116 protein-coding genes and 1 pseudogene (2 of these 117 cut by a window edge) are annotated in these 114572 nt (G+C 70.5%); 90 read left to right on the plus strand and 27 right to left on the minus strand.

The features are described from left to right. Together caldi_RS16135 and caldi_RS16140 are read left to right on the plus strand one after the other, a co-directional pair. Positions 1–1729, plus strand: the 3' portion of a protein-coding gene (locus caldi_RS16135) for an ATP-binding protein (RefSeq protein ID WP_264842765.1). It extends 44 nt beyond the left edge of the window; 1729 of the gene's 1773 nt are visible here — the last part of the coding sequence; its start codon lies beyond the left edge, outside the window; its stop codon occupies positions 1727–1729. 582 nt (positions 1730–2311) lie between these two features. Further along, on the plus strand, positions 2312–4228 hold the full coding sequence (locus tag caldi_RS16140) for a GGDEF domain-containing protein (protein ID WP_264842766.1): 1917 nt from the start codon (positions 2312–2314) through the stop codon (positions 4226–4228). 21 nt (positions 4229–4249) lie between these two features. Here caldi_RS16140 and caldi_RS16145 read toward each other — a convergent pair whose 3' ends face one another. Beyond that, positions 4250–5509 carry an MFS transporter gene (locus caldi_RS16145; RefSeq protein WP_264842767.1) on the minus strand — a complete coding sequence of 420 codons (1260 nt, stop codon included), beginning with the start codon at positions 5507–5509 and terminating at the stop codon, positions 4250–4252. Between the two features lie 352 nt (positions 5510–5861). Further along, complete coding sequence (locus caldi_RS16150; protein ID WP_264842768.1) at positions 5862–6512, minus strand: phosphatase PAP2 family protein; 651 nt, start codon at positions 6510–6512, stop codon at positions 5862–5864. A 609-nt stretch (positions 6513–7121) separates the two neighbouring features. On the opposite strand from caldi_RS16150, the gene caldi_RS16155 reads away from it, so the two are divergent. The 5 genes and pseudogenes from caldi_RS16155 to caldi_RS16170 all read left to right on the plus strand — a co-directional run bounded on the left by caldi_RS16155 (position 7122) and on the right by caldi_RS16170 (position 15819). Further along, positions 7122–10283, plus strand: a complete 3162-nt coding sequence (locus caldi_RS16155) for a S8 family serine peptidase (protein WP_406568094.1) — start codon at positions 7122–7124, stop codon at positions 10281–10283. Positions 10284–10448: 165 nt separating this feature from the next. Then, positions 10449–10532, plus strand: a pseudogene (locus caldi_RS17845) (zf-HC2 domain-containing protein); the annotation flags it as partial. Positions 10533–10712: 180 nt separating this feature from the next. Further along, a complete protein-coding gene (locus caldi_RS16160) occupies positions 10713–11597 on the plus strand; it encodes a DUF4349 domain-containing protein (protein WP_264842770.1) in 885 nt (294 codons plus the stop codon). 166 nt (positions 11598–11763) lie between these two features. Next, positions 11764–14427: an S-layer homology domain-containing protein gene (locus caldi_RS16165; RefSeq protein ID WP_264842771.1), complete on the plus strand. Its 2664-nt coding sequence runs from the start codon at positions 11764–11766 to the stop codon at positions 14425–14427. A gap of 789 nt (positions 14428–15216) precedes the next feature. Further along, positions 15217–15819, plus strand: coding sequence for a copper amine oxidase N-terminal domain-containing protein (locus caldi_RS16170; RefSeq protein WP_264842772.1), 603 nt, complete (start codon positions 15217–15219; stop codon positions 15817–15819). Positions 15820–15846: 27 nt separating this feature from the next. Here caldi_RS16170 and caldi_RS16175 read toward each other — a convergent pair whose 3' ends face one another. Further along, a complete protein-coding gene (locus tag caldi_RS16175) occupies positions 15847–16203 on the minus strand; it encodes a hypothetical protein (RefSeq protein WP_264842773.1) in 357 nt (118 codons plus the stop codon). Between the two features lie 743 nt (positions 16204–16946). Here caldi_RS16175 and caldi_RS16180 point away from each other — a divergent pair. Then, a complete protein-coding gene (locus tag caldi_RS16180; RefSeq protein ID WP_264842774.1) occupies positions 16947–18404 on the plus strand; it encodes a DHA2 family efflux MFS transporter permease subunit in 1458 nt (485 codons plus the stop codon). 116 nt (positions 18405–18520) lie between these two features. Here the strand turns inward: caldi_RS16180 and caldi_RS16185 are convergent, their stop codons facing one another. From caldi_RS16185 to caldi_RS16255, 15 genes are all read right to left on the minus strand, one after another. Beyond that, entirely contained in the window at positions 18521–18889 is a 369-nt protein-coding gene (locus caldi_RS16185; RefSeq protein ID WP_264842775.1) for a UPF0175 family protein, read from the minus strand. Then, complete coding sequence (locus tag caldi_RS16190; RefSeq protein WP_264842776.1) at positions 18886–19386, minus strand: hypothetical protein; 501 nt, start codon at positions 19384–19386, stop codon at positions 18886–18888. Before caldi_RS16190 ends, caldi_RS16185 begins: the two co-directional genes overlap by 4 nt. Positions 19387–19676: 290 nt before the next feature. Further along, complete coding sequence (locus caldi_RS16195; protein ID WP_264842777.1) at positions 19677–19964, minus strand: hypothetical protein; 288 nt, start codon at positions 19962–19964, stop codon at positions 19677–19679. Between the two features lie 141 nt (positions 19965–20105). Next, complete coding sequence (locus caldi_RS16200; RefSeq protein WP_264842778.1) at positions 20106–20600, minus strand: hypothetical protein; 495 nt, start codon at positions 20598–20600, stop codon at positions 20106–20108. Continuing rightward, complete coding sequence (locus caldi_RS16205) at positions 20590–21351, minus strand: ImmA/IrrE family metallo-endopeptidase (protein WP_264842779.1); 762 nt, start codon at positions 21349–21351, stop codon at positions 20590–20592. The genes caldi_RS16200 and caldi_RS16205 overlap by 11 nt, the downstream gene beginning before the upstream one ends. Then, the gene (locus caldi_RS16210) at positions 21348–21731 is read right to left on the minus strand and encodes a helix-turn-helix domain-containing protein (RefSeq protein WP_264844835.1); all 384 of its coding nucleotides are present in this window, start codon (positions 21729–21731) and stop codon (positions 21348–21350) included. Before caldi_RS16210 ends, caldi_RS16205 begins: the two co-directional genes overlap by 4 nt. A gap of 188 nt (positions 21732–21919) precedes the next feature. Further along, a complete protein-coding gene (locus caldi_RS16215; RefSeq protein WP_264842780.1) occupies positions 21920–23767 on the minus strand; it encodes a methyl-accepting chemotaxis protein in 1848 nt (615 codons plus the stop codon). A 277-nt stretch (positions 23768–24044) separates the two neighbouring features. Continuing rightward, complete coding sequence (locus tag caldi_RS16220) at positions 24045–24410, minus strand: hypothetical protein (protein ID WP_264842781.1); 366 nt, start codon at positions 24408–24410, stop codon at positions 24045–24047. A gap of 416 nt (positions 24411–24826) precedes the next feature. Further along, the gene (locus caldi_RS16225; protein ID WP_264842782.1) at positions 24827–25837 is read right to left on the minus strand and encodes a 2-hydroxyacid dehydrogenase; all 1011 of its coding nucleotides are present in this window, start codon (positions 25835–25837) and stop codon (positions 24827–24829) included. A 602-nt stretch (positions 25838–26439) separates the two neighbouring features. Beyond that, on the minus strand, positions 26440–28371 hold the full coding sequence (locus caldi_RS16230; RefSeq protein WP_264842783.1) for a heavy metal translocating P-type ATPase: 1932 nt from the start codon (positions 28369–28371) through the stop codon (positions 26440–26442). A gap of 82 nt (positions 28372–28453) precedes the next feature. After that, a complete protein-coding gene (locus caldi_RS16235) occupies positions 28454–28681 on the minus strand; it encodes a heavy-metal-associated domain-containing protein (protein WP_264842784.1) in 228 nt (75 codons plus the stop codon). A gap of 487 nt (positions 28682–29168) precedes the next feature. Then, positions 29169–29855 (minus strand): Crp/Fnr family transcriptional regulator, encoded by a 687-nt coding sequence (locus caldi_RS16240; RefSeq protein WP_264842785.1) that lies wholly within the window; start codon positions 29853–29855, stop codon positions 29169–29171. Between the two features lie 36 nt (positions 29856–29891). Continuing rightward, the gene (locus caldi_RS16245; protein WP_264842786.1) at positions 29892–30230 is read right to left on the minus strand and encodes a hypothetical protein; all 339 of its coding nucleotides are present in this window, start codon (positions 30228–30230) and stop codon (positions 29892–29894) included. Then, positions 30223–31140 (minus strand): 4Fe-4S binding protein, encoded by a 918-nt coding sequence (locus tag caldi_RS16250; protein WP_264842787.1) that lies wholly within the window; start codon positions 31138–31140, stop codon positions 30223–30225. Before caldi_RS16250 ends, caldi_RS16245 begins: the two co-directional genes overlap by 8 nt. Then, positions 31140–31715, minus strand: coding sequence for a hypothetical protein (locus caldi_RS16255; protein WP_264842788.1), 576 nt, complete (start codon positions 31713–31715; stop codon positions 31140–31142). The genes caldi_RS16250 and caldi_RS16255 overlap by 1 nt, the downstream gene beginning before the upstream one ends. A 249-nt stretch (positions 31716–31964) precedes the next feature. Here caldi_RS16255 and caldi_RS16260 point away from each other — a divergent pair, with 249 nt between their 5' ends. The 12 genes from caldi_RS16260 (at position 31965) to caldi_RS16315 (ending at position 43205) form a co-directional block, all read left to right on the plus strand. Further along, positions 31965–32438: a DUF2231 domain-containing protein gene (locus tag caldi_RS16260; RefSeq protein WP_264842789.1), complete on the plus strand. Its 474-nt coding sequence runs from the start codon at positions 31965–31967 to the stop codon at positions 32436–32438. 241 nt (positions 32439–32679) lie between these two features. Further along, a complete protein-coding gene (locus caldi_RS16265) occupies positions 32680–34413 on the plus strand; it encodes a PAS domain S-box protein (RefSeq protein WP_264842790.1) in 1734 nt (577 codons plus the stop codon). Next, positions 34406–35131 (plus strand): response regulator, encoded by a 726-nt coding sequence (locus caldi_RS16270; protein WP_264842791.1) that lies wholly within the window; start codon positions 34406–34408, stop codon positions 35129–35131. The genes caldi_RS16265 and caldi_RS16270 overlap by 8 nt, the downstream gene beginning before the upstream one ends. A 211-nt stretch (positions 35132–35342) precedes the next feature. Continuing rightward, the gene (locus caldi_RS16275; RefSeq protein ID WP_264842792.1) at positions 35343–35756 is read left to right on the plus strand and encodes a response regulator; all 414 of its coding nucleotides are present in this window, start codon (positions 35343–35345) and stop codon (positions 35754–35756) included. After that, complete coding sequence (gene nosZ / locus caldi_RS16280) at positions 35753–37750, plus strand: Sec-dependent nitrous-oxide reductase (RefSeq protein ID WP_264842793.1); 1998 nt, start codon at positions 35753–35755, stop codon at positions 37748–37750. Before caldi_RS16275 ends, nosZ begins: the two co-directional genes overlap by 4 nt. A 100-nt stretch (positions 37751–37850) precedes the next feature. Beyond that, positions 37851–38471: a hypothetical protein gene (locus tag caldi_RS16285; protein WP_264842794.1), complete on the plus strand. Its 621-nt coding sequence runs from the start codon at positions 37851–37853 to the stop codon at positions 38469–38471. Beyond that, a complete protein-coding gene (gene nosD / locus caldi_RS16290; RefSeq protein WP_264842795.1) occupies positions 38468–39895 on the plus strand; it encodes a nitrous oxide reductase family maturation protein NosD in 1428 nt (475 codons plus the stop codon). Before caldi_RS16285 ends, nosD begins: the two co-directional genes overlap by 4 nt. Next, a complete protein-coding gene (locus tag caldi_RS16295; protein WP_264842796.1) occupies positions 39874–40593 on the plus strand; it encodes an ABC transporter ATP-binding protein in 720 nt (239 codons plus the stop codon). Before nosD ends, caldi_RS16295 begins: the two co-directional genes overlap by 22 nt. Next, positions 40569–41399 carry an ABC transporter permease subunit gene (locus tag caldi_RS16300; RefSeq protein WP_264842797.1) on the plus strand — a complete coding sequence of 277 codons (831 nt, stop codon included), beginning with the start codon at positions 40569–40571 and terminating at the stop codon, positions 41397–41399. Before caldi_RS16295 ends, caldi_RS16300 begins: the two co-directional genes overlap by 25 nt. Continuing rightward, a complete protein-coding gene (locus caldi_RS16305; protein WP_264842798.1) occupies positions 41396–41860 on the plus strand; it encodes a nitrous oxide reductase accessory protein NosL in 465 nt (154 codons plus the stop codon). The genes caldi_RS16300 and caldi_RS16305 overlap by 4 nt, the downstream gene beginning before the upstream one ends. A 57-nt stretch (positions 41861–41917) precedes the next feature. Next, on the plus strand, positions 41918–42388 hold the full coding sequence (locus caldi_RS16310) for a c-type cytochrome (protein ID WP_264842799.1): 471 nt from the start codon (positions 41918–41920) through the stop codon (positions 42386–42388). Positions 42389–42446: 58 nt separating this feature from the next. Next, positions 42447–43205, plus strand: coding sequence for a hypothetical protein (locus caldi_RS16315; RefSeq protein ID WP_264842800.1), 759 nt, complete (start codon positions 42447–42449; stop codon positions 43203–43205). On the opposite strand, the gene caldi_RS16320 is transcribed toward caldi_RS16315, so the two are convergent. After that, on the minus strand, positions 43192–44373 hold the full coding sequence (locus caldi_RS16320) for a YgeY family selenium metabolism-linked hydrolase (RefSeq protein WP_264842801.1): 1182 nt from the start codon (positions 44371–44373) through the stop codon (positions 43192–43194). The two genes, caldi_RS16315 and caldi_RS16320, sit on opposite strands and share 14 nt — an antisense overlap. Positions 44374–44696: 323 nt before the next feature. On the opposite strand from caldi_RS16320, the gene rplJ reads away from it, so the two are divergent. From rplJ to caldi_RS16580, 52 genes are all read left to right on the plus strand, one after another. Further along, positions 44697–45233: a 50S ribosomal protein L10 gene (gene rplJ, locus caldi_RS16325; RefSeq protein ID WP_264842802.1), complete on the plus strand. Its 537-nt coding sequence runs from the start codon at positions 44697–44699 to the stop codon at positions 45231–45233. 87 nt (positions 45234–45320) lie between these two features. Further along, entirely contained in the window at positions 45321–45707 is a 387-nt protein-coding gene (gene rplL, locus caldi_RS16330) for a 50S ribosomal protein L7/L12 (RefSeq protein WP_264842803.1), read from the plus strand. 389 nt (positions 45708–46096) lie between these two features. Then, positions 46097–48490: an O-antigen ligase family protein gene (locus caldi_RS16335; protein WP_264842804.1), complete on the plus strand. Its 2394-nt coding sequence runs from the start codon at positions 46097–46099 to the stop codon at positions 48488–48490. 328 nt (positions 48491–48818) lie between these two features. After that, the gene (gene rpoB / locus caldi_RS16340; RefSeq protein ID WP_264842805.1) at positions 48819–52553 is read left to right on the plus strand and encodes a DNA-directed RNA polymerase subunit beta; all 3735 of its coding nucleotides are present in this window, start codon (positions 48819–48821) and stop codon (positions 52551–52553) included. A gap of 24 nt (positions 52554–52577) precedes the next feature. Further along, complete coding sequence (gene rpoC, locus caldi_RS16345) at positions 52578–56225, plus strand: DNA-directed RNA polymerase subunit beta' (protein ID WP_264842806.1); 3648 nt, start codon at positions 52578–52580, stop codon at positions 56223–56225. A 105-nt stretch (positions 56226–56330) separates the two neighbouring features. Continuing rightward, positions 56331–56978, plus strand: a complete 648-nt coding sequence (locus caldi_RS16350) for a class I SAM-dependent methyltransferase (RefSeq protein ID WP_264842807.1) — start codon at positions 56331–56333, stop codon at positions 56976–56978. Between the two features lie 38 nt (positions 56979–57016). Then, positions 57017–57268 carry a ribosomal L7Ae/L30e/S12e/Gadd45 family protein gene (locus caldi_RS16355; protein WP_264842808.1) on the plus strand — a complete coding sequence of 84 codons (252 nt, stop codon included), beginning with the start codon at positions 57017–57019 and terminating at the stop codon, positions 57266–57268. A gap of 31 nt (positions 57269–57299) precedes the next feature. Next, positions 57300–57689 (plus strand): 30S ribosomal protein S12, encoded by a 390-nt coding sequence (gene rpsL / locus caldi_RS16360; protein WP_264842809.1) that lies wholly within the window; start codon positions 57300–57302, stop codon positions 57687–57689. A gap of 215 nt (positions 57690–57904) precedes the next feature. Then, the gene (gene rpsG / locus caldi_RS16365) at positions 57905–58375 is read left to right on the plus strand and encodes a 30S ribosomal protein S7 (RefSeq protein ID WP_264842810.1); all 471 of its coding nucleotides are present in this window, start codon (positions 57905–57907) and stop codon (positions 58373–58375) included. Between the two features lie 54 nt (positions 58376–58429). Further along, the gene (fusA, locus tag caldi_RS16370) at positions 58430–60514 is read left to right on the plus strand and encodes an elongation factor G (protein WP_264842811.1); all 2085 of its coding nucleotides are present in this window, start codon (positions 58430–58432) and stop codon (positions 60512–60514) included. 54 nt (positions 60515–60568) lie between these two features. Further along, positions 60569–61756 carry an elongation factor Tu gene (tuf, locus tag caldi_RS16375; protein WP_264842812.1) on the plus strand — a complete coding sequence of 396 codons (1188 nt, stop codon included), beginning with the start codon at positions 60569–60571 and terminating at the stop codon, positions 61754–61756. A gap of 75 nt (positions 61757–61831) precedes the next feature. Further along, positions 61832–62152 (plus strand): 30S ribosomal protein S10, encoded by a 321-nt coding sequence (gene rpsJ / locus caldi_RS16380; RefSeq protein WP_264842813.1) that lies wholly within the window; start codon positions 61832–61834, stop codon positions 62150–62152. Positions 62153–62341: 189 nt separating this feature from the next. Further along, entirely contained in the window at positions 62342–62989 is a 648-nt protein-coding gene (gene rplC / locus caldi_RS16385) for a 50S ribosomal protein L3 (protein WP_264842814.1), read from the plus strand. Positions 62990–63007: 18 nt separating this feature from the next. Further along, entirely contained in the window at positions 63008–63628 is a 621-nt protein-coding gene (gene rplD, locus caldi_RS16390) for a 50S ribosomal protein L4 (protein WP_264842815.1), read from the plus strand. A 1-nt stretch (position 63629) separates the two neighbouring features. Continuing rightward, the gene (rplW, locus tag caldi_RS16395; RefSeq protein WP_264842816.1) at positions 63630–63914 is read left to right on the plus strand and encodes a 50S ribosomal protein L23; all 285 of its coding nucleotides are present in this window, start codon (positions 63630–63632) and stop codon (positions 63912–63914) included. Positions 63915–63933: 19 nt separating this feature from the next. Continuing rightward, the gene (gene rplB / locus caldi_RS16400; protein ID WP_264842817.1) at positions 63934–64764 is read left to right on the plus strand and encodes a 50S ribosomal protein L2; all 831 of its coding nucleotides are present in this window, start codon (positions 63934–63936) and stop codon (positions 64762–64764) included. Positions 64765–64776: 12 nt separating this feature from the next. Further along, complete coding sequence (gene rpsS / locus caldi_RS16405) at positions 64777–65061, plus strand: 30S ribosomal protein S19 (protein ID WP_264842818.1); 285 nt, start codon at positions 64777–64779, stop codon at positions 65059–65061. A 16-nt stretch (positions 65062–65077) separates the two neighbouring features. Further along, on the plus strand, positions 65078–65419 hold the full coding sequence (gene rplV / locus caldi_RS16410; RefSeq protein ID WP_264842819.1) for a 50S ribosomal protein L22: 342 nt from the start codon (positions 65078–65080) through the stop codon (positions 65417–65419). Positions 65420–65423: 4 nt separating this feature from the next. Continuing rightward, positions 65424–66197, plus strand: coding sequence for a 30S ribosomal protein S3 (gene rpsC / locus caldi_RS16415; RefSeq protein ID WP_264842820.1), 774 nt, complete (start codon positions 65424–65426; stop codon positions 66195–66197). Positions 66198–66200: 3 nt separating this feature from the next. Beyond that, the gene (gene rplP, locus caldi_RS16420) at positions 66201–66704 is read left to right on the plus strand and encodes a 50S ribosomal protein L16 (protein ID WP_264842821.1); all 504 of its coding nucleotides are present in this window, start codon (positions 66201–66203) and stop codon (positions 66702–66704) included. Further along, a complete protein-coding gene (gene rpmC / locus caldi_RS16425; protein WP_264842822.1) occupies positions 66701–66901 on the plus strand; it encodes a 50S ribosomal protein L29 in 201 nt (66 codons plus the stop codon). The genes rplP and rpmC overlap by 4 nt, the downstream gene beginning before the upstream one ends. Before the next feature lie 13 nt (positions 66902–66914). Continuing rightward, on the plus strand, positions 66915–67178 hold the full coding sequence (rpsQ, locus tag caldi_RS16430; protein WP_264842823.1) for a 30S ribosomal protein S17: 264 nt from the start codon (positions 66915–66917) through the stop codon (positions 67176–67178). A 36-nt stretch (positions 67179–67214) separates the two neighbouring features. Continuing rightward, a complete protein-coding gene (gene rplN, locus caldi_RS16435; RefSeq protein WP_264842824.1) occupies positions 67215–67583 on the plus strand; it encodes a 50S ribosomal protein L14 in 369 nt (122 codons plus the stop codon). Between the two features lie 5 nt (positions 67584–67588). Continuing rightward, positions 67589–67915 (plus strand): 50S ribosomal protein L24, encoded by a 327-nt coding sequence (gene rplX, locus caldi_RS16440; RefSeq protein ID WP_264842825.1) that lies wholly within the window; start codon positions 67589–67591, stop codon positions 67913–67915. Positions 67916–67940: 25 nt separating this feature from the next. Then, complete coding sequence (gene rplE, locus caldi_RS16445) at positions 67941–68480, plus strand: 50S ribosomal protein L5 (RefSeq protein ID WP_264842826.1); 540 nt, start codon at positions 67941–67943, stop codon at positions 68478–68480. A gap of 20 nt (positions 68481–68500) precedes the next feature. Then, a complete protein-coding gene (locus tag caldi_RS16450) occupies positions 68501–68686 on the plus strand; it encodes a type Z 30S ribosomal protein S14 (protein WP_264842827.1) in 186 nt (61 codons plus the stop codon). A gap of 90 nt (positions 68687–68776) precedes the next feature. Beyond that, positions 68777–69175, plus strand: a complete 399-nt coding sequence (gene rpsH, locus caldi_RS16455) for a 30S ribosomal protein S8 (protein WP_264842828.1) — start codon at positions 68777–68779, stop codon at positions 69173–69175. A 16-nt stretch (positions 69176–69191) separates the two neighbouring features. After that, entirely contained in the window at positions 69192–69731 is a 540-nt protein-coding gene (gene rplF / locus caldi_RS16460) for a 50S ribosomal protein L6 (protein ID WP_264842829.1), read from the plus strand. Positions 69732–69745: 14 nt separating this feature from the next. After that, entirely contained in the window at positions 69746–70114 is a 369-nt protein-coding gene (gene rplR, locus caldi_RS16465) for a 50S ribosomal protein L18 (protein WP_264842830.1), read from the plus strand. A gap of 19 nt (positions 70115–70133) precedes the next feature. Continuing rightward, entirely contained in the window at positions 70134–70634 is a 501-nt protein-coding gene (gene rpsE / locus caldi_RS16470; RefSeq protein ID WP_264842831.1) for a 30S ribosomal protein S5, read from the plus strand. A gap of 44 nt (positions 70635–70678) precedes the next feature. Continuing rightward, the gene (gene rpmD / locus caldi_RS16475) at positions 70679–70861 is read left to right on the plus strand and encodes a 50S ribosomal protein L30 (RefSeq protein WP_264842832.1); all 183 of its coding nucleotides are present in this window, start codon (positions 70679–70681) and stop codon (positions 70859–70861) included. Between the two features lie 5 nt (positions 70862–70866). Then, complete coding sequence (rplO, locus tag caldi_RS16480) at positions 70867–71346, plus strand: 50S ribosomal protein L15 (protein ID WP_264842833.1); 480 nt, start codon at positions 70867–70869, stop codon at positions 71344–71346. A gap of 1 nt (position 71347) precedes the next feature. Continuing rightward, on the plus strand, positions 71348–72625 hold the full coding sequence (secY, locus tag caldi_RS16485; RefSeq protein WP_264842834.1) for a preprotein translocase subunit SecY: 1278 nt from the start codon (positions 71348–71350) through the stop codon (positions 72623–72625). Positions 72626–72637: 12 nt separating this feature from the next. Then, positions 72638–73288, plus strand: coding sequence for an adenylate kinase (locus caldi_RS16490; protein WP_264842835.1), 651 nt, complete (start codon positions 72638–72640; stop codon positions 73286–73288). A 19-nt stretch (positions 73289–73307) separates the two neighbouring features. Then, positions 73308–74054 (plus strand): type I methionyl aminopeptidase, encoded by a 747-nt coding sequence (gene map / locus caldi_RS16495; RefSeq protein ID WP_264842836.1) that lies wholly within the window; start codon positions 73308–73310, stop codon positions 74052–74054. A 270-nt stretch (positions 74055–74324) separates the two neighbouring features. Then, a complete protein-coding gene (locus tag caldi_RS16500; protein ID WP_264842837.1) occupies positions 74325–74645 on the plus strand; it encodes a KOW domain-containing RNA-binding protein in 321 nt (106 codons plus the stop codon). Further along, the gene (gene infA, locus caldi_RS16505) at positions 74632–74850 is read left to right on the plus strand and encodes a translation initiation factor IF-1 (protein ID WP_264842838.1); all 219 of its coding nucleotides are present in this window, start codon (positions 74632–74634) and stop codon (positions 74848–74850) included. Before caldi_RS16500 ends, infA begins: the two co-directional genes overlap by 14 nt. 44 nt (positions 74851–74894) lie before the next feature. Next, the gene (gene rpmJ / locus caldi_RS16510) at positions 74895–75008 is read left to right on the plus strand and encodes a 50S ribosomal protein L36 (protein ID WP_264842839.1); all 114 of its coding nucleotides are present in this window, start codon (positions 74895–74897) and stop codon (positions 75006–75008) included. A gap of 195 nt (positions 75009–75203) precedes the next feature. Further along, on the plus strand, positions 75204–75575 hold the full coding sequence (rpsM, locus tag caldi_RS16515; protein WP_264842840.1) for a 30S ribosomal protein S13: 372 nt from the start codon (positions 75204–75206) through the stop codon (positions 75573–75575). Between the two features lie 30 nt (positions 75576–75605). Continuing rightward, on the plus strand, positions 75606–75995 hold the full coding sequence (gene rpsK, locus caldi_RS16520; protein ID WP_264842841.1) for a 30S ribosomal protein S11: 390 nt from the start codon (positions 75606–75608) through the stop codon (positions 75993–75995). Between the two features lie 35 nt (positions 75996–76030). Beyond that, complete coding sequence (gene rpsD / locus caldi_RS16525) at positions 76031–76657, plus strand: 30S ribosomal protein S4 (protein WP_264842842.1); 627 nt, start codon at positions 76031–76033, stop codon at positions 76655–76657. 70 nt (positions 76658–76727) lie between these two features. Then, positions 76728–77669 (plus strand): DNA-directed RNA polymerase subunit alpha, encoded by a 942-nt coding sequence (locus tag caldi_RS16530; protein WP_264844836.1) that lies wholly within the window; start codon positions 76728–76730, stop codon positions 77667–77669. A gap of 24 nt (positions 77670–77693) precedes the next feature. Further along, entirely contained in the window at positions 77694–78038 is a 345-nt protein-coding gene (gene rplQ, locus caldi_RS16535; protein ID WP_264842843.1) for a 50S ribosomal protein L17, read from the plus strand. 64 nt (positions 78039–78102) lie between these two features. Continuing rightward, a complete protein-coding gene (locus tag caldi_RS16540; RefSeq protein WP_264842844.1) occupies positions 78103–78954 on the plus strand; it encodes an energy-coupling factor transporter ATPase in 852 nt (283 codons plus the stop codon). Beyond that, on the plus strand, positions 78930–79808 hold the full coding sequence (locus caldi_RS16545; protein WP_264842845.1) for an energy-coupling factor transporter ATPase: 879 nt from the start codon (positions 78930–78932) through the stop codon (positions 79806–79808). Before caldi_RS16540 ends, caldi_RS16545 begins: the two co-directional genes overlap by 25 nt. A gap of 6 nt (positions 79809–79814) precedes the next feature. Continuing rightward, positions 79815–80618, plus strand: a complete 804-nt coding sequence (locus tag caldi_RS16550; RefSeq protein ID WP_264842846.1) for an energy-coupling factor transporter transmembrane component T family protein — start codon at positions 79815–79817, stop codon at positions 80616–80618. Beyond that, positions 80615–81376 carry a tRNA pseudouridine(38-40) synthase TruA gene (gene truA, locus caldi_RS16555; RefSeq protein WP_264842847.1) on the plus strand — a complete coding sequence of 254 codons (762 nt, stop codon included), beginning with the start codon at positions 80615–80617 and terminating at the stop codon, positions 81374–81376. The genes caldi_RS16550 and truA overlap by 4 nt, the downstream gene beginning before the upstream one ends. 322 nt (positions 81377–81698) lie before the next feature. After that, positions 81699–82130, plus strand: a complete 432-nt coding sequence (gene rplM, locus caldi_RS16560) for a 50S ribosomal protein L13 (RefSeq protein ID WP_264842848.1) — start codon at positions 81699–81701, stop codon at positions 82128–82130. 22 nt (positions 82131–82152) lie between these two features. Further along, a complete protein-coding gene (rpsI, locus tag caldi_RS16565) occupies positions 82153–82551 on the plus strand; it encodes a 30S ribosomal protein S9 (RefSeq protein WP_264842849.1) in 399 nt (132 codons plus the stop codon). Positions 82552–82706: 155 nt separating this feature from the next. Then, positions 82707–83678, plus strand: coding sequence for a branched-chain amino acid transaminase (locus caldi_RS16570; protein WP_264842850.1), 972 nt, complete (start codon positions 82707–82709; stop codon positions 83676–83678). 306 nt (positions 83679–83984) lie between these two features. Next, positions 83985–85238, plus strand: a complete 1254-nt coding sequence (locus caldi_RS16575; protein WP_264842851.1) for a glycosyltransferase family 4 protein — start codon at positions 83985–83987, stop codon at positions 85236–85238. A gap of 16 nt (positions 85239–85254) precedes the next feature. Continuing rightward, positions 85255–86934, plus strand: a complete 1680-nt coding sequence (locus caldi_RS16580; protein ID WP_264842852.1) for a sugar phosphate nucleotidyltransferase — start codon at positions 85255–85257, stop codon at positions 86932–86934. Between the two features lie 78 nt (positions 86935–87012). Here the strand turns inward: caldi_RS16580 and caldi_RS16585 are convergent, their stop codons facing one another. Both caldi_RS16585 and caldi_RS16590 read right to left on the minus strand, forming a co-directional pair. Continuing rightward, positions 87013–87135: a hypothetical protein gene (locus caldi_RS16585; protein ID WP_264842853.1), complete on the minus strand. Its 123-nt coding sequence runs from the start codon at positions 87133–87135 to the stop codon at positions 87013–87015. 138 nt (positions 87136–87273) lie between these two features. Continuing rightward, complete coding sequence (locus tag caldi_RS16590; RefSeq protein ID WP_264842854.1) at positions 87274–87864, minus strand: class I SAM-dependent methyltransferase; 591 nt, start codon at positions 87862–87864, stop codon at positions 87274–87276. 256 nt (positions 87865–88120) lie between these two features. Here caldi_RS16590 and caldi_RS16595 point away from each other — a divergent pair, with 256 nt between their 5' ends. Next, complete coding sequence (locus caldi_RS16595; RefSeq protein ID WP_264842855.1) at positions 88121–89320, plus strand: trypsin-like peptidase domain-containing protein; 1200 nt, start codon at positions 88121–88123, stop codon at positions 89318–89320. Positions 89321–89335: 15 nt separating this feature from the next. Here caldi_RS16595 and caldi_RS16600 read toward each other — a convergent pair whose 3' ends face one another. The 3 genes from caldi_RS16600 to caldi_RS16610 are packed head-to-tail and all read right to left on the minus strand — an operon-like array spanning position 89336 to position 93427. Beyond that, the gene (locus tag caldi_RS16600; RefSeq protein ID WP_264842856.1) at positions 89336–90646 is read right to left on the minus strand and encodes a (Fe-S)-binding protein; all 1311 of its coding nucleotides are present in this window, start codon (positions 90644–90646) and stop codon (positions 89336–89338) included. Beyond that, positions 90633–91949: an FAD-binding oxidoreductase gene (locus tag caldi_RS16605; RefSeq protein WP_264842857.1), complete on the minus strand. Its 1317-nt coding sequence runs from the start codon at positions 91947–91949 to the stop codon at positions 90633–90635. The genes caldi_RS16600 and caldi_RS16605 overlap by 14 nt, the downstream gene beginning before the upstream one ends. 20 nt (positions 91950–91969) lie before the next feature. After that, complete coding sequence (locus caldi_RS16610) at positions 91970–93427, minus strand: FAD-binding oxidoreductase (RefSeq protein WP_264842858.1); 1458 nt, start codon at positions 93425–93427, stop codon at positions 91970–91972. 426 nt (positions 93428–93853) lie between these two features. Between caldi_RS16610 and caldi_RS16615 the strand changes: the two genes are divergently transcribed. The 10 genes from caldi_RS16615 to caldi_RS16660 all read left to right on the plus strand — a co-directional run bounded on the left by caldi_RS16615 (position 93854) and on the right by caldi_RS16660 (position 103448). Then, the gene (locus caldi_RS16615) at positions 93854–95044 is read left to right on the plus strand and encodes a substrate-binding domain-containing protein (RefSeq protein ID WP_264842859.1); all 1191 of its coding nucleotides are present in this window, start codon (positions 93854–93856) and stop codon (positions 95042–95044) included. 105 nt (positions 95045–95149) lie between these two features. Beyond that, positions 95150–96076 carry a substrate-binding domain-containing protein gene (locus caldi_RS16620; RefSeq protein ID WP_264842860.1) on the plus strand — a complete coding sequence of 309 codons (927 nt, stop codon included), beginning with the start codon at positions 95150–95152 and terminating at the stop codon, positions 96074–96076. 6 nt (positions 96077–96082) lie between these two features. Beyond that, positions 96083–96781, plus strand: coding sequence for an ABC transporter permease (locus tag caldi_RS16625; protein WP_264842861.1), 699 nt, complete (start codon positions 96083–96085; stop codon positions 96779–96781). After that, a complete protein-coding gene (locus caldi_RS16630) occupies positions 96778–97563 on the plus strand; it encodes an ABC transporter ATP-binding protein (RefSeq protein ID WP_264842862.1) in 786 nt (261 codons plus the stop codon). Before caldi_RS16625 ends, caldi_RS16630 begins: the two co-directional genes overlap by 4 nt. 106 nt (positions 97564–97669) lie before the next feature. Continuing rightward, the gene (locus caldi_RS16635; protein WP_264842863.1) at positions 97670–98242 is read left to right on the plus strand and encodes an RNA polymerase sigma factor; all 573 of its coding nucleotides are present in this window, start codon (positions 97670–97672) and stop codon (positions 98240–98242) included. Further along, the gene (locus caldi_RS16640; protein WP_264842864.1) at positions 98218–99189 is read left to right on the plus strand and encodes a hypothetical protein; all 972 of its coding nucleotides are present in this window, start codon (positions 98218–98220) and stop codon (positions 99187–99189) included. The genes caldi_RS16635 and caldi_RS16640 overlap by 25 nt, the downstream gene beginning before the upstream one ends. A gap of 42 nt (positions 99190–99231) precedes the next feature. Beyond that, positions 99232–100416 carry a COG1470 family protein gene (locus tag caldi_RS16645; RefSeq protein ID WP_264842865.1) on the plus strand — a complete coding sequence of 395 codons (1185 nt, stop codon included), beginning with the start codon at positions 99232–99234 and terminating at the stop codon, positions 100414–100416. Positions 100417–100422: 6 nt separating this feature from the next. Continuing rightward, positions 100423–101412 carry an ABC transporter ATP-binding protein gene (locus caldi_RS16650; protein WP_264842866.1) on the plus strand — a complete coding sequence of 330 codons (990 nt, stop codon included), beginning with the start codon at positions 100423–100425 and terminating at the stop codon, positions 101410–101412. Next, the gene (locus caldi_RS16655; protein WP_264842867.1) at positions 101372–102451 is read left to right on the plus strand and encodes an ABC transporter permease; all 1080 of its coding nucleotides are present in this window, start codon (positions 101372–101374) and stop codon (positions 102449–102451) included. The genes caldi_RS16650 and caldi_RS16655 overlap by 41 nt, the downstream gene beginning before the upstream one ends. A 220-nt stretch (positions 102452–102671) precedes the next feature. Then, on the plus strand, positions 102672–103448 hold the full coding sequence (locus caldi_RS16660; protein WP_264842868.1) for an HpcH/HpaI aldolase family protein: 777 nt from the start codon (positions 102672–102674) through the stop codon (positions 103446–103448). Between the two features lie 19 nt (positions 103449–103467). Here the strand turns inward: caldi_RS16660 and caldi_RS16665 are convergent, their stop codons facing one another. Then, positions 103468–103692 (minus strand): cyclophilin-like family protein, encoded by a 225-nt coding sequence (locus caldi_RS16665; RefSeq protein WP_264842869.1) that lies wholly within the window; start codon positions 103690–103692, stop codon positions 103468–103470. A 101-nt stretch (positions 103693–103793) separates the two neighbouring features. On the opposite strand from caldi_RS16665, the gene corA reads away from it, so the two are divergent. Then, complete coding sequence (corA, locus tag caldi_RS16670) at positions 103794–104924, plus strand: magnesium/cobalt transporter CorA (protein ID WP_264842870.1); 1131 nt, start codon at positions 103794–103796, stop codon at positions 104922–104924. Here corA and caldi_RS16675 read toward each other — a convergent pair. Together caldi_RS16675 and caldi_RS16680 are read right to left on the minus strand one after the other, a co-directional pair. Further along, entirely contained in the window at positions 104809–106419 is a 1611-nt protein-coding gene (locus tag caldi_RS16675) for a glycoside hydrolase family 57 protein (RefSeq protein WP_264842871.1), read from the minus strand. The two genes, corA and caldi_RS16675, sit on opposite strands and share 116 nt — an antisense overlap. Then, positions 106416–107069: a DUF4912 domain-containing protein gene (locus tag caldi_RS16680; RefSeq protein WP_264842872.1), complete on the minus strand. Its 654-nt coding sequence runs from the start codon at positions 107067–107069 to the stop codon at positions 106416–106418. Before caldi_RS16680 ends, caldi_RS16675 begins: the two co-directional genes overlap by 4 nt. A gap of 229 nt (positions 107070–107298) precedes the next feature. Here caldi_RS16680 and caldi_RS16685 point away from each other — a divergent pair, with 229 nt between their 5' ends. The 6 genes from caldi_RS16685 to caldi_RS16710 form a co-directional block, all read left to right on the plus strand. Next, the gene (locus caldi_RS16685) at positions 107299–108867 is read left to right on the plus strand and encodes an NYN domain-containing protein (protein ID WP_264842873.1); all 1569 of its coding nucleotides are present in this window, start codon (positions 107299–107301) and stop codon (positions 108865–108867) included. 306 nt (positions 108868–109173) lie between these two features. After that, positions 109174–110277 carry a pyruvate dehydrogenase (acetyl-transferring) E1 component subunit alpha gene (pdhA, locus tag caldi_RS16690; protein WP_264842874.1) on the plus strand — a complete coding sequence of 368 codons (1104 nt, stop codon included), beginning with the start codon at positions 109174–109176 and terminating at the stop codon, positions 110275–110277. Beyond that, positions 110270–111247, plus strand: coding sequence for an alpha-ketoacid dehydrogenase subunit beta (locus caldi_RS16695; RefSeq protein ID WP_264842875.1), 978 nt, complete (start codon positions 110270–110272; stop codon positions 111245–111247). The genes pdhA and caldi_RS16695 overlap by 8 nt, the downstream gene beginning before the upstream one ends. Before the next feature lie 24 nt (positions 111248–111271). After that, entirely contained in the window at positions 111272–112615 is a 1344-nt protein-coding gene (locus caldi_RS16700) for a dihydrolipoamide acetyltransferase family protein (RefSeq protein WP_264842876.1), read from the plus strand. A 9-nt stretch (positions 112616–112624) separates the two neighbouring features. Next, a complete protein-coding gene (lpdA, locus tag caldi_RS16705) occupies positions 112625–114043 on the plus strand; it encodes a dihydrolipoyl dehydrogenase (protein ID WP_264844837.1) in 1419 nt (472 codons plus the stop codon). Positions 114044–114366: 323 nt separating this feature from the next. Further along, on the plus strand, positions 114367–114572 hold the start of the coding sequence (locus caldi_RS16710) for an NAD(P)/FAD-dependent oxidoreductase (RefSeq protein ID WP_264842877.1). It continues 934 nt past the right edge of the window; only the first 206 of its 1140 coding nucleotides appear in the window; it begins with the start codon at positions 114367–114369; its stop codon lies beyond the right edge, outside the window.

Genomic DNA, 114572 nt, shown 5'->3' on the forward strand with positions numbered 1-114572 from the left:
CTTTCGTGCCGACACGAGCCGGGTGGAGGCCAAGAAGGCGAGTCGCGTGCTCCCCCAACGGTTGTGGGAGACCCTCTCCGCGTTTGCCAATACCCCAGGCGGTGGCGTGATCATCCTCGGTCTCGACGAAGAAGCGGGGTTCGCGACGGTCGGCGTGGAAGACCCGGGAAAGATCCAGGCCGATGTCGCCTCCCTTTGCGACCAGATGGAGCCTCCACTGCGGCCACTCATCGAACTCCACCGGTTCGAGGGGAGAACGATCGTCACGGTGGAAGTGCCGGAGGTTCCCTTCAATCAGAAGCCCTGCTTTTACAAGGGCGCCGGTCTCATGGGGGGCGCGTTCATTCGTGTGGCAGATGGCGATCGAAGACTGACCCAGTACGAAGTCCAGTTGTTCCTGGACGCGAGAGGACAGCCAACGTACGATCTCGAGCCTGTTCCTGGTACTACGTTGAAGGACCTCGATGAGGACCTCCTCAAGCAGTTCTTGGGGAATCTTCGCAGGAAAACCGGAACCCCTTATCACGGGTGGGGGGACGACCGTCTCCTCCGGGTTTTCCGGGTAATCACGGAGCATGAAGGAGTCTTGACGCCGACCCTGGCCGGCTACCTAACGTTCGGTGTTTATCCACAGGAAGTATTTCCCGGCCTGCACTTGACGGTCGTTCGCTACCCCAGCGTTAGAGCCGGAGACACCGGCCCCCATGGCGAGCGTCTCGTCGATAACGTGAAAGTTGAAGGTAACATCATCACGATGCTCGAGGAAGGGCTTCGTGCGATCCGCAAGAACATCGCGACCCGCGCGGTGATCCGCGGGTTGTTCCGGGAGGACGTGCCCGAGTACCCATTCGAGTTTCTGCGTGAGGCACTCGTGAATGCCCTCGTCCACCGCGACTACTCCCCCCTTGCCCGGGGTAGCGCCGTGCAGGTGAGGATCTTCCCCGACCGCATCGAGATCGAGAACCCCGGCGGTCTCTTTGGACCTGTCACAGAGGAGCGTCTGGGGGAGCCAGGGCTCCAGTCCTCCCGCAACGCGTACCTGTTGAAGATTCTCGAAGACTTGCCCCAGCCCGGCACCGGGCGAGCCGTTTGCGAGAATCGGGGAACGGGAGTCGTAACGATGCTGGAAGCACTGCGCCGGGCAGGTATGGAACCCCCTGACTTTCACGATTCCCGAACCACGTTCCGCGTCGTCGTTTCCAACGGGAGCTTGCTCGACGAGGAAACCCTTGCGTGGCTAAACGGTTTGGCCGGCCTACCGCTACGCGACACGCAGCGGCTCGCCCTGGCCTACGTGCGCCGCCATGACAGGATTCGGCATGCCGAGTATCGGCGCCTCAATCCCCAGCTTGACTCGGGCGAGGTGAGCAAGGAACTGCGCGAACTCATTGCCTTGGGGCTCCTGGAGCCGCACGGAACCAGGCGCTGGACCTATTACACCCTGAAGGATTACACCCCGGAGGAGACCGGAGGGCGTCGCGGGAAGGTTGTGGTGTCTGATCCTCAGGCCCAGCAGGTCACCAGGCCCCGGCGCCCGGACAGGCGCGAAGAGATCGTACGAGTACTTCGCCAGCACGGCGCCCTCTCTGCAGCGGAGATCGCCGCCCAGCTCGGCTTGACGCGGCAGGCGGTGCTGAACTGGTTGAGCGTCTTGCGTGCGGAAGGTCGGGTGGAGACGACGACGCCCACCGTGCGAAGCCCACACGTCCGTTACCGGGTCAGAGACTAGACAGCACCGCTTACAAGCAACATCCCAACTCGCATGTTGCTTGCAAGCCGGCAGTGCGGGATGTTTGGAAGAGGACCTCGCCCAGCCGGGCGAGGTCGTTCGCCACCTACGTGCCGCCTACGGCGGGGTGGAGACCAGGGAGGCGGGCGCGTGCGTTTCTCCTGGTTCGTCTTGCGTGGGCAGGTCGGGGAGAGACCCGCACATCTGCCGCAGCAGAGCCCCCGCATCCGCTACCCGCTCCGGGATTGGGGAACAGCGGAGGGCACGCGGATTACGCTATTGACAGGTAAACTATCTGTATTGTTAATTCGTATTGAGCAGGCTCCATCTCCCTCGTGGTAGTGGCGCACAACGCCGCGAGCGAGGCGGCGCCCGCTGGCGGACACGGGAGAGGTTTCGCGTGCGGTCACCGGCGTATCGGCCGCCCGCCTTGTACCGGCCGGACAGGGCGCACCGCCGTCACCGCGCGCCTTCGACCAGGGGGCGTCTCAGGTGGGCGGCTGAGGAGACGGGAGACCTGCCGGCGCCACGCGTCCGGGTTCGCACTGCACTGCGAGACCACGGTTGACGGGAGTCGGTTGTGTGAACTCCACACGGCTGCTGATCGTGGCGGCGGCCATCGAGATGTTCCAGGGGCTCAGCATCTACGTCTTCCCCCGCGACTTCTGGGCCCCTGTGTATGAGCCTCTACGCCCCTTCTTCCCCCTGATCTCCGCCGCCCTCGTCGCCAGCGGGGTCTTGCTCCTGCTGCTGATGCGGTTTCCCCTGAGCGGCGCGGCCGCGCGGGGGCTCGCCGTGCTTCCTGCGGCGCCGCTGGCGCTTCAAGCCTGGTTCTTCGGGGATGCTGGCGTGTGGGAGGGCACCGTCTTCTACGGGCTCCTGGCGGCCGCGGTCGCCGCCTCGCCGTGGCTCCCGCCGCCGGCCGGGGAGCCCGCGGACGGCGCGTCCGACCCCGACTTGGCTGCCGCCACCTTCGGCCTGATTCAGGCCGTCACCGGGTTGCTCATGCTGGTCGCCCCGGGGGCTGTCGCCGACCCCGCCGTCGACCCGATCGGCTCGATGCGGCCCGTCACCGGGCTGCTCGGGCTCGTCGGGGGTGCGGCCCTGATCGTGCCGGAGCCCCGGCGGGGCTGGGCCCAGCCGCGCAGCCCATGGCGGCAGCTCGCCGGCTCCATCTTCCCGCTACTGGTCATCTACAGCTTCGCCCGGATGGGGATCTGGACGGGCGTGGTGGCCTGGGGCGCCTGGGTCCTCGGCCCTCTGACGGGGCTGATGGCCTGGAGCCCGGGCCCACTGGACGACGGGAGGCCGGCGGCGCAAACCGCCGCTTCCGACTCGCTCGCCTCCACCGAGCGACTGCTGGAGATGTGGACCTGGTTGCTCGCGCTCGTGGTCATCGTCCTCTCCGCCGTGAACCGGGGCGAGGCCATGATCCAGCCGCTCACCGCCCAGGCGTTCGTGGTCGGCGCGGCGCTCTTCAACTCGACGATGTACTGGGGCCCCGGGCGCCGTCTGGCCCCGGAGCGGCGCGTGTTCTGGCACCTGGCCTTCCTCACGGTCGCCCTCGGCCTGGGCCTGGCCGGCGCCCGCCGCGTCGACCCCGGCTTCCTGGCGCTCCTGACCGCCACACCGATTCTCGCCACCCGGGCGCTCGGGTCCGAAGTCGGCAGCCGCATCCTTGGGCTGGGCCTCACCACGGTCGTCGTCGGGCAGGTGCGCAACTGGGCGCTGAACGGGGCACCGCTGTTCGAGGCCCTCGGGGCCGGAGCAGTCCAGGGCCTGGTGCTGGCGGCGGCGGCTGCGGTGGGCATGCGCAGTGCGGCGGAACAGCGGCGCCTCATCCAGGACCTCACGCGGGCGCAGGCGGACCTGCAGAACGCGTATGAGGAGCTGATGGCCCAGCAGGCGGAGATCCAGGCGCAGCACGAGGAGCTCCAGCGCCGGGCCGAGGCGATGGAGGCCATGCAGGCCCGCATCCTGCACCTGGCCGACCACGACCCGCTCACCGATCTCTTGAACCGCCGGCGTTTCCGGGAGGAACTGGACCGGCACCTGGCCGAGGCCGGCCGCTACGGCGAAAACGGGGCACTGCTGTTCCTGGACCTCGATGGCTTCAAGCGCGTCAACGACACCCTGGGCCACCAGGCAGGCGACGCGCTCCTGGTGGAGGTCAGCCGCGTCCTGCGCGCCGTGCTGCGGGAGACCGACGTCGTGGCCCGTCTGGGCGGCGACGAGTTTGCCGCTCTCCTGCCCCGCGCGGGCGGCGAGCAGGCGCTGGCCGTGGCACGCCGCATCCTGGCGGCGCTGGCAGAGCACACCTCCGCCTACGCGGGCGTGCCCGGGGGGATCCGGCTGAGCATCGGCGTTGCGCTGTACCCGGAGCACGGCCTGTCGGCGGAGGAGCTCCTGACCCGGGCCGACGCCGCCATGTACCAGGCGAAGGCCGGGCGAGGCCACGCCGCGTGCCTCTACGGCACGGCCCCTGTCCCCCGCCGGTAGACCGGCGCAGGCCGCACCGGCTCAGGTGTGGGACGCCACCGCGCCGCGACCGGGTCGGGCCGGGCCGGGTGCGCCGGGCCTCGCCGTCGGCCCCGGGGAGCCGGCCTCGCCCGAGGGCCCCGCCCGCCCCGGCGCGGGCACGAGCAGGCTCAGCACCAGGCCCAGGGCGGGCAGGACGAGCAGGGCCTGGAGCGTGGCCTGGACCCCCCAGCGGTCGGCCAGGACGCCCAGGGCGGCGGCGCCCAGGCCGCCCATGCCGATCGAGAAGCCCGTGTTGAGCCCCGACGCCACCCCGACGTAGCGGGGCATGAACTCCTGGCTCATCACCAGGGTGATGGTGAAGGTCGACACCACGGCGAACCCGGTCGCCGCCAGGATCACGAGCATGAGCCAGCCCTGGGTGTGGAGGAGGAGCCACTCCAGGGGGAGGAGGGCCGCCATCGAGCCGAGGAGCACGGGACGGGTGCCGACGCGGTCCGCCAGCGGCCCGCCCACCAGCGTCCCGAGGGCGCCGCTCGCCAGGAAGATGAAGAGCAGCGTGCCGGTGCTGAAGCCGCGGCCGCCGGTTCGCTCGAGGTAGTAGAACGGCAGCAGGCTGATCACGCCGAACTGGATCCAGGACCGGATGCCCACGATGAGGACGAGGAGGGCCTCGGCGCGCCAGTTGGTCGCCGCCGGGGGGACCGCCGCGGCCGTACCGTTCCTCCGGTCCTCCATGGCCCTCTCGTGCCGCGCCAGTGCCGGCAGCGCGGCCAGGAGGCCCGCCGCCACCAGGAGGGTCGGCACCAGCACGCCCCGGAGCCCGCCGAGCCCGAACCACCCCACCAGCCCCAGGGCGACGACCGGGCCCAGGGAGTAGCCGATGTTGCCGCCCACGGAGAAGATCGCCATCCCGGTGGCCCGCCGGGACCCGGCGACGACCCGCGCCGCCCGGGCGCCCTCCGGGTGGAAGAGGGCCACGCCCAGGCCGCACACGGCGGTGGCTGCCAGCACCCCGCCGTACGTCGACGCCTGCCCCGCCAGCGCCAGCCCCACCGCCGCCAGCGCCGGCCCGAGCGGCAGGGGCCAGCGCTGGCGCGTCTTATCCGTCCAGTACCCGAAAAAAGGCTGGATCACGGAGGAGGTGAGGTTCAGGACCAGGAGGATCGTCCCGACCTGGCTGTAGGTGAGGTTGTAGGTCTGCTTCAGGACGGGGAGGAGGGAGGGCAGCCCACCCTGGTTCACGTCGGTGATGAGGTGACCGAGGCTGATCAGGAGGAGGCGCCAGAGCGAGAAGCCCAAAGACGGTCATCTCCTTCGGGGCGGCGGCCGGCTTGCCGGGAAGGTGCCGGCCACGCCCCGTGCGCAAGGACAGCGACTCCCGCTCGGCCGCGGGCGTCGCCACACGGGTCGCAAGAAGACGGGAGCGGCTGTCACGTGAGGAGATCTTACGACTATCGTAGGGCCGTTTCCTCCCGCCCGCGTCGGCTGAAGTATGGCTGCTCATGGGCACCGTGATCGGGGTGCTCTTGCTGCCTTACCTGCGAGCGTTGTTCCACGTTGCGGCGTGACGAGTCGTTACACACGTCGTGCACGCGGGTTCAGGCCCGGGCCAGGTGCCCGCGACCGGGGCCGGGTGCGTCGCGCCGTCTCCTCACGCCCGCGGCCGGCTCTCGCCGCCCGACCGCTTCCGGAGCCCGGGGTGGCCAATCAGCGTGCAGGTCGTGACCCAGGTGCCGCCGGCGGCGAAACCGGCCACCACGTCGGATGGGTAGTGGACGCCCAGGTAGATCCGGCTGACACCGATGAGGACCGCCACCGCCACGAGTGCCCCGGCAAGAGGCAGCCGCTGCCACGGTCGGTGGCGGCCGTGCCAGGTCAGGTACGCCAGGTAGCCGTACAGCGCGAAAGCCACCATCGAGTGGCCGCTGGGGAAGCTGAAACCGCCGGCGCGAACCAGCCAGGGCCCGGGGGGTCGGGCCCGCCCGAACGTCTCCTTCAGGACCGTGTCCAGCACCGCGGCGCCCGCCACGCTGGCAAGCAGGGTCAACGCCTCCCGCCCCCGCCCGTGCCGGTGCCAGAGCACCCAGGCCAGGATCGCCGTGAGAGCCGCGGTGGCGGGCACCGACCCCAACCAGGTGAGGAGCCGCATGAAGGAGGTCACGGCAGGGTGGGCGAGCTGCCCGACCCGCGCGGTGACCGCGCTGTCGAAACGGCCCAGGTCGTTTTCCAGCAACTCTTCTGCCAGCTTGACGAAGCCGGCGATGAAGACGCCGTTCAACACCAGCCCCATGCTGAGGCTCACGGTGTAGGGGGTCCGCGACGCGAGGCCTCCGTTCGATGGTCCCTGCCACCTGCCATGATCCTGTCCTGCCAAACGTTGTCGCTCCTTCGGACCCGGCGATCCGTGAGCCTTATGTGTTTACGGCCTTCGTTTCCCCGGAGAGCTGGCCCCCGGCCGCACAAGGTTTCTTGTCCATACAATAACGCCACCGCACTCCCGGATCAAAAGTTGATGAAGGCGTGCCGGTGCGGGCGGCTCGGGTAGGCGCGCGCCGCCGAGGTACGTCGCGTGTTGCTTTCGACGGAGGGCGCGGGCCCCCGGCGCCGCGCTCCACCCCACGGCGGGGATCGGCGCGCCCGTGACAGGAGGTGGGGAGTCGCGGCGGCCAGGAAGGATATCCCAGCCCCCACGACGAACACGTTGACGCGTATCGGCGGTAAACCGGTTCACACCGTCAGTGGCGCGGGGCAGCAGGGGGGCGGTACGTACGTGAATCCGCGTTTCACTGGCCACCACACGCTCTCACGTGGTTTGGCGGCAGGGCTGGTGGCGGTCGCTGCCGTCGCCTTCACGGCATCACCGGCCCTGGCGGGCAGCGGGACGAGCCCGGGTAGGCCGGCCAGACAAGTTGTGACGGCACAGGGCTTCAGGGGGGCGCCGTACCGGGACGGCGAGGTGATCGTCAAGTTCCGGCCCACGGCCCGGGCAGCCGATGTGGCCTCCGTCCGGGGGCACTTCGGCTTCCGCACGATCAAGCGAACCCCCCTGACCGGCGCTGAACTGGTAACGGTGAGCAAGGGGACGGTCGAACAGGTCGTCCAGCAACTGCGGCAGAGCGGCCTTGTGGAGTACGCGCAGCCCAACTTCATCTACTACCCACGCCTTATTCCCGATGATGCCCTCTTTGGCCAGTTGTGGGGCCTGCAACAGATCGCCGCGCCTGAGGCCTGGGACATCACGCAGGGCAAACCGGAAATCGTGGTCGCAGTGATTGACGACGGTGTCCAGATCGACCACCCTGACCTCAGTGGAAACATCTGGATTAACGTTGACGAGGTCCCAGGCAACAACGTCGACGATGACCACAACGGATACGTCGATGACGTGAATGGCTGGGACTTCTTGAACAACGATAACAGCGTGTTCCACCCCGGAGACTATCACGGGACCCACGTTGCGGGCACGATCGCGGCCGTGGCGAACTCGCTAGGCGTGGTCGGCGTGGCCCCGCGTGTCAAGATCATGCCCCTCAAGTTCATCGGACCGGATGGCGGAAACACGATGGACGCCATCCGTGCGATCGAGTACGCTGCTGCCAACGGCGCCCGTGTGATCAACGCCTCGTGGGGTCACGCCTGCACGGACTCCACCTGTCAAGAGGACTTCGCCCTGCGGGATGCCATCGACCGTGCCAACCTGGTCTTCGTGGCCGCCGCGGGCAACGAGAGCAAGAACAACGACCTGAACCCTGACTCGCCTTCCGGACTGCCGAGCAGCAAGATCATCTCCGTGGCAGCGGTGAACAGCCAGGGGAACCTCTCTTCGTTCTCCAATTACGGTGCCACGACAGTGGACGTCGCAGCACCCGGGGAGGACATCCTCAGCACGTACCCGACCACCCCGGACAGCGTTCCAGCGGCCGTCTACGTCACGGACGCGGTCTACGGGCCTCAGGCCTATTACTTTGCCTTCGCGCTCGAACGCGTGGGAGACGCCGCGACGCGCCAGCAGGTCATGAACGCTGCCCTGGCCGACCTGGGCCTCGGGCGGGGGAGCAGGGTGCTCCTCGTGGACGACGACAACAGTGAGTACGACGCCGGTTATCCAGACTATTGGTCCGAGTACCGGAACATGGTCTCGACGGTCACGGATGCGGTGTACCGGACGGTGGCAGGGGATGTGTACGACGGCCCCACGGCCGCCGAGATGCTGTCGTACGATGCCGTGGTCTGGTTCACCGGCGAGGCGTTCGGAACCCCGACAACGCCCACGCTGACGGTGAGGGACCTTGCCGAACTCAAGACCTACCTGGATGCGGGCGGAAAGCTGGTTCTCGCCGGAGAGGATCTGGCCCTCGGTACAGCGAGCGATACCCTGTTCACTACTGTCCTGGGTGTAACCGTCGACGAGGACGGCGCCCCGGAAGGATCGGCCACGGCTGTGGAAGGACCGACGGGTTCCCCGCTCGCAGGGATACGGCTGCCTGCCTCCCGGGGCGCCCTCTTGTTTTCGGACGGGCTGAATCCGACCGGCGCGGGCACCCGGACGGTCATGGTCTACCGGGCCGGCGGATACCAGCCTCTGAACGGCACCTCGATGGCTGCTCCGCACGTATCCGGTGTGGCGGCACTGATCCTGAGCCGCAACCCCAACCTGACCCCCGAGCAGGTCATCGACATCATCGAGCGTACCGTGGACCCCCGGCCGTCCCTGGCCGGAAGGACCGTGACCGGTGGGACGGTGAACGCTTACCAGGCACTCCTCGCCACCCCGGTGCCGCAGAGCGGCGGCATCGCTGGCGCTGGAGCCGCAGGTGGTGGGGGAGGAGGAGGGGCCGTCCTGGTGCCCCCGGCTGACGAAGAGGTGATCGAGGTCGGTCCGGACGCTAAGGCCGTCAGTGCCCTGGGCGGTGCCGTGGAATTGGAGATTCCCGCCGATACCTTCGCCCCTGGCACGAAGCTGACCGTCCGCAGAGTAGACGAGCCGGCGGAACCTGGGCTCGAGGGCCTGAAGCCCGTCAGCGAAGTCATCGAGTTCGACACGGATGGCGCGACGCCCAGCAAGCCGGTCACGGTCGGCGTCCGCTACAAGCCTTCGGAGCTCGCCGGCGTAGACCCGCGCAAGCTGGGGCTCTACCGGCAGAGCGAACAGAACCCCGACCAGTGGGACTACGTGGGCGGAGCCGTCGACACCGTATCGGGAACCGTCCGGGCCAAGCTGACGCGGTTCAGCCGTTATGCCGTCATGGCGTACGACCGCACGTTTGCGGACCTCCGGGGCCACTGGAGCCGCGGCGACGTCGAGGTGCTGGTGAGCCGGCATCTGGTTCAGGGCGTCAACGAGCACGAGTTCCAGCCGGACCGGCCGGTCACCCGTTCCGAGCTGGCCAGGCTCCTCGTCGAGGCGCTGGCACAGGACCCCGAGCGGGCCGTGACGCTCGAGCGTCCGGCGGCCCCCACCTTCACGGATGTGCCCGAGGACGCCTGGTACTTCCCCTATGTCGAGACGGCAGCCCGCCGCGGGATCATCAAGGGGTCGGACGGGCGTTTCCGGCCGGACGACCCGGTGACCCGTGAGGAGATGGCCGCGATGATCCTGCGGACCCTCGGCCAGGAGGCCGCCGCGCAGGCTGCTGCCAGTCGGATGCTCCCGTTCCGGGACGCCACCGAGGTTGCGGCCTGGGCAAGGGGTTACGTCGCCCTGGCGTTGGAGCGGGGCCTTCTCCAGGGTGTCGATGCCTCTTCCCTTGCGCCGAGGGAGCGCGCCACCCGGGCCCAGGCAGCCGCCGTGGTCCTGCGGGCCATGCAGCGCATGGGTCTGATCACGGCGCCGATCACGTTGACGGGTACCGTGACGGTCAGCGAGATCGAGGGACGGCACCTGGAGCTCGAAGTCACGGCCGGCGGGCAGGTCATCCGGTACGTCCTCATGCCCGATACCCGCGAGATCGCCCGGCTGCTCGAGGCGTCCATGGGCAAGACGGTCCAGGTGGTCGGCCTGGTCGAGGACCGGCCGAACATCTACATGCGCGGCGTGCTGCTGCGGGTGCTGGAGGTGAAGACCCGCAGCTGAAGCGCGCCCAACCCGTCGCGGTGTGAAAGTGGAGGGGGGAAGTTCGCGTCCGAAAGGCGCGGTGACGGGGAACAAAACCTGGTCCTGCTACGTCAATGATGCCGGTGACCCGGGACAGGGGTGAGCATCGCCGCAAAGGGGGGAGCTCCGTTGACGTGCCAGCACGTGCAGGAGCTCCTGGACTCGTACCTGGACGGCGGGCTCCCATCCCGGGAGGCCTCCCTGGTTTCCCAGCACCTATCGAGTTGCTCCACGTGCCGGGCGGATCTGGAGTTGTGGAGGGAAATCCGCGCTGCACTGAACCCCCTAGACGTAGAAGTACCGCCCACCTTCCATGCACAGCTCATGGCGCGAGTCCGAGCGCTGGAACCTGTCCCTGCCCGGCGGGCTCAAACCAGAGTACCGCTGCGTCTTGGGCTGGCAGCGGCGATGGCAGCGGCTGTAGCCGCACTTGTGATGATGGATGGACAGGCCCTCCGCCCGTGGGTATCCCGTCCGAATGCGAGGCAGTCGCTCGCCAGTGTTGCCCCGGCGATCAGCGATCAAACTGGATCGTTGACAGGAACGGTGGTCCCGCCGAACGAGGATACCCGGATTAAGGTACAGAAAAGGGAAGCTTCAAGCGACACTCCACCGGCCGGGCAAAGTCCCGAAGGAAACCCGACCGGCTTGATTGAGGATCTCGTGGGTGTGGCAGGTCAGCGCACTGGCAGCGAGGTTGCAACCGCTACTGGAAAACCAGCTGCCAACGACTCACCCGCGCCGGCACAGTTGCCTGGACAACAGGAGTCGAAGGCAGACGTCGGGTCGCGGCGCACCTTTGTGGCCCTGGGTGCTGGCATTCCTGCTCATCATTCGAACGCGGTGAAGTACTCGGTCAACGTGGTGGTACAGGTTGCGGACCCGGTAGCGGCAGTAACACAGCTTGAGCGTGTGATCTCGGAGCTGAATGGCGTGATCTCGTTGGGAGGCCAGCAACCGGGCGGGCAGTGGGAGTACGAGATCTGGGTGCCGGTCAGGTTGGCCAACGTGACCACCGCTGCCGTTTCGAGCCTCGGCGAACTCAAGAGCAGGCAGGTTTCGATGAAGGACTTCAGCGGCACGATCGCCGAGATCGATAAGCGGATTGCTTATCTGAACGGCCAGATTGGCTGGGTGCCGGAGGTGGCCAACGACGTCCAGGTCAGAGCAGCGATCGCCGCTTTACGCAAGCGCCGGCAGGAGATCCTGGACAGCACGTCGATGGCGGTGGTTCGGGTGTCGATGATTTCGGGACCGGTTCATCCGGTAACCGGAGAGGCGCAGGTGACCTAACGGCAGCGTGACCCCGCGAAAGGGGTGATGTCCGGCAGACCGTTCACGCGTTGAGGTGTTCCAACGTAGTCACCCGATGCGAAAGGGGTGATGCGCGCGGGAAGCTGTGGCTCCACAAGTGCGACTTGCTAGTAGCAGACCGAACGAGGGGGTAGTGAGTACAACGATGCGGCTCAAGAAACTGCTCGTGGCCCTGTCCACTGCGGCGTTGGTCCTCGGTACCGTGGCAACCGCCAGTGCCGCGACGTTCCCGGATGTGGGCGGGACCAAATACGCCGACGCATCTGCTCGGTTGGCCGCTCTCAACATTCTCGCGGGCTTCCCTGACGGGACTTTCCGCCCGAACGAGCCTGTCACACGGGCGCAGATGGCAGCGATCGCCGTACGCGCCCTGGGCCTTGAGAGCGCCTCGCAGTACGCCAAGATGGACACCAAGTTCAACGATGTGTCGGGCGCTCACTGGGCTGCCGGTTACATCAACGTGGCCGTCGATCAGGGTCTCCTGAAGGGTTACCCGGACGGCTCGTTCAAGCCCGAGAACCAGGTCACGTACGCTGAGGCGCTGGCAATCCTGGTGCGTGCGCTTGGTTACGAGCCCGCCGTGAAGGGCCTGTGGCCGACGAACTACATCGTCAAGGCCTCCGAACTGGGGCTCTCCAAGGGCGTGGTCGTCGCCGCCAACGCTCCGGCTACTCGCGGCGACATCGCGATCTTCACCGACAACGCACTGGACGTCGACCTCCTGCAGCAGGTGGCCTTCGGTGATAGCCCGAGGTGGGAGCCGCAGACGGGCAAGACCCTGCTGACGGAGAACCTCGGGCTGACGGTGAAGAAGTCCAGCAGCACCACGCCGTACATCGTGACCAGCGTGCCGAAGGTCAACCTCAGCGGCCTGTACCCGAACAAGATCACGATCAACGGTACTGAGACCCGGGCGCTGCTGGAGACGTACAACCCGGACGATCTGCTTGGCCGCGAGATCGACTACTACTACAACAGTGCGGGCGATATCATTGCTGTCAAGGTCAAGACGGACCCGGCGAACATCATCACGGACACGATTGACAGCACCAGCACCGATGGCTCGAATGCAGCCAACGATGCGGTGGTACTCTCGGGCAACACCAGCAAGACCTATAACGTGAGCGACGCCAACTTCAAGCTCTACTATAACGGGGTTGAAAAGACCAGCGCGCCGGACAAGAAGACTGCTCTCGATGACGCGGCGAGTGAGAATACGAAGGGTCCCGCGAAGGCGACCGTGATCCTCGATGGTAACGGAAAGATTCGGTCGATCGAGATCTGGCAGGGCGATAACTCCTGGATCGTGACCTCTGTTGACACAACCAACAAGAAGATCGAGTACCAGGATCGCAACGCAACCAAGGCCATCCAGAGCGTCAAGGACTGGAACATGCGGATCGTCCGAAACGGAAAGCCCGCCACGCTCGGCGACATCAAGCCTGGCGACGTACTTGAGGTCTATGGCAGCGGCAATTACCGTTATCTCGTGGCGACCGACAATAAGGTGACCGGTAGGGTGACCGCCATCACTGCTGCGACAGCTGGGATCTCGGACTACAAGCTCCGCGTCGACGGCAAGGACTATGAGCTGAGCACGAAGGCGTATTACAGCACGGATAACGGTTCCACCATCACACAACTCGACCCTAACAACGTGACGGACCTTCTGGACGTCGATGCGACGCTTTACCTCAACCAGTTCGGTCAGGTGCGTTACGTTGAGACCGGTGGGACCGCTGTGGGTACTACCACAGTCAAGGGCGTCGTGCTTGACCTCTTCTCGGCGACCACCGCTGACGGGACGACTTACTACGTGCGGATCCTCAAGACGGACGGGACGAAGGTGAGCTACGCGTTCAAGGATGTAGACGCGTACATCGACTTCGTGAACGGTCAGAACGACACTCCTACAACCCTCGCCTCGCTCGGCACGGACAGCGACGACATCAGCAAGGGCGATCTGGTACAGTTGAAGCTCGACAGCCAAGGCAAGGTCGCCGGGATCGACACCGATAGCAAGTTGCTGCGGGAGGCCGGTGACGGAACCACCGGATACACGGGCGGCACCGCCATCGACAGCAACGGGATCAATTCGGACAACAAGACAATCAAGGTCGGCGGCCAGACGTACTATGTCACGGACAGCACGGTGTTCATCCAGAACATCCGCAGCAACAAGTTCGATCCCGCGCTGACGACCTGGGAAGCTCTCAAGGGCGTAAGCGATCCGACCACGGTAAAGGTCGCCCTCAACGACTCGAACAGGGTGCTGAAGGTCGTCGTCATCACCAACGGTGTAACGCTGGCCACGAGCGCCAAGAGCGCCATGGTAGTTAGCCGTGGTCTTGATGCTGACGGGACCACGCTGACCCTCCTGATCGACGGAGCCACCACGACCTACAAGGTCGACAGCGCCGTCAGCGCTGCCGTGTACAGCGGACAGAATAGTGGCACCTCGTCGAACTCGGTCAGTGACGTGAATACCCGTGACTTCGTGCGTGTGTCGTTCGGCTCCACCGGGAAGATCACCAGCATCACGGAACCGACGGTTTCGAGCTCTGTCTACGTCAAGAGCATCGACACCGCGGGCGGGATCATCACGTTCAACAATCAGGCGGATCTGGCCGGTAACACCGACACGGCATATAGGTATGACGACAAGACCGTCTTCTTCGACGAGACCGGGAGCGCACCTGCAGCCATCACGATCGGCAACCTGGGCGCTGGTGACAAGGTCTGGGCGTTTGACCTGAACGGCGACGGTGTCCTCGAGGCTGTCGTGAAGCACGACAACAGCACGCCGTAACTTGCAGCGCCGGCTCCAGGCGGCAGGAAGGCACCCGCGAGGGTGCCTTCCTTGCTTCGTGCGCCCGGCGTGGGCGTTGGCTCGGTGCGGCCAAGGCAGCACAAGCCCACTGCCCAAGGCAACTGCGTTGCCCGTGAGGGAACGTGGGGAGGAAGCCGGCGGCCAACCCACCGCCCACGGACCACGAACCGGGGGCGAGGCTGTCCCACTCGGGTGAACTGGTCAAGGACAGCGAAAGCCTAAGGCTGCCAAGGGGTGGGCCAGTAGATACTGCGGGCGCGGGGAGAAGGTCGGCGCCCGTACCCTGGAGATCTGGCGGACATCACACGGGAACCAGATTGGAAACCGCACCTGGCAAGCAACCCGGATCGAGAGGTCCCGCTGAACCGCCAGAAGTTAGCAACAGCCACAGTACGCACGCCGGGGAGCCGACGGAAGAGGGGCCACGCGGCGGGTAGTGGCCGACATCGGCACGTCCTAAGTGCGCGATTGACAGCAGCCTTCCCCGAACGGGGACCCGCTTGCGGAAGAGACCGGTGAAGCCCGAGCGGTCCGCAAGATGGTCGAGCACCTCCGGCACGAGCGGACCTGGGAGCCTGTCGGGATGATGGTGGTCCACCACGGGCTAAGCTCAGCGAACCGCCCGGTGGGGACCCGCATCCCGGGTGGCGTGGGAGGGGAGGGCCGGAGACAGGTCCTCCTATCCCGATCTTCCTGCCGCAGGTAACAGTCGCATATTGGCCAGTCAGTCAGTGGAAGGGACTGATCTCAGCGGCGGCGAAGAGCCTGTTGATCGTAAGGAGGGAGATCATGCGAGCGAGGCTACGTGGAGTCCGCGCCCGCTGGCTGTTGTATGCGCTGGCAGTCACGGCTGCAGGATGGGGCGCCAGCGCGTGGGCTGGGACCCGCATCTCCATCGAAGTGAACGGTAAGCCGGTGGCGACCGACGTTGCTCCAATGAACGTGAACGGACGTGTACTTATTCCCATTCGCTTTGTTGCCGAGGCCCTCGGGGCGGACGTGACCTGGGACGGGGCCACGCAGACGGTTCGGATCCGGACTGCGGGCCGGGACATCCGGTCGGATGAGGGCAATCGGACGCCGGTGTATCAGCCGAGTTTCGCCTTCCGGAACGTGGCACTGAAAGAGGATGTGCAGGGCGACCTGCACATCACGGGCGAGGTGTTGAACCAATCCGGATCTACCCGCCGTTACGTAACCGTGCGGGCGAAGTTTTACGACGCTGAGGGCCACGTCAGCGGGGGCACGGACTACCGCCCCGTCCAGCCCGAGACGGTCGCAAATGGCGAGGCGGCTCACTTCGACCTCACGGTTCCGAGCTACCTGACGGATGCCGCACGGTTCGATCTCCTGGCGGCGTATCTGGACTGAGCCAGGACGGTATCCTTCCGGCCGTCGTTACCGGTGCTTTTTGTGGCGCGAGCCCTTGCCAACCAGTCGCCGGCGCCGGAGGTTCGCCCCTTTGATGGTCAGTACGATGCCGATAGTCAGCAGTCCGCCGTACGTCACCGGGGCAAGCGGTGAGGGCCGGTGGAAAGCACTGGCCAGCCACGCCCCGGCACCCGACGAGGCCAGTCCGGCGTGCAGGACCAGGGTGATGATCCACGATTCCGGCAGCATGAGGAGGATCGTGGTCGTCGTGAGGACGATGGCTCCTGCGAGCGTCTTTCGGTTTCGGTGAGCGACATATTCAAACCAGGCATAGAGCGACGCTACGATTCCGATGAGGACGTAGACTAGAAAGAGCATGGACACGGCGCACGCGCCTCCTGTCGCTGCCAATCTCCTGGGTGACCATATAGTGTTGGAAGCCCGTTTGGTCAAGGTTTCAGGCTTACGGTCCCCCGGCCGGGTCCGAGACGCCTCTGAGACTTCATGTAGACCGTATTGCTCCTGCGAGCACGTAGTGGAAGGCGTAGGAGCGCCTACCCGGGAGGGTAACTACAACGGCGGCCTCCCCCGCCTGATCGAGCCCGGATGAGTCAAACCGGAAGCTGAGCTGGCCGGTGGCACTGTCCCCCCTCGGACGACACGTCGTAGTTGCACGACATGCGCCCCTCCCGAGGCGTGTGGGCACCGGTTTAGCTTACTGCGCCGGCTCGGGAACTCCTCCCATGGGGGCCCCGGCACCGGCGAGCCCTTCCGTTTAGAACCGGCTCTGGATGAACCCGGCCAGACTCGCGCCGGCAGGGGACCGAAGAGACCGTCTCTGAGCGCTCCAAGATCGAGAATCGTCGGACCGGGTAGCTTCACCATGCGGTCCCCGGGCGAAGAACCGCCGGGGGTCGCTGTCTCATGTCCTGAGGGACATCCGGCTGGCATACTGGAAGTGCCGCATTCACTGGCGCAGGCGGCCCGGAATCCGCCGCGAGAGGGGGCCTGTCCACTCGAAACCTTCCTTGACCACCCCCGTGGGCGGTCGTACAATTTTGCCTGACTTTCCGACTCACGAAGAAACGGACACTCCGGGGCGCACGGCCCCGGCGAGGGGGGAGAGGATGGCGGAGCGGCGCGGCGGGGCGTGGGGGGTCGCCGTCCTGGCGGCGATGATCGGCGCCTTCATGGTGATCCTCGACAGCACGATCGTGAACGTGGCCCTGCCGACGATGATGCGCGAGTTAGGCGCCGCCACCGACGAGATCGAGTGGGTGCTGACGATCTACATGCTGGTGCTCGGCGTCGTCGTGCCGATGTCGGGCTGGCTGGGCGACTTTCTCGGGTACCGGCGCCTCTACGTGCTCTCACTGTTGGTGTTCGTGGCCGGGTCGGCGCTGTGCGGGCTGGCCTGGAGCACCGGCGCCATGGTGGCGTTCCGGGCGGTCCAGGCCGCCGGCGGCGGCATGATCATGCCGGTCACCATGGCGATGATCTACCGCCTCGTGCCGCGGGAGCGGATCGGCTCGGCGATGGGCACCTTCGGGCTGGCGATGCTGGTGGCGCCGGCAATCGGCCCGACGCTGGGCGGATACCTCGTCGAGTACGTGAGCTGGCGCTGGATCTTCACGATCAACGTCCCGGTGGGCATCGCAGGGGTGGCGCTCTCGCTCCTCTTCATCCCGGAGTTCGAACAGGTAGCCGCCGGGCGGTTCGACGGGTGGGGCGCCCTCACGGCGGGCGCGGGGCTGTTCTTCCTGCTCTACGCGCTGGCGGAGGGGCCGGCGGCGGGGTGGACGGCGGGGCCGATCCTGGCCATGCTCGCCCTCGCCTTCGTCTCCCTGGCGATCTTCGTGTGGCACGAGCTGCGCACGCCGGAGCCGCTCCTCGACCTGCGGCTCTTCACGTACCCGACCTTCACCCTCGGGAACCTTCACATCGCCCTGATCACCACGGGACTCTTTGCGGCCCTCTTCTACCTGCCGGTGTTCCTTCAGGACGTCCGGGGGATCGGCGCCCTCGACACCGGACTGCTGCTCCTGCCGCCTGCCGTCGCCTCGGCGGTGATGATGCCGGTGGCGGGGCGGCTCTACGACTGGGCCGGCCCCCGGGCGCTGGTGCCGGCCGGGACCCTCCTCCTGGCGGCGAGCACGTACCTCTTCCACCGGCTGGCGCTCGATACGCCGCTGGGGGCGATCGTGTGGTGGAGCGTGCTGCGGTCGGCCGGCATGGGCCTGACGATGATGCCGGCGCAGACCGCCGCGCTGTCGGTGGTGCCCACGGAGAAGATCGGCCGGGCCTCGGCCATCACGAACATCGTCAACCGGGTATCCGCCTCGTTCGGTATCGCGCTGCTGACGAACCTGCTGCAGGGGCGGGTCGCCGTGTGGCGGGGCCGGCTGGCGGCGAGCGGGGCGGGCGCGCCGGCCCCGGTCGCCCTGGGCCGGGAGGCGTTCACGCGGGCGCTCGACGACGTCTTCCTGGTCATGGCCCTCCTGATGCTCCTCGCCGTCATCCCGGCCGTGGGCTTGCGCAAGGGGGACGGCGGGCGCCGCGCCCCGGCCCACCTGGCGGCGGACTGAACGGCGGGACAGGGGCGGTCCTATTTCGCGTTGGACGCCGCCGGTTGACGGCGACGCCCACGGCGGGAAAACCTCGCCCGGCAAGCCCCCTGGCCCGGGCGGCGGTGTGGTTGCACTTAGCCGGAGACGGGTCGTGGAGTGCGGGGATCGGAGCGATGCAGCGCCGGCAGTTCGAACTCCTCCGCCAGCTTCTCGAAGCCTTCGAGGATTTCGGCCTCCGATCCGTCCATGAGCGCGATGCCGCGTCGCTCCAGTTCGGCCACCATGGCCATGTAAGGGATACCGGCAATTTGCGCGGCCTCGCCAAGACTCACTTGCCTCTTCGTATAGAGGAGAATCGCCCTGTCCAGAGCCTGCTCCTGCATGCCGGCCAGCACCCACTTTTTCAGTAAAGCTGCCTCGGGCACGGCCTCGAGCCGTGCGATCTGAGCGAGGCGCTGGGCCTCCGCTGACGACAGACGGATGCTTTTGGTCACGCTCTTCATGGGGCTCCCCCTCTGTCCATGTGGTCGAGCGCGGTCATGGCGAGTTGCCAGAGGGTCGGGCTCGTCACCTTGCGGATTCGCTGCAGGTACCCGCGGACGGCATCGGAGCTGAGGAGACCCGCTGCCCGGATCATCACGCAGAACTCGGGGACGCTGATACAGGTGACGCCGTTGCGCCGGCCAAACCAATATGGCTTGGCGTCGTTGATCAGACACACCCACCCACGCTCCCGGGCCAGCGCAAGAGCGTACCGTTCCCCGGTCTGATACATTCCGGGCCAAGGTTGGCCGGGCTCGGACAGCTCCATACGGTCGCGACAGAGACGGAAAGCCTGGGCCTGCGGGAAGACGTATCCCGAGGCTGGATTCGTATCGATTTCGGCCGCGACGGCTGCCGAGTAGTGGATGTCGAAGAAGTCGAAGAGGTAGGTGAAGACACCGGCCGTCACGGCGACGGCCCAGAAGCTGGAGTCAAGCGATGCGTCTCGCTTCTTCACGCGTGAATCCTGCCAAATTCGATTCGCCTGGATGCTACCATCATGATACCACGGCTCCGCTCGCACAGCACCATCGGGATGGTGGCCGCCGCGCCCGCCCTGCCCCCCGGGAACCCGCGACACGCGACTGAGGCCCCCCGGGGGGCCTCAGCGGCTGACTCGCTGCGGACCGCACGGGCTTCGCCGGCGAAGGCGGCTCGTGGGGACCACTCGGGCGGGCGGAGCGCTGCCGGCCTCCCGTGGCGGCGGCTTTTCCGGGCCCGGCGAGAGAGCCGGCGCCCGCCGCCGCCCTATGGGTCCGAGTGGTGGCCCCAGGACCCCAGCCGCGCCGCGGCCACGATCTCGTCACGCAGGATGGCCACGATGGTTCCCGCGGGGATCGGCCCGACCGGCCGGGTGAGCAGGAGAGAGATCGCGTTCTGCGCGACGGCCGTCAGGCGGCCGACGAAGACCCCGTTCACACCGTCGCCCCGGATGACGACGGCCACCGTCTCGCCGACGTCGGCGGTGATGCCGTCCAGGATCACAGTGCATGCTTGGGCGCCCTCGATGGGGGGAAGGGGCGGGATGCCGTGCATGGGGTCACCTCCGTCTTAGCCTATGTCCCGGGCCACGGGGTTGACATAAGCCGGATCCTGCCGGGGTTCCCGTGCCCGGCGTAGGGCACGCCATGGCCCCCACCCTGCGGAGCGGTGGGGGCCGAATGGGGGGGCACCAAGTCAGAGCCTGCGGAGCCAGACGGCTCGTTCAGGGGTGCTCTCGATGAGACGCCGGAACTCTTCGTAGGTGTAAGGTGGCAGGCGCTGACTGGCCTGGCGCATGCGATTCAGTGCTGTGTCGGCTTCGGCGGGTGAGAGGTGGCCGCTGCGCTGCGCCTCCGCCAGGCGTCGAGCCGCCCGCTCGTCGCAGGCGAGAATCCAGCGGCGCGTCTGAGCGACCGCGAGCGCTTCGCTCTCTCCCGGATCGAGGCCGGCAGCCAGGAACTGGGCGGCCAGGGCAAGCTCCGCTGGGGCAGGCTCACACACTTGGAGCCAGCCGTGTTCAACTGCACGTTTCACCTCATGGGCTAACGGCGGAAAGGACGCAACCTCCGTGTGCCCCGTGCGACTGATCATGAGGCGGCCGGCCAGCAGGGCCTGGAGAAGGGAGAAAAAGCCACCGTGGAGGAAGTACGAGAGCGGGGTCGTGTCGGCGATGACGATGTTAGATGACATCGTCGACCGCCACCGGGTGCCTCAACTGGAGCGACTCGGCCGAAACCTTCACCCGTTCCAGTGCCAGACGAAGACGCTTGAAGCTCACTTTACCGGCTTCGTAAGCGTCCACCCAGCGAGCAACATAATCGGGTGGGATATCGGTAGCGTAGTCCGGAACGTACAGACTACCCGGGAGTCCCCACCGCCTGGCCAGGGCGGATGGCGATTCTGCGAGCCATTCGTCCCGCTGCTCCCGGCGGATGATGCCGAGATTTGCCAGGCGGTACAGGGCAGCCGAGTAACTGAGGCAGTAGGTTTGTTGCAACCGCACGACCTCATGAAGCGAGGGGGCGCTGGGGTTGAGGGCGTTGCGCTCGAGCCATGCTTCGGCCGCCGTTCGTGGAAGCAGCAACTCGGCAGCAAATGCATTGGCAAACCATTCGAGTTCGTTGCTCTCCGGCGAGCCGGGTTCAACGGACCCGCAGGCGAAGTACAGGCGGTCCTGGTGGGCCAGGTAGTGGCCGAACTCGTGAGCGGCAGAGAAGTACTGATTTTCCAGGGCCTTGGCGGAGTCAATCGCCGCGAAGAATTCCTTCCCCTTGCGGCAGAGAACGGCGGCCGTGGACCCCTCGAACGAGAAGGGATACCGGATGACGTGCAACCCGTCCTGACGAAGGAGCGTAAAGAGGTTGCACAACGGCAGATCGGGCCCTACGCCCAACCGCTGCCTGGCCTTCCCCGCGAGGGTCTGGGGGTTGAGGCGTGTCATCCGCTCTCACCGCCCCAGAGCCTCCGGATGAACAAGTAATCCTCAAGAAACCCGTGAAGCCAGGCCAGCTTCTCCCGATCGGTGTCCGTAAGGTCTCTCGACCGGAACAACGCGACCACGCCGTCTTCTGCCGAACCGTCGTTCCCCAGAAAGTATTGCACCGGATACCCGTACAGCATGGCGAGCCTCATGAGCTCCGCCAGCGAGACCGGCCGCTTCCCGTTCTCCAGGTTGGAGACCACGGGCCTCGTGACACCCAGGTACTCCGCCACGGCGTCCTGAGTCTTGTTCAGTTGCTCACGCACGGCGCGTAGGCGCTGTCCGATCCTGCGCCAGGTGGTCTCTTCTTCGATGGAGGAGCCATGTGGACCGTCCTGCATCACCGCTTCCCTCCTCGGGTAATCCTGGCTTTCGATTCCTGGGGACATCATATCACAAATGTAACCGTCGGTTACGCAGGCTCCTGCCACGGACGGCGCGGTTCGCCCGCGACTGCGTGAAACGCCCGACGGCCCCCGTGGTGGGAGCCGTCGGGAGGCCTCGCGGGTCCCTGGATCGGCCCGCCCGCCTACACGGTGAACCGGGCAACCTCCTGCTGCAGCTCCCGGGCGATCTTCATGAGGCTCTGCGCGGAGGCGGCGACCTCCTCCGCCGACGCGCTGAGCTCCTCGACGGCGGCGGAGACCTCCTGGCTGGCGGCGGCGTTCTGCTCGGAGATGGAGCCCACGCGCTCCACCGACCGGGTCACCTGCGTGGCCCCGGCCGCCATCTCCTCCGTGGCGGCCGTGTTCTGCTCGGTGACGGCGGCGACGACCTCGAAGGCCTTCACGACCCCCTGGGCGTCCGCCTGGGTTCGCCCGACCTGCCGGGCGATCTCCTCGACGTTCTGGGTGATCCGGTCGACCGTGTCCAGGATCGACTGGAGCGCCTGGCCCGACTCGGCGGCCCGCCGGCCGCTGCCCTCGGCCTCGGACCGGGCGGCCTCCAGGGACCGGGCGACCTCGGCCGTGCTGGCCTGGATGTTCTGCACGAGCTGGGCGATCTCCCCGGCCGAGGCGGCCGACCGTTCGGCCAGCCGGCGGACCTCGTCGGCCACCACGGCGAAGCCGCGGCCCTGCTCGCCGGCCCGGGCCGCCTCGATCGCGGCGTTGAGGGCCAGGAGGTTGGTCTGCTCGGCGATCTCGGAGATGACCCGGGTGATCTCGCCCACCTGATTCGAGAGCTGCTCGAGGTGGCGCATCCGCTGGGCTGCCTCCCCCACGGCGAGGCGGACGCGCTCCATGCCGCCGACGGTCTCGCCCACGACCCGGGCGGCCTCCCGGGCGCCGTCCTTGGCGGAGGCGGCGCCCCGGGCCACGCGCTCCGCGTCGGCGGCCATGGCCTCCAGGGCACGGATGGCCTGCGCGAGGGTCTCGGCGGCCTTCTGCACCTCGCCGGCCGTCTGCTGCGCCCCCGCGGCGATCTGCTGGATCGTCTGCTGCAGCTGGCCGACCGTCTGCCCCACCTCGCCCAGGGTGCGCGCCTGCTCCTGGGTACCGGACGCCACCTGGCCGACCGCCTCGGCCGTCGACTGCGCGGAGCGGGCGGACTGGTCGGCGGCCGTCGACAGCTGCTCCGCGGCCGCCAGCACGGAGGTGGTGGCCGCGGTGATGCGGCCGATGAGGTTGCGCAGGTTGCCGACCATCTCGTTGAACGCCCGGGCCATCGCGCCGATCTCGTCGCGGGAGCGGACGTCGACATGGTCCGCCGTGAGGTCGCCCGCTGCCAGTCGTGCCGCCGCCTGCGCCACCGCCGTCACGGGGCGCGAGATGGCACCGGCCAGAACGGCGGCCAGGGCCACGCCGAGAACGGCGGCGATCACCGAGGCGCCGACCAGGGCCGCCCGGGCCCGGTCGGCCGTCTGCGTCGCCCGCTGCCGCTCCTCGGTCGCGATCGCCTGCTCGATCTCGATCAGCCGGGCGATCGCGCCGGTCAGGCGGACGCGGGGGCCCCGCAGGGTGGTGGTGACGAGCTCGACCTTCTCCGCCTCGCCGTAATCGCGTGCGAAGACCGACTGGGCCGCCTGCTGGTACTCGGCCCGGGCCGAGTCGATCTCATCCAGGATCTGCCTGGCCTCGGACGTCTTCACCACTTCGCGAAGGCGCGCGGCCGCCGCCCCCGCCGCCTGCGTGGCATCCTGGAACTCCCGGGCGAACCGGTTCTCGCCGGTCACGAGGTAGCTCATCACCGCGCGGATCTGGTCCAGCGTGGCCGATTCCAGCTGGCGGGCCTGGATGATCGCCTCGTCGACGTGGTCTGTCAGGTCGACCATGTCCGCCTCCACGGTGACCAGGCTCAGGTACCCGGTCACTGCCACCGCGACGAGGAGGACGACCAGGCCCAGGAAACCTGCCAGGATCTTCGTGCCGATCTTCACGGGGCGGGACCTCCTTTGCGTCCGGGTCCCCGGTCATGGGTCGCTGGTCATGGGTCCCCGGTCATCCGGACGAGGTTCGAAACGACGGGGCTGGAAGTTCTCGGAAGGCAAGAATACCCGAACTGGAGATCCCTGTCAACGGACCTGCCGGGGAGCGCCCGACGGGTGGTACGCCGGGCTTTCACCCGGCTTCGTGCGGGTCCGGGCCTGCCCGGCACGCGGGACGGCCCCCACGGGGTGGGGGCCGCCCGGGGTGGGGTCTGGGCAGGCGTGCGGACTAGCGGCTCCGCTCGAGGCGCGCGGCGGCCACGATCTCCTGGCGGCGGATCGCCACGAAGGCGCCGGCCGGGATGGGGCCGGTCGGTTCCGTCAAGGCGAGCACGATCACGTCGGCCGTGACGCCGGCGAGGCGGCCGACGAAGACGCCGCTCGGGCCGTCGCCGCGGATCACGGCCGCCACGACCTCGCCGATGTCGGCGGTGATGCCGTCCAGGATGACGTTGCTGACGACCTGACCGCCCTCGATCGGCGGGAGCGCCTCCTCCGGCTGCTCCTGCCGGCGGCGGGCGGGCCGCGGTCGAAACGTGACCGGCGGGGACAGTTCGGTCTGGACGGCGACCCCGTCCGCGAAGATGGTGGGCATCAAGTCAGCACCTCCACTGTGGGGTCCGACGGTGCGGGGGGTCCTGTACGGGATCTGCGGGCGTCAGAGGCCCGCTCCTGTACGGCCGGGCCGGCCGGGCGGCCCGCCGGGGTGCGCGGTTCGGCCGGGGCGGGGGAGTCCCACGGAAAGTATATGCGTGTGCATGGGGGGTTGACATAACGACTGGACCGGCGCGGAAACGCCGGCACCCCCGCCGGGCGGGACGGGGGGGAATGGCCAATATGAACGACAGCGACCCTCGCTGGTGCCGCGGAGTGAGCTGAGAGCTGAGGTGTCCCGGGTGGACGAGGCCAAGACCTACGTGGTGCAGATCGCTACGACAAAGGAGCGCCCGGGATAACCTGGCGCCCCTTCGCATGCGTTGGGGTATGCGCCACTTGGGTCTGCGGGACCTACTACTTGCCAGCCGGGTGCTCCGGCCGGTCGAGCCCCCACGCCTCCGGGTTCACGGGCGTCGGCGGCCGGCGGCCTGTGAGGGCGGCGACGAGGTTCTCCGCGGCCAGCGTCGCCATGCGGGTGCGGGTCGCGATGCTGGCGCTGCCGATGTGCGGCAGAGCCACGACGTTGTCAAGCGTCAGGAGCGGGTGGTCGAGTGGCACGGGCTCCTGCTCCCACACGTCCAGCCCTGCGGCCCAGATCCGGCGGTGCTTGAGGGCGTCGTAGAGGGCCGCCTCGTCGACGATTCCGCCCCGGGCGGCGTTCACCAGCACCGCGGTGGGCTTCATGAGGGCGAGCTCCCTGGCGCCGATCAGCCCCCGCGTCTCCGGCGACAGCGGCACGAGGACGACCACGAAGTCGGCCTCCCGCAGGAGGTCCGGCAGCGGCCGGTACTCGGCACCGAGTTCGGCCTCGGCCGCCGGGTCGCGGCGGCGGTTGTGGTAGAGGATGCGCATGGCGAACCCCCGGGCCCGCCGGGCCACGGCCTGCCCGATGCGCCCCAGGCCCACGATGCCGAGCGTCCGGCCGAACACGTCCTGGCCGGTGAGCATCATCGGCGACCAGGTCTTCCACTGCCCGGCGCGCAGCACGCGCTCGGCTTCCGGGATCCGGCGGGCGGTGGCCATGAGGAGCGCCCAGGTCAGGTCGGCGGTGGTCTCGGTCAGGACGCCGGGGGTGTTGGTCACGAGCACCCCCCGGGCGGTGCAGTCCGGGATCCGGATGTTGTCGTACCCCACCGCCATGTTGGCCAGGACCCGGAGCCGGGGCGCCCGGGCCAGCCGGGCCGCGTCCCACTTCTCGGTGAGCAGGGTGAGGACGCCGTCGACCCCGGCGATCTCGGCGTCGAGCACCTCCGCCGGTACGGCCTCGTCTTCCTTCTCCCACATCCGGTAGTCGCAGGCGGCGGCGATGATGTCGACGGCCTCCCGGGGGATCTTGCGGGTGATGTAGACCTGCGGTCGCGCCACGTTTGAACCTCCACGAGGCGGCCGGGGCGCGGACGCCGGTGAGGGCGCGAGCACGCCGGGCCGCCGGATGCCGTTGAGTTCAATGTACGAGTAGGCGGAGGGCTTTCCTGCAGGCTCCCCGGCAACCGGCGACAGGGCCGGTCACTAAGAATACCCCGGCGGCTTCATGCTGGGGGCGCCAGCAATTGAACGACCGAACTCCACAGTTATGGACTTTGTCCATATCCAGATCCTTACAAGTCCATAATTAGGGATGCCGATCCGTTGCGCTGAAGTCTACGGAGCATTTCCAAGCCCATTCTTGTTCCAGCGAGGACGTACGTAATAGCTTCCTCGACGGGTACCACGCAGTACCAACTCTCCGCGCTGATGCAGAAGAGCCTTTGCCTGGACAGACGAGAGCTGGCACAGCTCAGCAACCTCGCGGCGCGTGATTCGCCCGTGTGCCGCGCCATGTTGGAGCACCATCTGTTCTTGCTGTAGAGGCTCGAAGCCGCGAACCCGGACGTACGCCACGGCCGCGCCGCGCCCAGTGCGCTCGACCACCCCCGCGCGCTTGAAAAGGTACGAGGATGCCTCACCGGTCCCGACCGACGCCCTCCTCAACCCGAGTGTACCTGCAGGTCCGCCTGCACGTACCCGTCGCCCGCCCCCGGCGTCCGGAGGAGCCGCATGCCGTTCAAGATCACCAGGAGCACGCTCGCCTCGTGGATGAGCATCCCGCTGCCCAGGAAGACCACCCGGCCCAGGACGCCGGCCAGCAGCAGGACCACGACCGCCACGGCGAAGGCCACGTTCTGGCGGACCACGGCCAGGATCCGCCGGCTGAGCCCGATCGCGTACGGCACCATGTCCAGGCGGTCCGCCATGAGGGCGACGTCGGCGGCCTCCAATGCGGCCCGGGTCCCCGAGGCGCCCATGGCGATGCTCACGTCGGCGGTGGCGAGGGCCGGCGCGTCGTTGACCCCATCACCGACCATGGCCACCACGTGCCCCTGAGCCTGCAGGGACCGGATGGCGGCGACCTTCTCTTCCGGGAGGAGCCCTGCCCGGACCTCGTCGACCCCGAGCCGCCGGGCCACCCGCTCCGCCGCCGCGCGGTGGTCCCCGGTCAGCATCACGGTCCGCCGGACTCCGACCCGCCTGAGGGCCGCGACCAGGCCGGCGGCCTCAGGCCGGATCGGGTCGGTGATGCCGATGATCCCTACCGGCACGCCACCGGCCGCCACCAGGGCGACGGTCTCACCCTCGGCCTCCCGGGCGGCCACCAGGGCCTCCTGGCCGGCCGTGAGGGCGATCCCGCGGGCGGCGAGGAGACGGCGGTTGCCGACGAGGATCTCCCCGGCCTCCCCCCGGGCCACGGCGCCGAGCCCGGGCTCCAGGGTCCATTCCGACGCTGGCTCGGGCTCGATGCCCATCGCCTTCGCATGGGCGAGGATCGCCGCCGCCAGGTGGTGCTCCGAGCGCTGCTCGGCCACCGCCGCGAGGGCGAGGACGCGGGTGGCGTCGCCGTTCAGCGGCACCACGGCCGTCACGCGGGGCTGTCCCATCGTCAGGGTGCCGGTCTTGTCGAAGGCCACCACGTCCACCTTGCCGATCCGCTCGAGCCGCTCGCCGCCCTTGATCAGGATCCCCTGGCGCGCGGCGCTCCCCAGGCCGGCCACCACGGCCACCGGGGCGGCCACCACCAGCGCGCCCGGGCAGCCGATGACCAGGAAGGTGAGGGCCAGTTCCACGTCCCGGGTCAGCAGGTAGAGCACGCCCGCCGCGGCCAGCACGGCCGGGGTGTACCAGCGGGCGAAGCGGTCCAGGAAACGCTGGACCTTGGGCTTCTGCTCCTGGGCCTCGGCGACGAGGTAGACGAGCCGGCTGAACGTCGTGTCCGGCCCGACGCGCTCCGCCACGACCTCCAGGTAGCCGCCCCGGCTCACGCTACCGCCGAGCACCGGGTCGCCGGGGCCCACTTCCGCGGGCAGCGGCTCCCCGGTGAGGGCGGCGGTGTCGAGGGCGGCCCGGCCCGCCACGACGGTGCCGTCGACGGGGACCCGGTCGCCCGGCAGCACCACCACGGTGTCCCCGGGGCGGACGGCGGCGGCGTCGACGACCTCGAGCGCCTCGCCGCGCCTCACCCGGGCGGTGCGGGGGAGGAGGTCGACCAGGGTCCGCAGCGCGGCCCGCGTGCGGGCAAGGGTCAGGCTCTCGAGGTAGCCCCCGAAGACGTAAAGGAAGGTGACCGCCGCCGCCTCCCACGTCTCCCGGATCCACAGCGCCCCCAGGGCGGCGACGCTGACCAGCAGCGGGATGCTGAACTGCCCCGCCCGCAGCCGCCCCCACGCCTCGCGGGCGATGGGCGCGCCCGCGATCACGGCGGCGGCGGCCATGAGGCCGTCGTACAGGCCGGCTTGGGCGGCGGCGCCTGGGCTCACGAGCCGGACGGTCCAGGCGGCGGCGATGAGCGCCCCGGCAGCCAGCACGGTGAGCAGGTCGCCGTGGCGGGCCAGCCACCGGTGCAGCCTCTCGTGTCTGCAGGTCATCGTGCATGCCCTCCTTTCGCTCCCGGGCCGGCGCCGGGGGTGATCTCCGGCCCCGGCCCGGGAGGGCGGGAGACAGTACTCTCTAGCTGCTGGGGCCCGGCAGGATCGCGGCCACCTCGAGGCCGAACTGGCGGACGAGCTCCCGGATGGCCTGTTCGGACAGCCGCCCTTCGTCGTACTCGACGTTCAGGGCGCCGGCCCCGAAGGCGACCCGCGCCGTCCGCATGCCGGGCAGCTTCTGCGCGGCCCTCTCAAGCTTGGCGGCGCAGTTCGGGCAGTTGAGGTTCCGCAGCATGATCATCTGGCGCATGGGATCCCCTCCTTCCCCGGTCGGTACACCGGCCGTGCACCCTCATGATCGCCCGGGCAGGGGTGGCCGCGCCTTGACGCGCGTCAATGGCGCGCGAAGGGCCGTCCGCAGCGGTGCCGGCCGGCGGCGGGCGGCCCGGTGGCGTGGGCGAAAGTGCGCTTCTCTTGAGGTGTGTACCCGGAGACGACATCGCCGATCACAAGGTGTTGCCGGCGGTAGGGTGCACCGATTTTGTCCCGGCGGCACCGCGACAGGTGGCACAGGAATTGTCCCGGTGAGGCTGCCAGAGCGCTTTCAACCGTCCCGGCACCCCGTCAAGGGCCCCTTGAGTAGACGGAAGACGCCCCGATCAGGACATAACTACGGCCTTCTGTAAACCTTGGTGAGGCAAATGAGCTTGCCAGGATCGGTTTTGACCCAAGTACCCGCGGGGGTACATGGGTCAATACTTGTGCCGGCGGCTCCGGGGGCGGGAACCAAGACCGGGCTACCCCCCGGCGGCCCGGCGGAGCCCCTCCGGGTCGAGGACCACCACGGTGCGGGCGTCTGCCTGCCGGATCAGCCCTCGCTCGGCCAGAGCCTTCAGCCGCCGGCTCAGGCTCTCCGGCGTCGTGCCCAGGCGAACCGCGATCTCCGCCCACGGCACCGGCACCCGCAGCCGGATCCCGTCGGGAACCCGGGTGCCGCCGGCCGCCATCCGCAGCAGTTCGGCGGCCAGCCGCTGGCCCACGTCCCGCAGGCCGAGGTCGGCGATGGTCTGCTCGGCGGCAGCGAGCCGCTGGGCGAGCACCTCCACGAGCCGCACCGCCACGTCGGAGTGTCTGCGGAGGATCGACTGGACCGCCTGCCGCGGGACCAGGCAGACGTCGGTGTCCTCGGCCGCCACGAGGTCGCCCTCACACCGGACGGGCGTGAACAGGGCCATCTCCCCCAGGAATTCGCCGGGCCCGAGGGCGCGCACGACCTGCTCCCGGCCGCTGCTGGTGGTGTACAGGAAGTTCAACCGCCCCCGGGCGACCACGACCAGGTGCTCGATCGGGTCGCCGGCAGCCAGCACGAGCTCCCCCTTGGCGTACCGCCGGTGGCGCATGGCCTCCCCCAGCTCTGCCAGTCCCGCGGCGGGCAGGACGCGGAAGATCGGCACGCCGGCGGCGCAGGACGGGATCGTTTCCACAGCACCACCTCCCGATCCGGGTGATCCTCCCGCCTGTCAACGGGTTCGCTGCAGCAGGGTCCGGATCCCCCCGTGGGTCTTCAGCCACAGCGCCAAGCCGAGGAGCAGGAGGCCGGTGACCCCGAGCGCCACCAGCAGGCCACGGCGCCGGCCCGCGCCTGTCACCAGGGCGATCGCCCCGATCAGCGCCGCCCCGGCGCCGCACCGGCCGCAGGTCGCGCACGAGCCCGGACACGCCTGGGCGGCCTGCGCCTGCAGGCTCATGCCCGCCGACCCGGCCAGGGCGAGCACGGCGGCAACCAGGCCCTGGAGGGTGCCGGTGCCGACCCTCCTCCAGGCGGCCCGGAGCCGGGCGAGAAAGGCGGCCTCATGCATCGGCGGCAGCCGGCTCCAGGGCCGGCCGGTCAAGGACGGCGGGTTCGATGGCCGGCCCGCGGCCGTAGGCCAGCGCGTCATGCCGGCACACCTCGATGCAGTCCTTACACAGGATGCACTGATGCCGGTTGATCCTCACGCCGCCACGGTCGGGCACGGGCGAGATCGCCCGCATGGGGCAGGCCGCGACGCAGCGGTGGCAGCTCTTGCAGTTGCCGGGGAAGTACTTGAGCTTCCAGGTGAAGCCGAACCGTGCCCCGATCGAGTGGACAAGGCTTTGCAGGGCCCCGACGGGGCACGCGAAGTTGCACCAGCCCCGCCCGCCCTTCATGAACAGGCCGAACGCCACGAGCCACAGCAGGGTCACCAGGATGTAGGTGGAGCTGAGGGCCGTGAAGCTTCCGGTCACCCCGAGGACCATGAGCTCGAACGTCTTGTAGTTGCAGAAGGCGCACCCGATGCCGCCGGCCAGGAAGGGCGTGATCACGTATCCGGCCAGGAAGCCGTACCGGATGGCCGTGACGTTCACCTTGTCCAGAACGTCCATCTTGAACCGATCGGGCACGAGCCGGCTCAGGTACTCCGGGAGGGCGCCGGCGGCGCAGATCCAGCCGCAGAAGAGGGGGCCCATGAGCAGCGCGAGGCCCAGGATGACGAAGAAGCCGACTGTGCGCAGGCCGATCTCGCCGAACAGGTTCCCCCACTGGGCGGGGTTGGTCAGCCAGTTGATCTGCATGCGCAGGCAGAGGTCGCTGATGCTCCCCGCCGTCCGGGTCCCGGTGGCCCAGCCCCAGAGCCGCGTGAACAGGGCGAACGGGGCGTAGAACATCAGCAGGCCGGCGACGTAGCTCAGCAGCCGCCGGCCGTCGTGCCGGCGTGTGGTCGTGACGAAGGACGGTAGCCTGACCATCAGTGGTGGTGCCCCCCGTGTGCGCCCTGGCCGGCCCCTTCCATTTCGTGCGTTCCGGCGGGGGCGAAACTCGAGTTCACGATGCGAACGGGCACGAAGCCCAGCTCACGGCCGGTATCGGCGTCGTAGACCGCCAGGCGTCCGTCGCAGATCACGGGCTTGTCGCGCTCGGCGCGGGGCAGGGACACGAAGAGGTTCAGGCTGAACTTGAACCCGGGCGGGATCGGGTCGGCCACGGTCCGGGTGGCCTCCCTCCACCCGGTGTGGTTCACGCTCCAGGACTGGCGAAGCGGACAGCCCTCCAGCGCAAGGCGGATCCTGGGCGCCTCCTGGCCCTTGTTGACCACCGAGACCGCCATGCGGATGGAGCCCGGCTGCAGGATCCGCTTGAGGTAGCCTTGCTGCCGCAGGTCGACGGTGACGGGCTTCGGGTTCGCCGACGGGAAGCTGAGCGTGAAGTGCCGCTCCTCGAGAGCCCGGCTCACCTTCGCCCAGGACGCCACGGCGAAGGGAGCGGCAAAGGCGACGAGGGAGAAGACGGACGTGGCCACGAATCGGGCCATGGGTTTGCGCAAGCAGACACCCCTCCCGCTGTGTAAGGCGCCGCGCCGGCGTGCGGCGGAGGCCGCGGTGCTGGGCGCCATTGTACCGGGGGGTGTCCAGCGGAAGAAAGGATCCGGTCGAACGATTATATTTTCGTATCCGATAAGTTCGAGAATCGGAATTTCGGTGTAGGGCTTGGCCTCGCCTTCAGGTTGTCTTCAGCCGGGCGTGTCACTCTCGCTCCAGCGTGATGACAAAGCCGGTGAGAGGGGGCGCGGGATGTGGTCAAGTCCCACCTGATGTTGGTCCATTTCCCGATCGCGCTGTTGTTCGTTGCTGTGGTCTTCGAGGTCATCGGGCACCTGCGCGGTCGGGAGGACTTCCAGAAAGCCGGACTCTACACGCTTCTGGCCGGTTTCGCCGGAGCCGTGCTGGCTGCGTTCACCGGGAAGGTCGCGGAGGAGAGCCTGGAAAGGTTTCTGACCCGGCGACCGGGCGGTCCCGCCCTGCTCGAGGCGCACGAGATCGCGGCCTACGCGACGGTCGGGATCTTTGCCGCGATCCTTCTCTGGCGCACTCTCGGCCGTCGCACCCTGCGGGGGTCGGTGCTCGTCGCCTACCTCCTGCTGGCGGCCGTGGGACTCGGAAGCCTCGGCGTGACCGGCTTCCTGGGCGGCGAGATGGCCCACCCGCAGGGACGGGGCGCACAGGCGCAGGCCGCCGCTGCGATGGGTCGCGACGCGGACGGGGACTGAGAGCGCCTGGCCACCCTGGCGGTCCCGGAGGGGCACCCGCTCCGGCTGCGGTTCGCAGCCCGCACGGCCGGACCGTGTTGAGGCTTTTTTCCTTACAGGATGCCTCCCCGAAAGCGTTCGTCACGGTGATGCACATCACTACCTGCCAGGACGGGCCGGATGTACAATACTTTCGGGCTAGACCGGGTGCGCCGACCGGCTTGCCGGGACGGCGACGTAACCCCGGCCCCGGTGACCGCGGATGGATGTGTATCGCCGGCTCCGGACCCTGCGGTGGGTGGCCTTCGCCGTCCCGACCGCGGTGCTGGCGCTCGTCGTCTGCCTCTGGCGCAACCTCTTCCCCACCACGCCGTGGGCGGCGCTCGTGGCGGAAGTGGGGAGCATCGCCGCCGGATCGTACGTTTTCTCGATGTGGCTGTTCCGCTTGCTGAGAACCCTGCAGGCCGACATCCTCGACAAGAACTCGCAACTCGAGGCCCTCAACGAGGCAGCGATCAGCATCTCGTCGGAACTCTCGCTGGATGCCGTGTTGCAGCAGGTGGTCGAGCGCGCCCGCCGGGTTGCGCGGGCGCGCTTTGCCGCGCTCCGGGTCCTGCCCGTCGACGGGGAGCCCGCCCATTTCCTCTACGCCGGCATCACTCCGGAGGAGCGGGCCCGGATGGGCCCGGAGCCCTGCGGGCGCGGCGTCCTGGGTGTGATCCAGGAGACCGGACGGGCCCTGCGGCTGAAGGAGATCCGGAGCCACCCCGCCTCGGTGGGCTTCCCGCCGGGGCATCCGGACATGCACACGTTCCTCGGCGTCCCGATCCTGTCACGGCGGACGGTGCTCGGCGTCCTCTACCTCACGGAGAAGGAGGGGGCCCCCGAGTTCACGGCGGCGGACGAGGAGGCGGTCACCCTGCTCGCGAACCAGGCGGCGGTGGCCATCCAGAACGCCCGCCTGTTCGAGAAGGAGCGGCGCACGGCCCAGTACCTGAAGCGGCTCCTGCAGACCTCTCAAGACGCCATCGTCGTCCTCGCCTGTGACGGCACCGTCCGGTTCTGGAACCAGGGGGCGGAGTCGCTCTACGGTTACCCGGCCGCCGAAGCGATCGGAAGGGTGCTTCCGATGGTCCCGGTCCCGGACCGGCCCGCCGTCCTGGAGCGCCTCAGGGCCGTGACGCAGGGCGAGGCGGTTCCGAGCCAGGAGGCGTACCACCAGCGCAAGGACGGTTCGCTGGTGCCGGTCCTGGCTGCGCTTTCGCCGCTGCCGGCAGCTTGTGGGGACGAGGGCGGGGTCCTTCTCACCGTCAAGGATCTGACCGCTCAGAAGCGCCTCGAGGCGCAGCGCCGGCGCCTGGCCCTCCTGGAGGAACGGGAACGGATCGGCATGGACCTCCATGACGGCAGCATCCAGTCCCTGTACGCGGTCGGCCTCACGCTCGAGACCGCGCGCCGCCTGCTGCCGCAAGGGGCGGAGGAGGCGGCGGTCCGGCTCGCGCAGGCCATCGGACAGCTGAACGCCGTCATCCAGGACCTGCGCCGCTACATCCTGGGCCAGGGATCCCCCTGCGGGGCAGAGCGCCCCGTCGAGGAACTGCTGGTCTCGATGGCGCGACGGCTGGAGGAGCAGGACGCCCTGCACGTCACCGTCGACCTGCAGCCCGGGGTAAGCCACCTCCTGCCCCCCGACGTGTCCCCCCACGTGGCGCACATCCTCGGGGAGGCCGTCTCGAACGTGCTACGGCACAGCCAGGCCCGCCACGTGGCGTTCGGGCTGCGGCGGGAAGGGGAAGCCATCGTCCTCACCGTGCGGGACGACGGCCGTGGGTTCGACGTGGCGGCGGCGCAGGAAGACGGACATTTCGGTCTCCGGAACATGCAGGTGCGGGCGGCTCTCCTCGGGGGCGAGTGCCGGGTGCGTTCCGCGCCCGGCAGCGGCACGGTCGTCGAAGTCCGGGTGCCGGTGGAGGTGGAGGTGGTGGGCCGTGTCTGAGTCGGAAGGCGGCCGGGTTCGCGTGCTGATCGTGGACGACCACGCGGTGGTCCGCGCCGGGCTGCGGGCGCTGGTCGAGATGGAAGGGCGCTTTCAGGTGGTGGGCGAGGCCGGCACCGCCCAGGAGGCGGTCGAGCGGGCGCTGGCCGACCCGCCTGACGTGGTGCTGATGGACGTCCGCCTCCCCGGGGAGAGTGGCATCGAGGCGTGCCGGGAGATTCGCGCCCGCCTTCCCGGTACCCGGGTCGTGATGCTCACCTCGTACCCGGACGAACAGGCGGTCGTCGCCTCCGTGCTGGCGGGCGCTTCCGGCTACCTTCTCAAGGACATCGACCCGCGGGGCCTGCGGGACGCGCTCGAGATCGTGGCGCGGGGCGGGTCGCTCCTGAGCCCCGACCTGGTGACCCGGGTGCTGGCCGGAGTGCGCCGGCAGGCGGAGTCCGGGCCGGGCCCGGACGCCATCGAGCGGCTCACCGCCCAGGAGCGGCAGATCCTCACCCTGATCGCGGAGGGGAAGACCAACCGGGAGATCGGTGAGGTCCTCTACCTGAGCGAGCACACGGTCAAGAACTACATCAGCCGCCTGTTCGAGAAGCTCGGCCTCAGCCGGCGCTCCGAGGCGGCCGCCTATCTGGCGCGGTATGAACGCCGGGTCGGGCTCGGTCCGGCAGCCGGCGGGAGTACTGCGGGGGACGGGAACGGAGTCGGGGTGCGCTAGGCCTTCCGACGTACGAGCGCGTGTTCGCACCGGCCCGCATCGTAATCCCAAGGCATCAGGCGAATAGCACGGAGGGGCAGGGGTACCGGCCCCTCCTTCCTGTGTCAGTTTCACCGGTTCGGGCGGTGGGAAGTGAGCCCGAGCGGCCATCGTCCCAGGGCGATGGCTTCCGGTACGCTCAAGGTAGCCACGAAGCAAGGGGGCGGTGCAGGTGGCCTCCCCCTCGACCGGCATCCGGGTCCTGATCGTCGACCCCCACCCCGGCGTCCGGACGGCCCTCGCGCAGGCTCTGGGAACCGCGCCGGGCATCGGGGAGGTAAGGGCGGTCGGCGGCGCCGCCGAGGCGCTGGCCGCGGTCGGGACCTGGCGGCCCGACGTGGTGCTGCTCGAGACCAAGCGGCGGGGCGGGGACGGCCTGGACCTCCTGCGCCGCCTCGCGCGTGGGGGTGAGGGTCCGCCGGTTCTCGTGGTGACCTCCTATCCGGACGCACTCGAACGCCTGGAGGTGATGCTCGCGGGAGGCAGCGGGTACCTGCTCAAGGACGTGGCCACCGAAGTCCTCGTCGCGGCGGTGCTGGGCGCCCACCGCACGAGGGAGACGGAACAAGGGAGGGATGACCGGTGAGACAAGGGAGAAAGCGCCTGGCCGCCCTGGCGGCGAGCATGGCCGTCCTGCTCGTCCTGGCCGGATGTACGCCGGGCAAGGGCGGCGGCGCGGGCGGCGCCGGCCCGAGCGGTCTCGGCGAGTCGGCGGATCAGATCATCAAGGCGCGCGGTCTCACCCCGGACGACGTGACGGCCGCCCTCAAGACCTACGTGCCGTCGGGCAAGTACGACGAGTTCGTGATGTTCTCGTCGGGCGGCCACTCGGGCCAGGTTCTGGTCATCGGGGTGCCGTCCATGCGGATCCTGAAGATCATCGGGGTCTTCACGCCGGAGCCCTGGCAGGGGTGGGGGTACAGCGACGAGACCCGGGAGATCCTCAAGCAGGGGTCCATCGACGGCAAGGAGATCACCTGGGCCGACACGCATCACCCGGCGCTGAGTGAGACCAATGGAGAGTACGACGGCCAGTGGCTGTTCATCAACGACAAGTCGGGGGGCCGGGTGGCCGTCATTGACCTCCGGGACTTCGAGACCAAGCAGATCGTGAAGAACCCGCTCTTCATCAACGACCACGGTTCGACGTTCGTGACCCCCAACACGGAGTACGTGATCGAGGGTTCCCAGTACTCGGTGCCCCTCGGCTGGGAGTACGCACCACTGGAGCAGTACAAGGAGAAGTACCGTGGCCTCCTGACCCTTTACAAGTTCGATCGTGAGAAGGGCCGCATCGACCTGGAGAAGTCCTTCTCGATCGAACTGCCGCCGTACTGGCAGGACCTGGCCGACGCCGGCAAGGGCGAAAGCGAAGGCTGGCTGTTCCTGAACTCCCTGAACGCGGAGATGGCCACCGGCTCCGGCGTGCAGGGGCAGCCGTTCTTCGAGGCCGGCACCGCAGGTCGCGACATGGACTACCTCCACATCGTCAACTGGAAGAAGGCGGAAGAACTCGTCCGGGCGGGCAAGTTCGAGACGATCAAGGGGATGCGGGTCATCCGGCTGGACACGGCCGCCAAGGAGGGCGTGCTCTTCCTGGCCCCCGAGCCCAAGAGCCCGCACGGCGTCGACGTCGCCCCCCGCGGCGACTACATCGTGGTCTCCGGGAAGCTGGACCCGCACGTGACGATCTACAGCTTCAAAAAGATCCAGGAGAACATCGCCAAGGGCAACTTCGACCGGGACGAGTTCGGCGTGCCCGTGCTCAAGTTCCAGGACGTCATGGAGGCGCAGGTCGAACTCGGTCTCGGACCGCTCCACACCCAGTTCGACGACAAGGGCTACGCCTACACGAGCCTCTTCCTGGACAGCGCCGTGGCCCGCTGGACGCTGGGGCCGCCGTACAACAACGAGGGCGGCTGGAAGCTGGTCGGTAAGATCCCCGTCCACTACAACGTGGGCCACATCGCGATGCCGGAAGGCGACACGGCCAAGCCGGCTGGCAAGTACCTGGTCTCCCTCAACAAGTGGTCCATCGACCGCTTCCTGAACGTCGGTCCCCTGCTCCCGCAGAACTTCCAGCTGATCGACGTGAGCCAGCCCGGCGACAAGATGCAGCTCCTGTACGACATGCCCATCGGCATGGCGGAGCCCCACTACGCCCAGATCATCCGCGCCGACCGGCTGAAGGCCTGGGAGGTCTACCCGGAGGTCGGCTGGAACCCGGGCACGCAGTCCAAGGATCCCAACGCCGTGGAGCCCGGCAAGGAGCGGGTCGAGCGGCACGGGAACGAAGTGCACGTCTACATGACCGCGATCCGGAGCCACTACACGCCGGAGAAGGTCCAGGTCAAGAAGGGCGACAAGGTGATCTGGCACATCACCAACATCGAGCGGGCGCGCGACGCGACGCACGGCTTCGCCCTGCCGGGCTACAACATCCAGCTCAGCCTCGAGCCGGGGGAGACGCAGACGTTCTCGTTCGTCGCGGACCGTTCGGGCACGTTCACGTACTACTGCACGGAGTTCTGCTCGGCGCTGCACCTCGAGATGGCCGGATACTTCCTCGTGGAGCCCTAGGGACACGGGGCCTGAACGGCCGGCGGGGGCGCCGGCCCGCTGAGGGCCTGCGCCCCCCCACCCCGCGCACCGGACGTCCGGGGCCAAGGGAGGATCTGACGTGATCACCACGAACGCCGCGCGCGTCCAACGCACCGGCCTGAGCCCCCTCCTCCGCGGGCTGGGGCTGGCCCTGGCTGCAGGGCTGCTCCTCTACTCCATGACGCTGCCGTGGTGGAGGATCGTCCTCCACGCGCCCCAGTACCCGAAGGGGCTCCAGGCGGTCGCGTACCTCACACGGCTGGAGGGCGACGTCGCCGAGATCGACACACTCAACCACTACATCGGCATGATGCGCCTCGACGACGCCGCGCGGCTGGAGAAGAGCCTCGTCCCCTACGTGCTCCCCGCTTTCGCGGCGCTGGCGCTTCTGGCCATCTTCCTGCGAGGGTGGTGGCGCTGGCTCGCCGCCCTTCCCCTGATCCTGTTCCCCGCCGCATTCGCGGCGGACCTTCAGGCGTGGCTCTACATCGCCGGTCACACGCTGGACAAGCGCGCGCCCCTGAGCAGCAGCATCAAGCCGTTCACCCCGAAGCTCCTGGGAACGGGCAAGATCGCCCAGTTCGCGACCACCGCCTCCTTCGAGGCCGGCTTCTGGGTGGCCCTCGCTGCCGCGGTGCTGGCCGTGGTCGTGCTGCTCCAGCGTGAGCCGCGCGAGGGGAAAGGCAGGCGGAACGGATGACCCGGTCCCGGGGGCTCCTGGCGGCGTGCCTGTGCCTCGGCCTGGCGGTCGCCACGCCCGCGAGGGCCTCGGAGGGCCGCACCCTGACGGTCTCGGCCGCCGGACCCTACGGGACGCTGGCGGCGGCCCTGGCGGCTGCCCGGCCCGGCGACACGGTCGAGGTCCGCGGGGGGCACCATCCGGGGCCGGTGGTCGTCGACCGCTCCGTCCGTCTGGTCGGGGTCGGCAGCCCCGTCATCGACGGCGGGCGCGAGGGGACCGTGGTGCGCATCACCGCCCCGGGGGCCGCGCTGGTGGGCTTCGTGGTCACCGGGAGCGGCGACAGCTTCGACCGGGAGGACGCCGGGATCGCCGTGGAAGCCCCCGGGGTCGTCGTGGAAGGCAACACGGTGCGTGACTCGCTCTTCGGCATCTACCTGCGGCGGGCGCACGGCGCGGTGGTGGCCCGCAACCGGGTGGAAGGCCGGGAGGCCGTCCAGGCGGGCGAGCGCGGGGACGCGATCCGGGTCTGGTCTTCGGACCGTGTCGTGTTGCGGGAGAACCGGGTGCGGCACGGGCGGGACGTGATCCTCTGGTTCGTCCGGGATGGCGTCATGGAAGGCAACGAGGTCTCGGACAGCCGCTACGGAGTCCATCTGATGTACACGGCCGGCGTGCGGCTCGAGGGGAACTACCTCCACCACAACTCGGTCGGCGCGTACGCCATGTACTGCGAGGACACGATCATCCGGCGAAACCGGCTCGAAGACAACCGGGGGCCGAGCGGCTACGGGATCGGGCTCAAGGACGCCGACTCGCTCACGGTCGAGGAGAACTGGCTCGCCCGCAACCGCGTGGGGGTCTACTTCGACAACTCCCCCCGGTCCTTCACGACCCGGAACCGCTGGCACCGCAACGCCCTCGTGGGCAACGACATCGCCCTGGCCTTCCTCCCGTCGGTCCGGTACAACGTCTTCCGCGACAACAGCTTCATCGACAACCACGAGCAGGTGGCGATCCAGGGCGGCGGCCACTTCGCCGGCAACGAGTGGGCGGAGGGCGGCCGCGGCAACTACTGGAGCGACTACGGCGGCTACGACCGGGACGGGGACGGCGTGGGGGACCTACCCTACCGGCCCCAGAGCCTCTTCGAGAGCCTCATGGACCGCCGGCCGGAGCTGCGGTGGTTCCTGCATAGCCCGGCGGCCTTGGCCGTCGACATGGCGGCCCGGGCCTTACCGGCGGTGGCCCCCCGGCCCAAGCTGGAGGATACCCGACCGCTCCTGGCCCCCGTCCTGCCCGCCTGGTACCATCCGGGCGGGGGTGGTGCGGATCCCCGGCTCCTGACGGTGTCGGCCCTGCTCGTGCTGCTCGGCGTGGCGGGGCTGTGGTGCGGGCTCGGCGTGAAAGGGGGGACCCGACTGTGGTCGAGGTCGAGCACCTGACCAAGCGGTACGGCCGGTTCGTGGCGGTGTCCGACGTGTCCTTCCGCGTGCCCGCCGGGTCCGCGGTGGCGCTGTGGGGGCACAACGGGGCGGGCAAGACGACGACGCTCCGGTGCGTGCTCGGCCTCGCCTCGTTCGAGGGCCGGATCACCGTGGACGGCCTGGACGTGCGCCGGCAGGGGCGGGAGGTGCGGCGCCGCATCGGCTACGTGCCGCAGCACCTGGCGCTGTACGACATGACCGTGAGCCAGATCCTGTCATTCTTCTGCGGCCTGCGCAAGGTCCCGCCGGAGCGGGCTCACGAGCTCCTCGAGTGGGTCGGGCTCGGGGGCATCGGGTCGCGGCCCGCCGGCACGCTCTCCGGCGGAATGCGCCAGCGCCTCGCCGTCGCCCTGGCCCTGGTGGCCGACCCCCCCGTGCTGGTGCTCGACGAGCCCACGGCCAACCTGGACGCCCGGGCCCGGCAGGACCTCCTCGACCTCCTGGTGGCGCTGCGGCGAAAGGGGCACACGATCCTGTTCGCCTCTCACCGCCCGGGCGAGGTGCTCGACCTGGCCGACCAGGTGATCGTCATGGAGGACGGCAAGGTGAAGGCATCGGGACCGCCGCAGGCCCTGGCCCGCCTCGACCGGTCCGGGGTGGGCGTCGTGGACTTCGAGCCGGAGGGAATGCCATGGACCTCGCCGCGGTTGGCCTGATCGCGGGGCGGGAGCTGCGGGACTCCCTCCGTACCCGCTGGTTCGTGCTGTACACCGTCGCGTTCCTGGGGCTGGGGACGGGCCTCACCTACCTGGCCAGCTCACTGGGCGGATACAGCGGGCTCCAGGGTTTCGGGCGCACGGCGGCCGGGCTCGTGAACCTGGTGCTGCTGGTCGTCCCCCTGATGGGGCTCACGGCGGGGGCCCAGGCGGTGGCCGCCGAGCGCGAGCGCGGCACGCTCGCCTACCTCCTGGCCCACCCGGTGACCCGGGGGGAAGTCCTGACCGGGAAGTTCCTGGGGCTTGTGGCCGCGCTGGCCCTCTCTCTGGCGCTCAGCTTCGGAGCGCTGGGCCTCGCCCTGGGCGCGACGGGGACGGGGGTGGGCGCGCTGCCCTTCGCGGGCTTCGTGGGCCTGACCCTCCTCCTGGGGCTTGTTTCGCTCGCCCTGGGGTCCCTGATCTCGGTCCTGGCCGCGCGCACGGCCGTGGCCCTGGGCGGCGCGGTGTTCGTCTGGCTGGGTCTCGTGTTCGCCGGCGACCTGGGCCTCATGAGCTCGGCGGTCCTGTTCCGGCTGGGGATCCGGGCCCTCTTCCTGAGCGCTTTCCTGAACCCGCTGCAGACCTTCAAGGTGGCGGCGGTGGCGCTCCTCCACCCGAGCCTCGACGTTCTGGGCCCGGTGGGGCTGTACGCCGCCGACACCCTCGGGCCGAAACTCCTGCCCGTGCTGACCGGCGTGCTCGTGCTGTGGGCGGCCGTGCCGCTCGTCCTGGCCCTGGTCTCGTTCACGGGGAGGGATGCAGCGTGAGGTGGCGGCAGGGGGTCGCCGTGGCGGCGCTGGCGGCCTTGCTCTTGACCGGCTGCCGCGGCGGGCGGGATCCGCGCCCGCCGGCGATCCGGTACGACCGCGACGTGTGCGCGGAGTGCGGGATGATCATCAGCGACGAGCGCTTCGCCGCGGCGTACGTCACGAAGAGCGGCGAGGCACGGTTGTTCGACGACCTCGGAGACATGCTGGTGTACGAGAAAAAAGATGATCAGGAGCCCATCGCGTATTACGTGCACGACGTCCGCAGCCGCAAGTGGATTCCGGCAGAGGCGGCGTACTACGTGCGCGGGGAGTCCGTGAAGTCTCCGATGGGCTGGAACATCGCAGCCTTCGAGAACGAGGCCGAGGCGCGGGAGTTCGCCGAGAAGACCGGCTCTCGGCTCATGACCTGGCAGGAGTTACGCGCTGCGGATCTAACTATGCCTCATGCCCATAGGTAGATGGCAATAAACTAAACGAGTTTGACGAAAAAGGAACCGAGGAGGTCATGGTGAGGGATGAAAAACAAGGGGACGATCGTTCACGAGACGGCAGGCGCCCGGCGCCGCAAGATCGCGCCGGCCGCGCTCCTCCTGGTGCTCGCGCTGGTCGCGGCGGGCTGCGGCGGGGGTACCGCCAAGAAGGAAGGCGGCGCCGGCGGCGGTGGCGGCGGCCAGGCGGCGGCCCAGAGCCTCGGCGGCGACGTCGCCAAGGGGAAGCAGGTCTACATGAGCACCTGCGCCTCGTGCCACGGGCCGAACGCCGAGGGCATGCCCGGGCTCGGCAAGAACTGGGTGACCAGCGAGTTCATCGCCAGCCAGACCGACCAGCAGCTCCTCGAGTTCATCAAGAAGGGCCGCCCGGCCACCGACCCGGCCAACACCACGAAGGTCGACATGCCCCCCAAGGGCGGTAACCCGGCGCTCACCGACGAGGACCTGATCAACGTCATCGCCTTCATGCGCTCGATCAACAAGGTGAAGAAGTGAGGCAACAACCCAGGGACCCGCCCGGATGGGCGGGTCCCTGGCTGGAGGTGGACAGACCGTGACGCGTGCTCCCTTCCTGATCGGCCTGGGGCTGGCGGCGCTCACGGCCGCCTGCGCCCCCTCGGCCGCGCCACCCAAGGCGCCGGCCGCTGCGGCGGTTCCCGCCGCCCCGGACCAGGCGGGCGAGCCCCCACCGCGCCGGGCAGTCACCCATCCCGCCCCTCCGGCCGACTTCCTCAGCTGGGTGCGGGACCTGGACGCCCGGCAGGGCTGGCTCCTCGCCCATCGGGACGGGTTCTGGACTCCCGTGCTGGCCGGGAACGAGACGGTCGGCTGGAACGTCGCGCCGGGCGCCGGTGCCGTGGCCCTCCTGCTGGACGGCGACCCGCTTCACGCGGCCGGGCTCGACCACGACCGCCTGGATCCCGCGTCGTGGCAGCACCTCAGCCCGGGGGGCGAGCGGAAGGCCCATTCCCACCACGGGCCGGACGGGCACCGCCTGGTGCGCTTCGCCGCCGTCAACGTCCCGGCCGATCGCGTGGAGACCGAACCTGCACAGGCCATCGAGACGCTGCTCAAGGCCAGGCCCGAACTCCTGGGGGCGAGCCCCCTCACCGGCCGGCCTGCCCTGGTGCTGCCGGGCGGTGACGGGGTGGAGGTCGGCCCGGGGACGCTCACCTTCTTCCTGCGGCTGGAACCCCTTCAGAAGGCGGGGCTCGATCCCGACCGGTTGAAGGGCTGGGAGCGGGTCCCGGCCGCGGACGGACGTCCGGAGATGATCACCCGAACGGTCGCCATTCCGGCTAGAACCGGCTGAGCCGGGTCGCGAGGGCCGCGTACCCTTCGCAGGCCCGGTACAGTTCTTCCAGGTCGACGTACTCGTCCGCGGTGTGGGCGACTTCCTCCCGCCCGGGGCCATAGCCGATGGTCGGAATCCCCATGCGCCCCATGCTCCCGGAACCGTTGGTGCAGAAGCGGTACGTGACCAGGCGTGGCTCTTGACCGGCGTCCCGCAGCGCCGCCCGGGCCCGGGTGACGAGCGGGTGTTCCGAGTCGATCCGCCAGGCGGGGGCGAAGTTGGGGGCGACGATCTCCCGGCCGGTGAAGGTGGTGAGACGGTCTTCGGCGATGGCGACGCGGGCCCGGAACTCGGGGTCGGAGGCGGCCAGCCGGTCGAGCACGGCTCGAACCTGACCGAGCACCGCCTCCGGCTCTTCGCCGACCACGAGTCGCCGGTCGACGGTGATCACGCAGCGATGCGGCACGACGGACAGGCCGGGGAAGGGCTCCGAGACGATGTCGGTCACCACGGCGATGGCGGGCCCGAGGAAAGGGTCGGTGGGCAGTTCGAGATCGGCGAGAGCCCGGATGACAGCAGCCATCTTCTCGACGGCGTTGATGCCCAGGGCCGGGTTCGAGGTGTGGGCGCTGCGCCCCAGCGTTTCGATGGTGAGTTCTGCCCGGCCACGCTGACCGACGGCGATATCGAGCCCGGTCGATTCCATGATCACCACGGATTCCGGCTGCAGCCGTTCGAGCACGCGCTCCAGCGCCGGACCCTCGACCGCCTCCTCGGCCACCGAGGCGCACACGTGCACCGTGCCGAAGTCATCGCCCGCCTGCGCCAGGAGCCCGACCCCGTACACGGCGGCGGCCAGGGCCCCCTTCATGTCGCTGGCGCCGCGTCCGTACAGGCGGCCGTCCTCCACGACGGCGGCGTAGGGCGGGTGCCGCCACCCGGACGGGTCTGCCGGGACCGTGTCCATGTGTGCGTCGAACAGGACGGAGGAACGGCCCCGGCCCCGGATGGTGCCGACGACGTTACCCCATTCGTCCACCCGGACCTCGTGGAACCCGAGCGCCTGCATCTGCGCCCGGACGAGTTCGGCCACGCCCCCCTCGCCGCCCGGCGGGCTGGGAACCTGGACCAGCCTCCGGGCGAACTCGAGGAGTTCCTGTTTCTGCGCCGCCCCGAGCTTCAGCAACGCTGCTCACATCCCCGGGAATGTAATTCACATATAGCCGCATGTATTCGTTTCGCGGGACGCCAGTCCTTTCCGAGGGTCGGTCGCCGACCGCTGCCCGTTGACACCGGCGCAGTGGCGGGGTATAGTGAGGGCCGGCGGCCAGAGACAGCAGGTGCCTGCCCGGGCCATGCCCGGGGGGCGTAAAGGGGGGAGACCGGTGCCACCCCGGCGCCGGCCCCGGAGCCCGCCTGCCGAGGTCGGAGCAGCAAGGGGACGTGCTGCCTCCGTGCGTCTGGCCGGGGGCTTTTTCATTTCCGGTCCCGGAGGGGGTGACGATCGGGATGCCGGTCCGGCCGGAAAAGGCGGCGGTCGTGGAGGAGCTCAAGGACAAGTTCCGCCGCGCCCGTGCCGTGGTTCTCGCCGACAACAGGGGCCTCACGGTGGCCGAGTCCACGAAGCTGCGCCGGCAGCTGCGTGAGGCCGGCGTCGAGCTCAAGGTGGCGAAGAACACGCTGATCCGGATTGCCGCCCAGGAGGTCGGAATCCAGGGCCTGGAGCCGCTGCTGTCCGGCCCCACCACGCTGGCGTTCGGGTACACGGACGAGGTCACGGCGCCGAAGATGATCAAGGAGTTCATCGCCCGTGACCGGAACCCCAAGCTCGAGGTCAAGGGCGGCCTGCTGGACGGGCGGGTCATCGACGCCGAGGGCGTCCGCGCCCTGGCCGACCTGCCGCCCAGGGAGGTCCTCATCGCCCAGGTGATCGCCGGGGTGCAGGCGCCGCTCGCCGGCGTCGTGGGTGCGGTGAACGGCATCCTGGCCCAGGTCGTGTGGGCCATCGATGCCCGCATCCGCCAGCTCGAAGGGGCCACCGCGTAGGCGAGTCCTGCCGGGGCCGCGCCGGTGGCGGCCCCCCGTACGATCCGGTTCGCGGACACGCGTCGATCTGGAGGAGGTACATTCCCGATGTCCAAGGTCGCGGAGGTCGTGGAGCTCATCAAGAACATGACGGCCCTTGAGCTGTCCGAGCTGAAGAAGGCGCTCGAGGACGAGTTCGGCGTCACCGCTGCCGCCCCGGTGGCCGTGGCGGCGCCCGGCGCGGCCGCCGCCGCCCCGGCCGCTGCCGCTCCGGCCGAGGAGAAGACGGAGTTCGACGTCATCCTCAAGAATCCCGGCGGCAACAAGATCCAGGTCATCAAGGTCGTCCGCGAGATCACCGGTCTGGGTCTCAAGGAGGCGAAGGACCTGGTCGACGGCGCCCCCAAGCCCGTCAAGGAGAAGATCGCCAAGGCCGACGCCGAGGCCATCGCCGCCAAGCTCAAGGAGGCCGGCGCCGAGGTCGAGGTCAAGTAAGACGGTACGCAGGATGCTCTGCACGGCCCCGGGGTCCGTCGCCCCGGGGCCTGCGCCTGTCCGGACGCCGGGCCCGGCCCCGGACACGCGACTGCTCGGTGCCAGAAAGGACTCGGGCCGGCGGTCGAGTACTCCTTTAGGGGGTGCGCTGGACACCCCACGCATTCCGCCCCGGCGCGTGGCCGGGTGGGGCGGCACTCCGTTGGCGGCTGGTGAGAGCGATCGTGGCAGCACGCAGGAAGCATCGGGTACGGGGAAGGGCCGGTGCGCCGGCACCCGGCGGGCACGAGGTCGGGGGAACGGCGGCCCCGGCCGGTGCAGTCGTAGGGCAGCGGGAGGAAGCCGCCGCGGCCGAGGCCGCAGCCAGGGCCACCTCAGAGACCCGGGCAGTGCCGCTCGATCGCACCGGCATGGTCCTCCTCGGGGCGTCCCTGCTCCTGATCCTGATCCCGCCGTTCTTCCGGGGGCTCTTCTTCCCGCTCGAGCAGCTCGTCGCCCTGATGGCGGCGCTGGCGCTCTTCGCCGCGCGCTGGCTCACCCGCCCGCGTGGCGACGGCGTGGCCCTCGGGCCGCTCGACCTGGCCGTGGCCGGGCTCGCGGCGGCCTACGCCCTCAGCAGCCTGTTTGCCGCGGCGCCTCGGGCGGCGGTGCAGGACGTGGTCAAGTACCTCCTGTACGCTCTCCTCTTCTGGCTGGTCCAGGACCTGGCCCGGACCCGCCGGGAGAGGCTGTGGGTCATGCACGCCCTCGTTGCGGCGGCGCTCGGCGTCGCGGTGCTGGGTCTGGGCGCCGCGGCGGGGACCTTCCAGTACAGGGCGGCCTGGGAGGGCAGCCGGATCAGCTCCTCGCTCCAGTACCCGAACACCCTGGCCGCCTACCTGACGGCCGGTTACTTCGCCACCCTGGGGCTCTGGTCGTGGTCCGCCCGGCAGCGACCCGCCCTCGGCTTCCTGTACCTGCCTGTCGCCGCCTTCCTATTCATTGTCTTCGTCCACACCCTGTCCCGCGGCGCCTGGCTCCTCTTACCCGTCGTGGCTGCCATCTTCTGGGCGGCCTCGCCCCGCGGCGCGCGGCTCGGGGCGGCCCTGGCGGTGGTGGCGAGCGTGCTGGCTGCCGTGCCCGGAATCCTCCGTTTCCCGCAGGCGGTCAAGGCCGGCGCGCCGGGACCCGTGTGGCTGGCCGGCCTCGCCGGACCGGCGCTCGCGCTGGTGCTTCAGGCGGGGCTCCGGGCACTGCTGCGTTTGCGGCCGCGGGCGCAGGCAGCGCTGCTGGTGGGTCTGGCGGTGGGGGCCGTCGTGGCCGCCTTCCGGGTGGTACCGGACCTGCGCGCGCCCGACGCCCTGGTCCAGCGCCTGCAGTCGATCCGGGTCGAGGACTACAGCGCCCGGTCGCGGATCGAGTGGACCTACGACGCGGTGCGGATCGCCCTGGCGCGGCCGGTCCTCGGCTGGGGCGGCGGCGGCTGGAACGCCGTGTACCTCGGCTTCCAGCGCTGGCCGTACTGGAGCACCCAGGTCCACAACCACTTCGCCCAGACCCTGGTCGAGGTGGGCGTCGTGGGCTTCGGGGTGTTCGTGGCGATGTGGCTCGCCTGGCTTTACGGGTGGTGGCGGGCCGCGCGGGCGGTGGCCGCGGCCACGCACGCGGGCGGGGAGGCCGCCGCTGCCGGAGACCCCGAGCGCGCGGCGCTGGCCGGCGTGCTGGCGGCCGGGCTGGCGCTCGGGGCGCACAGCGCCCTCGACTTCAACCTCTCCCTGAGCGCCGTGAGCCTCTACCTGTGGGCGCTCTTCGGGCTGGTGCGGGCGGCGGAGCGGGAGCGGGCCGGGGACCCGCAAGGGCTGGTCCTCACCGTGGTCCGGGCCGGCCGGCGCGGGCCGCGGGGGCACACCCGGGGAGGCGCGGCGCGCTGGGTCCCCGCCGGCGCGGCGGTGGTGCTGCTGGCCCTGGCGGGGAGCCTCGCCCTCGGTATCCGCACGGGCCGGGCGGCGGCCCGGGCGCTGCAGGACCGGCGGGTCGCCGAGGCCGCAGAGGCGTTCCGGCGGGCCGTGCGGCTTGACCCCCTGGAGGTCACGTACCGGATGGACCTGGGTTCGGCGCTGGAGTCGCTGGCCGCCCGGGAAAAGAACGAGAGCAAGCGGCGACAGCTTCTCCAGCAGGCCGAGCGGCAGTTGCGGCAGGGGGTCGACCTCGAGCCGTACAGCGCCAACTACCGCACGCTGCTGGGCCTGTACCTCCTGCGCAACGGACAAGTGGAGGAAGGGCTCCAGCACCTGGAGCGGGCCCGGGAACTGCACCCGCACGAGATCCAGCGCTACGAGACGCTGGCCCAGGCCTACGCGCAGGCGGGCCAGGCGCTGCTCGTCAAGGAGCCGGAGCGGGCCCGGGAGTACCTGCGGCGGGCCGCTGCGCTGCCGGAGGAAGCCGCCCGGGTGCGGGACGGGGAACCGGCGTGGGTGCCGACCTACTACCGGATGAAGCCGCCGACGGCGCGGCTGAACCTGGCCGTGGGGCAGGCCCGGGCGCTCCTGGGCCAGCTGGCTGAGGCCGAAGCCCTCCTGGCGGAGGCCGCGAAGGAGAAGGACCTGCAGCCCGAGGCCCTGGCGTGGCTGGCCGCAGTCCAGGGGGAGGCGGGCCGGAAGGCCGAGGCGCAGAAGACGGAGGCCGCCGGTCGGGCGGCGGGGGGGGCGTTCAAGGGGTACTACGACCGGGCGCGGCTGTACCTCACCGTGGCCCTGCACCCGGAGGTGCGCCCGGAGGAGCCGGCAACGACGACGGGCTCGTGATCCTGATCCAGATTCGGTATTGACAGCCGGAGGTGGGTATCGTATCATACACTACTGCGATCTCAGCTGCGCCGCGCGCGGCCGCACATCCCCGGCAGCGGCGGCGATGCTGACTGCGGGATGGAAGTGCATAAACGGTTTTGGAAGCGGTCACGAATAGGACATGTCCCCTGGTAGGACGCATTTACCAGTTCCCCGAGGGACTCCGGTAAGTGGCCTTTTTCTTGTTTCGTGCCGGGTTTCCACTGGATCAGCTTTCGCGGTGGGGTTGGGTCCAGACGGAGAGCGATCCCGGTGGGTAGTCATGCGGTAAGGAGGCCAAGCGTGGATGGGCCGGACGCTGAAGGCGGGCATGCGGGAGCGTTACAGCTTCGGCCGGATCGACGAGGTCCTGGAGCTGCCGAACCTCATCGAACTCCAGCAGAACTCGTATCAGTGGTTCCTCCGCGAAGGGCTGCAGGACATCTTCCGGGACATCTCCCCCATCACGGATTTCACCGGCAACCTGGTCCTCGAGTTCCTGGACTACAGCCTGGGTGAACCGAAGTACAGCATCGAGGAGTGCAAGGAGCGGGACGTCACCTACGCCGCCCCGCTGCGGGTACGGGTACGGCTGGTCAACAAGGAGACCGGCGAGGTCAAGGAGCAGGAGGTCTTCCTGGGGGACTTCCCCCTGATGACCGCGAACGGAACCTTCATCATCAACGGGGCCGAGCGGGTCATCGTCAGCCAGCTCGTGCGGTCTCCTGGTGTCTATTATAGCGAACAGGTCGACGCATCGGGCAAGAAGCTCTTTTTCGCCACCGTGATCCCGAACCGGGGGGCCTGGCTCGAGTTCGAGACCGATGCCAACGACCTCATCACCGTGCGGGTGGACCGCACCCGCAAGCTGCCGGCCACGGTGCTCCTGCGGGCGCTCGGCTACTCGAGCGACCACCAGGTCCTCGAAGCCGTGGGCGAACACGAGCTCGTGCGCCGCACCCTGGAGAAGGACGGGACGGACTCGGAGGACGAGGCGCTGATCGAGATCTACAAGCGCCTGCGCCCGGGCGAGCCGCCGGCGGTCGACAACGCCCGGCAGCTGCTCGACTCCCTCTTCTTCGAGCCCAAGCGGTACGACCTGGCCCCCGTGGGCCGGTACAAGCTGAACAAGAAGCTGGCGCTGCGGCGGCGCATCGCCGGCACCAACGCGGCCGAGCGGGTGGTCGACCCCGCCACCGGCGAGGTTCTGGCCGAACCCGGTCAGCCCATCGACCGGAAGCTCGCCGAGCGGATCGAGCAGGCCGGCATCGGCCGGATCACCGTCCAGCTGAAGGACGGCTCGACGGTGCGGGTGGTCTCGAACGGCCAGCCGCCCATCACCCAGAAGACGATCACGCGGGAAGACATCGTCGCCATCGTCAACTACATGTGCACGCTGGCGAAGGGCCTGGGGTCGGTGGACGACATCGACCACCTGGGCAACCGCCGCCTGCGCTCGGTGGGCGAGTTGCTGCAGAACCAGTTCCGCATCGGCCTGGCCCGCATGGAGCGGGTGGTCAAGGAGCGCATGACCATCCAGGACGTGGAGGCCATCACGCCGCAGGCGCTCATCAACATCCGGCCGGTGGTGGCGGCGGTCAAGGAGTTCTTCGGCTCCTCGCAGCTCTCCCAGTTCATGGACCAGACGAACCCGCTGGCGGAACTGACCCACAAGCGGCGCCTCTCCGCCCTGGGCCCCGGGGGCCTCAGCCGGGAGCGGGCCGGGTTCGAGGTCCGGGACGTGCACCACAGCCACTACGGGCGGATGTGCCCGATCGAGACGCCGGAAGGCCCGAACATCGGCCTGATCGGCGCCCTGGCAACGTACGCCCGCGTGAACGAGTACGGCTTCATCGAGACGCCGTACCGGAAGGTCGACCGCGAGAACAAGCGGATCCTCGACGAGGTGGTCTACCTCACGGCCGACGAGGAGGACGAGGCCGTGATCGCCGAGGCGAACACGCCGATCAAGGACGGCTGGTTCGCCAGCGACCGGGTGGTGTGCCGCTACCGGAGCGACTTCGTCGAGGTGCCGCCCGAGCAGGTCGACTACATGGACGTGTCGCCCAAGCAGATCGTCTCGGTGGCGACCGCCCTCATCCCGTTCCTCGAGAACGACGACGCCTCCCGGGCCCTGATGGGCTCGAACATGCAGCGCCAGGCCGTGCCGCTCCTGCGGCCCGACGCCCCGCTGGTCGGGACCGGGCTCGAGTTCCGCGCCGCGTACGACTCGGGCGTGCTGGTCGTCGCCGAGGGTCCCGGCGTGGTCGAGCGGGTGTCCGGCTCCGAGATCGTCGTCCGCCAGGACGACGGCACCGTGCGGCGTTACAAGCTCACGAAGTTCCAGCGCTCGAACCAGGGCACGTGCCTCAACCAGCGGCCGATCGTCCGCAAGGGCCAGCGCGTGGAGAAGGGCGACATCCTGGCCGACGGGCCTTCGACCGACGGCGGCGAGCTCGCCCTGGGCCGGAACCTCCTGGTCGCCTACATGTGCTGGGAAGGCTACAACTACGAGGACGCCATCGTCATCAGCGAGCGGGCGGTCACGGAGGACCTCCTCACCTCGATCCACATCGAGGAGCACGAGTGCGAGGCCCGCGACACCAAGCTCGGGCCGGAGGAGATCACCCGGGACATCCCCAACGTCGGCGAGGACGTCCTGCGCGACCTCGACGAGCGGGGCATCATCCGCATCGGCGCCGAGGTGCGGCCCGGCGACATCCTGGTCGGCAAGGTCACCCCCAAGGGCGAGACCGAGCTCACGGCCGAGGAGCGGCTCCTGCGGGCGATCTTCGGCGAGAAGGCCCGGGAGGTCCGGGACACCTCCCTGCGGGTGCCGCACGGGGAGAGCGGCATCGTCGTCGACGTGAAGGTCTTCACCCGCGAGCAGGGCGACGAGCTGCCTCCGGGCGTGAACCAGCTGGTGCGCGTCTACATCGCCCAGAAGCGGAAGATCTCCGAGGGCGACAAGATGGCGGGCCGCCACGGGAACAAGGGCGTGATCTCCAAGATCCTGCCGGTCGAGGACATGCCGTTCCTGCCGGACGGGACGCCGGTCGACATCGTCCTGAGCCCGCTGGGCGTGCCTTCCCGGATGAACATCGGCCAGATCCTGGAAACCCACCTCGGCTGGGCGGCGCAGAAGCTCGGCATGTACGTGGCCACGCCGGTCTTCGACGGGGCCGACGAGAACGAGATCAAGGAGCTGCTGCGCAAGGCCGGGCTGCCGGAGAGCGGCAAGATCCCGCTGCGGGACGGCCGCACCGGCGAGCTCTTCGACAGCGAGGTCACGGTGGGCGTGGCGTACATGCTGAAGCTCGCCCACCTGGTCGACGACAAGATTCACGCCCGCTCCACGGGCCCCTACAGCCTGGTCACCCAGCAGCCGCTGGGCGGCAAGGCGCAGTTCGGCGGCCAGCGCTTCGGGGAGATGGAGGTGTGGGCGCTCGAGGCCTACGGCGCCGCGTACACCCTGCAGGAGCTGCTGACCGTCAAGTCGGACGACGTGGTCGGTCGCGTGAAGACGTACGAGGCGATCGTGAAGGGCGAGAACGTGCCGGAGCCGGGCGTGCCCGAATCCTTCAAGGTCCTGATCAAGGAGCTCCAGTCGCTCTGCCTCGACGTGCGGGTGCTGTCGGAGGACAACCAGGAGATCGAGATCCGGGAGGTCGACGAGGACTTCCACGACGGGCTGCGTGACCTCGACATCCCGGTGCCCGACGAGTACGTCGAGCGCCCGGTGCCGGCCCGCCGCCCGGCCGGTGACGAGGAGGAAGAGGAGGCCGAGGACGCGGAGGAGGACGCCGCGATCCTGGCCGGCGGCGACATGGGCGAGACGCTCGACCTGGAGGACGCCTTGCCCGACGCCGACGGCGGTGAGGAAGAGGATCTCCCGGTCCGTGCCGGCCGCACCGGCCGGGCCGGGCGGCTGGGCGCCGGCGCCCGGGGCGGTACCGGGGCCGGCGTGGACGGCGGCCTCGACGATCTGGACGGCGAGGGCCCGGAGGGCGGGCCCGACGGAGACCTCGACGACGAGGAGTAAGGGTGCGAAGGGGGACGGTCGGGCTTGCTGGACGTCAACTACTTCGACTCGATGCGCATCGGCCTCGCGTCGCCGGAGCAGATCCGGCAGTGGAGCCGTGGCGAAGTGAAGAAGCCTGAGACCATCAACTACCGCACCCTGAAGCCCGAACGGGAGGGCCTGTTCTGCGAGAAGATCTTCGGCCCGACCCGCGACTGGGAGTGCCACTGCGGCAAGTACAAGCGGGTGCGGTACAAGGGGATCGTCTGCGACCGCTGCGGTGTCGAGGTCACGCGTGCCAAGGTCCGGCGCGAGCGCATGGGCCACATCGAGCTGGCGGCGCCCGTGAGCCACATCTGGTACTTCAAGGGCATCCCCAGCCGGATGGGGCTCCTGCTGGACATCTCGCCGCGGGCGCTGGAGAAGGTCCTCTACTTCGCGGCGTACATCGTGATCGACCCGGGCAACACGCCCCTGATCGAGAAGCAGCTGCTGACGGAGAACGAGTACCGCGAGTACCGGGAAAAGTTCGGCAACGCCTTCAAGGCCGGCATGGGGGCGGAGGCGATCAAGACCCTCCTCCAGAAGATCGACCTGGATAAGCTGTCCCGGGAGCTGCGGGCCGAGCTGAAGTCCGTCTCCGGCCAGCGCAAGATCCGGGCCATCCGGCGGCTGGAGGTCGTCGAGGCGTTCCGCAAGTCGGGGAACCGGCCGGAGTGGATGATCCTCGACGTCATCCCGGTGATCCCGCCGGACCTGCGGCCCATGGTCCAGCTCGACGGCGGCCGGTTCGCCACGTCGGACCTGAATGACCTCTACCGGCGGGTCATCAACCGCAACAACCGCCTGAAGCGGCTCCTGGACCTGCAGGCGCCGGACATCATCGTCCGCAACGAGAAGCGGATGCTGCAGGAGGCCGTGGACGCCCTGATCGACAACGGCCGGCGCGGCCGGCCGGTGACCGGGCCCGGCAACCGGCCCCTGAAGTCGCTCTCGGACATGCTGAAGGGCAAGCAGGGCCGCTTCCGCCAGAACCTCCTGGGCAAGCGGGTCGACTACTCGGGCCGCTCGGTCATCGTCGTCGGCCCGGAGCTCAAGCTGCACCAGTGCGGCCTGCCCAAGGAGATGGCGCTCGAGCTCTTCAAGCCGTTTGTCATGAAGAAGCTCGTGCAGGACGGGTACGCGCACAACATCAAGTCCGCCAAGCGGATGGTCGAGCGGGTGCGAACCGAGGTCTGGGACGTGCTCGAAGAGGTGATCCGCGAGCACCCGGTGCTCCTCAACCGGGCGCCGACCCTGCACCGCCTCGGCATCCAGGCCTTCGAACCGGTGCTGGTCGAGGGCCGGGCGATCCAGATCCACCCGCTGGTCTGCACGGCCTACAACGCCGACTTCGACGGCGACCAGATGGCCGTCCACGTGCCGCTGAGCGCCGAAGCGCAGGCCGAGGCGCGCATCCTCATGCTCTCCGCCAACAACATCCTGAACCCGAAGGACGGGCAGCCGGTCATCACGCCGACCAAGGACATGGTGCTGGGCTGCTACTACCTCACGCTGGTGAAGGAGGGCGCCCGGGGAGAGGGCAGGGTCTTCTCGAGCCCGGAGGAAGCCCTGTTCGCCCACGACTCCGGCGAGGTGGAGCTCCACGCCCGGGTGAAGGTGCGGTTCCCGAAGGACTGGGCGGCGAAGTGGCCGGAGGGCACCGAGGTCCGGGGCGCGTACGCCTACGTGGAGACCACGATCGGCCGGCTCATCTTCAACGAGATCCTGCCGCCCGAGCTTCGCTACATCGAGGCCGTGGTGGAGAAGAAGTGGATGGGCAAGGTGGTGGCCGAGGCCTACCGGCAGCTCGGCACCTCCGCCACCGCGGAACTCGCCGACCGCCTGAAGGACCTCGGCTTCCGCTACGCGACGCGGTCGGGCGCCACCATCGGCATCGATGACGTCGAGGTGCCGCCGGAGAAGGACCAGATCCTCCGGGACGCCGAGGCCGAGGTCGAGCAGGTCGCCCGCCAGTACCGCCGGGGCCTCATCACCAACGAGGAGCGCTACCAGCGGGTGATCTCGATCTGGGAGCAGGCCAAGGACAAGGTGACCAAGGCCCTGGTCCAGCACATGGACCAGTTCAACCCGGTCAACATGATGATGACCTCCGGCGCCCGGGGTAACGTGAGCCAGATCACCCAGCTGGCCGGCATGCGCGGCCTCATGGCCGACCCGTCGGGCCGGATCATCGAGGTGCCGGTGAAGTCGAACTTCCGCGAGGGCCTCACGGTGCTGGAGTACTTCGTCAGCACCCACGGCACCCGCAAGGGCCTGGCCGACACCGCGCTGCGCACGGCCGACTCGGGTTACCTCACCCGCCGCCTGGTGGACGTGGCGCAGGACGTCATCGTCCGGGAGGAGGACTGCGGCACCACCGCCGGCATCCCGGTGTTCGAGGTGCGGGATGGCGACGAGATCGTCGAGAAGGTCACGCAGCGCATCGTCGGCCGCTGCGCCCTGAACGACATCGTCCACCCGATGTTGGACGAGTTCCCGGAACTGCGGGAGCAGCTCGTCGCCAGGTACCCGGAGAGCCAGTATCCGTACCTGAACTACAACCTGCAGAACGGGTTCATCGCCGCGGCCGACGAGATGATCACCGAGGAGCACGCGGAGATCATCGATTTCCTCAACGACGAGGCGCGCCGCCGCGGCCGGGAGGACCTGGTGCTCGACCAGGTCGCCATCCGCAGCGTCCTCACCTGCCGCACCCGGTACGGCGTGTGCCGGCTCTGCTACGGCCGTGACCTGGCCACCGGGCGGCTGGTCGACGTCGGCGAGGCGGTCGGCATCATCGCCGCCCAGTCGATCGGCGAGCCGGGTACCCAGCTCACGATGCGCACGTTCCACACGGGCGGCGTGGCCGGCGACGACATCACGCAGGGTCTGCCCCGGGTGGAGGAGCTCTTCGAGGCCCGCAAGCCGAAGGGCCAGGCGGTCATCGCCGAGCTCGACGGCACCGTCAGCGTCGCCGAGAACAAGGGCCGGCGCGAGATCACGATCACGTCGCCGGAGGGCGAATCGGTGACCTACGCCATCCCGTACGGCGCCCGCATCAAGGTGCGCGACGGCGACGTGGTGGAGGCGGGCGACGAGCTGACCGAGGGCTCCATCAACCCGCACGACCTGTTGCGGGTGAAGGGCCTGCGGGCCGTGCAGATGTACCTCCTGCGCGAGGTGCAGAAGGTGTACGCCCTGCAGGGCGTGGACATCAACGACAAGCACATCGAGATCATCATCCGGCAGATGCTGCGCAAGGTCCGGGTGGAGGACCCCGGGGACTCCGAACTGCTGCCCGGCGGGTTCATCGACGTCTTCGACTTCGAGGATGAGAACGCCCGGGTCATCGAGGCCGGCGGGGTGCCCGCCGTGGCCCGGCCGGTGCTCCTCGGCATCACGAAGGCGTCGCTGGCGACGGATTCGTTCCTGTCCGCCGCCTCGTTCCAGGAGACCACCCGGGTCCTGACGGAGGCCGCCATCAAGGGCAAGCGCGACCCGCTCCTGGGTCTCAAGGAGAACGTGATCATCGGCAAGCTGGTCCCGGCCGGCACCGGCATGGGGCGCTACCGCAACATCCGGGTCCACACCTACGACGAGCTTTACGGCGAGGCCGGCGAGGCGCCCGTCCCCGTGGCCGGCGACGACTGAGCGCAACGCAACGCGGCCGGTGGCGCGATCTTGCGCCGCCGGCCGTTCCTCTTGCACCCGTTCGCTTCCGGCGCGAAAATTTCAGCGCACCTCCCGGAGGGCGACATGACCGAGCACTACTTCACGCCGAGACCCCAGACGCCCCACGAAGAGGCGGAGTTCACGGCCGTGCTGCGCGGGATGGAGTTCCGCTTTCGCACCGACCGGGCCGTGTTCTCCCGGGAGCGGGTCGACCCCGGCACCCGGCTCCTGGTCGAAGCCATGCGGATCGGGCCGGCCGACACCGTGCTGGACCTGGGCTGCGGCTACGGAGTGCTCGGGATCGTGGCGGCCCGGCTCGCGCCGCAGGGACGTGTATATATGGTAGACATGAACGAGCGCGCCGCCCGGCTCGCGGAGGCCAACGCCGAGCGGAACGGGGTGCGCAACGCGGAGGTTCGGGTCGGGGATGGCACGGGCCCCCTGGCCGGCATCCGCTTCGACGTGATCCTGATGAACCCGCCCGTGCGGGCCGGCAAGGCGGCGGTGCACCGCCTGGTGGCCGAGGCGGGAGCGGCCCTGAAGCCGGGGGGCAGCCTGTGGGTGGTCATCGGCAACAAGCAGGGGGCCCCTTCGCTGAAGCGCCACCTCGGGGCGGTGTTCCGGGAACTGGAAGACGTGGACCGCAAGGGGGGCTACCACGTCTACCGGGCGCAAGGGTGGCTGGGGGTTCCGCGTGACGAAAGAATTGACGCCAACCCGGGACCAAAGTAGAATATGAACGTGTGTCTCGGGCAGGAGGTACCCGGAAGATGTCTTTGGAGCGTCTGAAGGCGGCCAGGAAGAAGACCATCGGCACCAAGCAGACGGCCAAGGCGATTGAACGGGGGCTCGCCCGGGTGGTTTTCGTGGCCCGGGATGCGGACACGGCGGTGACCCGGGACGTGGTGGCTGCGGCGACCGCCCGGCACCTGGAACTCGTGTACGTCGACACCATGGCCGCCCTCGGCAAGGCGTGCGGGATCGACGTCGGCGCCGCGGCGGCGGCCATCCTCGAAGGTTAGAAACGGGAAGGGAGGTGTACGAGGCAGACCGATGCCGACCATTCAGCAGCTCGTTCGCATGGGGCGCGAGGCGTTCGAGAGGAAGTCCAAGGCCCCGGCCCTGAAGGGCAACCCCTTCAAGCGGGGCGTTTGCACGGTGGTCAAGACCACCACGCCGAAGAAGCCGAACTCGGCGCTGCGGAAGATCGCCCGCGTGCGCCTGACCAACGGGATCGAGGTGACTGCCTACATCCCCGGGGAAGGCCACAACCTGCAGGAGCACTCCGTGGTGCTGGTGCGCGGCGGGCGCGTGAAGGACCTGCCGGGCGTGCGCTATCACATCGTGCGGGGGACGCTGGACTCCGCCGGCGTCGCCAACCGCAAGCAGGGCCGGTCCAAGTACGGTGCCAAGCGGGCCCAGAAGGGCGCCGCCCGCAGATGAGCAGACGGTCTCATCGTCGGATGCGGGGAACCGGCTGGCAAGAGTAGTCGCACCCGAGACGAAGCCCCAGATCCGGCATACCCGACCGGGGGCGGGGGAAACCTACGCCCTGGCTTCGCGCCGTGCCGCCCGGCGCCCGCTGCCGGCGTGCCCGCGGGGCCGCGTGGGCCGGATCCGGGACTGGCCAGCCGGGACTCAGAAAGGGGGAAGGCTTCATGCCGCGCCGTGGACCCGCTCCCCGCCGGAAGATCGCGCCGGACCCCATCTACAACAGCGAGCTGGTGGCCCGGCTGATCAACAAGGTGATGTGGGACGGGAAGAAGTCCCTGGCACAGCGGATCGTGTACTCGGCCTTCGACCGGGTCGCCGAGAAGACCGGCAAGTCGCCGCTCGAGGTGTTCGAGGCGGCAGTGAAGAACGCGATGCCGCTGCTGGAAGTCCGGCCTCGCCGGGTGGGCGGTGCCACGTACCAGGTGCCGATCGAGGTGCGCCCGGAGCGGCGGACGTCGCTGGCGCTCCGGTGGCTGGTACAGTACGCCCGGGACCGCAGCGAGCGGACGATGATCGAGCGGCTGGCAAACGAGCTGATGGACGCTGCGAACGGCACCGGCGGTGCCGTCAAGCGGCGGGAGGAAGTGCACAAGATGGCCGAGGCGAACCGGCCGTTCGCGCACTATCGCTGGTAAGCGGCCGGGTCTTGCCAACGGACCCTGAAGCTGACGGGAAAGGGGGGTAAGCGGATGTCCCGACAGGTACCGCTCGAGCGGCTGCGCAACATCGGGATCATGGCTCACATCGACGCGGGCAAGACGACGACGACGGAGCGGATCCTCTTCTACACGGGCCGCATCCACCGGATGGGCGAAGTCCACGAGGGTGCGGCGACGATGGACTGGATGGTCCAGGAGCAGGAGCGGGGCATCACGATTACCTCCGCTGCCACGACCTGCTGGTGGAAGGATCATCGGATCAACATCATCGACACGCCCGGACACGTGGACTTCACGGTCGAGGTGGAGCGCTCGCTCCGGGTCCTGGACGGCGCGATCGCGGTGTTCTGCGCCAAGGGCGGGGTGGAGCCGCAGTCCGAGACGGTGTGGCGCCAGGCGGACAAGTACGGGGTCCCGCGCATCGCGTACGTGAACAAGATGGACACCATCGGCGCCGACTTCTTCCGCGTCATCGATCAGATGCGGGAGCGCCTGGGCGCGAACCCGGTGGCCATCCAGATCCCGATCGGGGTCGAGGACACGTTCCAGGGCGTCGTCGACCTCGTCGAGATGAAGGCCGTGATCTACGAGGACGACCTGGGCAAGGTCGCCCGGGACACGGCGATCCCGGAGGAGCTGCGCGATCAGGCCGCCGAGTACCGGGAGAAGCTCCTGGAGGCGGTGGCCGACCTCGACGACGCCCTCATGGAGAAGTACCTGGGCGGCGAGGAGATCACCCCGGACGAGATCCGCGCGGCGCTGCGCAAGGGCACGATCGCCGTGAAGATCACGCCGGTGCTGTGCGGCTCGTCCTACAAGAACAAGGGCGTGCAGCCGCTCCTCGACGCCGTGGTGTACTACCTGCCCTCGCCGCTGGACATCCCGGACGTCGAGGGCCAGGATCCCGAGACGGGCGAGACCATCACCCGCAAGCCGTCGGACGATGAGCCCTTCTCGGCGCTCGCCTTCAAGATCATGTCCGACCCTTACGTCGGCAAGCTCTGCTTCATCCGGGTGTACAGCGGCCGGCTGCCGGCGGGTTCCTACATTTATAACGCCACCAAGGGGAAGAAGGAGCGGGTCGGCCGCCTGCTGCAGATGCACGCCAACCACCGCGAGGAGATCGAGGCGGCGGAGACGGGCGACATCTGCGCGATCGTGGGCCTGAAGGACACGGTGACGGGCGACACCCTGTGCGCCGAGGACCGGCCGATCGTCCTCGAGGCCATGGAGTTCCCGGAGCCGGTGATCTCGGTGGCCATCGAGCCCAAGACGAAGGCCGACCAGGACAAGCTCGGCGTGAGCCTGCAGCGCCTGGCGGAGGAGGACCCAACGTTCCGGGTGCACACCGACCCGGAGACCGCCCAGACGATCATCTCGGGCATGGGCGAGTTGCACCTGGAGATCATCGTCGACCGGCTCCAGCGCGAGTTCAAGGTGGGCTGCAACGTCGGCCGGCCCCAGGTGGCGTACCGGGAGACCTTCACCCGGAAGGTGCAGGCCGAGGGCCGCTTCATCCGCCAGACGGGTGGCCGCGGCCAGTACGGCCACGTCTGGATCGAGTTCGAGCCGCTGGAGCGCGGCGCGGGCGTGGTGTTCGAGAACAAGATCGTCGGCGGCGTCGTCCCCAAGGAGTACATCCCGGCCGTGGAGGCGGGACTCCGGGAGGCGGCGGAGAACGGCGTGCTGGCCGGCTACCCGCTGATCGACTTCAAGGCGACGCTCTACGACGGCTCCTACCACGAGGTCGACTCCTCGGAGATGGCGTTCAAGATCGCGGCCAGCCTGGCCCTCAAGAACGCGGCCGAGAAGGCGGAGCCCGTGTTGCTGGAGCCGATCATGAAGGTCGAGGTCGTGGTCCCGGAGGAGTACATGGGCGACGTCATCGGCGACCTGAACTCCCGCCGGGGTCACATCGAGGGCATGGAGGCCCGTGGCGGCGCCCAGGTGGTGCGCGGCTACGTGCCCCTGGCCGAGATGTTCGGTTACGCCACCGATCTGCGTTCCCGTACGCAGGGGCGCGGGACGTACACGATGCAGTTCTCGCACTACGCGGAGGTCCCGCGCCACGTGGCGGAGCCCATCCTCGCCAAGGCGCAGGGCCGGGAGCGCTAAGGGGAAATCGGGGGGGCGGAGCCCGCACCCCCAAAAGGGAGGACGCGAGAGGCAATGGCCAAGAAGAAGTTTGAGCGGACCAAGCCGCACGTGAACATCGGGACCATCGGTCACGTCGACCACGGCAAGACCACGCTCACGGCGGCGATCACGAAGGTCCTGGCGGAGCGGGGCAAGGCGGAGTTCGTCCCCTACGACCAGATCGACAAGGCGCCGGAGGAAAAGGAGCGCGGCATCACGATCAACACCGCGCACGTGGAGTACGAGACGGACGCCCGGCACTACGCCCATGTCGACTGCCCCGGCCACGCCGACTACGTGAAGAACATGATCACCGGCGCGGCCCAGATGGACGGCGCGATCCTGGTCGTATCCGCCGCCGACGGCCCGATGCCCCAGACCCGGGAGCACATCCTCCTGGCCCGCCAGGTAGGCGTCCCGGCCATCGTCGTGGCCCTCAACAAGTGCGACATGGTCGACGACCCGGAGCTGCTGGAGCTCGTCGAGATGGAGGTCCGGGAGCTCTTGAGCAAGTACGAGTTCCCCGGCGACGAGATCCCCTTCGTCCGGGTCTCCGCCCTGAAGGCCCTGGAGGGCGACCCCGAGTGGACCCCCAAGATCCTCGAGCTCATGGACGCCGTGGACAACTACATCCCCACCCCGGTCCGTGACGCCGACAAGCCCTTCCTGATGCCGATCGAGGACGTCTTCACCATCACCGGCCGCGGCACCGTCACCACCGGGCGCGTCGAGCGCGGCCGCGTGAAGGTGGGCGACACCGTCGAGATCGTGGGCTTCGCCGACCGGCCGAAGAGCACCGTCGTGACGGGCGTCGAGATGTTCCGCAAGGTGCTCGACGAGGCCGTGGCGGGCGACAACATCGGCACGCTGCTGCGGGGCATCGACAAGGACGAGGTGGAGCGTGGTCAGGTCCTGGCCAAGCCTGGCAGCGTCACCCCGCACACCAAGTTCGAGGCCGAGGTGTACGTCCTCACGAAGGAGGAGGGCGGCCGCCACACCCCGTTCTTCAACGGCTACCGGCCCCAGTTCTACTTCCGCACCACCGACGTCACCGGCGTGATCAAGCTGCCGGAGGGCGTCGAGATGTGCATGCCCGGCGACAACATCCGGATGAACATCGAGCTCATCACCCCGATCGCCATGGAGGAAGGTCTGCGCTTCGCCATCCGCGAGGGCGGCCGGACCGTCGGCGCCGGGGTCGTGACCAAGATCATCGAATAGCTCCGCCGCGTGGGGTGGCCCCCCCGGGCACAGGCCGTCCGGGGGGGCGTGCCCACCTATGAGGAGGGATGCGAGATGGCGGCTCCCCAGCCCGGTCAGAAGATCCGCATCCGGCTCCGCGCCTTCGACCACAAGATCCTGGACGCTTCCGCCCAGAAGATCGTCGAGACGGCGCAGCGCACGGGGGCCCGGGTCTCCGGTCCGGTGCCGCTGCCGACCGAGCGGAGCGTGTTCACGATCCTGACCGCCCCGAACGGCGAGAAGGACATCCGCGAGCAGTTCGAGATGCGGACGCACAAGCGGCTGATCGACATCCACGATCCGAGCTCCAAGACCGTCGACGCACTGATGCGGCTGGACCTGCCGGCCGGAGTGGACATCGAGATCAAGCTGTGAGCGGCGGCGGGATTCGCCCGCCGCAGGTGGGTCCGGAAGGCATCATGTTGCAGCCCCGGGTCGCGGCGCCCGGGTGGGGCGCCGGCCACCGGGCCGGCGGCACGGGCGCCGGCGCGAGACGGACCCGCTGGTCCCCGGCGGGCCGGTTCGCGGGCCCGGAGCGGCAACCGCTGATGAGGAGGTGCAGGCATGAAGAAGGGGATCCTGGGCCGCAAGCTGGGCATGACCCAGGTGTTCGACGAGGCCGGCCGGGCGATCCCGGTGACGGTCATCGAGGCCGGGCCCTGCGTGGTGGTCCAGAAGAAGACCGCTGCCACCGATGGCTACGACGCCATCCAGGTGGGCTTCGGCGACATCAAGGAGAAGCACGTGAACCGGCCGCTCATGGGGCACTTCAAGAAGGCCGGGCTTCCGCCCCGGCGGTTCCTGCGGGAACTGCGCCTGGAGAGCGTGGACGGCTACGAGGTCGGGAGCGAGATCCGGGCGGACATCTTCAGCCCGGGCGAGCTGGTCGACGTCACCGGACGCTCCAAGGGCAAGGGCTTCGCCGGCGGCGTGAAGCGCCACGGTTTCCACCGGGGTCCGATGGCCCACGGCTCGAAGTACCACCGCGCCCCCGGTTCGCTCGGGTTCCGGGCGGCGGCGCGGGTGCCCAAGGGCCGCAGGCTGCCGGGCCGCATGGGCGGCGACCGGGTGACCATCCTGGGCCTGAAGGTCGTGCGGGTGGACCCGGAGCGGAACCTGCTCCTGATCAAGGGCGCGGTCCCGGGGCCGAAGGGGTCCCTGGTGATCGTGCGTGACTCCGTCAAGGCGACGGCACGGGCTGCGGCCCGGTAGAGGAGGGGGTGAGAAGCGATGCCAACGGTACCGGTGTACAACAAGGACGGCCAGCAGGTGGGCGAGCTCACCCTGCGGGATGACATCTTCGGCCTGGAGCCGAATCCGCACGTCCTGCACCAGGTCGTGACCGCCTACCTGGCCAACCAGCGCCAGGGCACCCACGACACGAAGACGCGGGCCGAGGTGTCCGGCGGCGGCCGCAAGCCCTGGCGGCAGAAGGGGACCGGCCGGGCCCGGCAGGGTTCGATCCGGGCGCCCCACTGGCGGCACGGCGGCATTGTCTTCGGGCCTCACCCCCGGAGCTACCGGATCGACGTGCCCGGGAAGCTTCGCCGGCTGGCCCTGAAGCAGGCCCTCTCGGACAAGGTCCAGGGCGGCAACTTCGTGGTGCTGGACGAGTACAAGCTGGAGAAACCCCGGACCAAGGCCGTGGTGCAGCTTCTCAAGAACTTCGGCGCCGACAGGGCGCTGATCGTGACCGCCGACGGCGACATCACCGTGTACAAGTCTGCCCGAAACATCCCGGGCGTAGGCGCCATGCGGGCTCGTGACCTGAACACCTACCAGGTCCTGCGGGCGCCCAAGGTGATCATCACGAAGGATGCGGTCGCGGTGGTCGAGGAGGTGCTCGGCTGAGATGGACGCCCGGGACATCATCATTCGCCCGTGGATCACGGAGAAGAGCACCGCCCTCATGCAGGACCGCAAGTACACCTTCGAGGTGCACCCCGACGCCAACAAGGTGCAGATCAAGAAGGCCGTCGAGGAGATCTTCAAGGTCAAGGTCCTGAAGGTGAACACCATGCGGGTCCCCGGCAAGCTGCGCCGGGTGGGCCGCTTCGTCGGGCGCAAGCCGGACCGGAAGAAGGCGATCGTGACCCTGGCGGAGGGCCAGTCCATCCCGATCTTCGAGGGCGTGTAGGAAGGAGGGAGCGGAAGGCATGGGCATCAAGCGGTTCAAGCCGACCTCCCCGGGCATCCGGCAGCGGACCGTCTCCACGTTCGAGGAGATCACGAAGACGGAGCCCGAGCGCTCCCTCGTGGTGAGCCTGCCCTCGAAGGGCGGCCGCAACAACCAGGGCCGGACCACGGTGCGCTTCCGGGGCGGCGGCCACAAGCGCCTCTACCGGATCATCGACTTCAGGCGGGACAAGGACGGCGTGCCCGCCAGGGTGGCGGCGATCGAGTACGATCCCAACCGCAGCGCCCGCATCGCCCTCCTGCACTACGCGGACGGCGAGAAGCGGTACATCCTGCACCCGGTGGGCCTGAGCGTCGGCGACCGGGTAGTGAGCGGGCCTGACGCCGACATCCGGCCGGGCAACGCCCTGCCCCTCGCGAACATCCCCGTCGGCACGCTGGTGCACAACATCGAGCTCACCCCCGGCCGCGGCGGGCAGATGGCTCGCGCCGCGGGGGCCTACGCCCAGGTGATGGGCCGGGAGGGCAAGTACACGCTCCTGCGCCTGCCATCGGGCGAGATGCGTTACGTGCTGTCGGTGTGCCGGGCCACGGTGGGCCAGGTCGGCAACCTGGACCACGAGAACATCAAGAGCGGCAAGGCGGGCCGGACCCGGTGGCTGGGCTGGCGGCCGCACACCCGCGGTTCGGTGATGAACCCCGTCGACCACCCGCACGGCGGCGGCGAGGGCAAGGCGCCCATCGGTCGTGCGGGCCCCCTCACGCCGTGGGGCAAGCCCACGCTGGGCAAGAAGACCCGCAAGGTGGGCAAGGCCTCCGACAAGTACATCGTCAAGCGGCGGACCAAGTAAGGGGGGACGGAGATGGGGCGCTCACTGAAGAAGGGGCCCTACGTGGACGCCAAGCTCGCCCGGCGGATCGCCGAGCTCAACGAGAAGGGCGAGAAGCGCGTCCTCAAGACCTGGGCCCGGGACTGCACGATCATCCCGGAGTTCGTGGGCCACACCATCGCCGTGCACGACGGGCGAAAGCACGTGCCGGTCTACATCACGGAGGAGATGGTGGGCCACAAGCTGGGCGAGTTCGCTCCCACCCGGACCTTCAAGGGCCACGGTGGGATGACGGAGAAGGCCACGCGGCTCAAGTAGGGGGAGGAGGGTTCGCATGGAGGCCAAGGCGGTCGCCCGCTACGTGCGTATCGCCCCCCGGAAGTGCCGCGTGGTGATCGACCTGATCCGGGGGAAGCGCGTGGACGAGGCGCTGAACATCCTGCGTTTCGTGCCGAAGCGGGCCTCGGTGCCCATCGCCAAGGTGGTGAAGAGCGCCGCGGCCAACGCCGAGCACAACTACAACATGAACCGCGATCGCCTCGTCATCACGAAGGCGTACGTGGACCAGGGGCCCACGCTCAAGCGCTACCACCCGCGGCAGCGCGGGCAGGCCTTCCCGATCCTGAAGCGCACCTCCCACATCACCGTCGTGGTGGAGGAAAAGGAGGGCAAGTAAGGGCGTGGGTCAGAAGGTACATCCCAACGGCCTGCGGGTCGGTGTCTACCGGGACTGGAACTCGCGCTGGTTTGCGAGCAAGAAGGAGCTGCCGGAGCTCCTCGTCGAGGACACGAAGATCCGGAAGTACATCAAGCGCACGTTCTACAACGCCGGCATCTCCCGCGTCGAGATCGAGCGCAGCGCCGGCCGCGTCCGGGTGATCATCCACACCGGCAAGCCGGGCATGGTCATCGGCAAGGGCGGCGCGGGGGTCGAGGAGCTCCGGAAGACGCTGGAGCAGATGACCGGCAAGCAGGTCAAGATCGACATCATCGAGATCCGGGCGCCGGAGCTCGACGCCCAGCTCGTGGCCGAGAGCGTGGCCCAGCAGCTCGAGAAGCGGGTCTCCGCCCGCCGGGCCATGAAGCAGGCCATCAGCCGGGCGATGCGCCTCGGCGCCAAGGGCGCCCGCATCATCGTCTCGGGTCGCATCGCCGGCGCCGAGATCGCCCGCCGCGAGCGCGACTGGGAGGGGACGGTGCCCCTGCACACGCTGCGCGCGGACATCGACTACGGCTTTGCCGAGGCGAACACGACCTACGGCAAGATCGGCGTCAAGGTCTGGATCTACAAGGGTGAGTTCGGGCAGCAGATCGTCCCGGCCGAGACCGCCCGCGACCGGCGCGAGCGCGGCGGCCGGCGGGGCCGGGGCGGCGACCGGGGCCGGGAGGGCGGCCGCCAGCCGGCCGGCGCCGGTGCCGGGCGCGGCGGCCGCGGCGAGAGGAGGGGGCGGTGAGCCGTGCTGGCTCCCAAGCGTGTACAGTGGCGCAAGCCGCACCGGAAGTCGAACCTCCGGGGCCGCACCAAGGGCGGGGCGTTCATCGCCTTCGGCGAGTACGGCCTGCAGGCGCTGGAGCCGGGTTGGATCACCGACCGGCAGATCGAGGCCGCCCGCGTGGCCATCACCCGCTTCGTCCGCCGTGGCGGGAAGCTCTGGATCAAGATCTTCCCCCACAAGGCCATCACGAAGAAGCCGGCCGAGACCCGCATGGGTTCCGGCAAGGGCACGCCGGAGTTCTGGGTGGCCGTGGTGAAGCCGGGCCGGATCCTGTTCGAGATGGCCGGCGTCCCCGAGGACGTGGCCCGGGAGGCGCTGCGCCTCGCCTCGCACAAGCTTCCGGTGAAGACGCGGTTCGTGACGAAGGCGGATGCGCCGCCGCCCGACCGCGCGGAGCAGGCTCCGGCGGACGCCGCGCCGCAGCCGGCGGGCGCCGAGGCAAAGGCGGGTGGTGAAACCGAATGAAGGCCAAGGAGATCCGCGAGATGAGCTCCGAGGAGCTCCGGGCCAAGGTGCGGAGCCTCAAGGAGGAGCTCTTCAACCTGCGCTTCCAGGCCGCCACCCAGAACCTCGACAATCCCGCCCGCATCCGGGCCGTGCGCAAGGACATCGCCCGGATCCTGACGATCCTGCGGGAGCGGGAACTGAAGGCGCAGACCTGAGGGGGTGGACGGCATGACGGAGGCGCGTGGCCAGCGCAAGACGCGCGTCGGCACAGTGGTATCCGACAAGAACGACAAGACCATCGTGGTGGCCGTGGAGACCCTGGTGGAGCACCCCCTGTACAAGAAGCGGGTGCGGCGCACCAAGAAGTTCCATGCCCACGACGAGAAGAACGAGGCCCGGGTGGGGGACAAGGTCCGCATCATGGAGACCCGGCCGCTGTCGAAGCTCAAGCGGTGGCGGCTGGTGGAGATCCTCGAGCGGCCCGCTCGCTGACCCTGACCGGGGCCCGGAACCAAGGAGGGACGGGCCGTGATCCAGCCTCAGACGCGGCTGGTGGTCGCCGACAACACCGGCGCCAAGGAGATCATGTGCATCCGCGTGCTCGGCGGGTCCTTCCGGCGCTACGGCAACATCGGCGACGTCATCGTGGCCTCGGTGAAGGAGGCCACGCCCGGCGGCGTGGTCAAGAAGGGCGACGTGGTGAAGGCCGTGATCGTGCGCTCCCGCAAGGGCCTGCGCCGCCCCGACGGGTCGTACATCCGCTTTGACGAGAACGCCGCCGTGATCCTGCGCGACGACAAGGAGCCGCGCGGCACCCGCATCTTCGGCCCGGTGGCCCGGGAGCTGCGCGAGCGCGACTTCATGAAGATCATCTCACTGGCCCCCGAGGTCCTGTGAGGGGGGTGACCGGGAAGGTGCACGTCAAGAAGGGCGACACCGTGGTCGTCATCACGGGGAAGGACAAGGACAAGCGGGGCAAGGTCCTGCAGGTCCTGCCGAAGGAGAACCGGGTGATCGTCGAGGGCGTCAACATCGTGAAGCGCCACACCCGGCCCCGCCCCGGGCTCACGCAGAGCGGGATCATCGAGAAGCCGGCCCCCATCCACGCCTCGAACGTCATGGTGTACTGCGAGCGCTGCGGGGCTCCCCGCCGTGCCCGGCACAAGGTGCTCCAGGACGGGCAGAAGGTGCGGGTCTGCGTGAAGTGCGGGGAGAGCTTCGACAAGTAGCGGGCGGGGAGGAGGTGCTGCGGACGTGGCCCGGCTGAGGGAGAAGTACTTGAAGGAAGTCGTACCGGCCCTTCAGAAGCGCTTCGGTTACAAGAGCCCCATGCAGGTACCCCGTATCGAGAAGGTCGTGCTCAACATGGGCGTCGGCGAGGCGGTCCACAACGAGAAGGCCCTGGACGCCGCCGTGAACGACCTGGCGACCATCACCGGCCAGCGCCCGGTCATCACCCGGGCCCGGAAGTCCATCGCCGCCTTCAAGATCCGGCAGGGCAACCCCATCGGCGCCAAGGTGACGCTGCGGGGCGAGCGCATGTGGGACTTCCTCGATCGCCTCATCCACGTCGCCCTGCCGCGGGTGCGGGACTTCCGCGGGGTGTCCCCCAAGGCCTTCGACGGGCGGGGGAACTACTCGCTCGGGCTGAAGGAGCAGCTGATCTTCCCGGAGATCGACTACGACAAGGTCGACAAGATCCGGGGCATGGACGTGGTGATCGTCACCACGGCCCGGACGGACGAGGAGGCCAAGGCGCTGCTGGCCGGCCTGGGGATGCCGTTCCGGGAGTGACGGAAGGGGGGGGTACGAGCGTGGCAACCAAGGCATGGATCGCCAAGCAGCAGCGTGAGCCCAAGTTCAAGGTGCGCCGCTACAACCGCTGCAAGCTGTGCGGCCGGCCGCGGGCGTACATGCGCCGGTTCGGCATCTGCCGTCACTGCTTCCGCAACCTGGCGCACCGGGGCGAGATCCCCGGCGTGAAGAAGGCCAGCTGGTAGCCTGCCAGTGGATTTGCGACCCCGCCAGGCCGGGGGAGGCTCCACGACCGGCACCTCCGGAACCGGCTGGGGCGAAGGGAGGAACATGTTGTGGTCGTGTCCGATCCCATCGCGGACTTCCTGACCCGCATCCGCAACGCGAACCAGGTTTTCCACGAGCGGGTCGAGGTTCCCGGCTCGAAGATGAAGCGGGCCATCGCCGAGATCCTGAAGCGCGAGGGTTACATCCGCGACTACGAGTGGATCGACGACGGCAAGCAGGGCATCCTGCGCGTCTACCTGCGCTACGGCCCCGGCAAGACCCGGGTCATCCAGGGGCTCCGCCGGATCTCCCGGCCGGGCCTGAGGATCTACGCCAAGCGGGACCAGATCCCGCGGGTGCTCGGCGGGCTCGGGATTGCCATCCTGTCGACCTCGCGCGGCATCATGACCGACAAGGAAGCCCGCCGCCAGGGCGTCGGCGGCGAGGTCCTGTGCTACGTCTGGTAAGGGGAGGAGGGTGAGCATGTCGCGAGTCGGGAAGAAGCCGATCCCCATCCCCGCCGGCGTGGAAGTGAAGGTCGAGGGCAACACCGTCCGGGTGAAGGGGCCCAAGGGCCAGTTGGAGCGCCAGGTGCACCCGGACATGGAGGTCCGGGTCGAGGACGGCCACATCGTCGTGCGGCGGCCCTCCGACGAGCGCCAGCACCGGGCCCTGCACGGGCTCACCCGCACCCTCGTCGCCAACATGGTGGAGGGCGTGACCAAGGGCTACGAGAAGGCACTGGAACTGGTGGGTACCGGCTACCGTGCCGCCAAGACGGGCAACAAGCTCACGCTGACCGTGGGCTTCAGCCATCCGGTGGAGATCACCCCGCCGGCGGGGATCCAGATCGAGGTGCCCCGGCCCACCGAGATCCGCATCAGCGGCATGGACAAGGAACTCGTCGGCCAGTTCGCCGCGGACGTCCGGTCGGTGCGCCCGCCGGAGCCGTACCTGGGCAAGGGCATCCGCTACGTGGGCGAGAAGGTCCGGCGCAAGGTCGGCAAGACCGGCAAGAAGTAGGGAGGACGCCCGGCATGCTGGTGAAGGTGTCTCGAAACGAGGCGCGCAAGGTGCGGCACCTGCGGATCCGCAAGAAGGTCCACGGGACCGCCGAGCGCCCGCGGCTGAGCGTGTTCCGTTCCCACAAGCACATGTACGCGCAGATCATCGACGACGACAGGGGCCACACCCTCGTCGCCGCCTCCACGCTGGACCCCGAGGTGCGCCAGAAGGTCCAGTCGACCGGCACCGCGGAGGCAGCCCGGGTGGTGGGCGAGGTGCTGGCGGCCCGGGCCAGGGCGAAGGGCATCGAGCGGGTCGTGTTCGACCGCGGCGGCTACCTCTACCACGGCCGGGTCGCGGCTCTGGCCGAGGGCGCCCGGGCCGGCGGCCTGGAGTTCTGAGAAAGCAGGAGGGAGAAGCGTGCCGCGGGTCGACGCGAATCAGCCCGAACTCAAGGAGAAGCTAGTGGAGATCCGCCGGGTGGCCAAGACCGTCAAGGGCGGCCGGCGGATGAGCTTCAGCGCCCTGGTCGTCGTGGGCGACGGCGCCGGCCGCGTCGGGGCCGGCACCGGCAAGGCGGCCGAGATCCCCGAGGCCATCCGCAAGGCCATCGACGCCGCCAAGAAGAACCTGATGACGGTCCCCCTGAAGGGGACCACGATCCCGCACGAGGCCCTCGGGCACTGGGGGGCGGGCAAGGTCCTGATCCGGCCGGCCTCGCCCGGTACCGGCGTCATCGCCGGCGGCGCCGTGCGGGCCGTGCTCGAGCTCGCCGGCGTCCGGGACGTGCTCTCCAAGTCCCTCGGTTCCAACAACGCGAACAACGTCGTGCTGGCCACGCTGGACGCCCTCCGCCAGTTGCGGAGCGCCGAACAGGTGGCCCGCACCCGGGGCAAGACGGTGGAGGAAATCGTCGGCTGACACCGGCGCCCCGGGAAACCGGCTCGTTCAAGGTGGGAATTCCGGTGGCTGGTAAGCTCATCATCACCCTGAAGCGCGGCCTGGCGGGGAAGCGGTACGATCAGGTCGCCACGGTCCGTTCCCTGGGCCTCCGCAAGCCCGGCCAGTCGACGGAGAAGCCGGACAACCCGTCGGTCCGGGGCATGATCGAAAAGGTCCGCCACCTGGTGGACGTCCGGGAGGCTTGAGCCCGATGCAGCTTCACGATCTGCGCCCCGCGCCGGGGTCCAAGCACCCCCGAAAGCGCGTGGGCCGGGGCATCGGCTCCGGGCACGGGAAGACCGCGACCCGGGGCACCAAGGGCCAGTGGGCCCGCACCGGCACGAGCATCCGCCCCGGCTTCGAGGGCGGCCAGATGCCGCTCCAGCGGCGGACCCCCAAGCGCGGCTTCACCAACGCGCCCTTCCGCAAGGAGTATGAGGTCGTCAACCTGTCGGCCCTTGAACGTTTCGAGGATGGTACCGTGGTCACCCCGGAGCTTCTGCGGCAGGCGCGGCTCGTGCACGGCGACCGGCCGGTCAAGATCCTGGGCCGGGGCGACCTGGCCAGGAAGCTCACGGTGCAGGCCCACGCCTTCAGCCAGTCGGCGATGGAGAAGATCGCCGCCGCCGGGGGGAAGGCGGAGATCCTCGGCCAGCCGGGGGACGACCGGCCGGCCGACGAGGTGAAGTAGCGTGGCGCTCATCGACACCGTGCGGGCGTCCCTGCGAACGCCCGGGCTGCGGCGGCGCATCCTGATCACCATCGCGATGCTCCTGGTCTTTCGCGTGGGCGCCCACATCCCGGTGCCCGGGGTGCGGGCCGACGTGATCGAGCAGCTGTTCCGGGGCGGCGGTGGCCTTCTCGGGCTCATCGATGTGATCTCCGGTGGCGCGTTCCGCACGTTCTCCATCTTCGCGATGTCCGTCATCCCCTACATCAACGCGTCGATCATCATGCAGCTGCTCACGGTGGTCATCCCGCGGCTCGAGGAGCTGCAGAAAGAGGGCGAGGAGGGGCGCCGCAAGATCCAGGAGTACGTGCGGTACGGGACCGTCGTGTTGGCCGTGGTGCAGGGCTTCGGCACGGCCGTGTTCGTCCGGAACCAGGGTGCGCTCGTGTCGGGGTCGTGGGGGTGGGTCGCGCTCATCGTGCTCTCCCTCACCGCCGGCACTGCCTTCCTCATGTGGGTGGGCGAGCAGATCACCGAGCACGGGATCGGTAACGGGATCTCGCTCCTGATCTTCGCCAGCATCGTCAGCCGGGTCCCGGCCGCGCTGGTGGGGATGGCGGAGCTGGTGCGGACCGGCGCCCTGAACGTGCTTCAGGTGCTCGCCGTGATCGTCCTGGCCATCCTCATCGTGGCGTTCACGGTGGTGGTCACGGAGGGCGTCCGCAAGGTGCCGGTGCAGTACGCCAAGCGGGTGGTCGGCCGGCGGCTCTACGGCGGCCAGTCCACGCACCTGCCCATGAAGGTGAACCAGGCCGGCGTGATCCCGGTCATCTTCGCCCAGTCGCTTCTGGTCTTCCCGGTGACCGTCGCGAACTTCTTCTCGCAGACGCACCCGGTCGTGATGTTCATCAACCGCTGGCTCGGGTTCCAGAGCCCGATCTACCTGCTGCTGTTCGGGCTGCTGACCTTCCTGTTCACGTTCTTCTATACCGAGATCACCTTCCAGCCGGACCAGGTGGCGGACAACATCAAGAAGGCCGGCGGCTTCATCCCCGGCCTGCGCCCCGGCCGGCCCACGGCGGAGTACCTTGCCCGGGTGTCCAGCCGCATCACCTTCGTGGGCGCGCTGTTCCTGGCCGCCATCACCCTCCTCCCGTACGGCATCATCGCCATCACGGGGGTCCAGCAGGCGTACATCGGCGGGACGTCCCTCCTCATCGTGGTGGGCGTGGCCATCGAGACCATGCGCCAGGTGGAGGCGCACCTCGTGCTGCGGCAGTACCAGGGCTTCATGAAGTGAGGAGGGCTCGCGATGCGGATCATCCTCCTGGGCCCGCCCGGCGCGGGGAAAGGCACCCAGGCCGCCGCCCTCGCCCGATCGGAGGGCGTGGCCCACATCTCCACCGGCGACATCCTCCGGGCCCACGTGCGCCAGGGCACCGAGCTGGGGCGGCTGGCGAAGGGCTACATGGATCGGGGCGAACTGGTGCCCGACGAGGTGATCCTCGGCATCGTGCGGGAGCGGATGCAGGAGGAAGACGCCCGCCGGGGCTACGTCTTCGACGGCTTCCCCCGCACCGTGGTGCAGGCCGACGGCCTGGGGCGGCTTCTGGACGAACTGCAGCGGCCGCTCGAGGCGGTGGTGAACATCGCCGTGCCCGATGAGGTGCTGGTCGATCGTGCGGTCGGCCGGCGCGCCTGTCCGAAGTGCGGGGAAATCTACCACGTGCGGAACCGCCCGCCCCGCACCCCGGGCGTCTGCGACCGGTGCGGGGCGGAGCTGGTGCAGCGCGACGACGACAACGAGGCGACCGTCAGGAACCGCCTGGCGGTCTATCACCGGCAGACGGCGCCGCTCATCGACTACTACCGGGAGCGCGGCCTTCTCCGGGAAGTCGACGGGACCCGGAGCGTGGAGGAGGTCTCGGCCGCCATCCGGGCGGCCGCGGTGCCAGGCCGCTGACCCACGGGGAGCGAGGCGCGTGATCATTCTCAAGTCCGCCCGGGAGATCGCCATCATGCGGGAAGCCGGGCGCATTGCGGCCCGCGTGCACGAGGCGCTCCGGGAGGCGATCCGGCCCGGGGTGGAGACCCGGGAGCTGGACGCTCTGGCGGACCGGCTCATCCGGGAGGCGGGCGGGGTCCCGACCTTCAAGGGGTACCACGACTACCCGGCCTCGATCTGCACGTCCGTCAACGAGGTGGTCGTCCACGGCATCCCGTCGTCCCGGCGCCTGCGGGAGGGTGACATCGTCGCCATCGACCTGGGCGTGACCTACCAGGGCTACGTGGGCGACTGCGCGTATACCTGGCCGGTCGGCGAGGTCTCCGACGAGGCGCGCCGGCTCCTGCAGGTCACGCAGGAAGCTCTCCAGCTCGCCATCGAGCAGTGCCGGCCCGGCCGGCACCTCGGTGACATCGGGCACGCGGTGCAGAGCCACGTGGAGGCGGCAGGGTTCTCGGTCGTGCGGGAGTACGTGGGCCACGGGATCGGCGCCAGCATGCACGAGGACCCGCAGGTGCCGAACTACGGGCAGCCGGGCACCGGCGTGGTCCTCCGGCCGGGCATGGTGCTGGCCATCGAGCCGATGGTCAACGCCGGTACGTGGGAGGTCCGGGTCCTGCCCGACCGGTGGACCGTGGTGACTGCCGACGGGCGGTACTCCGCTCACTTCGAGCACACGGTGGCGATCACCGAGGGGGATCCGCTCATCCTGACGCTACCATGAAGAAGAAAACGCATCGTCCGGCCCCTACCGGGCCGGACGGCGACTTCTGGCCGTTCATGGTTCCGGCGTTCATCTTCCTGTACCTGCTGGGTCACGCCGAACGCATGACTTCCCTGCGGAAACGGTAGCCCGTTCCAGGAAGAGGAGGCGAACCGTATATCCGGTGGATTCCGGTCGAAGCTAGTGACAAGAGGCGCGGACAACGCTAAAATCTCACCATTGGAGACGCGACAGCGGCAAGGCTCCGGAACGGGGCGGGACGGTGAAGTGGTGAAGGACAGCGCAGCACCCCTCCGGCCGGGCCAAGTGGTACGGTCGACGGCCGGTCGTGACCGCGGCGCCTGTTACCTGATCGTCCGAGCTCTCGACCAGCGCTTCGTCGCCGTGGCCGACGGCCTGTCCCGGACCGTCCGCAACCCCAAGCGCAAGAACCTTCGCCATCTCGTCTGGGTGGCCGACGCCCCCGAGCCCATCCGTTCCCGGCTGGAGGCTGGCGGGGCGGTGGGGGACGAGGAGATCCGGCAGGCGCTCTGGGCCGTCCAGTCGTGCGTGCCGGCGGAAGGGGGGTCGCCTCTCGATGGGCAAGGATGACGTGATCGAGGTCGAGGGCACGGTCATCGAGCCCCTGCCCAACGCCATGTTCCGCGTGGAGCTGGACAACGGGCACAAGGTGCTTGCCCACGTCTCGGGCAAGATCCGCATGAACTTCATCCGGATCCTTCCGGGGGACCGTGTGACCGTCGAACTCTCGCCATACGACCTCAGCCGTGGTAGAATCGTATACCGGTTCAAGTAACCGGGCTCCGGCCCGATTCCGGCCCGTGCGGAGGAGGGAAGACGTTGAAGGTACGGCCATCGGTCAAGCCCATCTGCGAGAAGTGCAAGGTCATCCGCCGCAAGGGCCGGGTGATGATCATCTGCGAGAACCCGAAGCACAAGCAGAAGCAGGGCTGAACACCCGACCACGCTGACTCCAGGTCCGCAGACCCCGCGCCGGGCGGGCGCGGCTGGGCGTTCCGGGCCCCTCTCCCCGGGGCGCCGCCCGCCGGGAGCTCAGGGTCACGGGCCTTGTGTCGCTCCGGATGTCCGCCTGCCTGCGGGCCACCCGGACGAGGATCGAGTAAGGGAAACGGAGGTAGGGCGTAGCGCATGGCACGCATTGCTGGGGTCGACCTGCCGCGCGACAAGCGCGTCGAGGCTGCCCTGCCGTACATCTACGGCATCGGCTGGAGCCGCAGCCGTGAGATCCTGGCCGCCACCGGGATCAACCCGGACACCCGGGTTCGGGACCTCACCGAGGACGAGGTGGCGCGGCTCCGCGAGTACATCGACAAGAACTACAAGGTCGAGGGCGACCTGCGTGCCGAGGTGCAGATGAACATCCGGCGCCTCATGGACATCGGCTGCTACCGCGGGCTGCGGCACCGCCGCGGGCTGCCGGTGCGCGGGCAGCGTACGAAGACGAACGCCCGCACCCGCAAGGGACCGCGCAAGACGGTGGGCGCCAAGCGCAAGAAGTAAGCACGTCATCGCGAAGGAGGTCCGTCGCTCATGCCCCGCCGTCCGGCGCGAGCCAAGCGGAAGGAGCGGCGCCACGTCGACCGTGGCATCGCGCACATCAAGTCCACGTTCAACAACACGATCGTGACCATCACCGACCCGGCCGGGAACACCCTCACCTGGGCCACGGCCGGCAGCCTCGGTTTCAAGGGCTCCCGCAAGAGCACCCCGTTCGCCGCGCAGATGGCCGCGGAGGCTGCCGCGCGTCAGGCCATGGAGTACGGGGTGCGAGAGGTCGAGGTGTACGTCAAGGGGCCCGGCGCCGGCCGCGAGGCCGCCATCCGGTCGCTGCAGTCCGCCGGTCTCGAGGTGAGCGTGATCAAGGACGTCACCCCGATCCCGCACAACGGTTGCCGGCCGCCGAAGCGCCGCCGGGTCTAGCGCCGGCCACTGGCTGAGGAGGAGAGGATCGCAGCGTGGGACGCTACATCGGCCCGGTCTGCCGGCTGTGCCGGCGCGAGGGCGTGAAGCTCTACCTGAAGGGTGCGAAGTGCTACACCGACAAGTGCCCGGTCTCGCGGCGGCCCCATCCGCCCGGGCAGCACGGGACCGCGCGCAAGAAGCAGTCCGAGTACGGGCTCCAGCTCCGGGAGAAGCAGAAAGTCCGCCGCTTCTACGGCGTGCTGGAGCGGCAGTTCCGCCGCTACTTCGAGCTGGCCGCCCGCAAGAAGGGCGTCACCGGCGAGGTGCTGCTCCAGACCCTGGAGCGCCGGCTGGACAACGTCGTGTACCGGATGGGTCTCGCCGGCTCGCGCAAGGAGGCACGCCAGATCGTCCGCCACGGCCACATCGAGGTCAACGGCCAGAAGGTGGACATCCCGTCCTACCTCGTGCGGCCCGGCGACGTGATCGCCGTGCGCGAGGGCTCCCGGGACCACGGGCGCCTCAAGGAGCTCGCGGAGGCGGGCGGCGCCCACACCGTGCCAGCGTGGCTGGAGGTCGACCTGCCCAACATGCGCGGCACCGTTCTCCGGCTGCCGACCCGGGACGAGATCGACCTGCCGGTGCAGGAGCACCTGGTCGTCGAGCTCTACAGCCGCTGATGGCCCGGTTCCGGGCCCGGCCCCCCTGCGCCGTGGCCTGTGGAGGATTTGGGGGGGTATCGCCAACATGATCCTGGAGATGGAGAAGCCGCGGATCGAGACCGTCGAGATGACTGCCGACGGCTACGGCAAGTTCGTGGTCGAGCCGCTTGAGCGGGGCTACGGCATCACGCTCGGCAACTCGCTCCGGCGCATCCTCCTCTCTTCGCTGCCGGGTGCGGCTGTGACCGCGGTGAAGATCGACGGCGTCCTGCACGAGTTCTCCACCATCCCCGGCGTGGTGGAGGACGTCACGGACATCATCCTGAACCTCAAGCAGCTGGCCTTGAAGCTGTACGGCGACGAGCCCCGGATCATCCGCATCGAGGCGGAGGGCGAGCGCGAGGTCAAGGCCGGCGACATCCTCCGCGACCCGGACGTCGAGATCATGAACCCGGACCTGCACATTGCCACCGTCGACGGCGGGCGCCTGTTCGCCGAGATCCACGTCGGGCGGGGCCGGGGGTACGTCCCGGCGGACCGCAACAAGACGCCGGACATGCCCATCGGGATGATCCCCGTCGACAGCCTCTTCAGCCCCGTCCGGCGGGTCAACTACACGGTGGAACATACCCGGGTCGGTCACGTCACGGACTTCGACAAGCTGACGCTCGAGGTCTGGACCAACGGGACGATCCGGCCGGACGAGGCCTGCTCGCTGGCCGCCAAGATCCTGACCGAGCACCTGACCCTGTTCGTGGGCCTCACGGACACGGCGGATCAGATGGAGATCATGGTCGAGAAGGACGAGAACGACCGGTCTCGCCTGCTCGACATGACCATCGAGGAGCTCGACCTCTCGGTGCGTTCCTACAACTGCCTGAAGCGCGCCGGGATCAACACGGTGGGCGAGCTGGTGGCCAAGTCCGACGAAGAGATGATCAAGGTTCGCAACCTGGGGAAGAAGTCGCTCGAGGAGGTCAAGGCCAAGCTGGCGGCCCTGGGCCTCAGCCTGCGCCCCAGCGACGAGTAACAGTTCGGTTGGAGGGTCACGCCGATGGCGCGGGGATACCGCAAGCTCGGGCGCCCCACGGACCAGCGCATGGCGATGCTGCGGGCGCTGGTGACGGCGCTGTTCGACAAGGAGCACATCGAGACCACGACGACGCGGGCCCTCGAGGCCCGGCGCATGGCCGAGCACCTGATCACGCTGGCGAAGGCAGGCGGACTGGCCAACTACCGCCGGGCCCTGCGGGTCCTGTACGACGAGTCGGTGGCCAAGAAGCTGTTCGACCAGATCGGGCCCCGTTACAAGGACCGGGCCGGCGGATACACCCGGATCGTCCGGACGGTGCACCGCCGGGGTGACGCCGCCCCCATGGCCCGGCTGGAGCTGGTCTGAGACGTGGTGGGCGCCCCGCCGGAGCTCCCGGCGGGGCGCCCCGGTCCATCCAGGGGGTGGTGGCGTGGCCGAGCCCTACGTCACGGTGGAGGACGTCACCTTCCGCTACCCGGGGGGCCCGTCGGGGCCCGTCCTCGCCCTCGACCACGTGGGCCTGACGGTCGATCGCGGCGAGTTCGTGGCCGTGGTCGGACCGAACGGATCGGGCAAGAGCACCCTCGCCCGCATGCTGAACGTGCTGCTGCGGCCGGACGAGGGCCGGGTGCGAGTGGGCGGTCTGGACACCCGGGACGACGCCAACCTCTGGCCCATCCGGGACCGGGTGGGCATGGTCTTCCAGAACCCGGACAACCAGATCGTGGCCGCGATCGTCGAGGAGGACGTCGCCTTCGGGCCGGAGAACCGGGGCCTGCCGCCGGAGGAGATCCGCCGCCGGGTCGACGAGGCCCTGGCGGCGGTGGGGCTCACGGCCCTGCGCCACCGTCCGCCGCACCTTCTCTCGGGCGGGCAGAAGCAGCGTCTGGCCATCGCCGGGGCGCTGGCCCTGCGACCGGTCTGCCTCGTGCTGGACGAGCCGACCGCGATGCTCGACCCCCAGGGCCGCCAGGAGGTGCTGGAAACGGTCACCCGCCTCTGCCGCGAGGCCGGGGTGGCCGTGGTGCTCATCACCCACTTCATGGAGGAGGCCGTGCGGGCCGACCGGGTGGCGGTGATGGAGGGCGGGCGGGTGATCCTCACCGGCCCCCCGGCCGAGGTCTTCCGCCACGCCGACGTGCTCCGCCGCGCCCATCTCGACCTGCCCCCCGCCGTGCACCTGGCCGCCGCGCTGCGGGAGGCCGGGGTGCCGCTCGGGGCCGACCCCCTCACCCTCGACGACCTGGTGGACGAGCTATGCCGGTTGTACTCGACAACGTGAGCTTCGTGTACCACCCGGGCACCCCCCACGCCTGGCGGGCGCTGGACGGCGTGAGCCTCACCCTGGACGACCGCGAGGCGGTGGGGGTGATCGGGCCCACCGGCTCGGGAAAGTCGACCCTCGTGCAGCACATCGGGGCGCTGCTCCGGCCCACCTCGGGGCGGGTGTGGATCGACGGCGTCGACACCTCCGCCCGCCGCGCCGACCTCAGGGCCGTGCGCCGCAAGGTGGGGCTGGTCTTCCAGTATCCCGAACACCAGCTGTTCGCCGCCACCGTGCGGGAGGAGGTGGCCTTCGGCCCCCGGAACCTGGGCGTCCCGGAGGCGGAGGTGGAGGAGCGGGTGCGCTGGGCGCTGGAGGCCGTGGGGCTCGGGCCGGAGCTGCTGGACCGCTCGCCCTTCGCCCTGAGCGGCGGCCAGGCCCGGCGCCTCGCGCTGGCCGGCGTGCTGTCGATGCGCCCGCAGCTCCTGGTGCTCGACGAGCCGACCGCCGGGCTCGACCCCCTCGGCCGGCGGGAGATGCTCGACCTGGTGCGGCGGCTGCACGAGGGCGGAATGGGGGTCGTGCTGGTCTCCCACTCCATGGACGACGTGGCGGAGCTCGTCGGGCGGGTCATCGTGCTCGACCGGGGCCGGGTGGTCCTCGACGGGCCGGCGCGCGAGGTGTTCCACCGCCGGCAGGAGCTCGCGGCGCTCGGCCTGGACGCGCCGGCGGCGGCCCGCCTGGTCGACCTGCTCCGGGAACGGGGTTGGCCCCTGCCGGGCCAGGCGGTGACCGCGGCGGAGGCGGCCCGGGAGATCGCGGCGGTGCTGGCCGCCCGCGGGCAGGCCGCGGGGCCCCGGCCCGGGAGGTGAGCAGGGGTGCTGGATCTCCAGCTGATCGGCCAGTACGTGCCCGGGACGAGCTTTCTGCACCGCCTGGACCCGCGCACCAAGCTGGTCGGCGTCATCGCTTACAGCGTCCTCATCTTCTTCCTGCGCGACGCCGTGGGCATCGGCCTGGCCTTCGCCCTCGCCGCCGCGGCGGTCGCAGCGGGCCGCCTCTCGCCCGCGCTCCTCCTGCGGGGCCTGCAGCCGGTGCTGGTGCTCCTCGTGCTGACCGTGGCCCTCAACGCCGTCCTCACCCCCGGCCAGCCGCTCGGGCGCCTCGGACCCGTCACGGTGACCCGGGAAGGGCTGGCGCTCTCCGCGCTCATGGCGGCCCGCCTGGTGCTGCTGGTGGTGGTCGCGTCGCTGCTCACCCTCACCACCACCCCGATCGCCCTGACCGACGGGGTGGAGCGGCTCCTGCGCCCCCTGAGCCGGGTCGGGGTGCCGGCGGCGGAACTGGCGCTCATGATGACGATCGCCCTCCGCTTCATCCCGACCCTGATGGAAGAGGCGCAGCGCATCCTCAAGGCCCAGGAGGCCCGGGGGGCCCGCCTGCGGGCGCAGGGCCCGCTGCGGCAGGTCCAGGCCCTCCTGCCGATCCTCGTACCGCTCTTCGTCGCCGCCTTCCGGCGGGCCGACGAACTGGCCGTGGCGATGGAGGCCCGCGGCTACCGCGGCGGTCAGGGCCGGACCCGGATGCGGGAACTCGCCTTCGGGCCGGCGGACGCCGTGGCGGCAGCGCTGCTCGCCGCCTGGGCCGGAGCGGTGATCGCGTGGCGGTGGTGGGGGAGTTGACGCGGACGATCAAGCTGACGCTGCGGTACGACGGCACGGCGTACGGCGGCTTCGCCCCCCAGCCGAACGCCGTCACCATCTCCGCCCTCCTGCGGGAGGCCATCCGCCGGGCGACGGGGGAGGTGCCGCGGCTCGCCGTCGCCGGCCGCACCGACGCGGGGGTGCACGCCCGCGGGCAGGTCGTGAGCTTCTCGACCGCCAGCCGGATCCCGGCCGACCGCTTCCCTCACGCGCTGAACGCCCACCTGCCACATGACGTGGTGGCGGTCGCCGCCGAGGAGGTGCCGCCGGCCTTCCACGCGCGATACGACGCGGTCTCGAAGGTGTACAGCTACACGATCGACAACAGTCCGTTCCCCGACCCCCTCCTGCGCCGGTACGCCTGGTTCGTGCCGCAGCCCCTCGACCTGGGCGCCATGCGGGCCGCCGCGGCCCTGCTCGTGGGCCGGCACGACTTCGCCGCCTTCCGGTCGACCGGGGGCGCGGCGAAGACGTCCGTGCGCACCCTGCACCGGCTGGAGGTCGCCGAGGTGCCGGGGGCGCCGGTGGTCGGGCGCCTCCTGCGGATCGAGGCGGAGGCGGACGGCTTCCTCTACAACATGGTCCGCATCCTCGCCGGCACACTGGTGGAGGTCGGGCTGGGCCGGCGGAGCCTCGACGACGTCCGGGCCGCCCTGGCGACCGGGGACCGGACCCGGGCCGGTCGCACGGCGCCCCCGCACGGGCTGTGCCTGGAAGCGGTCCGGTACCCGGAATGAGCGTGCCCCGCCGACCAGGCCCCGGACCCGTGTGCTTTGGACCCGATCGCGGTTCCAGACCCATGGCGCCGGCTGCCCCGCCCCGCTTTCGAGGTCGATGGGCACCGGCGGGCCAGCCGACCGGGGGGTGGTGGTAGTCCCGCACCACGCACCACTTCGTTCTTGACGTGTTCCCGCCGGTAATCCTAAAATGAATCCTGTTGACCCGCGCCAGGAACCGACACGAGAGGGAACCGGCGCCCACCCAGCCCCGGCCGGACCCCCGGGGGAGCGGACGTAGCGTGGGTTACTCGGTCACTCGCCCGTGGGAGGGAAGTCACGGGTGCGCACAACGTACATGGCGAAGCCGGGCGAAGTCGAGCGCAAGTGGTACGTCGTGGACGCCGAGGGGAAGGTCCTCGGCCGCCTGGCTGCCCGCGTCGCTGCCATCCTGCGGGGCAAGCACAAGCCCACGTTCACCCCGCACGTGGATACGGGCGACTTCGTCATCGTGGTGAACGCGGACAAGGTACGCCTGACCGGCAGGAAGATGGACCAGAAGATGTACTTCCGGCACAGCGGTTACCTCGGCGGGTGGCGCATGACCCCGGCCCGCCAGATGCTCGAGAAGCACCCGACCCGCGTCGTGGAGATGGCCGTGCGGGGGATGCTCCCCAAGAACCGGCTCGGCCGCAAGCTCTTCAAGAAGCTCAAGGTGTACGCCGGTCCCGAGCACCCGCACGCCGCGCAGAAGCCCGAGAAGCTGGACGTCTGAGCCGGGAAGGAGGTAGAGGCGCGTGGCAGTCGCAACCGCGGCCGTCTGGGCCACCGGGCGGCGCAAGAACGCCGTCGCCCGGGTGCGGCTTCTGCCCGGCACCGGCCGGATCGTCGTGAACGGGCGGCCCTTCGAGGAGTATTTCCCCATCCGTGCCCTGCAGATCGTGGTCCGGCAGCCCTTCACCGTGACCGATACCGACGGCCGCTACGACGTGCTGGCGAAGGTGGCCGGCGGCGGGATCTCCGGCCAGGCGGGCGCCCTGCGGCACGGAATCGCCCGGGCGCTGCTGAAGGTCGACGCGACCCTCCGGCCCCCGCTGAAGCAGGCCGGACTGCTCACCCGGGACCCCCGAGTCAAGGAGCGCCGCAAGTACGGCCTCAAGAAGGCGCGCAAGCGCCCGCAGTTCTCGAAGCGATAGAGACGCACCGGCAGGGCCGGTCCGCGGACAGCGCGGGCCGGCCCTGGTCGCCATCGTCCCCGGGCGCGGGAAACCCGCAGGCCCGTGGCAGGGAAAGTGTTTTGGGAGTAGAAGGGTACAAGCGAAATATACGATGCTCGGGAGGCGCAGGCTCTATGAGCGCGAATCCGGTCGCCCAGCAGGGGGTTGCCGGTGGCCGCCACGGCGTCGACCTCGATTCGTGGGCATACTTCGGGGGCGAGTTCGTCCGGCTGCGGGACGCCAACGTCAACATCGCCACCCACGCCCTGAACTACGGCACCGGAGTGTTCGAGGGCATCCGGGCCTACTGGAACCCTGCGCAGAAGCAGCTGTACGGGCTGAAGGTCGAGGAGCACTACCGGCGGATGGAGCGCAACTGCCGGCTGCTGAAGATCCGCCTTCCCGAGTCCCCGGCGAAGCTCACCGAGATCACGGTGGAGCTGCTCCGGCGTAACGGCTTCCAGCAAGACGTCTACATCCGCCCGATCGCCTTCAAGTCCTCGCTGGCGATCGGCGTGAAGCTCTCCGGCCTGGAGGACGCCTTCGGGATCTTCATGGCGCCGATGGGGGACTACATCGACACCCAGAAGGGCCTGCACCTCACGGTCTCGTCCTGGCGCCGGCTCGACGACAACGACATCCCCGGCCGCGGCAAGCTGACCGGCAGCTACCTGAACGCGGCGCTGGCCGTCGACGACGCCCGGAGCGCCGGGTTTGACGACGCCATCATGCTGACCGCCGACGGCCACGTGTCGGAGGGCTCCGCGGCGAACCTGTTCATGGTGCGCGAGGGCCGCCTCATCACCACCCCGGTCACTGACGCGATCCTGGAGGGCATCACCCGCCGGGCGCTCATGGAGATGGCCGGCGACCTGGGCATTCCGGTCGAGGTCCGCACCATCGACCGGACGGAGCTCTATCTCGCCGACGAGCTCTTCCTCTGCGGCACCGGGGTGCAGATCGCGCCGGTCACCCAGGTCGACTTCCGCCCCGTCGGCGACGGCAAGGTGGGGCCGATCGCCCGCCGCCTGCAGCAGGAGTACATCGCCGCCTGCCGGGGCGAGAACGAGCGCTACCGCCACTGGATCGTGCCGGTGTACGCGTGAGCAGGACCCCGCCTGCACAGGACGTCGGGCCCCGCGCCGGGTGCGCGGGGCCCGGCGCGTCGGCCCGCGGCCCCGGGGATTCCCTGCCCCGTGCCGGCATGTCGATCTCCCCGCGCCGGGGTGGCGCCGTGCGGGTCACGTGGTGGTGGCCCGGGGGGTGGCTGCGGCCCTGGCTGGCGGTCAGGGGGCCGGCTGGCTGAGGCATACTACCCCCGGCATCAGCACCTTCGCCGTGCCGGGGGCCGTCGTGCGGAGCTGGCGGCCAAATCCCCGCCCACCCCCGGTGCGCGCCCGGGAGGCAGTGGCATGCGCGTCGTGATGCTGACGTGGGAGTACCCGCCGGCCCAGGTCGGGGGGATCTCGCCCCACGTCCTGGGTTTGTCCCGGGCCCTGGTGCGCCGGGGCGTGGCCGTCGACGTCCTCACGCGCGCGGCCCCGGGCGCCGCCGGGGTGGCCGAAGAGGACGGGGTGCGCGTCCACCGGGTGCACCCCTACTTCGGGAACGCGCTCGACTTCCCGGGGTGGATCATGCACCTCAACTTTGCCCTCGCCGAGGCCGGGATCCGGCTTCTGGGCCGCAGCGCCCTCCAGCCGCCTGCCGGGGGCGCGGCGGAGGACGAGGTGGTGCTGCACGCGCACGACTGGGTCACCGCCTACGCCGGCCGCCTCCTGAAGCACGCGTTCCGGCTGCCCCTCGTGGCCACCGTCCACGCGACCGAGCACGGGCGCATGCGAGGTCTACACCATGCCGGACACAAATACATTCATGACGTCGAGTGGTGGCTGACCTACGAGGCCTGGCGGGTGATCACCTGCAGCCGGGCCATGCAGCACGAGGTCCGGCGGCTGTTCGGCCTCCCGGAGGACAAGGTGCGGGTCGTGCCCAACGGCATCGACGTGCCGCCGCATGCCGAACGGCTCCCGGAAGGCGCTCCGCCCCGGGAATTCTTCGCGGCGCCCTGGGAGAGGATCGTCTACCACCTGGGGCGCCTGGTCCCCGAGAAGGGGGCCGGGGTGCTGCTCGAGGCCTTTCCCGACGTCCTGGCGGCGTTTCCCGAAGCCAAGCTCGTCATCGCCGGCGGGGGGCCGTGGGAGGGCGAGCTGCGGGCCCGCGCGGCCGCCCTGGGCCTGGGGCCGAAGGTGTACTTCACGGGCTACCTCCAGGATCCGGCGCGGTGGGCGCTCTTCCACTACGCCGACGTCGCGGTCTTCCCGAGCACGTACGAGCCCTTCGGCATCGTGGCGCTCGAGGCGATGACGGCCGGCACCCCGCTCGTGGTCTCCGACGTGGGCGGTCTGGCCGAACTCGTCGAGCACGGGGTGGACGGCCGCAAGGCGCTCCCGGGTCACCCCGATTCCCTGGCCGAGCAGATCAAGGCGGCGCTGGCCGACCCCGCCGGTTCCCGGGAGATGGCCCGGCGCGCGCGGGAGAAGGTCGCTGCGCGCTACACCTGGAGCAGCGTGGCCCGGGCAACCGCGGCCATCTACGAGGAGGTACTCCGGGAGTGGCGGCAGAGCCCCTGGGTGGAGCCCCCCCGGGCCGGTCAGCCTGCCGGATGACCGAGGGGGGCTGCCGATGAAGGCGGTCATCATGGCGGGCGGTGAGGGCAACCGGCTCCGACCTCTGACGTGCGACCGCCCGAAGCCGCTCGTTCCCATCTGCAACCGGCCCGTCCTCGGGTATTCCCTGTCCCTGCTCCGCCGCCACGGGTTCGAGGGTGCCGTCGTCACGCTGGGCCACCGGGCCGGCCAGGTCGAGGCCTACCTGGCCGGAGAGCCCGCGTTCCCGCCCGAGCGCGAAGGCCCCTTGCGCCACGTCGTCACGTCGGTCGAGCCGGCGCCTCTGGGCACCGCGGGTAGCGTGGCCGCCGCGTGGCGTGCCGACCCGGTCGGGCTCGGCGGCACGCTGGTGGTGCTGAGCGGGGACGGCCTCACGGACATCGACCTGTCGGCCCTGGTGGCCTTCCACCGGGCGCGCCGGGCCCAGGTCACCCTGGCGGTCACCCGGGTGGCCGACCCGCGCGAGTACGGCGTCGTCGAGATCGCCCCCGACGGGGCGGTGACCCGCTTCCTCGAAAAGCCCGCCCGGGATGAGGCGTTCGCCGACACGGTCAACACGGGCGTGTACGTCCTGGAGGCCGAGGTCCTCGAACTCGTGCCGCCTCACCGGGCGTGGGACTTCAGCCGCGACCTCTTCCCCGCGCTCCTCGCCGGGGGGGCCCGGGTCTACGGCTGGGTGGCCGGTGGGTACTGGTGCGACGTGGGCGAGCCCAGGGCGTACCGGCAGGCCAACCTGGACCTCCTGGCCGGACGGACGGCGTTCCGGCCGCCCGGGGAGGAGGTCGCCCCCGGGGTGTGGCTGGAGGAGGCGGCGCGGCTCGACCCGCCGGCCCGGTTGGAGGGACCCGTGCTCCTCGGGCGGGGCGCCCGGGTCGAGGCCGGCGCGATCCTGGCCGGCGGGGTCGTGGTGGGGCAGGCGGCGCGGGTCGAGGCCGGCGCCCGGCTGTACGCGGCGGTCGTGGGGGAGGGGGCGGTGGTCGGCGCCGGGGCCGCGGTGACGGAGGCGGTGGTGGCCGCCGGGGCGCGGGTGGGCGCCGGGGCCGCGATCCACCGCGACGCCGTGGTGGGGCCCGGGGCGCGGATCGGCGAGGGCGCGTCCGTCCACCCCGGCGTGCACGTGTGGGCCGATCGGGGGGTCGCCGCGGCGGCGGAGGTCCGCCGCCACGTGATCTGGTCCGACCATGGCGCCGGGCCGGGCGATCTCTTCCGCGGCACCTTCGGCACGGACCTTGACCCCGTGCGGGCGGTGCGGCTCGGCGAGGCGCTGGGGTCCGCACTCGGCCCGGGTCCCGTCGCGGTGGGCGCCGACCCCCACCCGGCCGCGGCCACCCTCGCCCGGGCGTTCGAGTCAGGCCTCACCTTCGCCGGCCGGCGGGTCGTCACCCTCCCCCCGGCTGGCCCGGCGCTACTCGCCTGGGCGGTGCGGCGCTGCGGCGCGGCCGGCGGGGTCCACGTGCCCGCGCCCGGGCCGGGGGGAACCGTGGAGCTGACCGTGGTCGGCCGGGGGGGAGGGAGCCTCACGCGGGACGAGGAGCGCCGCCTGGAGCGAGCCGCGGCCGGGCCGGGGCCTGTGGCCGGCGTGGGGGGCCCGGACGGCGAGCCGCCGGCTCCGGGCGAGGCGCGGCCGTTCCCCGAGGCGCCGCTCCTGTTCCTGCGGGAGACCGTGCAGCGCGCCGTGAGGGGGGCACCGGGGTGACCCCCGGCGAAAGCGGCCACCCCGGTGCCCGCTTCGTTCCCGGCGCCGGCTGGCTGCCGCCCCGCGCAGCTTGCCGGTTCAGATGAACCAGGGGAACAGGAACGGGAACGGGAAACCGAACGGCGTGATCCCGAAGCCGGCGGCAGGCACGCCGAACAAGCTGGCACCGCCGAAGCTGAACGGCCAGAAGCCGAAGGGCATGTTCCTCACCTCCGGCACCAGCTTATGTGAACTGCACGGCGCTTGCTCCCGCCGCCGGAGCGGCTGCCGGCCCCGAAGGCCGGAGGCTCCAGCGGCCCGGCGCGCCGTTCACTCCGGGACCGCCCCCCTGCTCGGACTTCACGCGCTTCCCTTCACGGCGTGGAACATGATCCCGTAGTGGTAGGGCCCGACCTCCACCGGGCCGGCTGCCTCGAACCCGGCGGCGGTCCACTCCCGGATCACGTCGTCAGGAGAGAGGCGCTCGTGCTGGGGAGGGCCCACGGGGGTCGGCTCGGGCCGCCACTCGATCAGGAGGCACACGCCGCCCGGGCGCAGGATGCGGCGAACCTCGTTCGCGAAGCTGGAGGTGGGGTCCACCTCGTGGTACACGCTCGCCACGAGCGCCGCGTCGCAGCTGGAGCTCGGCACCGGGAACTCGTCCTCTTCCTCTGCCAGGACGGGGCGGATGTTGGCCACCGCGCGCTCCTTCGCCCGCTCCATGAGGCGCTCGAGCATCTTCTCCTCGACGTCGATCGCATACACCAGCCCGTCCGGAGCCACCCTCTCGGCCAGCGGCAGGGTGAACCAGCCGGGACCGCACCCCACGTCCGCCACCACCCGGCCGCGACCCAGGTCCAGGTGTGTCAGGACCCGGTCGGGGTCGTACCACGCCTTGCGCGCCGGGTCCAATAGGTGATCGGCCTTGGCCGGGTCAAAGCGCTCGCCCACGCCGCCCTTCCTCCCCTCGAGTACTCTCTCAGCGGGTCTTTCCCCCGATTATGAGGCAGACGGCCGGCGACCGGCAACGCCGGTCGCCGCCGCCCCGCGGGTCCGGCCTCAGGGGGGCCGGTTGACACCGGCCGCGCCCTGCGCTACCTTTCTGGCGGACGGGCCGGGGACAGCATCGCCACCGGCATCGCCCCACCGGTTGAGCCATCACGTGTGGAGGCACGGGACCCGATGTCGACTCGGGAGGTGAGGGGTCATGGTTCGTTCAGGCCGGCGCGTGGGCGGACTCCTGCTCTGGGTGGCCGTGGCCGCCCTCGGCGTCGGGGCGATCTCGGGCGGCGCGACCCTGGCCGAGCGGCTGGGCAAGGGCGCGTTCGGGGCGCCCGGCCGGGCGCTCGCCTCGGAAGGCGCGGTGGCGCAGAGCAGCCCCGAACCGGGAGCGGCTGCCCGCACCCCGGCGACTCCGCCGCTCGTCGACCCCGATGCGATCGCGGACATCGTGGAGCGCGTGGGACCGGCAGCCGTGCGCATCAACGCCACGGCCGTCCGCCGGGCCCCGGATCCCTTCTTCGGCGACCCGTTCTTCCGGCAGTTCTTCGGCGATCTCCTCCCGCAGCAGGAGCAGGTCGAGCACTCGCTCGGGACCGGCGTGATCGTCTCCGCCGACGGGTACGTCGTCACGAACCAGCACGTCATCGACGGCGCGCAGGAGCTGGAGGTCGAGGTTTGGGGCGAGAAGCAGCCCTACAAGGCCCGCGTCGTGGGGCAGGACCGGCAGACGGACCTGGCGGTGCTGAAGATCGAGCCGCGGGGGAAGCTCACCGTCGCCACCCTGGGCGACTCGGACCGCGTGCGGGTCGGCGAGTGGGCCATCGCCATCGGCAACCCGTACGGGTTCGACCACACGGTCTCCGTCGGCGTGATCTCCGCCAAGGGCCGCCCCCTGCGGATCCAGAACCGGGAGTTCACGAACCTCCTCCAGACTGACGCGGCGATCAACCCGGGCAACAGCGGCGGGCCCCTCCTGAACCTGCGGGGCGAGGTCATCGGCATCAACACGGCCATCCGCGCCGACGCCCAGGGGATCGGCTTCGCCATCCCGTCGAACACGGTGAAGGTCATCTACGAGCAGCTGCGCACCCAGGGGCAGGTCCAGCGGGCGTACATGGGCGTGTCCACCATCGCCGTGAACGAGGCCGTGGCCCGGTACATCGGCCTGCCCGAGGTCCAGGGCGTGCTGGTGATGCGCGTGGCTCCCGACAGCCCCGCCGAGCGGGCGGGGATCCGCCGGTTCGACGTCATCTTCGAGGTCGACCGCCAGCCCGTGGACACGCCGGAGAAGCTGCAGGCGGTCATCGCCCGGCGCAAGCCCGGCGACACGGTTCCCGTCCTCCTGTGGCGGGAGGGGCAGCCGACCACCGTGAACGTCCGCCTGGAGCAGCGTCCGGCGGAGTGACGGGCGCAGGAAGCGTCAGAGCCCCAGCGTCTCGGCCACCAGGTCGATCAGGTGCATGACCCGCACCTTCCCGCCGAGGCCGTGGCGCTCCACGCCGAGGAGCATCTGCATCTGGCAACCCGGGTTGGCGACCACGATGACGTCGGGGTCGACGCCCTTCACGCTCGCCATCTTCCTGTCGAGGATCGCCTGGGACATCTCCGGGTGCGTCACGTTGTAGATCCCGGCCGAGCCGCAGCACTGGTCGGCACCCGGGAGCTCCACGTACTCGACGCCCGGAAGCCGGCGCAGGATCCTTCGGGGCTCCTGCCACACCCGCTGCACGTTGCGGAGGTGGCAGGAGTCCTGGTATGTCACGACGATGCGCGGCTTCGTCCCGGCGGCCGTCTCGCCGTCCTGCCAGCGGGGCGGCCCCGGCAGCTCGAGCAAGAGCTCGGACGCGTCGCGCACCCGGGCGGCGAAGGCCTCCGCCCGCGGCAGCCAGTCGGGCTCGTCCTCGAAGAGGCGGGGGTACTCCTTCAGGAAGGTCCCGCACCCCCCGGCGTTGTTGACGAGGTACTCGGCGCCGCTCCGCTCGAACGCCTCGATGTTCTGCCGCGCCAGCGCCTTCGCCTGCTCCCGGTCCCCGGCGTGGCCGTGAAGCGCCCCGCAGCAGCCGAACCCTGCCGCCGGGACAACCCGGGCGCCGAAGTGCTCGAGCACCCGCACCGTGCGGGCGTTGGTGCCCTCGAAGAGCGCGGCCTGGACGCAGCCGGGGAAGAACGCCACGGTGACCGTCCCGGGGCCCGTCCCCGGGGCGGTCTTGCGCGCGGGCGGCCGGAGCGCCCGCACCTGCTCGGCCTGGTCGGGAAGCATGGCCTCCAGGTTCCGCAGGCGGGCGGGCAAGAGGCGCCGGACCGCGGGGCGGCGGGCCAGGGCGCGCAGGCCGAGGGCCTGGTAGGCCCGCACCGCGCCCTTCAGGAGGCGCAGCCGCCGGGGGCGGGCCACGGTCCCCAGGAGGAGCCGCTGCATGCGCGGGTTGCCCGCCGGCGGGATGCCCGCCCTGTTCAGGAGGAAGCGGGTGTCGGCCAGCACGCGGTCGAACTCGACGCCCGAGGGGCAGGCCACCTCGCACGCCCGGCAGTCCAGGCAGAGGTACATGTGCTCGGCGACGTAGTCGCTGAGGGGCATCCGGCCGGCCATGACCTCCTCGGCGATGGCCAGCCGCCCCCGCGGAGAGGCCATCTCGAGCCCCGTCTCCAGGAACGTCGGGCAGGCGGGAAGGCAGAAGCCGCATTTATTGCAGTGGTCCAGCTGGCGAAGGGCGGCCGTGCTATACCCTTCCACCCGCCGACCCTCCCTTCGCGTGGACGGTTTCCGACGCCGCCATGGCGGGCGCCGGCCCCCCGGGCTCCGGCAGCAGGAAGGCGGCCCCGGCCAGCACCCCGTCCGGGTCGAACACGGCCTTCAGGCGCCGGTGCAGGTGGCCGTCGGGCGAGGGGGCCGTCCAGGGCAGGTCCCCGAGGGATCCCGGTGGGGCGCCGCGCACCTGGAGGTAGCCGCCGAGGGCTTCCGCCCGCCGGCGCAGCTCCTGCACGGCAGGCACGAGGCCGGCCGGGGCGTCCGGTTCGCCCGCGCCGCCGGGCGGCTCGCTGCCCGCCGGGATGACGATCTCGAGGACGCCGCCGTAGCCCCGGGCGATCCCGTCCCACGCCCGGCCGGCGAGCACCTCGGCGGCGTCCGACCAGAGGCGGGGCAGTTCGGACGGGCGGACGCCGGCGCGCAGCCTCAGCACGGCCGGCCCGAACAGCCGCTCCCGGCGGGCGTTCCACAGGGCCGCGGCGCCATCGCCGCCGGCCAGCTCGACCCCGTCCCCGGTCCCGGGGGCGAGCCCCGCGGCGCGCCGGAGTTCCTGCGCCGCCGCCCCCGACTGGTGCTCGACCGCCCGGGTCGGGCCCTCGAACGCCAGCAGCACCTCCACGCCGGGGCCGGCGCGCAGCCACTCGGCGGCGACCAGGGTGCTCGCCTGGCGCCTCAGCGGCGAGAGCGCCGCCCAGGCGGCCGCGGGCGTCTCGAAGCGGGCCCGCAGGGTGACGTGGCGCTCGGGGCGCGGGGCGATCCGCAGGCTCACCTCGACCAGCACGGCCAGCATGCCCAGCGATCCCACCAGGACCCGGTGCACGTTGTACCCGGCGACGTTCTTGATCATCTCTCCGCCGGGGCGCACCTCCCTGCCGTCGGGCAGCACGGCCAGCACGCCCAGGACCCAGTCTCTCGCCGGGCCCAGCCCGGTACGCCGGATCCCGGCCGTCGCGGCGGCCACGTGCCCGCCCACCGTGGCGGCGCCGCCGTCGCCGGCGTCGACGGGATACCACAGCCCGTGGGGCGCCAGCAGCGCGTCGAGCTGGTGGAGCCGCCACCAGGCCGGCACCGTGACGGTGAGGTTGGCGGCGCTCAGCCGGGGCTCGGCGGGAAGCGCCCGGAGGTCGAGCCCGACAGCCGGCAGCCGGCCCCACCTCGCCCACTGGCTGCCGGCTCCCCGCGGAGAGAGTCCCGGACCGCCCCGGGCCTCGCGGAGGAGGCGGGCGAGTTCACCGGCGCTCGCCGGCCGCAACACGGTGTCCGGAGACGCGGTCGGTTCTTCGGGCATGGGTCGATGCCTCCCGGGGGCTAGACGTTGCGCCTGGGTGCCGCGACCGCCTTGCCGGGGTTCAGGCGCAGGGCGGGGTCGAAGGCCTGCCGCACGGACCACATGAGGCCGAGGAGGTCGGGGCCGAGCTGCAGCTCGAGGTTCGGCAGCTTGTCGATCCCGATCCCGTGCTCGCCCGAGATCGAACCGCCCAGGGCGACGCAGGCGGCCAGGATCTCCTGGTCGGCGGCCTTCATGCGGCGGATCTCGTCCGCGTCCTGGGGGTCGTAGGCCACCAGCGGGTGCAGGTTGCCGTCGCCGGCGTGGGCCACGTTGATGAGGCGGATCCCGTACTTCCGGCCGATCGCCTGGACCGTGCGCAGCATCTCCACGAGGCGGTCCCGGGGCACCGTCACGTCCTGGGTCCACACGTGGGCGCTCAGGCGGCCCGCGGCCCCGTACGCGGCCCGACGGCCCAGCCAGAGCGCCTCCCGCTCCGCCTCCGTCTTGGCGACCCGCAATTCCCGCACCCCGTTTCGCCGGCAGACCGCCTCGACCCGGGCGAGTTCGTCGGCCACCGACTCCTCTGGGCCGTCGACCTCGATGAGGAGGACGGCCTCGGCATCCTCGGGGTAGCCGGCCCGGGCGTAGCGCTCCACCACCTCGATGGTCCCGCGGTCGAGGAGCTCCATCGTGGCGGGGACCACCCGGGCGGCGATGATGTCGGAGACGGTCTGCATCGCCACCTCGAGGTCGTCGAAGATGGCGAGGAGGGTGCGGACGACCGGCGGCAGCGGCAGGATCCGTACCACGAGCTCGGTGATGACCCCGAGCGTGCCCTCGGACCCCACGAGCAGGCTCACCAGATCGTACCCGGGCCGGTCCTGCTCCGGCCCGCCGAGGCGCACCACCTCGCCGTCGGCGAGGACCACCGTCAGCCCGAGCACGTGGTTGACCGTGACGCCGTACTTGAGGCAGTGCGGCCCGCCGGCGTTCTCGCCCGCGTTGCCGCCCACGGTGGAGACCCGGTGGCTCGAGGGGTCGGGGGCGAAGAAGAAGCCGTGCGGCCTGAGCGCCTCCTGGAGCGCCAGGTTGCGCAGCCCCGGCTGGACGGTGGCCGTGTGGTTCTCGGTGTCGATCGCCAGGATGCGGTCCATGCGGTTCATGGCCAGGCAGAGCCCGCCCGTGACCGGGATCGTCCCGCCGCTGATGTTCGTGCCGCCCCCGCGCGCGATGACCGGGAGCCCGTGGCGGGCCGCGATGCGCACCGCGTCCGCCACGTCCTCGGTGCTCAGGGGGAACACGACGGCGTCGGGCGGGTACTTTTCGCCGGTGGCGTCGTACGCGTAGGCCATCCGGTCCCGGAAGTCGGTCAGGACCCGGCCCGGGCCGAAGCGCTCCACGAGTTCCCGGTGCGCCGCCTCCAGCTTGTCCGGCGGCAGCGCGACGGCCCGGGGGAAGCCCTCCGGACCTGGCTGGGGGGCGACGAGGTTCGCCATGTTCCGTACTCCCCTCGCACCTGAGGTGAACGCTGGTGGAGGGTTCGACCCGGCCGGTGGCCTTCCCTGCCGTCGGGACGGCGCTCCGGCGCTGCCTGGTCGAGCGGTCCCTGCGGAGGGACGACTGCAGATATTGCAGACCGGCTGCGAAGCTTCGTTTGCAAAACCGCGGTTCTCGTGCCCGTGTGGTCTGCTGGGCAACGCGGGGGACCGCCGAAGCACCTCGCGCGTGCACCCCATCGCGGCGCGGTACGGCTGCACCGGCACCCCGCAGGACGGCGCGCGGGGCCGAGCGTACAGGCCCGCAACCCTTCGTCCTGCGGGTGTCCGATCGCCCCCCGTGCGGCCGGGCGGAATGGTGCTTCGCGGAACCGAACGATCCCCCGCGACACCCAACTTGACGCCACATCGGTGGGGGCAGAACCATTGAACCGGGTCCGGGCGCGAACCGGGTCCGATGGGGAGGTGGCCGGCCTGGGCGATCCCGGCTACCGCGTCCTGCTCACCCTGGGGGACGACGTCCCCGCCGACCGCCTCTTCGCGCTCCTGGAGGCGATCGTCCGCCTCGGGTCGCTGAACCGGGCCGCCGCGGAGCTCGGCATGTCGTACCGCCACGCGTGGGGCCTGGTCCGGCGCGCCGAGGGGCGCCTGAACGTCCGCCTTCTCGACCGGCGGGTCGGCGGCCCCGAAGGCGGCGGCGCCGACCTCACGCCGGCCGCACAGGACCTCCTCGCCCGCTACCGGCAGTTCCGGGCGGAGGTGGAGGGGCACGCCGGGGTCCTGGCGGGTCAGGCGCCCGCACCCGGGAGGCCGGACCGGCGGGAGCGGGCGCTCGTCCTGGCCAGCACGATCGGCCCGGTCGAGGTGGGCCTCGTGCCCGCCCTGGCCGCCGCCTTCCTCCAGGAGACCGGGATCGCCGTGCGCCCGGTCGCGGCGGGGAGCGGCCAGGCGCTGGACATGGCCCGGGAGGGCCGGGCCGACCTCGTCCTCAGCCACGCGCCCCGGCAGGAGGAGGCCTTCGTCGCGGCCGGCCACGGCACGGGGCGGTTCCCCGTGATGTACAACGACTTCGTTTTGGTCGGCCCGCCGGACGACCCGGCCGGGGTCCGGGATGCCGGCTCGGCCGTGGACGCGCTCCGGCGCATCGCCCAGTGCCGTGCGCCCTTCCGCAGCCGGGGCGACCGCTCCGGGACGCACGTACGGGAGCTGGAGCTCTGGCGGGCGGCTGGTGTCCGGCCGGATGCCCCCTGGTATCAAGTGGACCCGCTCGGGGCGATGGGGAGCGTGCAGATGCTGCGGGAGGCCGCCCGACTCGGATCCTACACGCTGGCCGACCGGGCGGCGTTTCTCACCGCCGGCGTGGAGGGTCTCGCCGTCCTCCTTGCCGGCGACCCGGCCCTGCGCAACGAGTTCAGCCTGATCCCCGTCAGCCCGCTCCGGGTCCCGTGGGCCCGGCACGAGGAGGCGGCGGCCTTCGTGCGGTGGGCGACGGGCCCCCGGGGACAGGCGCTGATCGCGGGGTTCGGCAAGGACCGCCACGGGGAGCCGCTCTTCTTCCCGGCGACGCCCGCCGGAGGCGCCGGCACGCCTCCGGCCGGGCCGGTGCGCCGGGCTTGACTCGTCGGAGATCGCTCGGGTACGTTATGCATGATCAAACATAACGGCTCGGCGTGGAGCCGCTATGTTCTGGCGTACATAACGACTCGCCAGGGGGCGTCGCGGTTGGAGGGCAGGCGGGTACGTGCAGCTGTACTGGTTGCGTTCCTGGCAGGGGTCCTGGCGGCGACGGCTTGCGGAAGGCGGCCGGCGACCACGGAGGCGGGCGCAGGGCAAGAGCGGGGGGAGACCACGGCGCAAGAAGCGCCGAAGCCTGCCACCCCGGACGTGATCCTGGCCACCACCACCAGCACGCAGGACAGCGGGCTCCTGGACGTGCTGGTGCCGATGTTCGAGCAGAAGACGGGCTACCGGGTGAAGACCATCGCCGTCGGCACCGGACAGGCGCTGGCGATGGCCGAGCGCGGCGAGGCGGACGTTGTCCTGGTTCACGCACCGGATGCGGAGAAGGCGGTGGTGGAGAAGGGGGCGGTGGTGGACCGCCGGCTCGTCATGCACAACGACTTCGTCCTCGTGGGTCCGCCGGACGACCCGGCGCGGGTGCGGGGCACCGGCACCGCCGTGGAGGCCTTCAAGAGGATCGCCGCGGCGGGGGCGCTCTTCGTGTCCCGGGGCGACGACTCGGGCACGCACAAGAAGGAGCAGTCCCTCTGGAAAGCCGCCGGCATCACGCCGCAGGGCACCTGGTACCAGGAGTCCGGCTCCGGGATGGGCCAGACCCTGAACATCGCCTCGGAGAAAGGCGGCTACACCCTGACCGACCGGGCCACGTACCTCGCCCTCAGGAAGAACCTGCGCCTCGCCATCGTCCTGGAGGGCGACGCGCCCCTTCTCAACGTCTACCACGTCATGCGGGTGAACCCGCAGAAGTTCAGCAAGGTCAACGCGGAGGGGGGCAAGGCGTTCGTGGAATTCCTGGTCGCCCCCGAGACCCAGGCGCTCATCGGCAAGTTCGGGGTGGACAAGTTCGGACAGCCCCTGTTCTTCCCGGACGCCGGCAAGCGCGAAGACGAACTCGGCGCGAAGAGCTGAGCCGAGATGGACCTCGTGTGGCAGGGGCTCGTCAGGGCATTCGAGATGTTGCTTGCCGGAGACCCGGAACTGGGCCGCATCACGTGGCTCACGCTCCGGGTCTCCGGCACCGCCACGCTCGTCAGCGTCGTCCTCGGGGTGCCGACCGGGGTGCTCCTGGCGCTGGGCCGCTTCCCCGGCCGGCGGCTCCTCATCAGCCTCGTGAACACCGGCATGGGTCTGCCGCCGGTGGTGGTGGGGCTGTGGGTGAGCCTTCTCCTGTGGCGTTACGGTCCCCTGGGCTTCCTGAATCTCATGTACACCCCGGCCGCCATGGTGATCGCCCAGTCGGTCATCGCGACCCCGGTGGTGGCCGCCTTCACGGTGGCGGGGGTGGGGCAGCTGAATCCCCGCCTGGCCCTGCAGATCACGGCCATGGGCGCCTCCCGCTGGCAACTTTACTGGCTCCTGGTGCGTGAAGCCCGCCTCTCGATCCTGGCGGCGGTCATCGCCGGCTTCGGTTCGGTCGTCTCCGAGGTCGGGGCGTCCATGATGGTTGGCGGGAACGTGCTGGGCCAGACCCGGGTCCTGACGACCGCAACGGTCATGGAGGTGTCCAAGGGGAACTTCGACGTGGCGCTGGCCCTCAGCGTGATCCTCCTGGCCCTGACCTACGGCGTCACGGCGGTGCTCACGCTGGTCCAGCAGAGGAGGCGACCGGCGTGACCCCGCCCATCCTCGCGGCGTACGGCCTGCGCCTGGTGCGCGAGGGCCGGGCCGTCCTCGACATCCCCAGCCTGGAGGTGCGGGAGGGGGAGGTCCTGGCGGTGATCGGGCCCAACGGCGCGGGCAAGACGAGCCTGCTCCTGAGCCTGGCCCTGCTGCTCCCGGCCGAGATGGACTACCGCTTCGGCGGGCGCCCGGTCCGGCTGCCCCAGGAGAGCCTGGCGCTCCGGCGGCAGATGGCCGTCGTCTTCCAGGAGCCGCTCCTCCTGGACACGACCGTGCTGGAGAACGTGGTGTTGCCCCAGCGGCTGCGCGGGGTGCCGCGGGCCGAAGCCCGGTCCCGGGCAGAGGAGTGGCTCGAGCGCCTCGGTGTCTCCCACCTGGCGCGGCGGCACGCGCACGGGCTCTCCGGCGGAGAAGCGCAGCGCGTGAGCCTGGCCCGGGCCCTGGTGACCCGGCCGCGGGTCCTCTTCCTGGACGAACCCTTCGCCTCCCTCGACGTCGTCACCCGGGGCGACCTCCTCCGGGACCTGCCTGCCCTCCTGAGGGCGGTGGGTGCAACGGCGCTCTTCGTCACCCACGACTTCACGGAGATCCCGCCGATCGCCGATCGGGTCGCTGTACTGAGCGGCGGGCGACTCGTGCAGATCGGCACGCCCCGGGAGGTGTTCACCCGCCCGGCAGGAGAGCTGGTGTCACGCCTCGTGCGCCATGCGGCGGATCTCGTCCGGGCGCTCGGCGGCGATCCCGCCCACGGGAGCGGCGCGGCGGAGGTGCACTGAGCCACCGACTTCCACAGCGGCTGCGGAAGGTGCCGGGCCCTGCGGCACCCAACTTTTTTCCCGTCAATCGGGTATAAGGGAATGGGTCCGATCAGGTGGGTGCTCCATGGACGAGGCGACGCTCATCCGGCAGGCGCGCCGGGGCGACCGGCAGGCGTTCGGCGAACTGTTCCGGCTGCACGTCGGTGACGCCGTGCGCGCGGCGTATGCGGTGACGCGGGACTGGGAGGCCGCGGAGGACGCCGTGCAGGAGGCGTTCATCCGCGCGTTCGCCGCTCTGCCTTCCTTCGACCCGGAGCGGCCCTTCCGGCCCTGGCTCTTCCGCATCGTCGTCCGCGAGGCGCGGCGCGCCGCCGGCCGGCTGCGCCGCACGGTGCCCGTGCCCGAGGCCGGACTGCCCCAGCCGGTCCGCACGGCGGCTTCCGCCGAGGCCGAGGTCCTGCGCCGTGACCGCGCCCGCGCCCTCGGCGAGGCGATCCGCATGCTGGGTCCGCGCCGGGCCGTCGCCGTCGTCCTGAAGTACCTCCTGGGCTTCAAGGAGGAGGAGATCGCCGGCCTCCTCGGCGTGCCGCGGTCGACGGTGAAGTCGCGCCTTCACGAGGCACGCCGGGACCTCGGGCGTCTCCTCGGTCCCGACTTGGGGGATGAGTCGGAATGGATCCCTGGGAGCGCCGGCTAGCGGACGCCCTTCGCGACGTTCCGGAGTGGCCCGGCGACCCCGAGCAGCTGTGGGCGCGGGTCGAGCCCCGGCTCCGACGGCCGCTCTGGCGCCGCCTGGTCGCGCGCGCCGGGCTGGTGCCGGCTGCCGCCCTGGCAGCTGCCCTCGTCCTGCTCTGGCGACCGGCTCCCACCGGCATTCCCGGCGCGGAGCCGGCCGCCGGCGCCGGCGGGGCGGACCCGGCGGCGGGAATCCGCGCCTCGGCCGGCGTCCTCGACCCGCCCGAGGCGGGCCGGCCGCTGCGCTTCGCCGTCGTCGTGGGCACGGCGGGCGGGCGCCCGGTCCAGGTCGACGGAGGGGTGCTGGAGGTGCGCGCCGGCACCGGGGCACTGGTCTGGCAGGCCCCCCTGCCGGAGCTCGCGCTGCGGGAGCTCCGGGGCCCCGAGGCCGTGCGGACGCACATCGTCTGGCCCGGCGGACCCGAGCCCGGCCACTACCGCGCTGAGGTGAGCGTCCGCCCGGCGGGGATGGCCGGCGGGGCCGGCGTCGGCGTGGGGTTCACGGAGTTCTTCGTCCCGTTCCCGCCCGGCAGCCGGCGGGTGGGCGAGGTGCCCCTGGGCGGGCCCCAGACCCGCGCCGGGGTCACGGCGGTGCCCGAGCGCCTGCGCCTGACCCCGGACCTCACCCGCCTGCACTTCGTCCTGCAGGGCGAGCGGCTGGCGGGCGGCTTCCAGTGGACCCTGCGCACCCCCGACGGCACGGAGTCCCAGGCGTTCCGCTCCGAGTACCGCCTCGTGGACGGGCGCCTGGAGGGCATCGCCGACTTCGAGCCCACCCCGGCGTGGACCCGCCGGCTCATCCTCCGGCTGCACCGGGTGGGGGTGCACGCCTCACCGTCGCTCCGGACGGTGGAGGAGCTCCCCCACACCTGGGAGTGGGAGGTGAGCCTCGACCCGGCGAAAGCCTGAGCCCGTTCTGGCCGATATTCGAAGGAGGAGGGGGATCGACCCATGCGATTTGTCCCGTACCGGCTCCGCCAGGGGGCGCACGCCGCCCTGCTGGCCCTGGCGGTGACCGTGGCCGCCGGCGCCGCGGCGCCGGGCCGGGCCGCTGCGGCCATCGGCCTTTCGACCCGCTTCCCCGGGGTGAGCGTCAAGCCCGGCCAGCGGGTGGACTTTTCGCTTGACGTGACGAACATCGGCCAGCCCGGCGGCCCGGTCGACCTCGCGGTGACCGAGGTCCCCAAGGGCTGGGAGACGCCCACCTTCCAGGGCGGCGGCTTCCGCGTCAACCAGGTGTACGTCGCCTCGGGCAAGAGCGAGTCGGTGAACCTGGCCGTGCGGGTGCCGGACAGCGTCCAGCCCGGCACGTACCGGGTCGTCGTCCAGGCCCGGGGCGGCGGCTCCGTGGCCACGCTTCCCCTGCAGCTCGTGATCAGCCAGGCCCGGGCGGCCGAGGCCCGGCTCACCACGGAGTACCCGGCGCTCGAGGGGCCCGCCGGGGCCACGTACCGGTTCCGGGTGGACCTCCGGAACGACGGCGACGCCAAGCAGCTCTTCAACCTGGCGGCCAAGGCGCCGGAGGGCTGGCAGGTCGTCTTCAAGCCTGCCTTCGACGACAAGCGCATCGCCAACGTGCCTGTCGAGGGCGGCAGCTCCCAGGGGATCGACGTCGAGGTGCAGGCGCCGCAGCAGGTGGCGGCCGGGACGTACCCGATCACCGTGTCGGCGTCCGCCGGCGGCGTGACCGCCACGCTCGACCTGTCCGTGAACATCGTCGGGAGCATGGAGATGGAGCTCACCACCCCGTCGGGCCGGCTGAACGCTGAGGCCACGGCCGGCCGCGAGGCCCGCGTGGCGCTCCTGGTGAAGAACACGGGCACGGCGCCCCTGGAGAACATCAGCTTCTCCTCGTCCGCGCCGCCCAACTGGTCGGTGAAGTTCGACCCGGAGACCCTGGTGTCGGTCCCCCCGGGCGAGTCCCGACAGGTGACGGCCATCATCCGAACGGATAGCCGGGCGATCGCCGGCGACTACGTGGTCTCCCTGACCGCCTCGACCCGGGGCGCGTCGGACACCGTCGACCTGCGCACGACCGTCCTGACCTCCACGGCCTGGGGGGTCACGGGCGCCGGGATCATCGTGCTGGTGGCGCTCGGGGTGAGCTGGGTCTTCAAGAAGTACGGCCGGAGGTAGGGAGCCATGCCGGACGCGGTGATCGAGGCCCGTGGCCTCACCAAGCGGTACGGCGACCTCACGGCCGTCAGCGACCTGAACCTGGAGATCCGCGAGGGCGAGGTCTTCGGCCTGCTGGGCCCCAACGGAGCCGGCAAGACCACGACGATCCTCATGCTGCTGGGCCTGACCGAACCGACCGCCGGCACGGCCCGGGTGGCGGGGTTCGATCCGACCCGGCAGCCGCTGGAGGTCAAGCGGGTCACGGGGTACCTGCCGGACAACGTGGGCTTCTACGACGACATGACCGGCCGCCAGAACCTGCTCTACACGGCGGCGCTGAACGGCCTGCCCCGCGGCGAGGCGGAGAGCCGCATCGAGCGCCTGCTGGAGCGGGTCGGGCTCGCGGAGGCGGCGGACCGGCGGGTCGGTACCTACTCCCGGGGCATGCGCCAGCGCCTCGGGCTGGCGGACGTGCTGCTGAAGGAGCCCCGGGTGGTCATCCTCGACGAGCCCACGCTCGGTCTGGACCCGAAGGGCGCCCAGGAGTTCCTCGTCCTCATCCGCACCCTGGCGACGGAGGAGCGCCGGACCGTGCTCCTCTCCTCCCACCTGCTGTACCAGGTTCAGCAGATCTGCGACCGGGTCGGGATCTTCGTCCGGGGGCGGATGCTGGCAGAGGGGCCCATCGAGGAGCTGGCGGACCGCATCCTCGGCCACGAGCCGCTCCTGGTCGAGATGGAGCTGCAGCCTGCCCCGGCCGCGGCCGTTGACGCCATCCGCTCCGTGGCGGGCGTCGAGTCCGTCGAGGAGGACGGGCGGCTGCTCCTGGTGCGGGCCGGCCGGGACGTCCGGGCCGACCTGGTCCGGGCGGCCACGGCCGCCGGCGCCGGCGTGGTGCACCTGCGCCAGAGGGGCCGGACCCTCGACGAGGTTTACCGCCGTTACTTCCAGGCGGATGGGGGTGAGTACGGCCATGACGACGCCCGTTCGCCGCTGGCCGCTAAGGGCGCTTGACCGCCTCCGGGCGATCGGCCAGGCCGGCGGGACCGGCCGGGCCGGCGCGGGGGCGGTCCCCCGGGCCGAGGCCCGCGAGGAGCCGGCCCGGCGTCTCCCCGCCGGGCTCTGGGCGGTGTTCCTGAAGGAGCTGGGCGACCACGTCACGAGCTGGCGCTTCATCATCTTGACCGGGCTCGTGGCGGTCGCCGGGCTGGCGGCGACCTACGTGGCCTCGCTCACCATCCGTGGGGCGGTGGCGGGCTCCGGCACGCCCGACTTCGTCTTCCTTCGCCTCTTCACAGCGTCCGACGGGCGGCTGCCGCCCTTCACCGCTTTCGTCGGCTTCCTGGCGCCGCTGTTCGGGCTGGCGCTCGGGTTCGACGCCATCTCCGGCGAATTCAACCGGCGGACGCTCAGCCGGCTGCTCGCCCAGCCGATCCACCGCGACGCGGTCATCCACGGGAAGTTCCTGGCCGGCGTGGCCACCGTCGGCGCCATGCTGCTCGCCCTGTGGCTGGTGGTGGCCGGCCTGGGGCTGTCGATGATCGGGGTGCCGCCGACCGGCGAGGAGGTCCTCCGCCTCCTCATCTTCCTGGCCGTCACCGTGGTCTACGTGGCCTTCTGGCTCGCCCTGGCGATCCTGTTCTCGATCGTGTTCCGGCAGTCGGCCACCTCCGCCCTGGCGGGGATCGCCGTGTGGCTCTTCTTCGCCGTCTTCGGCTCGCTCCTGGCCGGCCTGGTGGCCGACTCCCTGGTGCCGATGCCCCAGGACGCGCCCGCCGAGGTGGTCCTGCGCCACGAGCAGGTCCGGCAGGCGCTCGGCCGCCTGTCGCCCGTGACGCTGTACGACGAGGCGGTCGTCACCCTGCTGACGCCCTCGGTGCGGACGCTGGGGCCGGTGCTGCTCGAGCAGGTCGTCGGGGCGATCCAGGGCAACCTGCCGCTCGGCCAGAGCGTGCTACTGATCTGGCCCCACCTGACCGGGCTCGTGGCGGCGACGATGATCTGCTTCGCCCTGTCCTACGTGCTGTTCATGCGGCGCGAGATCCGGGCGTAGGTCGGGCGTCCGGCCGTCGCCTGGCCACGCCCCGGGGTGCAGCCCCTCGGCACCCGTGGGCACCCGTCCGCGATCCCGGGGGGCTCTCTTCGCTGGCGGCCGCCGCCCGGGTGCCGGGGGCGGCCGTTCCAGCTCCGCAGGGGAGCCGCTCCCGCAGGCGAAGGGAGAGAGGAAAACCTCGCGCCCGCCCCTGCGGGACGCGAAAGGGAGGCCCAGGTCGATGGAGACCAACCGGGTGAAGCGGCAGCTGCAGGTGGGGACCCCGAGCATCGGCACCTGGCTGACGGTGCCCAGCCCCTTCGTGGCGGAAACGCTGGCCGCGGCCGGCTTCGACTGGCTCACCGTGGACATGGAGCACTCGCCCTTCGACTGGCACACCGCTGCGCTCATGTTCATGGCGGTGCGGTCGCAGGGCGGCGTCCCCCTCGTCCGCATCCCCTGGAACACGGGGGAGAACATCAAGCGGGCGCTGGATTACGGCGCCTGGGGGATCGTCGTGCCGATGGTGAACTCCCGCGAGGAGGCGGAGGCGGCCGTGGCCGGCGCGAAGTACCCGCCCCAGGGGATCCGGAGCGTCGGCGGGGCGCGCCACGCCCTGAGCTTCGCCGCCAAGCCGGCCGAGTACTTCGCCCGGGCGAACGACGAGATCCTGGTCGTCCTGCAGATCGAACACATCCGGGCCGTCGAGAACGTCGACGCCATCGTCTCGGTGCCCGGCGTCGACGCCGTGTTCATCGGCCCGAACGACCTCGCCGCCTCCATGGGGCTGCCGCCCGGGTACGAGCGGGACGAACCGCAGGTCGTCCAGGCGATCCGGCACGTGCGGGAGCGGGCCGCCGCGCACGGTGTGGCGGCCGGGATCCACTGCAGCGACGGGGCTGCGGTCGCCCGACGGGTGGAGGAGGGGTTCCGGCTCCTGGCGCTGGGGAGCGACGGCCGCCTCCTGACCCAGGCCGCCGTCGAGCAACTCCGGCGGGCGCGGCGGGAGCCCGTTTGAGCGCCCGGCCACACGGCCCTTACTCCACCCGGTCCACGCGGACCCGGTGCCCGCGCGCCTGCCGGAGCGCCGCCGGGTCGCCATCGAGCCGGCCGAACACCGCCACCGGGCTCGCCGGGCGGATCTCGCCGGGGCCGCTCACGGGGGTCGGTCCGTAGAAGCGGCACACCGCCCGGCCGGGAGGCCCGTAGCCCACGTCCCCGGCGTCGACGGTCTCCTGGGTCTTCCCGGGTTCGACGTTCACCTCCGCCGGTGTTATCGTCGGATCGCCATCTCCGATAATAGCCGTGGGCAGACCCATACCGACCGTGGACCGCCAACGACGCTCACGACGGGGGGTCGGGCATGATCCGGGCACTCATGGCAGGACCGGAGGGCGTGCGGGAGGTGGAGCCCGCCTCGCTGGGGGAGGTCCTGCGGCAGCTCGCCGGGGACCAGCCTCTGGGGCGGGGCGGGACCGGCGGCCCCTTTCTCTGGGTCGACCTGGACGCTCCCACGGGCGAGGAATGGGAACTCCTGACCGGCGTGTTCCGCTTCCACCCCCTGGCTGTCGAGGACTGCCAGAGCTTCACGGAGCTGCCCAAGCTCGACGTGTACCCGGACTACCTCTTCATCGTGCTGCACCAGGTCGAGCCGGCCGGGACGAGGCGGGTGCGGCGGGACGAGCTGGACGTGTTCCTCGGCCCGCGCTACCTCGTGACGGTCCACGTCGACCCGGTGGAGGTGGTCGGCAAGCAGTGGGAGCGGGAGCGCCAGGGGAAGGGCGCGCTCGCCCAGGGAGCCGACATGCTGTTCCACGCCCTCGCCGACGCCCTCGTCGACCAGTACATCCCGGTGCTCGAGGGGCTGCAGGACCGCCTGGAGGAGATGATCACGGGCCTTCTCGACGAGTCCCCGCACCCCCGGCTGCCCCGGGTCACCCTGGCCATCCGCCGCCAGCTGCTGCGCCTGCGCCACAGCCTGGAGCCGCAGCGGGAGGTGTTCGCCCGGCTGGCCCAGCGGTCGACCCCCTTCGTCTCCGAGCGCGCCCGGGAGTACCTGCGGGACGTCCACGACCACTCGGACCGCCTCGTGGGGCTCCTGGCGCTCAACCGGGAGCTCGTGACCTATGCCGTCGACCTGTACCTGGCCCTCGGCAACAACCGGATGAACGCGATCGTCCAGCGCCTCACCATCGTCACCACGATCTTCATGCCGCTGACACTCATCACCGGCATCTACGGGATGAACTTCCGCTTCATGCCCGAACTCGAGCATCCGTACGGTTACCCGGCGGTGCTCGCCCTCATCGCAGCGCTCGGCATCGGTCTCTACCTGTACTTCTGGCGCAGGGGCTGGTTGGAGCCCGTACCGATCCCCCCTAGGCGAAGACGGCCGGATCGAGGTCCGGAAAGCAGGCATCCTCCTCTTCCACCTGGCGAAGCCAGTCGGGGTCGGGCCGGCGGCCCGCCGTCAGGTCCTCGTACAGACGGGTGAACCGCCCCAGGTGAAGGTGGAGCCGCCGGCGCGCGTACTCCACCTGGGTGCCGCTGCGCAGGATGAACGGCCAGTCGCTGGCCTGCGCCAGGAGTACCTCCCGGCCGGCCTGCCGCAGGGCCCGGTGCAGGAGCGCGTCCCGCGGCGCACGCGCGTGGCGCCTCACCAGTTCCGCCATCCGGGCACTCGTGTGGTGGAGATGGCGCCACACCCAGTGGTTGGGGCCGGAGAGCCAGAAGTCGCAGTACCCGCCGTAACCCCAGCTGGACAGGGGCGGCTCAACCCGCTCGACCGGCGGGTGGGCGGCAAGGTACGCGCCCGGGGTGGTGAAACCCCACACGGACTGCTCACAGGCCGCCCTGCGGGCCACGTGCTCCAGCCACACGGGGCCCTCGAACCACCAGTGCCCGAACAGCTCCGCGTCGTAGGGCGCGACGATCAGGGGCGGCCGGTGAAGGCGCGCGGCGAGGTACTCGACCTGGCGTTCCCGGCACCAGACGAAGTGGCCGGCGTGGCGGACTGCGGTCTGGTGGGCCGCCCCCGGATCGTAGATCGCCTTGTGGTCAGTCGGGCCGGTGATGCGGAAGTACTTGATCCCCGTCGCCACCCGGTGTCCGTCCGGGTGGACGTACGGCCGGACGTACTCGAGGTCGAGGTCGAACCCCACGTCGCGGTAGTACTCCCGGTAGGCGTAGTCGCCCGGATAGCCCTCCCGGGCCGACCAGACCTGCCGCGAGGTCTCCGGGTCGCGCCCCAGGGCCGCGACCCCGTCGCCGATCCACACCGGGGCGTACGCGCCGGCGCTCGGAGCCGGCCGGGCGCCGGTGAGGCCGTGGGTCTCGAGCACGACGTACCGGACGCCCTCCGCCGCCAGCACGGTCTCCAGGCCCGGGTAGTAGCCGCACTCGGGCAGCCAGAAGCCGGCCGGGGGGTGGCCGAAGAACCGCCGGAACTCGGCCACCGCGACCGCCACCTGGGCCCGGACGGCCTCCGGCCGCACGGCGAGGAGCGGCAGGAACCCGTGCGTGGCCGCGCAGGTGAGGAGCTCGATCCGGCCGGCGCCGGCCAGGTCCCGCAGCGCCCCGGTCAGGTCCCCGCCCAGGCGCCGCCACTGCCGGCGGCGGCGCCGCAGCAGGTGCTGGTACATCTGCGCCACGGCGTGGATCTCGCCGTCGCCGGCGGTGCGGGCCACCTCGCGGTCGGCGAGCTCGATCAGGGCATCGAGGTGCGCCTCGTAGCGCCGGCGCAGGAGCGGGTCGGCGAGCATGTTGAGCAGGGTGGGGCTGACCGACAGCGTGAGCACGAACGGCACCCCGTCCGCCCCGAGGTGCTCCAGCACCTCCAGGAGCGGCAGGTAGCACTCCGTGATGCCGTCGTAGAGCCACCGCAGCTCCAGGGCGTGCGGGTCCTCCGGGTGGCGCATGTACGGAAGGTGGGCGTGGAGGATCAGGGCCACGTACCCCTGGCGGTCCGGGGGAGGAGTCAACGCGTTCACGAGCGGGCCCCCCGCTGCCCCCACGGCGACCCCGGGGCCGGACCCGGGGACCAGACCGCGTGCAGGCCGCCGGCCCCGGGCCACGCGGCGGCAGCGGCCGGCTGACCGGCCGCTGCCGCGGGCGTCCACGCCGGGGCCGAGGGGAGCTCCGGCGTGCGAACCACCTCCGACCGGGCGAGTGGGTACCAGGCGCCGCCGGGGCCGGCGCGCCCGACCTCGACGGCGTACCGCCGGCCGGGGCGGGCTTCGACCCACCAGTGGTCGTGCGTGTCCTCGAGAGCGAATTCCTGGACGATGCCGCTGTCCACGTCGTGGATTCGCAACACCCGCCGGGTTGCACCGAACCCGGGTCCCAGCCGGGCTGCCAGGGCGGGTTCGGCTCCACCGGTGAGTTCCCAGTAAGCGTACAGCTGGAACGGGTCCTTGACCATCGCCACGACCTCGTCGACGCCGTAGCGCGAGGGAAGGGGGGCAGGCTCCGCCGCCACCTCCAGCCGCGTCGCCCGGGCCTCCCGGAGGGCGGCCTCGGGGGGCCGCCCCGCGCTCGCCGCGGCCTTCCCGGCGTGCGCCGGCGGTCGCCGGCGGGTCCCGGCGAAGAGGCACAGCGCCAGCGCGGCGGCCAGTGCGAAGAGCAGGAGAAGCCACGGCACGTTCGGTCCCCCCCGACACACGACCGTATAGTCTGCCTCTTGCCGCTGCGTCCATGCGGCGCCCGCGCGAACGGCCGGCGGGGGCGCGCCCAGGAGGGGTGCGCCCGCGCGGCTCGAACTCTCCATCAAGGACGCGACACCCGGGACCGTCTCCATCCCCCGCGACCGGGCGCTGCCTCCGGCCGCCGGGCGCTACACGAAAGCGTACACGTACACGGAGGTAGGGACCGTGGGGACGTGCGCACTCTTCATCGATTATGAAAACGTCTGGAAGAGCCTGCGCGGGCTCAACCTCCCCCTCGGCCACCGGGAACTGGCAGAGCTGTTCCGGTCCGAGGCGGCCCGGTACGGCGAACTGGTCTATGCCCGGGCCTACGCCCCCTGGGACCTCTTCCCGGAGGCCATGGCGATCCTGGACCGGCACGACATCAAGCCCGAGTACGTCGAGGGAGGCCGCAAGGACAACGCCGACCTGGTCATGAGCCTGGCCATCCAGGAGTTCCTGCGGGTGCCCGGCCGGGACGCCGGCACGTTCATCCTGGTGACCGGGGACGGGGACTTCGTGCATGTGATCCGGCTGCTGCAGCAGGAGCGCAAGCGGGTCGTCGTGTGGGGCGTGGAGGGGTCGATCTCCGCGCGCCTCGTCCACCGGGTGGCCGAGGTGGCCCGGCTCCAGGACCTGCTGCAGCGGCGGGGCCTCCTGCCCGGCGCATCACCGGGCGGCGAGCGTGACCGGAGCTTCGAGAGCCAGTGGGAGCTGGCCACACGGGCCCTCGTGCTGCGGGCCGAGGCGGTGATGCTGCGCAAGGGCTGGGTTCAGGTTCCGTTCCTGACGCTGCTGCACGAGATGTCGGTCAGCACCGTGTTCGGTCGCGACAGCGAGGAGCGCCGCCTCCTCATCGTCCGGTGTCTGGAGGCCGGCATCCTGGAGACCAAGAAGCAGCCCAACCCGAAGCGCCCGGGGACCGAGACGACCTTCATCCTCCTGAAGAAGGACCACCCGCTCGTGGCCTCGACGCTGCGCTGTACGCACCGGATCATCGGCCATCTGCGGGAGATCCTGGCCAAGAGCGCCGGCGTGCGCGCCGTTCCCCTGGGGATGCTGCGCGAGCGCGTCGCCGGCGATCCGGAGCTCGCCGCGGGCGCGGACGGGAAGGACCGCCTCCGGGCGCTCCTGGACGTGTGTGCCGCGGAGGGAATCCTGCGGGTCGAGGAAGCGGACGGCGCCGAGCCGCGGCTTCTCCTGGCACCCGACCACCCCCTCGTCGAGGAGGTCGTGCCCGGCGAGGACCTGACCCCGGTCCTGCGCCGCCTGGCGCTGATCATCGACCACTACCTCACCCGCACGGGCTACCTCTGGATGTCGATGGGGCTCCTGCGCCAGGGGCTCGCGGTGGTCGGCCAGGAGACGATGGAGCGGGCGATCCGGCTGGCGGCGGAGACCGGGGTGATCGTGGTCCGCCAGCAGCCGAACCACTTCGGCTCCCGGCCGACCACCGGCGCCTACCTGCGGTACGACCACCCGCTGGTCGGGGAGACCCTGGAGGCCCGGGACCGCCTCCTGCAGGTTCTGGCGGAGCTGTTCGAACACCGGGACGTGGTTCCGGCCGAGGTCCTGGAGCGCCGTCTCCGGGAGGCCGACCTGCCGTCGGCCGCGGGCGACCCCGCCGGCATGTGGCTGGACGTGTTCCTGGCGCACCAGATCCTCGTGCGTAGCCCCGGGCCCGCCGGGGAACCGGGGTACGCCGTGCAGCGGCAGCATCCCGTGCTGGTGAAACACCTGCGGAGCCAGGTCTGACCGGGACCCGGCGATTCCCCCGAAGGATGGACCCGCCCGTCGTTGACGGGCGGGCACAACATTATGCCATGGACGGTGGCGAACCGCCAGCAAGTCACGATGAAATGCAGTAAGTTGACCATGAATCGACAACCTGTCTATAATGAGTCCAGTCTGGAACGATACTCGTTATCAAAGTCTCCCAACCCGTTCCCTCGCGTCCCGGCGGCCGGACGGCGGGCCGTGTGCGGCGACTCGCACCGTGCTGGCACCTCCGATCGCCGGGAATGCTAACCGGAGGGGCCTTCCCGCAAGGAGGGACGCGCCATGCTGACCCTGGACGAACAGGCCCTGGCTCCGTACACCACCGTCCGCCGCGTGCTGGCGCCGGACGGGACGCCGGTGGGTCCCGAGCCGGAGCTCACGTCCGATCAGCTTCTCACGATATACCGGTGGCTGGTCTTCCTGCGCACCCACGACCAGCGCCTGCTGACCCTGCAGCGCCAGGGCCGCCTCGGCACGTTCGCGCCCCTGAGCGGCCAGGAAGCGAGCCAGGTCGGCAGCGCCTTCGCCCTCGAGCCCCAGGACTGGCTCTTCCCCACCTACCGGGACCACGGGGCGATGATGGTGCACGGCGTGCCCGAGGTGAACGTCATCCGCTACTTCATGGGCGACGAGTGGGGCGGCCGGGCGCCGGACGGCGTGCGCGTGTTCCCCATCTCCATCCCCATCGCCACCCAGCTCCTGCACGCCGCGGGAGCCGCCTGGGCGGGGAAGATCAAGGGCGAGCGGTGGGTCGCCATCGGGTACGCCGGGGATGGCGGCACGTCCCCCGGGGACTTCCACGAGGCCCTCAACATCGCCTCGGTGTTCGAGCTGCCGGTCGTCTTCTTCATCCAGAACAACCGCTACGCCATCAGCGTGCCCCTGGCCCGGCAGATGAAGTCCCGGACCATCGCCCAGCGGGCGGTCGCCTACGACATCCCCGGCGTCCGGGTCGACGGCCAGGACGTGCTGGCGGTGTACAGCGTGGTCCAGGAGGCCGTGGACCGGGCTCGCTCGGGGGGCGGCCCCACGCTCATCGAGTCCCTGACCTATCGCTACGGCCCGCACACCACCTCGGACGACCCGAAGCGCTACCGCCCCGAGGCCGAGGTGAGCGAGTGGCAGCAGCTCGACCCCATCGAGCGGATGCGGCGCTACCTCGTCCTGCGGGGCCTGTGGGACGAGGGCCGGGAGGAGGAGCTGCAGAACCAGGTCCGGGAGCAGGTGGCCGCCGCGGTGGCCGAGGCCGAGGCGATGGGTCGCCCGGATCCGGCCGCCATCTTCGACTACGTCTACGAGAAGCCCACCCCGCGGCTGGAGGCCCAGAAGGCGCAGCTCCTCGAGCGCCTGGCCCGCCGGCAGAAGGAGGCGGCCGCCCGTGCCTAAGTGGAACATGGTCCAGGCCCTGCAGAACGCCCTCCGGGTGGCGATGCAGCGCGACCCCGCCGTGGTGGTCCTGGGCGAGGACGTGGGGGTCAACGGCGGCGTCTTCCGGGTCACCGACGGCCTCTACCAGGAGTTCGGGCCGGAGCGCGTGATCGACACGCCGCTCGCCGAGGCGGCGATCCTCGGCACGGCCATGGGCATGGCCGTCGCCGGCCTCAAGCCGGTGGCCGAGATCCAGTTCGACGGCTTCGTCGCCCCCGCGCACGAGCACCTGGTGAACCACATCGCCCGGGTGCGGTGGCGCAGCCGCGGCCGGTTCTCGGCCCCGATGGTCATCCGTGTCCCCTCCTTCGGCGGCATCCGGGCGCTCGAGCACCATTCCGAGAGCATCGAGGCGTGGTACGTGCACACGCCGGGGCTCAAGGTGGTCGTCCCCTCGACGCCGTACGACGCCAAGGGCCTGCTCCTGGCGGCCATCGAGGACCCGGACCCGGTGCTGTTCCTCGAGCCCAAGCGCCTCTACCGGGCCTTCCGGGAGGAGGTCCCGGAGGAGTACTACACGGTGCCGATCGGCCCGGCCCGGGTGGTGCGCGAAGGCCGCCACGTGTCCCTCTTCACGTACGGCTCCATGGTACCGGTGGCGATCGAGGCGGCCGACCGGGCACGTGAGCAGGGGGTGGAGGTGGAGGTCATCGACCTCCGCACCCTCAGCCCGCTGGACGAGGAGACGATCACGGCCTCCGTGCGGAAGACGGGCCGGGCGGTCGTGCTGAACGAGGCCCCCCGGCAGGCCGGCCTGGCCGCCGAGATCGCCGCCACCATCAACGACCGGGCGCTCCTGTACCTGGAGGCGCCGGTCGAGCGGGTCACGGGCTACGACACCCCCATGCCGTACCTGCTGAACGAGGACCTGTACCTGCCCGATGCCGACCGGGTCCTGGAAGCGATCACGGCCGTCCACGCATACTAGGCCACAGTCCGGGAGGCAGGCGTCATGGCATACGAGTTCCGCCTCCCCGACGTCGGGGAGGGCCTGCACGAGGCCGAGATCGTGCGCTGGCTCGTGAAGGAGGGGGACATGGTCGCGGAAGACCAGCCCCTCGTCGAGGTGCAGACGGACAAGGTCACCACGGAGATCCCGTCGCCCGTGGCCGGCCGCGTGGTCCGGCTCGCGGGCCAGCCCGGCGACGTGGTCGAGGTCGGCAGCGTCATCGTCGTGCTGGAACCGGTGGGGGCCGCCGCGCCCGCGGCCGAGCCGGCACCCGGGGCCGCTGCCGTGGCACCGGTGAACGGCGCGGCGGCCGCCCCGCGGGACGGTGAGCCGCTCTCGCCCCCGGCTCCGTCGGTCCCCGGTGCCGTCCCGGCGGGCCGTCCCATCGCCACCCCGGCCATCCGGCGGCGGGCGCGGGAGATGGGCATCGACCTGCGCCAGGTGCGCGGCACGGGACCCGCCGGGCGGATCACCGCGGCCGACCTGGAGGCCGTCGCCGCCGGGCGGGGGGTCGCCGCGGCGGCACCGGCCGCTCCAGCCCTGGTTGCCACTGCCCCGGAAGCACCGGCCGTTCAGACCCCCGCCGCCCCCGCCGCGGCGGCCCCCGCCGGCGAAGCCCAGGCCCCTGCTGCCGGCCCTCGGCCCGGTCAGCGGCTGCCGCTGCGGGGCGTCCGCCGGGTGATCGCCGAGGCGATGGTGCGTTCCAAGCACACGGCGCCGCACGTCACCGTGATGGACGAGGTCGAGGTGAGCGCCCTCGTCGCCCTCCGGGAGGAGGCCCGCCGGCTGGCGGAGGCCCGGGGCGTGAAGCTCACCTACCTGCCCTTCGTCGTCAAGGCGGCCGTAGCGGCGCTGAGGGAGTTTCCCTACCTGAACGCCAGCCTCGACGACGAGCGGCAGGAGATCGTCCTCCACGACCACTACCACATCGGCATCGCCACCGACACCGACGGGGGCCTGATGGTGCCGGTCGTCAAGGATGCCGACCGCAAGCGGCTCATCGACCTGGCGGCGGAGATCGCCGGCCTGGCCGGGCGGGCCCGGGCGGGCAAGCTCAGCCTGGACGAGCTGAAGGGCAGCACGTTCACCATCAGCAACATCGGCACGGTGGGCGCGGGGGTCGTCTTCACCCCGGTGATCAATCACCCCGAGGTGGCCATCCTCGGGGTGGGGACGCTTGCCGAGAAGCCCGTCGTGAAGGACGGCGCCCTGGCCGTGGGCAAGGTCCTGCACCTGAGCCTGTCCTTCGACCACCGGGTGGTCGACGGCGCCATGGCCGGCCGGTTCCTGCGCCGGGTCATGGACCTCCTGGCCAACCCCACGATGCTCCTCCTGGAGATGATGTAGGCCGTGGTCATGGGGAGTCTGCGCACCCGCACGGAGGTGCTCATCATCGGCGGCGGGACCGGGGGGTACATCGCCGCCGAACACGCGGCCAAGCTGGGCAAGGAGGTCACGCTCGTCGAGGCGGACAAGCTGGGTGGCACCTGCCTGCACCACGGCTGCATCCCCTCGAAGGCGCTCATCAGCTCGGCCGACCTCGTGCACCGGTTGCGGGCGGCCGAAGACCGGGGCATCGTGGCCGCAGAGATCCGGGTCGACGGCCGGAAGCTGCAGGAGTGGAAGCAGAAGGTCCTGAACCGCCTGGAGAGCGGCATCAAGACCCTCATGAAGGGCGCCGACGTGAACGTCGTCCACGGCCGCGCCCGCCTCACAGGCCCCCGGGAGGCCGTGGTGGAGGGTCCGGACGGGGTGCAGACCTTCACCTTCGAGCAGTGCATCGTCGCGACCGGGTCGGTGGCGGCCGGGCTGCCGCACCTCCCCTTCGACGGGGAGAGGGTGCTCGACGCCGCCGCGGCCCTTGACCTCGCCGAACCGCCGGGGCGCCTGGTGGTGGTCGGCGGCGGGTACATCGGGCTGGAGCTCGGTATCCTCTACCGCAAGCTCGGCTCCGAGGTCACGGTGGTCGAGGCCACCGGCCAGCTCCTCCCCGGTACGGACCCCGACCTGGTGAACGTGCTGATGCGCAAGCTCCGCCGGCTCGGGGTGACGGTGCATCGGAACGCGCGGGCGGGGACCCTCACCGACGCCGGCCTCGAGGTGCAGCTCGAGGACGGGCGCGCCGAGGTGCTCCCCGCCGACAAGGTGCTGGTCGCCGTGGGGCGGCGGCCCAACACGGAGGGCCTCGGGCTCGAGGCGGCCGGGGTCGCGCTGGACGAGCGCGGCTTCGTCCGGGTCGACGAGCAGTGCCGCACCCGCGTGCCGCACATCTTCGCGATCGGCGACGTCGCCGGCGGGCCCCTCCTGGCCCACAAGGCCGGGCACCAGGGACGGGTGGCCGCCGAGGTCATCGCCGGCCGGCCCTCCGCTTGCGACTGGGCCGCCGTGCCGGCGGTGGTCTTCACCGATCCGGAGATCGCCTGGGCCGGGCTGAGCGAGTCGGAGGCCCGGGAGCGCGGGTACGAGGTGGCGGTCGGGAAGTTCCTGTACACGGCGTCCGGCCGGGCACTCACGCTCGGCGAGACGGACGGGCTGGTCAAGGTCGTCGCCGACCGGAACACCGGTCTCGTCCTGGGCATCCACCTCTGCGGCCCCGAGGTGTCCGAGCTGGCCGCCGAGGCCACCCTTGCCCTGGAGATGGGCGCGGTGGTGGAGGACCTGGCGTCGACCATCCACCCCCATCCCACTCTCTCCGAAGGGATCGCCGAGGCCTCCCTGGCGCTCGCCCGGGAGGCGATGGCCGCCGCCGCCCGGGAGGTCGCCCGGGCGCGGTAGCTGGGGTCCGGGAAGCGCGAGGCGACGGGACTTCGCGGCGGGCCAGGAGCGTTCGCCCTCAGGGCGGATTCCCGGCCCGGACGCCTTGTCCCGTCGCCATTCATCAGGATGCCCGTGTGCCGCCGGGGTCATACGCGCGACCTGGCCTTCCCGCCGCCCACCTGCCTCCCGTACCGCCCAGCGGTGCCCGGCCGAAATGAATACCCCTATAGGTATTTTGGGCGATGGCGGTCTAGGCCGTTCGACCAGTACAATCGGCTCGAACGATACCCCGCATGCATACGCACAGTGGGCGTCAGAACCGCCAGGGAGGAAGGACGACGATGCCCAGGCTGCTTGTGATCGGAGCAGGGACCGGCGGGCTCATGGTGGCCAACCACGTGGCACGCGCGCTGGAGCGAGAGCTGGCGGACGGGCGGGTCGCGATCACGGTCCTGTCCGACCGGGACACGTATTTCTACCAGCCCGGCCTGCTCTACGTGCCCTTCGACCTGATGCGCCCCTCGGAGCTCACGCGGCCCGTGCGGAG

Origin of the sequence: Caldinitratiruptor microaerophilus (assembly GCF_025999835.1) — a bacterium.
Lineage (GTDB): Bacteria > Bacillota > Sulfobacillia > Symbiobacteriales > ZC4RG38 > Caldinitratiruptor > Caldinitratiruptor microaerophilus.

Bases quoted from the DNA above. Each gene is read 5' to 3' on its own strand.
- caldi_RS16160 (WP_264842770.1), top strand. From the start codon at position 10,713: ATGGCAGCGGCTGTAGCCGCACTTGTGATGATGGATGGACAGGCCCTC.
- caldi_RS16165 (WP_264842771.1), top strand. From the start codon at position 11,764: ATGCGGCTCAAGAAACTGCTCGTGGCCCTGTCCACTGCGGCGTTGGTC.
- caldi_RS16180 (WP_264842774.1), top strand. From the start codon at position 16,947: ATGGCGGAGCGGCGCGGCGGGGCGTGGGGGGTCGCCGTCCTGGCGGCG.
- caldi_RS16185 (WP_264842775.1), bottom strand. From the start codon at position 18,889: ATGAAGAGCGTGACCAAAAGCATCCGTCTGTCGTCAGCGGAGGCCCAG.
- caldi_RS16195 (WP_264842777.1), bottom strand. From the start codon at position 19,964: ATGCACGGCATCCCGCCCCTTCCCCCCATCGAGGGCGCCCAAGCATGC.
- caldi_RS16200 (WP_264842778.1), bottom strand. From the start codon at position 20,600: ATGTCATCTAACATCGTCATCGCCGACACGACCCCGCTCTCGTACTTC.
- caldi_RS16205 (WP_264842779.1), bottom strand. From the start codon at position 21,351: ATGACACGCCTCAACCCCCAGACCCTCGCGGGGAAGGCCAGGCAGCGG.
- caldi_RS16210 (WP_264844835.1), bottom strand. From the start codon at position 21,731: ATGCAGGACGGTCCACATGGCTCCTCCATCGAAGAAGAGACCACCTGG.
- caldi_RS16220 (WP_264842781.1), bottom strand. From the start codon at position 24,410: ATGCCCACCATCTTCGCGGACGGGGTCGCCGTCCAGACCGAACTGTCC.
- caldi_RS16230 (WP_264842783.1), bottom strand. From the start codon at position 28,371: ATGACCTGCAGACACGAGAGGCTGCACCGGTGGCTGGCCCGCCACGGC.
- caldi_RS16235 (WP_264842784.1), bottom strand. From the start codon at position 28,681: ATGCGCCAGATGATCATGCTGCGGAACCTCAACTGCCCGAACTGCGCC.
- caldi_RS16245 (WP_264842786.1), bottom strand. From the start codon at position 30,230: ATGCATGAGGCCGCCTTTCTCGCCCGGCTCCGGGCCGCCTGGAGGAGG.
- caldi_RS16250 (WP_264842787.1), bottom strand. From the start codon at position 31,140: ATGGTCAGGCTACCGTCCTTCGTCACGACCACACGCCGGCACGACGGC.
- caldi_RS16265 (WP_264842790.1), top strand. From the start codon at position 32,680: ATGGATGTGTATCGCCGGCTCCGGACCCTGCGGTGGGTGGCCTTCGCC.
- nosD (WP_264842795.1), top strand. From the start codon at position 38,468: ATGACCCGGTCCCGGGGGCTCCTGGCGGCGTGCCTGTGCCTCGGCCTG.
- caldi_RS16300 (WP_264842797.1), top strand. From the start codon at position 40,569: ATGGACCTCGCCGCGGTTGGCCTGATCGCGGGGCGGGAGCTGCGGGAC.
- caldi_RS16310 (WP_264842799.1), top strand. From the start codon at position 41,918: ATGAAAAACAAGGGGACGATCGTTCACGAGACGGCAGGCGCCCGGCGC.
- rplJ (WP_264842802.1), top strand. From the start codon at position 44,697: ATGCCGGTCCGGCCGGAAAAGGCGGCGGTCGTGGAGGAGCTCAAGGAC.
- rplL (WP_264842803.1), top strand. From the start codon at position 45,321: ATGTCCAAGGTCGCGGAGGTCGTGGAGCTCATCAAGAACATGACGGCC.
- rpoB (WP_264842805.1), top strand. From the start codon at position 48,819: ATGGGCCGGACGCTGAAGGCGGGCATGCGGGAGCGTTACAGCTTCGGC.
- caldi_RS16350 (WP_264842807.1), top strand. From the start codon at position 56,331: ATGACCGAGCACTACTTCACGCCGAGACCCCAGACGCCCCACGAAGAG.
- caldi_RS16355 (WP_264842808.1), top strand. From the start codon at position 57,017: ATGTCTTTGGAGCGTCTGAAGGCGGCCAGGAAGAAGACCATCGGCACC.
- rpsL (WP_264842809.1), top strand. From the start codon at position 57,300: ATGCCGACCATTCAGCAGCTCGTTCGCATGGGGCGCGAGGCGTTCGAG.
- rpsG (WP_264842810.1), top strand. From the start codon at position 57,905: ATGCCGCGCCGTGGACCCGCTCCCCGCCGGAAGATCGCGCCGGACCCC.
- fusA (WP_264842811.1), top strand. From the start codon at position 58,430: ATGTCCCGACAGGTACCGCTCGAGCGGCTGCGCAACATCGGGATCATG.
- tuf (WP_264842812.1), top strand. From the start codon at position 60,569: ATGGCCAAGAAGAAGTTTGAGCGGACCAAGCCGCACGTGAACATCGGG.
- rpsJ (WP_264842813.1), top strand. From the start codon at position 61,832: ATGGCGGCTCCCCAGCCCGGTCAGAAGATCCGCATCCGGCTCCGCGCC.
- rplC (WP_264842814.1), top strand. From the start codon at position 62,342: ATGAAGAAGGGGATCCTGGGCCGCAAGCTGGGCATGACCCAGGTGTTC.
- rplD (WP_264842815.1), top strand. From the start codon at position 63,008: ATGCCAACGGTACCGGTGTACAACAAGGACGGCCAGCAGGTGGGCGAG.
- rplW (WP_264842816.1), top strand. From the start codon at position 63,630: ATGGACGCCCGGGACATCATCATTCGCCCGTGGATCACGGAGAAGAGC.
- rplB (WP_264842817.1), top strand. From the start codon at position 63,934: ATGGGCATCAAGCGGTTCAAGCCGACCTCCCCGGGCATCCGGCAGCGG.
- rpsS (WP_264842818.1), top strand. From the start codon at position 64,777: ATGGGGCGCTCACTGAAGAAGGGGCCCTACGTGGACGCCAAGCTCGCC.
- rplV (WP_264842819.1), top strand. From the start codon at position 65,078: ATGGAGGCCAAGGCGGTCGCCCGCTACGTGCGTATCGCCCCCCGGAAG.
- rpmC (WP_264842822.1), top strand. From the start codon at position 66,701: ATGAAGGCCAAGGAGATCCGCGAGATGAGCTCCGAGGAGCTCCGGGCC.
- rpsQ (WP_264842823.1), top strand. From the start codon at position 66,915: ATGACGGAGGCGCGTGGCCAGCGCAAGACGCGCGTCGGCACAGTGGTA.
- rplF (WP_264842829.1), top strand. From the start codon at position 69,192: ATGTCGCGAGTCGGGAAGAAGCCGATCCCCATCCCCGCCGGCGTGGAA.
- rplR (WP_264842830.1), top strand. From the start codon at position 69,746: ATGCTGGTGAAGGTGTCTCGAAACGAGGCGCGCAAGGTGCGGCACCTG.
- rplO (WP_264842833.1), top strand. From the start codon at position 70,867: ATGCAGCTTCACGATCTGCGCCCCGCGCCGGGGTCCAAGCACCCCCGA.
- caldi_RS16490 (WP_264842835.1), top strand. From the start codon at position 72,638: ATGCGGATCATCCTCCTGGGCCCGCCCGGCGCGGGGAAAGGCACCCAG.
- infA (WP_264842838.1), top strand. From the start codon at position 74,632: ATGGGCAAGGATGACGTGATCGAGGTCGAGGGCACGGTCATCGAGCCC.
- rpsM (WP_264842840.1), top strand. From the start codon at position 75,204: ATGGCACGCATTGCTGGGGTCGACCTGCCGCGCGACAAGCGCGTCGAG.
- rpsK (WP_264842841.1), top strand. From the start codon at position 75,606: ATGCCCCGCCGTCCGGCGCGAGCCAAGCGGAAGGAGCGGCGCCACGTC.
- rplQ (WP_264842843.1), top strand. From the start codon at position 77,694: ATGGCGCGGGGATACCGCAAGCTCGGGCGCCCCACGGACCAGCGCATG.
- caldi_RS16545 (WP_264842845.1), top strand. From the start codon at position 78,930: ATGCCGGTTGTACTCGACAACGTGAGCTTCGTGTACCACCCGGGCACC.
- caldi_RS16570 (WP_264842850.1), top strand. From the start codon at position 82,707: ATGAGCGCGAATCCGGTCGCCCAGCAGGGGGTTGCCGGTGGCCGCCAC.
- caldi_RS16575 (WP_264842851.1), top strand. From the start codon at position 83,985: ATGCGCGTCGTGATGCTGACGTGGGAGTACCCGCCGGCCCAGGTCGGG.
- caldi_RS16580 (WP_264842852.1), top strand. From the start codon at position 85,255: ATGAAGGCGGTCATCATGGCGGGCGGTGAGGGCAACCGGCTCCGACCT.
- caldi_RS16585 (WP_264842853.1), bottom strand. From the start codon at position 87,135: ATGCCCTTCGGCTTCTGGCCGTTCAGCTTCGGCGGTGCCAGCTTGTTC.
- caldi_RS16595 (WP_264842855.1), top strand. From the start codon at position 88,121: ATGGTTCGTTCAGGCCGGCGCGTGGGCGGACTCCTGCTCTGGGTGGCC.
- caldi_RS16605 (WP_264842857.1), bottom strand. From the start codon at position 91,949: ATGCCCGAAGAACCGACCGCGTCTCCGGACACCGTGTTGCGGCCGGCG.
- caldi_RS16610 (WP_264842858.1), bottom strand. From the start codon at position 93,427: ATGGCGAACCTCGTCGCCCCCCAGCCAGGTCCGGAGGGCTTCCCCCGG.
- caldi_RS16625 (WP_264842861.1), top strand. From the start codon at position 96,083: ATGGACCTCGTGTGGCAGGGGCTCGTCAGGGCATTCGAGATGTTGCTT.
- caldi_RS16635 (WP_264842863.1), top strand. From the start codon at position 97,670: ATGGACGAGGCGACGCTCATCCGGCAGGCGCGCCGGGGCGACCGGCAG.
- caldi_RS16640 (WP_264842864.1), top strand. From the start codon at position 98,218: ATGGATCCCTGGGAGCGCCGGCTAGCGGACGCCCTTCGCGACGTTCCG.
- caldi_RS16645 (WP_264842865.1), top strand. From the start codon at position 99,232: ATGCGATTTGTCCCGTACCGGCTCCGCCAGGGGGCGCACGCCGCCCTG.
- caldi_RS16650 (WP_264842866.1), top strand. From the start codon at position 100,423: ATGCCGGACGCGGTGATCGAGGCCCGTGGCCTCACCAAGCGGTACGGC.
- caldi_RS16655 (WP_264842867.1), top strand. From the start codon at position 101,372: ATGACGACGCCCGTTCGCCGCTGGCCGCTAAGGGCGCTTGACCGCCTC.
- caldi_RS16660 (WP_264842868.1), top strand. From the start codon at position 102,672: ATGGAGACCAACCGGGTGAAGCGGCAGCTGCAGGTGGGGACCCCGAGC.
- corA (WP_264842870.1), top strand. From the start codon at position 103,794: ATGATCCGGGCACTCATGGCAGGACCGGAGGGCGTGCGGGAGGTGGAG.
- pdhA (WP_264842874.1), top strand. From the start codon at position 109,174: ATGCTGACCCTGGACGAACAGGCCCTGGCTCCGTACACCACCGTCCGC.
- caldi_RS16700 (WP_264842876.1), top strand. From the start codon at position 111,272: ATGGCATACGAGTTCCGCCTCCCCGACGTCGGGGAGGGCCTGCACGAG.
- lpdA (WP_264844837.1), top strand. From the start codon at position 112,625: ATGGGGAGTCTGCGCACCCGCACGGAGGTGCTCATCATCGGCGGCGGG.